Genomic DNA, 114,025 nt, shown 5'->3' on the forward strand with positions numbered 1-114,025 from the left:
ACGTGGGCGCCGGACACGCCGGAGGAGATGACCCGCGCGGAGCTGGAGCGGCGCGCCGGGCGGGCGCTCGGCGAGGAGGACCTGGACCGGCTCGCCGCGATGGACGTACTGGCCCGCACGGGGCCGGACGACACGTTCCGGGTGGACCCGGGCCTGCTGCGGCTGGGCGTGCGGCTGCTGGACGTGCCCATCGCGCACGAGACCATCCTGGCGGCGCGCACGGTCCTGGTGGAGCACACCCGGTCGGCCGCGCACGAGATGACGCGGCTGTTCCGGGACGAGGTGTGGGGACCGTACCGGGAGCGGGAGTCGGACCCGGAGCACGTGGCGGCCATGAAGTCGCTGTCCGCCCACATGCAGCCGCTGGTGGTCCAGGCACTCGTCACCGCGTTCCAGCGGTCCCTGAAGGAGGAGTTGCGCGCCGCGTTCCGCGCGGAGTGAGCCGCTTGCGCGCGTGGTTCGCCGGCAGATGGCACCATGCGGGCCATGGCCATCCTGCTGGAGCACTTGGGGCACGCGCCCACCGTCGACCCGACCGCCTATGTCGCGCCCAACGCCACGCTCTGTGGCGACGTGCGGGTCGGTCCCGGCTGCCGGATCCTGTTCGGCGCGGTCCTGACGGCCGAGGGCGGGCCGGTGGAGCTGGGCGAGGGCTGCATCGTGATGGAGAACGCGGTGCTGCGCGGCACGCGGCAGGACCCGCTGCGGCTGGGCCGGCACGTACTCGTGGGGCCCGGCGCCTACCTGGTCGGCTGCGAGGCGGCCGACGACGTCTTCTTCGCCACCGGCACGCGCGCGTTCAACGGCGCGCGGCTCGGGGCCCGCTGCGAGGTCCGGATCAACGGCGTGGTCCACCTGCGCACGGTGCTGCCCGAGGAGACGACCGTGCCGATCGGCTGGGTCGCCGTGGGCGATCCGGGGCAGTTGTTCCCGCCGGACGACCACGGTGAGATCTGGGCCGTGCAGCGGGAACTCGACTTCCCCGGCTACGTGTTCGGCCTCGCCCGCCCGGGGACGGGCGAGTCGCTCATGCCGGAGGTCTCACGCCGCTACGGGCGCGCGCTGTGGCGGCACCGGGACGACCGTCCGGTGGATGGGGGCGACCCGGGGGATGGGGGCGACCGGCCGGTGCGGGAGGACCGTCCGGCGGATGGGGGCGACCCGGTGGATGGGGGCGACCCGGTGGATGGGGGCGACCGTCCCGGCGACGTCTAGGACGGTGGCCTTCCTTCCCCCTCCTCCCGGGAGACGCCCCTTGGGTGACGCGTGAGCCAATTCTCGGCGATGGCCCGCTCGGCCGGCTCGGTCCTGGGGTTGACGGCGAGACGTTCGACGTAGGTCCGGATCATCTCCACCCGATCCGGGTGGGGAACGGTGAGTACCCCGATCCGCTGGTCCCATGTCGTTCCGCGCAGGACGACCGTCTCATCGAGCGCCATCATGACGAATTCCGGGCAGCAGGCCCCTGAGCCGAGGAGGCCCGATTCCACTCCCGCCCCCATCACATCCCAATCCTCCATCAGTTGGACTCTCACCCATCGGAGGATCGGGGACGCTTCCGGGTCGGCGAAGTCGACACCCAGCAGAAATTCTCGCTCTTCTCCCCCGAGGAGCCCGGATTCCGTCGCCAATTGAGACCAGGCGGTGTTGGCCTTGGCGAGCAACTGCGCATCGTCCCTCGGGACGACCAGGTCACGTCGCCCGTCCTCGCGTCGGCAGCTCACACTGAGCCAGGCCGCCTTCACCGGCAATGTCCCGAGTGTTCGATCCACGCCACGGAATCGAAGTCCCGCTTGTGCCAGCAATTCCGCCAACTGCTCTTCGGTCATTGCACACCCCCTTCTCGTCTCACTTGGTCACGCAATCATATAGGGCAGGAAGGAAGCGGAAGAGCTCCGATCGGACCGGCTGAAGGGGCCGGTCCGATCGGAGCTCACCGAATTCTTTCCCTCCGGTCGAACGGGTTGCTAACGGGGGAAGTACGGCAGGATTCTGTCGTAGTTGTGGTTGACAACCCAGCCGATGTCACCGTAACGATTGATCAGGACACGGTAACTGTTCCCGCCGCCAGGAATGTCGTAGATCTTGGCCCCGCCCCATTTCCTGGCGATCGCCCCGGGAGTGGTGGGGCGCACCGTGAAGAAGTCCGGGTTGCCGTTCTCGTCGAGTCGCTGCGGACGCCCGTTGTTGAGGATGTCGTCCACGCCGTCGTGGACGATGTTGGGCACATCGCCGGGCCCGCAGATGGGCTTCTTCGCGTTGTGCACGAGGACCGACGTGGCGCCGGCGCCCACGTAGTACGTGTGGAAGCCGTCGACCGTCAGGTTGTGCACCCGCATGGACGCGGTCCAGGCGCGAACGCCGAGGAGCTCCTGGAGCTCACCCCGAGGTGAGCGCAACCGGTCACCGGCCTTGAGGTCCTCGGCGTCCACCCAGGCGCGCCGGTCGGCGACCCAGAACGGGTGCCCGTCCGTGGCCGTGATGGTGCCCGTGGCATCACCGGCCGCACCATCGGTGTCGATGGTGAGCGCCCGCAGGCTCTTGCTGCCCTCGCCGACGATCAGATGGGACACGGCGCGGCCCTCGGTCCTGCCGGTTTCGGGGTCGGTCGCCATGACCTGGTCCCCGACCCGGACGGCCTCGATCGGCTTGCGCGTGCCATCGGCCATGAGGACCGGAGTGCCCGGGGCGAAGCTGTTCTTGGGGTTCTCCCCCACCTTGCACGCCTTGGCGATCTCCTCGAGGATCTCCTCGCTCTTCGCGATCAGCTTCTTCGCCTCGGCGGACTTGTCGAGGAAGTCGTCAAGGCCACCGACGATGCGGCTGAGGGCCTTGGCGATCGCCGGCGTCTCCTTGATGATCTTGAGCGCCTTGCCCCAGGGGAGGCTGCCGACGACGGCCCAGAAGCAGCTTTCGAAGTTGCCCTCGGTGAAGCACTTCTTGATGTCCTCGAAGAGGAGGTCGACGATGATCTGACCGCCGTTCTCGATGAGGAAGTCGGCGAGGTCCTTCTCCGCGAGCTTGCGCGCCTTCTCGTACTCCTCCGGCGAGATGCCTTCGAGCTCCAGCGCGTCGATCTCGTCCTGGGTCAGCTTCCGGGTCTCGCCCTTGGTCGCGGCCGCCTTGGCCGCCGCCTCGCGGGCCTTGCGCTCCTGCTCTCGCTGGTACTCCTCGGCCTTCTTCGCCGCCTCGTCCGCCTCGCGGGCGTACGTGTTGGCGTTCTTGGCCGCCGCTTCCGCCGCCTTGGCGTGGCCTTCGGCCGACTCCGCGAACTTGTTCGCATCGGCGGCGTCCTTCGCGGCCTGGGTGGCAACGCCCTGGGCGACGCTCGCCTCGTGCTCCGCCAGGTCGGCGGCGCTGTTCGCGGCGACCGCGTGGCTGTCGGCCTCGGCGGCGGCACCCCGGGCACGGGCCGCTTCCGCCTCCGCCTGGTTGGCGGCGTTGCGGGCCGCGGCAGCGTCCCCATAGGCCTGGTTGGCGGCCTGACGGGCCAGCTTGGCGTCGGCCTGAGCCTGCGCGTCGGCCTGGTTGGCGCGTGCCGCGGCCGAGCGGGCCTTGGCACCCTCCTCGGCGGCCTGCGCCGCCGACTTCATCGCCGCCGCGGCGGAGCGCGCGGCGTTCGCCGACGACCGGGCCGCGTCCGCGGCGGCCTTGAACGCCGGAGCGACCTGGGCGTTCGCCCGCTTGGCGGCGGCTTCCGCCGCCTCGGCGGCCTTCACGGCCTCCGCTGCCTTCGCCTCGGCCGAGGCGACCTGCTCCGCACCCATCTGCTCCGCGGCGGCGGCGACCGCCGCGGCGAAGTCGGCGTCGACGTCCTTGCCGGCGAACGGCGCGGTCAGCGCGATGGCCGTGTTGGCCGGCTCGGCGATGCCGGCGGCCGTGCCACGGGCCGCTGCGGCCGCCGTGACGGCGATCGTGGACTGGACCCGCGCCATGGCCGCCTCGCGGACGGCGCCCTGCGCTTCCTCCTTGGTCCGGTTCGCGGCCTGGAGGGAGTTGTTCGCCTCCATGGCGGCGAGCCCGGCGAGACGGGCGGCCTCGTGCGCGGCGATGCCGGCGCGGGCCTCCTGCGCCGTGGCCTCCGCGGCCTTCTGGTTGGCGCGCTGGGCAGCCGCGTGCGTGAGGGCCGCCTGCGCCTCCGCCCGGTTCGCCGCGGCGTTGGCGGCGGCAGCCGCCGCCTCGGCCTTGTTCGCCGCCTCGTTCGCGCGAGCGGCGTGCGCGGTGGCCTGGGCGGCCGCGGCACGCGCCCGGGCGGCCGCACCCGCGGCCTCCGTCGCGGCGGAACGCGCCCGAACGGCCGCCCCGCTGGCGGTGTCGGCGGCGCTGCGGGCCTGACCGGCCGCCGCGCCCGCCGTGTTGGCGTCGGCGCGCGCGGCGTCGGCGGCGGCGCGGGCCACACCCGCGTCGATCGTGCCGCGGCCCGAGGCGGCGATCGCCTCGGTCGCCCGGGCCCGGGCCTCCTGCGCCGCGTGCCGCTGCTCGGCCGCGAACGCGGCGTTGCGGGCGTTGCGGGCGTTGACCTCCTCGGCCTGCGCCTTGCGGTCCGCCTCGGCGGCGATGCCGTCCTGGCGGGCGGCGTCCGCACGGGCGGCCGCGGCCGTCGCGGCAGCCGCCTGCGCCTGCGCACGGGCGGCGGAGGCGGTACGGGCCTCGGCCTCGGCGCGCGCACGCGCCGCCGCGGCGATGTCCCGCTCGCGCTCGGCACGGACCCGGGCCGCCGCGGCGAGGTCGCGCTCGCGCTCCGCGATGACGCGCTGCTCGGCCGCCACCTTCGCCTGGTGCTCCGCCTCGACGCGGGCCTCGCGGGTCTTGCGGGCGTGCTCCCACGCCTCGCGCTCGGCCTGCTCCGCGGCGAGCCGCGCCGTCTTGGCACGCGCCGCGGCGGTGGCGGCGATCTTCGCCTGCGTCTCGGCGGCCGCGGCCATCCGGGCGGCGGCACGGGCGTGCTCCTCGGCGTTCGCCCGCCACTTCTTCGCCTGCTGCTCGTGCAGTTCGGCCTGGTTCTTGGCGTTCAGGCCGGCGGCGTCGGCGGCGGTGGCGTCCACCGCCTGCTGCGCCGTCCGGCTCGCCTTGGCGGCGGCATCCGCCGCCGCCGCGATGCCCGTGGCGACCTCGGACCACTGGGTGCCGTGCTCCAGACCCGTCTCCACCAGCACGTCGGCCTGCACCTTGGCCTGGGCGGCCGCGACCTGCGCCGCCTTGGCGGCGTCCTCGGCGTACCCGACCTGACGCGACACCTCGGTCTTGACCGGGTCGTAGTCCGACAGGCGCTTGCCGGCCCGGTCGGCCGCCAGCATCCGGTCCGCCTCGCGTGCGGCCGCCGCTGCCGACGACATGGCGTTGGAGGCGTTCTTCAGCGCCTTGACGGCGTCGCCGTGCGCGGCGATCAGCTTGGTGCGGGCCTCGGCGGCGACGGCGGCCTTGCGGGCCAGCTCGCGGAGCTTCTCCGCGGCCTCCAGGGCCTCCTTCTGCGCCTTCTCGTGCGCGGCCCGGTCGTCGGCGTCCTGCTGCGCCGCGACCTGGTAGCCCTTCTCCAGGAACTGCGCGATCACCGCGTCGTCCTTGGAGTCCAGCGCGGCCTGCGCGGCGCGCTTCACCGCGGGGCCGCCCACCGAGGCCAGCATCGCGACGCGCTTGCGGTTCTCCTCCGCCCGCTTGGCGGCGTTCTGCTTGTCGGCCTCGTCGCGCTGCTTGGCGATGTCCGCGCCGAAGGCCAGGAAGTCGGCGCGGTCCTGTGCCGTGCCCTTCAGAACCCGCTCGACCTCGGAGTTGAAGAACGGACCGCCGGTGCCGCGCAGTTGCTCGATCTTCCGCCGGTTCTCCACGTCGGCGCCGGCGCGCTTGTCCTTGGCGCGCTGGCGGGCCTCGGCCTCGCCGCGCTCCAGGAACTCCCGGATCGCGTTCGGATCGGTGCTCGCCAGCGCCTTCTTCGCGGCCTCGCGGACCTCTTCCTCCTCGTCGAACTCCGCGAAGTCCTCGACCAACTGCCGGTCCCGCTCGTCGCTGATGCGGTCGAGCTCGGACTTCGCGGCGGGCGCCGTGGCGCCGGTCTTCGGCTTCAGCTCCGCCGCCAGTCGGTCCAGCGACTCCAGCGTCCGCGACAGCGACGCCTTCTCCTCACGTACGGAAGTCGCGGCAGCGGCCTCGCCCGTGACGGTGCCCAGCACTGCCACGACGACCGCCGCCGACACGGCTTTCCGCAGGCTCCCGGCTGCGCCCACGCGCAGCCCTCTCCCGGCCCTGGGCCGGAATCTTCCCCACACGGGAAATCCCCCTTGACGAATGGATCGATGAACCCCCGCCCCGGTCAGCGGGCGGGGTGACCGAATGCCGTTCGGCCGGCCCCGGTCACGGGCCGGCCGAACCCTTTCGGAGTCGGCTCCGGGTGCGGCTCTCGCCGTCCTGGACGTGGTCGCGCATGACCTTCCGGAACCCCGCCGCCCGTTCGGCCCGGGCCTGCTTCGCGGCCCAGGCGTTCCGGTGGCTGTCGGCGATGCCGGAGATCGCCTTCCAGAGCTGCTCCGCCGACTCTCGGGACAGCGGGGCGACGGCCCGCCCGTTCTCCGCCTGGGCGGCCCCGGCGGCCTGCTCGGCCGGCCACGCGCGCCGCGCCGCGTCGGCGTGTTCGGAAACCGCCTTCCAGGCCAGTTCCGCCTCGGCCCGTGCCCTGGCGGCGTCCGCCGCGCCCTGCACGGCCGCCTCGGCCGCCGTGGCCCTTTTCATCAGGCCCGTCAGCACGTGGTGCCGTACCGCTTCCGCGCCGGCGATCCGCGTCCGGTACGCCTCCGGGCCCAGCACCGCGCCGGTGGCCCAGCCGTAGCCGAAGAACACCTCCACGTCCGCGTCCGTGGCACCCGGTCGCAGCGCCCACGGCGCCGCGACCCGTACCTGCTCGCCCGGGCCCGCTCACCGACGCCGCGTACGACGTCGCGGTCCTTGGCGGTGATCTCCAGCCGCTGCCGCTCCCCGGCCTGACGCGCCGTACGGTGGCGCTTCTGCGCCTCGGCGTACCCCGTCTTCACGAACGCCGCATGCTCGGCGGCGCCGCCCTTCAGCGCCCGCAGCGCGGCCGCTGGCGCTTCGGGGGAGAACCCCTCCGTGCGCGTGGCGACCACACGTTCGCGCAACGCCTTGTTCCGGGCGCGGGTGTCCCGCGCACGCTGCTTGGCGCAGTCGAAGCCACCGCCGGGCACCGGCCACTCGATGAGGGCCTCGTCGCCGCGGGAACCGCGCAGCGCGTTCCACGCCGACGTCCGAACCCCGGCCGCCGGCTGCGGTCACGAGCCCGCGCGTGACGGCCCTCCGCATGCGTGCGGAGTTCGAGTGGCTCTTCTGCATGCTGCTCTCGGTTCCCCCTGCTAGGTCCCGCACCGTGTCCCGAAGGGTGCGGGGTGGTCGGAGGCGCAGTCTTGAAGATCACCAGGAGAGGGTCAAAGTGGAATTGTCGGTTCCCGCCCATGAATTCGCTGATTGGCCGATTTTTAGGCGACTTGCCGCCAATTTCTTGACTGAATCTCGCCTTGCGGGGGCGGTCAAGGGCTCTGCTCCGACGCCCGGCCGGTCACTCGACCGTTGGGGCGCCATGGCGCCGATGGGTGGTCACCCGTGGCGGAAATGTAAGGAAAGAATGTGGGCTAGTACACATCAAGCTGATGCATCCGCCGCTCGCGTACAATGCCCGCCGCCTGCGCACCCATGTGGGCCGGACATAGGGGACTTGTGACGCCCTGGGGCGGGTGCCGGCCTGTCGGCCCGGCCTCCCCGTGCAGCGGTGACGTGCGGGTGGGCCGGCGGTCGTACGAGCCGCCGGCCCACCCGCTGGGGCGCTCAGTCGCTGAACGTCTCGCCCCGTTCCGCCTTCTGCACCAGCAGCGCCGGCGGCTCGAACCGCTCCCCGTACCGTTCGCCCAGCTCCCGCGCCCGAGCGACGAAGCCCGGGAGGCCGCCCTCGTAGCCGTTGATGTACTGGAGGACACCGCCGGTCCACGCCGGGAAGCCGATGCCCATGATGGAACCGATGTTGGCGTCGGCGACCGACGTCAGCACGCCCTCCTCCAGGCAGCGGACGGTGTCCAGCGCCTCCGAGAACAGCATCCGCTCCTTCATGTCCTCGAAGGGCACAGTGCCGGAGGACCCGGCGGCGTCCGGCTTCGAGAAGTGCTCGCGCAGCCCCGGCCACAGGCCCTGCCGCTTGCCCTCCTCGTCGTAGTCGTAGAAGCCGGCCCCGCCGCTGCGGCCGGTGCGGCCGAACTCGTCGACCATCCGGTCGATCACCGCGTCCGCCGGGTGCTCCGGCCAGGTGCCGCCCGCTTCCTCGATGGCCTTGCGCGTCTCGTTGCGGATCTTCCGGGGCAGGGTGAGGGTGAGCTCGTCCATCAGGGACAGCACCTTCGCCGGGTAGCCGGCCTGCGCCGCCGCCTGTTCGACCGACGCGGGCTCCACGCCCTCGCCGACCATCGCGACGCCCTCGTTGATGAACTGGCCGATGACGCGCGAGGTGAAGAACCCGCGCGAGTCGTTGACGACGATCGGCGTCTTGTTGATCTGCCGTACGAGGTCGAAGGCGCGCGCCAGCGCCTCGTCGCCGGTGCGCTCGCCCTTGATGATCTCGACGAGCGGCATCTTGTCGACCGGCGAGAAGAAGTGCAGGCCGATGAAGTCGGCCGGGCGTTCGACGCCCTCGGCGAGGAGCGTGATCGGCAGGGTGGAGGTGTTGGAGCACAGCAGCGCGTCCGGCGCGACGATCTCCTGGATCTCCTGGAACACCTTGTGCTTGAGCGCCGTGTCCTCGAAGACCGCCTCGATGACGGCGTCGCAGCCCGCCAGGTCGGCCGGGTCGGCGGTCGGGGTGATGCGGGCCAGCAGCGCTTCGCGCTTGGCCTCGGTCGTACGGCCCCGGGACAGCGCCTTGTCGAGGAGCTTGACGGAGTACGCCTTGCCCTTCTGGGCCGCCTCGGCCGACACGTCCTTGAGGACGACCTCGATGCCGGCCTTGGCACAGGAGTACGCGATGCCCGCGCCCATCATCCCGGCGCCGAGGACGGCGACCTTGCGGACCGGGCGGGGCTCGACGCCCTGGGGGCGGCTGCGGCCCGCGTTGACCGCCTGGAGGTCGAAGAAGAACGCCTGGATCATGTTCTTGGCGGTCCGGCCGGTGACCAGCTCGGTGAAGTAGCGCGACTCGATGGCCAGCGCGGTCTCGAAGTCGACCTGGGAGCCCTCGACCGCGGCCGCGAGGATGTTGCGGGGCGCCGGGTAGGGGGCGCCGTTGAGCTGCTTCCTGAGGTTCGCCGGGAAGGCGGGCAGGTTGGCGGCGAACTTGGGGTGCGCCGGAGTGCCGCCGGGGATCTTGTGGCCGGGGACGTCCCAGGGCTGCCGGGACTCGGGGTGGGCGTCGATGAACGCCCGGGCCTTGGCGAGCATCTCCTCCTCGGTGGCGGCCACTTCGTGGACCAGGCCGTTCTCCAGGGCCCGCTGCGGCGCGTACTGGGTGCCCTGGAGGAGCACCTTCAGCAGGGCATCGGCGATGCCCATGAGGCGTACCGTCCGGGTGACGCCGCCGCCTCCGGGCAGGAGGCCGAGGGTGACCTCGGGCAGGCCGATTTTGGAGCCGGGCGCGTCGAGGGCGATGCGGTGGTGGGAGGCGAGGGCGATCTCGTAACCGCCGCCCAGGGCCGCGCCGTTGATGGCGGCGACGACCGGCTTGCCGAGGGTCTCGATGCGGCGCAGGGCGCGCTTCATCTCCATGCCGGCGTCGAAGATCTGGCGGGCGTCGCCCGGCCCGGCCTTCATCATGTCCTTGAGGTCGCCGCCCGCGAAGAAGGTCTTCTTGGCGGAGGTGTAGATGATGCCCCGGATGGAGTCCTTCTCGGCCTCGGCGCGGTCGGCGATCGCCGCGATCGAGGTCCTGAAGGCCTGGTTCATGGTGTTGGCGGACTGGTCGGGGTCGTCGAGGACGAGGGTGACGACGCCGGTCTCGTCCTGTTCCCAGCGGATGGTGGTGGACTGGCTCATGGTGGTGGCTGCTCCGTTAGGCCGTACGGGAAGAGGACGGGGTCAGACGCGCTCGACGACGGTGGCGATGCCCATGCCGCCGCCGACGCACAGCGTGGCGAGGCCGTAGCGCTTGTCCTGGCGCTCCAGTTCGTCGACGAGGGTGCCGAGGATCATCGCGCCGGTCGCGCCGAGCGGGTGGCCCATGGCGATGGCGCCGCCGTTGACGTTGACCTTGTCCAGGGACAGGCCCATGTCCTTGACGAAGCGCAGCACGACCGCCGCGAACGCCTCGTTGATCTCGACCAGGTCGATGTCGTCGATGGTCAGCCCGGCCTTCGCGAGGGCCTTCTTGGAGGCGGGCGCGGGGCCGGTGAGCATGATGGTCGGCTCGGAGCCGGAGACGGCGACGGAGACGATCCGGGCGCGGGGCGTCAGCCCGTACCGCTCGCCGACCTCCTTGTTGCCGATGGCGACGAGGGCGGCGCCGTCGACGATGCCGGAGGAGTTGCCGGCGTGGTGGACGTGGTCGATCTTCTCGATCCAGTGGTACTTCTGGAGCGCCACGGCGTCGAAGCCGCCCATGTCGCCGATGGCCGCGAAGGAGGGCTTGAGCGAGGCGAGGGAGTCGGCGGTGGTGCCGGGCCGCATGTGCTCGTCGTGGTCGAGGACGACCAGGCCGGCGCGGTCCTTGACCGGGACGACGGACCGGTCGAAGCGGCCGTCCTTCCAGGCGGTGGCGGCCCGCTCCTGGGAGAGGGCGGCGTACTCGTCGACGTCGCGCCGTGAGTAGCCCTCGATGGTGGCGATCAGGTCCGCGCCGATGCCCTGCGGGACGAAGTTGGTGTCCCAGTTGGTCATCGGGTCGTTGAACCAGGCGCCGCCGTCGGAGGCCATCGGGACGCGCGACATCGACTCCACGCCGCCCGCGAGGACGAGGTCCTCCCAGCCGGAGCGGACCTTCATCGCGGCCATGTTGACGGCTTCGAGGCCGGAGGCACAGAAGCGGTTCTCCTGTACGCCGGCGACGGTGTCGGGCAGTCCGGCGGCGATGGCGGCGACGCGGGCGATGTCGGAGCCCTGGTCGCCCACCGGGCCGACGACACCGAGGACGATGTCGTCGATCGCCGCGGGGTCGAGGCCGGGGAACCGGCCGCGCAGCTCGTGGATGAGGCCGACCACCAGGTCGATCGGCTTGGTCCCGTGCAGGGCGCCATTGGCCTTTCCGCGGCCGCGCGGGGTGCGGATCGCGTCGTACACGTACGCTTCGGTGCTCACTGGTCAAGCCTTTCGGGGAGGGGTCAGCCGAGCAGGGAACGGCCGATGATTTCCTTCATGATTTCGGTCGTACCGCCGTAAATGGTCTGGATCCGGCCATCGGTGAAGGCCCTGGCGACCGGGTATTCGGCCATGTAGCCGTAGCCGCCGTGCAATTGGAGACAGCGGTCGGCGACCCGCTTTTGCAGTTCGGTGGCCCACCACTTCGCCATGGAGGCGTGGACGGCGTCCAGCTCCCCGTTCGAGTGGTCGACGACGCAGCGGTCGAGGAACGCGCGCGTGACGGCGCATTCGGTGGCCATCTCCGCGATCTCGAAACGGATGTGCTGGAGCCTGGCGAGCGGCCGCCCGAACGCCTCTCGCTCCTTGACGTACGCCGTGGTGATCTCCAGGAGGTGCTCGGCGGCGGCGATGCCCGCGACGGCGATGTTGAGCCGCTCCTGCGCGAGGTTGGTCATCAGGTGGACGAACGCGCCGTTCAGCTCGCCGAGCAGGTTCTCCTTGGGGACGCGTACGTCGTGGAAGAACAGCTCGGCGGTGTCCTGGGCCTTCTGGCCGATCTTGTCGAGGTTGCGGCCCCGTTCGAAGCCTTCCATCCCGCGCTCGACGACCAGGAGGGACAGGCCGTGCGCGCCGCCCTCGGGGGTGGTCTTGGCGACGACGATCACCAGGTCGGCGAGGATGCCGTTGGAGATGAACGTCTTGGAGCCGTTGAGCAGCCAGTGGTCGCCCTTGTCCTCGGCGGTGGTGCGGATCCCCTGGAGGTCGGAGCCGGCGCCGGGCTCGGTCATGGCGATGGCGGTGATGATCTCGCCGGTGCAGAAGCCGGGCAGCCAGCGCCGCTTCTGATCGTCGGTGGCGAGCGAGGTGAGGTAGGGGCCAATGATGTCGTTGTGGAGGCCGATGGCGAGCCCCGGGGCGCCGGCGCGGGTGAACTCCTCGGAGAGGACGGCGCTGTAGCGGAAGTCGGCGTTGCCGCCGCCTCCGTACTCCTCGGGGACGGCGATGCCGAGCAGGCCCTGCCGCCCGGCCGCGAGCCAGGCGTCGCGCGAGACGATGCCGTCCTTCTCCCACTGCTCGTAGTGCGGGAGGACCTCCTTGGCGAGGAAGGTGCGGACGGTTTCGCGGAAGGCGTCGTGCTCGGCGCTGAAGATCTGGCGTTTCACCCGGTCCCCCTGGTGTCGTCGGTACGGATGCTCGGTACGCCCCAGTCGTGGGCGACCTCGTCGGTGTCGGCGCCCGGCTGGGCGGGCGGCCGGGTCACGGAGCCGGGCGTCGCCGAGAAGCGGGGCGCGGGGGCGGGCTGGGTGATCCCGCCGTGGTCGGTGAAGGTGGAGCGGGCGGTGAGGTGCGGGTGGGCGGGGGCCTCGCGCAGGGACAGCACGGGGGCGACGCAGGCGTCGGAGCCCTCGAAGACGGCCGTCCATTCGGCGCGGGTCTTCTCCTTGAAGCGCTGGGCGACGGCGGCGCGCAGCTCGTCCCAGCGGGCGAAGTCCTTGCGGGCCGGGGCCATGTCCGTGATGCCGAGCAGGTCGGTGAACTCATCGTAGAACTGCTGCTCCAGCGCGCCCACCGCCATGTACTGGCCGTCGGCCGTCTCATACGTGCCGTAGAAGGGGCAGCCGCCGTCCAGCAGGTTGGCGCCGCGCCGGTCCTGCCAGCCGCCGGCGGCCATCATGCCGTGGATCATCGTGGCCAGGTGGGCGGCTCCGTCGGTGATCGCCGCGTCGACGACCTGTCCGCTGCCGCCCTCCCCGCGCGCGTGGTGCAGGGCGGCGAGGACGCCGACGACCAGGTAGAGCGAACCACCCGCGTAGTCGCCGACGAGGTTGGCCGGCACGGTCGGCGGCTCACCGGCCTTGCCGATCATGGAGAGCGTGCCCGTGATGGCGATGTACGCGATGTCGTGCCCGGCGCGCGGGGCGAGCGGGCCCTCCTGCCCCCAGCCGGTCATCCGCCCGTAGACGAGCCCGGGGTTGCGGGCCAGGCACGGCTCGGGCCCGACGCCGAGCCGTTCGGCGACACCGGGGCGGTATCCCTCGATGAGGATGTCGGCGCGCTCGACGAGGTCCAGGACGCGCTCGGGGCCGCCGTCCGCCTTGAGGTCGACGAGCACCGAGCGTTTGTTGCGGTTGGTGAGGTCGTACGCCGGATCGATCGAGAGCCCGGCACCGCCGGGCCGGTCGACCCGTACGACGTCGGCGCCCAGATCGCCCAGGAGCATGGCGGCGAACGGGCCGGGCCCGATGCCCGCCAGCTCGACCACGCGCACCCCGGCGAGCGGGCCGTTGCCTGTCGCTGCCATCAAACCCCCAGCACTGTGACACAACTGCTGTAACAGCAATGATGCTAAGAACGTGTTCCACTCCGCACAAGCCCTGTGGACAACCGCGTGGAAGGAGGGACCCGGGCGATCACGCCTCCTGCCGCACGCTAGCCTCTGCCTCCGACAACGGCGCGGACGGCGGAGGTCTGGATGGACAAGCGGCACGGCACGGATCGGGCGTATGACGTCGTGCTCTTCGGAGCGACCGGATTCGTCGGGGAACTGACCGCCCGGTACCTCGCCGCGCACGCCCCCGCGACCTGCCGCTGGGCGCTCGCCGGGCGCAGCCGGGACAAGCTGGAGCGGCTGCGCGACCGGCTGGCCGCCGATCACCCGCACTGCGCCGGGCTGCCGCTGCTGACCGCCGACGCGGCCGACCCGGACTCGGTGCGTGCGCTCGCCGAGTCGGCCCGGGTCGTGGCGACCACGGTCGGGCCGTACGTCTGGTACGGGGAACCGCTGGTGGCCGCCTGCGCCGAGGCGGGGACGGACTACGTGGATCTGACCGGTGAGCCGGAGTTCGTGGACCTGATGTACGTGCGCCATGACGCGCGGGCCAGGGAGACGGGGGCGCGGATCGTGCACGCCTGCGGCTTCGACTCGGTCCCGCACGACCTGGGCGTGTACTTCACCGTGTCGCACCTGCCCAAGGAGGTGCCGCTGACCGTGGACGGGTTCGTCCGCTCCAACGCCTTCTTCTCCGGCGGCACGTTCGCGTCGGCGATCACCGCCATGGGGCGGGGCCGGCAGATGCGGCGGGCGGCCCGGGAACGGCGGCTGCACGAGCCGCGCCTGGTGGGGCGGCGGGCGCGGGCGCCGCTCGGGGCGCCTCGCTTCAGCCGGGAGACCGGGGCGTGGGCGCTGCCGCTGCCGACCGTGGACGGCGCGATCGTGGCGCGTTCGGCGGCGGCCCTGCCCCAGTACGGGCCGGACTTCCGCTACCGCCACTACGCGGCGGTCAAGGCGCTGCCCATGGCCATCGGCGGGACGGCGGCCCTGGGGGCGCTGCTCGGGATGGCCCAGGTGCCCGCCGCCCGCCGGTGGCTGATGGACCGTTATGAGGCGGGTCAGGGCCCGGACGAGGAGCGCCGCGCGCGTAGCTGGTTCTCGGTGCGGTTCGTCGGCGAGGGCGGCGGGCGGCGGGTGTTCACCGAGGTGTCGGGCGGCGACCCGGGGTACGACGAGACGGCGAAGATGCTCGCCGAGTCGGCGCTGTGCCTGGCCTTCGACGCGCTGCCCCCGACCGCGGGCCAGGTGACCACGGCGGTCGCGATGGGGGACGCGCTGCTGGAGCGGCTGAGCAGCGCGGGCATCCGTTTCCGGGTGGCCGATTCCCGCTGACCCGGTGGCCGGGTCAGTGGCGTACGAGGCAGAAGGGGTGCCCCGCCGGGTCGGCGTAGACGTGCCAGCGGCGTGCGGGGTCCCCGTCGTCGAGCGGCTCGGCCCCCAGGGCGAGGACGTCGTGCCGTGCCCGCGCGAGGTCGGGGACGCCCACGTCGAGGTGGAACTGCTGGGGGCTGTCCGGATCCGGCCAGGCGGGCGGCCGGTAGGGGTCGGCCCGCTGGAAGGCCAGCACCTGCCCGTCGTCCAGGTGGAGGGTCGCCCAGTCCGCGTCGAGCGACCAGCGGGGGTCCGGGCGGTTGACCTCGCCGCCGAGCAGCCCCTGGTAGAAGCGGGCCAGGGCCAGGACGTCGGGACAGTCCAGGACCGTGCACTGGAGCCGGCCGATCATGCCACGGCCTCCTTCAGGGCCCGCCGGCACAGGGCGTCCGCGTGGCGGGTGGTCTCCGGGATGCGGTAGCGGGGCGTCAGGTGCAGGGTGTGGGCGCAGGCGTTGTCGAGGGTGACGCGGTGGCCGACGGAGACGAAGACCGGCTTGACGCCCGCCCGGGTGCGCAGCGCCCGGCCGACCTCCTCGCCGTCCGCGACCAGGGGGGTGGCCGCCCCGCGCTCGGAGGCGGGCTGCTCGTAGGAGAAGGTGAACGGGTTCTTGGCGACGCCGATCACCGGCAGGCCGGTGAGGACGCCGAGGTGACTGGCGAGGCCGAAGCGGCGCGGGTGTGCCTGGCCGTAGCCGTCGCACACCACGAGCCCGGGGCCGCCGCGCAGCGCGTCGAGGGCGGCCAGCACGGTCGGTATCTCGCGGAAGGCGAGCAGTCCGGGGACGTACGGGAAGGAGACCCGGCCGACGGCCGTGGCCTCCTCGACGACGGTGAGCGTACGGGCGTCCAGGACGACGGCCGCGGCGGCGACGAGGTCGCGCTCGTCGTCGTAGGCCACGTCGACGCCGGTGACCAGTCCGGTGCCGGGCGCCGGGCCCGGCTCGTCCAGGACGACCCGGCCGCGCAGTTCGTCCTGGACGGCGAGGGCCCCGGCCTCGTCGGACGGCCAGTCGGCGGGCTTTTCGATGATCGTCATAGTGACGGCCACCTTACGTCCGGCGGCACTGTCAGTGCGGCCGGATAACCTCGCATTCATGTTCGTACTGGAACTGACCTACACCGGGCCCATCGAGCGCGTGGACGAGCTTCTCGCGGACCATGTCGCTTGGCTCGACACCCACTACGCGTCAGGGCTGTTCATCGCCTCCGGCCGCAAGGAGCCGCGTGACGGCGGCGTCATCCTGGCCGCCGGGGCCGACCGCGCGCGGATCGAGCAGATCACGGCAACCGACCCCTTCGTCACCGAGGGCGTGTGCGCGTACCGCGTCACCGAGTTCATAGCCACGAAGACCGCGCCCGGACTGGCCCCGTACCGCCAGGAGCTTCCCGGCTAGGGCTCAAGGCTCCAGTCGGGCGACCCTTCCCTTCTCGCCCGAGGCCCAGCAGCCGAAGTCGGGGGCGCAGTCGACCGTGTCGTACGAGCCGGTGTCGACGGTTCGCCAGGTGCGGCCGCCGTCCGTCGTCAGGTCCGTTCCGGTGGGGCCGACGGCGAGGGCGGCAAAGCGGCTGTGCGGCAGCCAGGTCACGCCCGAGCGGTAGGCGGGCGGCGGGGTGTGCGCCTGCCGCCAGGTGCGGCCGCCGTCCCGGCTGACGGCTGCCGCCCGGGGCGACGCCTGGCCCGTGCGGTAGTCGCCGCCGACGGCGAGGCCGTGCGTACGGTCGCGGAAGGCGAGGGCGAAGACGCCGCGCGCCGGGTCGCCGGCCGGGATCGTGGACTCGGCGACGGTCCAGTTGAGGCCCCGGTCGGATGAGTGGAGCACGCGCGCGGTGGCGCCGCCCCCGGTGGCCAGCCACACGTCCCGGGGGCCGGAGGTGACCAGGCACTGGCCGCTCGCCGCGAAGGCGGCCTCCCCCGGCAGCGCGGCGGGCATGCCGGAGTCGGGCAGGACCTTCCAGGTGCGGCCGCCGTCACCGGTCGACAGGATGCGGTACTTGCCGTCGACCGGGTCGCTCATGGCGAGGCCGTGGCGGCTGTCGAAGAAGGCGACGCAGTCGTAGAAGGCCCTGGGGTCGGGGTTGCGGAACGACTCGGTCCAGCTCGCGCCGCCGTCGTCGGTGCGGAGGATCCGGGACGCCTCCCCCTCGCCGATGGCGAGCACCACCGCACGGCGCCCGTCGAACGCCTCGATGTCCCGGAACTCCAGCTCCCCGGCGCCCGGCGGCGACACGTTCCGCCAACTGCGGCCGCCGTCCGAGGTGCGCAGCACCGTGCCCTTGGAGCCGGCCACCCATGCGCCGGAGCGGCTGACGGCGGCCAGACCCCGGAAGCGCACCTCCGTACCGGTGGGCTTCTGCTCCCAGACGGAACCCGCCGGGGCCGCCTCGCCGGCCCGGGCCGGGGCCGCCCGGTTCTCGGCCACCCGGACCTCGCCCGCCCGGGCCGGAGCGGTCAACGCGGCCGCCAGCGCCGCCCCGCACAGCCCCACCGACACCGCTCGTCTCGTCTTCCCCATGGACGTCATGGCGCGGGAACGTAGCCCACCCCGCCCGACCCGTCCAGGGCGCCTGAGTGACACACGTCACACCCTCTGCCAGTGCACGCGACGACGGAATTCGTCGTCCTCCCTGGCGTAAGGAGTCGTACCACCGCAGCCGCGCGCGAGGGAGCAGGCCTTGTCCACCGTCATCGAGCAGGCCGTACAGGCCCGCCTGGTCGCGTCCGCGCCCCGCATGGAATCCGTCCCGGCGACCCTGCGTTACGACCGGGGCAACCCCTTCGCCGTGCAGATGTCCTTCCCCGCCCGGGCCACCCTGGAAGGCGTCGACGTGGCCTGGGAGTTCTCCCGGGAGCTGCTCGCGGCGGGGGTCGAGGAGCCGTCCGGGCTCGGCGACGTACGCGTACGGCCCTACGGCTACGACCGTACGGTCGTGGAGTTCCACGCCCCCGAGGGCGTCGCGATGGTGCACATCCGCACCTGCGAGGTGCGCCGCTTCCTCCGGCGCGCCCAGCACCTGGTGCCGGCGGGCTGCGAGCACGAGTTCCTCGACATCGACCAGCACCTGGCCGACCTGCTGCGCGACGCCTGCTGACCGCCGGCCCACCCACGGCCGCTGGTCCACGGTTCCCCGTCACCCGTTCCCCGTCACCCGTTCCCCGTCGCCCATAATTCCGTTGCCGCCCACGGCGGACCGGCGTAGCGTCACCGACGGTCATTGTCGCCGTCGAACGGAGTAGGACGTTGCTCGTCTGAGGTCTCGAGACACCGTGTCGCACAGCCGCGTTCGGCGCTGTGCGCGCTGATGTGTGCGACCTCGGCCCGCGAGCCGTCCGGTGTCTCACCCGTTGCCCCCTTTTCCTCACGCAACCGGGAGACCCGTATGTCTACCTTCCCCACCTCCATCACCTGCACCGACCTGTCCTTCTCGTGGCCCGACGGGACCGAAGTCCTGGACGGTTTCCAGCTCGCGGTCGGACCCGGCAGAACGGGCCTCATCGGCCTCAACGGCTCGGGCAAGTCGACCCTGCTGAAGCTCATCGCGGGTGAGCTCATCCCCGCCGACGGCACCGTCCGCGTCGCGGGAGAGGTCGGTTACCTGCCGCAGAACGCCACGCTCGACACCGCGCTCCGGGTTGACCAGGCCCTGGGGATCGCCGCCACCCGCGCCGCGCTGCACGCCATCGAGGGCGGCGACGCGAGCGAGGAGCACTTCGAGGCGATCGGCGACGACTGGGACGTGGAGGAGCGGGCGCGCGCCACGCTCGACCAGCTCGGCCTCGGCCACATCGGCCTGGACCGCACGATCGGCGAGGTGTCGGGCGGCGAGTGCGTGCTGCTGCGGCTGGCCGCGCTGCTGCTGGCCCGGCCGGACGTACTGCTGCTCGACGAGCCGACCAACAACCTGGACCTGCACGCCCGCCGCCGCCTGTACGAGGCCGTCGAGGCCTGGTCCGGCGTCCTGGTCGTGGTCAGCCACGACCGTGAACTGCTGGAGCTGGTCGACCAGATCGCCGACCTCCGGGACGGCGAGGTGTCCTGGTACGGCGGTGCCTACTCGGCGTACGAGGAGGCGCTGGCCGCCGAACAGGAGGCGGCCGAACGCATGGTGCGGGTCGCCGAGGCCGACGTACAGCGGCAGAAGCGCGAACTGGCGGATGCGCACGTGAAGTTGGCGCGGCGCAAGCGGTACGGGCAGAAGATGTTCGACAGCAAGCGCGAGCCGAAGATCGTCATGAACGCGCGCAAGCGGGCGGCCCAGGAGTCGGCCGGCAAGCACCGCATCATGCACACCCAGAAGCTCGCCGAGGCCAAGGAGCGGCTCGACGAGGCGGTGGAGGCGGTGCGGGACGACGACGAGATCCGCATCGAGCTGCCGTACACGACGGTCCCGCCGGGCCGGGGCGTACTGCTGATGCGCGGCCTGGGGCTGCGGTACGGGGCCCGGGTCGGCGGCGAGTGGGAGCTGCGCGGCCCGGAGCGGATCGCGCTCGTCGGGCGCAACGGCTCCGGTAAGACGACGCTGCTGCGCACGATCGCCGGTGAACTGGCGCCGGTGGCGGGCGAGGTGGAGGCGCACGTCCCGCTGCGGTTCCTGCCGCAGCGGCTCGACGTGCTCGACGACGCCCTGAGCGTGGTGGAGAACGTGGCGCGGCTCGCTCCGGAGGCGACCAACAACAAGATCCGCGCCCGGCTGGCCCGCTTCCTGTTCCGGGGCGCGCGGGCCGACCAGCCGGCCGGGACGCTGTCGGGCGGCGAGCGGTTCCGGGCGGCGCTGGCCGCGCTGCTGCTGGCGGAGCCGGCACCGCAGTTGCTGATGCTGGACGAGCCGACGAACAACCTGGACATGGCGAGCGTACGGCAGTTGACGGCGGCGCTCGACGCGTACGAGGGCGCGCTGATCGTGGCGAGCCATGACGTGCCGTTCCTGGAGTCGATCGGCATCACGCGCTGGTTGCTGCTGGAGGACGGCGAGCTGCGTGCGACGACGGCGGAGGAGGTGCTGTCCGGTCTGTGACCGGAGGCCGGGCCGTATACCCGACAGAAGGTGTCGGGTATACGGCCTAGCTTCGTCCGCATGGCTTCGGACATCGTGATCTCGGGCGCCCGCGAGAACAACCTGCGGGACGTCTCCCTCTCCCTCCCCAAGAACCGCGTCACCGTCTTCACCGGCGTCTCCGGCTCCGGCAAGTCGTCGGTCGTCTTCGACACGATCGCCGTCGAGTCGCAGCGGCAGCTCAACGAGACCTTCACCTGGTTCATCAGGAACCGGCTGCCGAAGTACGAGCGGCCGCACGTCGACGCGATCGACGACCTCTCGGTCGCGATCATCGTCGACCAGAAGCCGATCGGCGGAAACGTCCGCTCGACGGTGGGGACGATGACGGACATCTTCTCGGTGATCCGGGTGCTGTTCTCCCGGTACGGGACGCCCAGCGCCGGGCCCGCGACGGCGTACTCCTTCAACGACCCGTCCGGTATGTGCCCGGTGTGCGACGGGGTCGGGCGCACGGTGCGGCTCGACCTGGACAAGGCGGTCGACTGGACGAAGTCGCTGAACGGGGGCGCGCTGCTGCTGCCGGGCACTTCCGTGGGGAGCTGGCAGTGGCGGCTGTACGCCGACTCGGGTCTCTTCGACCCGGACAAGCCGCTGGCCGACTACACGGAGGCGGAGCGCCGGGCGCTGCTGTACGGGACGGGGGCGGGCCGGGACCTGAAGGTGCGGCTGGCGATGAAGTCGGGTGCGGCGGACGTGCGGTTCGAGGGGCTGGTGGACCGGTTCGACCGGCTGTACCTGAAGCGGGACACGGCGGGGCTCTCCGACTCGTACAAGGAGACCGTGCGGAGCGTCACCACGCAGGGGGTGTGCGAGGCGTGCGGTGGCGCGCGGCTGAACGAGGCGGCGCTCGCGACCCGTATCGACGGGCTGAACATCGCCGACTACGCGCGCATGGAGGTCGCCGACCTGGTCGAGGTGCTGGCGGCGATCGACGACCCGGTCGCCACGCCGATCGCGGCGGCCGCGCGGGAGCGGCTGGAGCGCCTGGTGGGGATCGGGCTCGGGTACCTGAGCCTGGACCGGGAGACCACCACCCTGTCCGGTGGGGAGGGCCAGCGGCTCAAGATGGTGCGGCACCTGGGGAGTTCGCTGACCGGACTGACGTTCATCTTCGACGAGCCCAGCGTCGGACTGCACCCGCACGATGTGGGGCGGCTGAACGATATGCTGGTGCGGCTGCGCGACAAGGGCAACACGGTGCTGGTGGTGGAGCACGACCCGGACGTGATGGCCATCGCGGACCACGTCGTCGACATGGGGCCGCACGCCGGTACGGGCGGTGGTGAGGTGGTGTACGCGGGGCCGTTCGCCGGGCTGCGCGACGCGGACACGCTCACGGGGCGGTGCCTGCGCCGGCGTACGCCGTTGAAGGACACGTTCCGCTCCCCCACCGGGGCGCTGCCGGTGACCGGGGCGGATCTGCACAACCTCAAGGGCATCGACGTCCGTTTCCCGACCGGGGTACTGACGGCCGTGACGGGGGTGGCCGGGTCGGGCAAGTCGACACTGGTGTCGGAGGTGTTCACGGCCGCGTATCCGGAGGCGGTCGTCATCGACCAGGAGGCGATCACCGCGTCGGCGCGGTCGACCCCGGCGTCGTACCTGGGGATCATGGACTCCGTGAGGAAGGTGTTCGCGCAGGCGAACGGAGTCCCGGCGTCGCTGTTCAGTTTCAACTCGGCGGGGGCGTGCGGGACGTGCGCGGGGCGTGGCGTCATCCACACCGACCTCGCCTTCATGGACCCGGTCACGACGACTTGCGGGGCGTGCGAGGGGCGCCGGTTCCAGGACGAGGTGCTGGAGCACCGGGTACGGGGCAGGTCGATCGTGGACGTCCTGGAGATGACGGCGGCGGACGCGATCGGGTTCTTCGACGACCCGGCGCTGATCCTGAAGCTGCGGGCGCTCAACGACGTGGGGCTGACCTATCTGACGCTCGGGCAGCCGCTCAGCTCCCTGTCGGGCGGTGAGCGCCAGCGCATCAAGCTGGCGACGCAGTTGCACCGTACGGGCAGCGTGTACGTGCTGGACGAGCCGACGACCGGGCTGCACATGGCGGACGTGGAGACGCTCGTCGCCCTGCTCGACCGGCTGGTCGACGCGGGCAACACGGTCGTCTGCGTCGAGCACAACCTCGACGTGGTCAAACGGGCGGACTGGGTGATCGACCTCGGCCCGGACGGCGGCAAGCACGGCGGTGAACTGGTCTTCGAGGGGACTCCGGCGCAGTTGCTGGAGCACCGGAAGTCGGTCACGGCCGAGTATCTGCGCCGGGACCTGGGCGTGGGGTAGGTCGGCCCCGTACGGGCGCCGGGGCGGTGGGAGGCCGCGTCGGCGCCGAAGCCGGCCCGGATCTTCTCGCGGATCCCGGGTACGAGCCGGTCGTCGTCGGCATCGGCGGGTCCGAATGCTCCGAAGGTGGCGTGACGTGCCTCTCTGTGCGGCCACGTGACCTCCGCCCATAACGGAACGTAAGCGTCCATCCCTGGACCCGGGCTTGGCTGAGGCTTACGGCCCCCTTAACCTACGGTTTCGTAACCTACGAGCCCGTAGGTAATTCTCCCGTCCCCAGGAGCACCCGCATGACCCTCACCTCTCCCCACCTCGGCAGTTCGGACGTGTGGACCGACGCCCGGCTGCTGTACGCCCTGGAGGAGGTGGTCGAGAAGGAGCTCAACCGCCACCTCAAGGTCGTCAAGGACTGGATGCCGCACGAGTACGTGCCGTGGTCGGACGCCCGTAATTTCCCCGGCTTGTTCGAGGACGGCGAGGCCTGGGAGCCGGAGCAGTCCAAGGTCACCGACATCGGCAAGATCGCGCTCGTGGTCAACCTGCTGACCGAGGACAACCTGCCGAGCTACCACCACGAGATCGCCACCCTCTTCGGCCGGGACGGCGCCTGGGGCACCTGGGTGCACCGCTGGACCGCCGAGGAGGGCCGGCACGGCATCGTGATGCGCGACTACCTGCTCGCCTCGCGCGCCGTGGACCCGGACAAGCTGGAGCAGTTCCGGATGGCGCACATGAGCGAGGGCTTCGAGTCGGACAACCGCCACTCGATGCTGCACTCGGTCGCGTACGTCGCCTTCCAGGAGCTCGCGACCCGCATCTCGCACCGCAACACCGGCCACCAGTCGGGCGACCCGGTCTGCGACCGGATGCTGGCGCGCATCGCGACCGACGAGAACCTGCACATGGTCTTCTACCGGAACCTGCTGGGCGCGGCCTTCGAGATCGCCCCGGACCTGACCATGCAGGCCGTCCGCGACGTGGTCGTGAACTTCCGCATGCCCGGACACGGCATGCCGGGCTTCGAGCGGGCGGCCGCGCAGATGGCCATCGGCGAGATCTACAACCTGCGCATCCACCACGACGACGTCCTCCAGCCCGTGCTGCGCTTCCTGAAGGTCCTGGACATCGACGGGCTGGGCCCGGAGGGCCTGAAGGCGCAGGAGGAGCTGGGCCTGTACATGGGCGGGCTGGACGACGAGGCGCGCAAGTTCGACGAGAAGCTCGCCGCCCGCAAGGCCCGCATGGCGGCCCGCGGCCGCTGACCCCGGCGGGCGCCCCGCCCTCCCCCGGCCCGGGCCCCCGCCCCGCCCTCTCCCGGCCGGGGCCCCACCCGCCGCGGTGGCGGCCGGCTCCGGTCGGGCGGGGAGCGCCGCCCGGCGCACGGTGCCGCCCGCCCCGTATCACCAGGCGGCCGGCCGGTAGTCCTTCAGGAAGACCCCGGCGACCGGTGCGCCCGCCTCGCCCCGCACGATCGGGTCGTAGACGCGGGCGGCGCCGTCCACGACGTCCAGCGGGGTGCGGGTCCCGGCGGCGGCGATCCGCGCCTTGCGGGGTGCGGGGTTCTCGTCGGTGATCCAGCCGGTGTCGACGCTGCACATGTGGACGCCCTGTCCGGCGAGGTGCTCGCCGCTGGTGCGGGTGAGCATGTTGAGCGCGGCCTTGGCCATGTTGGTGTGCGGGTGGCCGGCCGTCTTGTTGCGCACGGCGAACCGCCCCTCCACCGCGCTGACGTTGACGATGTAGCGGCGCGGGTGCGGGGATGCCCGCAGCAGCGGCAGCAGGCGGTCGCACAGCAGCGCGGGGGCGAGGGCGTTGACGAGCTGGGTCTCCAGCAGCTCGGCGGGGTCCAGCTCGCCGAGCCGCGCGGACCAGGAGTTGTGCGGCGCGGGGTCGGGCAGCAGCCCGGCCTCGTCCGTTTCGCCGTCGAGACCGTCCAGCCCGTGGAGGCTGTCCAGGCCTTCGAGTACGAGGGCGAGGGCGCCGCCACCGGTGGCCGGGAGCGCGGGGGCGTACCCGGGCGCGGCGATGACGCCGGCCGGCAGCTCGCCCCGCTCCCCGGCCCGGAGCGCGGCGTACGACTCCGGCGGGCGGCGGATCGTCTGGGCGGCGTTGTTGACGAGGATGTCCAGGGGCCGGCCGTCGGCGAGGAGCCGCTCGCACAGGCCGAGGACCTGGCGCGGGTCGCGGAGGTCGATGGCGACGACGGTGAGCCGCTCCAGCCACCGCTCGCTGCCCTCGGCGGCGCGGAAGCGGCGCAGCGTGTCATGCGGGAAGCGGCTGGTGACGAGGAGCTCGGCGCCGTCGCGGAGCATCATCAGGGCCAACTGGAACCCGATCTTCACGCGGCCGCCGGTGAGCAGCGCGCGACGCCCGGTGAGGTCGGTGGTCAGGGCCCGGCGGGCGGCGTTGCCGTCGGCGCAGACGGGGCAGAGCCGGTGGTAGAACGCGTCGGCCTGTCGATAGGGCGCTTTGCAGACATAGCAGTGGCGGGGCTTGAGGAACTCCCCCACGGTGCCGCGCCGGGTGGGCAGGGGTGCGTCCTCCCGCCGGTCGAGCGCACCGGTGGCGGTGGCGGCACTGAGCACGGCGTCGGCCTCGGACCGCGCCCGCTGCCGGGCCTTGCGGCGCTTGTTGCGGCTCTCGCGGGCGAAGGAGGCGGCGACTTGCTCGGCCCGCATGCGTATCGGGTCGTCCAGGGGCAGGGCGCGTAGCCGCCCCACCGTGCGGCCGAATGCGGCCAGCTCGTCGTCCGTCACTGCGCTGTGCTGCTGCTCCATGCGCATGTGATCTTAAGGGTGGGCGGCTCGCACGGGCATCCGGTTATCCCCCGCTGCGTCCCGGGATCAGCGCCCCTGCCGCCGGAGCGCGTACCGCTCCTTCTCCGAGAGGCCGCCCCAGACGCCGAAGCGCTCGTCGTGGGTGAGGGCGTATTCGAGGCAGGCCTCGCGGCCTTCGCAGGCGGCGCAGAGGCGCTTGGCCTCGCGGGTGGAGGAGCCCGGGTCCGGGAAGAAGAACTCCGGGCCGGTCTGGGCGCACAGGGCGGTTTCCTGCCAGGAGAGTTCGTGGTCGTCGCGAGTGGTGCGGTTGATCGGCATGCCGAACACGCTGCCCCGCTCCGATAAACGGGACGTCAACGAACGATCAACGGCAGGACGGCCGGGACCGCGTTGGTTCGCTCCGTAAGCATGGGCCTCCGAGGCGTGATCGGCAAGGGGTTCGATTCGGTCGGGGTGTCGGTGTCGCGACGGTGTGGGGTTCGGGTGCGCTTGTGGTGCTGGTGAGCGGGGTCTGGGGGTTCCCCAGGCGACGCCGAGGGGGAGCGTGCAGGTGCAAGGCGTAGGAGGCAGCCTCCGGAGGGTGGGCTTCATCGAGGCCGGCCACGACGCCACATGGCCGGGGCCGCCGGGGCCGCTCCGTGAGACGGCGCGGCGCCGGCGGCCCCGGCCAGGTGTGGCCCCGGCAGGGGCCATGAGGGCCAGGCGGGCGGTCTGGCCCCGCGGTCACGCCCCGTCAGGGAGCGCAGGCCTCGATGTGCGTCGGCACACCCGGGATCGGCTCCCAGTTGCCGCCCGTGCTGACGTAGACCGCGCTGATCCAGCCGCGCGGGCCGCCGGCGGTCACCTGTACCCACCAGTTGTTGGCGTAGGGGCCGTCGACCACGGTGTCGCCCTTGAGCTGGCAGTGCGCGTCCACGGTCATCTGGCTGATCTTGACGCGGCTGTAGGCCGGGCAGGAGAAGGAACCGCAGCTGCGCATGTTGACGTCGGTCGCCCACACGTAGACGCCGACGGTGTTGCTCGCGGCCTGCGCCGGTGCGGCGCTGATCAGGGACAGCGCGGCGCCGCACGCGGCGACCACCGCCGCGGCCGTACGACGCAGGCGGCTGGTTCGCTGGGACATGGGTTCCTCCGGGGACGCGATCGGTGTTCGGCGACGGGTGCTCGCCGCCGGGAAGGTGACGGGCGGTCCGGTCCTCGCGTATGAGTGCTCCGCGGGCCGATTTCACGCCCGAACGCGCTCATACGGGCGACCCCGCGGTCCCGTCTCCCCACCGGCCCCTGCGGGCCCTGATCACGCTCTCGACCGACGGAGGAGGGAACCGGCCACAGCTCAGGCGTTTCCGGTCATTGTCCGGCGTCATCGGATCGCCACATAGCGGGAAGGCGATCCGTTCTCCGGCATGCCCGGGAACGGCCCGCCGTATCGTCGGTGCCGAGAGCCGGGGACGCGAATCGGGGGACGACCGTGGACATGCGCCTTCTGGGGCCCGTCGAGGTGTGGGGCGGGGACCGAAGAGTTCCGCTGAACGGTTCAAAGCCGACGGCGATACTGGCGGCCCTGGTCGTCCATCTGGGCGAGGTGGTCTCCGTGGACCGTCTGGTGGACCTGGTCTGGGAGGAGCAACCTCCCGCGACCGCACGGGCGTTGGTCGCCTCGCACGTGTCCGGACTGCGTCGCGCGCTGGCCACGGCCGGCGCCGCGGAGACGATCCGCACCCGGGCCCCCGGCTACCTCGCCGAGCTGCCCCCGTCCCGCGTCGACGCACGCCGTTTCGAGCGGGCGCTGGCCCTGGGCAGCCGCATGACCTCGGAGGGCAGGGCCGCCGAGGCCGTCGACGTCCTGCGGGACGCGATGGCGCTGTGGCGCGGACCGGAGGCCCTGGAAGGGGTCGGGCAGTCCTTCGCCCGGATCGAGGCCGCACGTCTGGCGGAGCTCCGGCTCACGGCACAGGAGGAGCGGTTCGCCGCGGAACTGGCCCTCGGCTGCCCCGCGGAGCTGGTGGCCGAACTCCTCGCGCACGTGGCCGCCAATCCACTGCGCGAACGGCCGCGCGGGCAGCTGATGACGGCGCTGTTCCGGACCGGGCGGGTGCCGGACGGGCTGCGGGTCTACGAGGAGGGACGCGCCCTGTTCCAGACGGAACTGGGCATCGACCCGGGCCCGGAGCTGCGCGCCCTGCACCAGGCCCTGTTACGCGCGGACACCGGTGTGCTGGGCGCCCGGGTTTCCCCCGCCCATGTCCCGCCCGCCCATATCTCCTCCGCCTCCGTCTCCCCTGCCTCCGTATCTCCCACCTCCCTCTCCCCCACCTCGCTGTCCCGCGCATCCCGCTCCCCCGCCCCCGTATCTCCCACCCCCCTCTCCCCCGCCCTCGTCTCCCACGCGCCGGTCCCGCCCGCCGGGGCGGCCGGCGCCGATCCCGTCGGCCCCGTCGCGGCCCCAGGTCCCTCCGTCCGGTCGGCGGCGTTCGCGCCCGGCCGGGAGCGGCCGCGGGCGGAATCCGGCGGCACCGACCGGCCCGCACCCTCCCACCTACCGCCGGACGTCGCCGACTTCGTCGGCCGCGGCGAACAGATCGCCTGGGCCACGGCCCTGCTGGAGGGCGCCGACGACACGTCCCGGACCGCCCCGGCCATCGGTGTGATCTCCGGGCGCTCCGGGATGGGCAAGACCGCGCTGGCCGTGCACGTCGGCCACCGCACGTCCGCCCGTTTCCCGGACGGCCGGCTGTTCCTGGACCTGCGGGCCTCCGACTCCGCGCCGCTGCCGACCGCCGACGCGCTGGCTCGGCTGCTGCGGGCGCTCGGCGTCGACGCCGAGGATCTGTCCGGTGACGAGGACGACCTCGTCGGCCTCTACCGCACGTACACGGCCCGCCGACGAGTCCTCCTCATCCTCGACAACGCCGTGGGAGAGGCGCACCTGCGGCCGCTGCTGCCGTCGGGCGGCGGCTCGGCCGTACTGGTCACCAGCCGCCGGCGCCTGGTGGCCCTGGAAGGCGCGAGCCGTCTGGAACTGACCGCCCCCTCCGAGGCGGAGGCACTCGATCTCCTGGCCCGGGTGGCCGGCGGCGGGCGGGCGCGCGCGGAGCCCTCGCACTCCGCCGAGATCGTCGCCCTGTGCGGTCATCTGCCGCTCGCCGTCCGCATCGCCGGCGCCCGCCTCGCGGCCCGGCCGCACTGGACCCCGGCCCGTCTCGCCGCTCGGCTGCGCGACGAACGCAGACGGCTGGACGAACTCCAGGCCGGGGACCTGGAGGTGCGCGCGAGCCTGGGGCTGGGCTACGCCGATCTCGACGAGCAGGAGAGGCGGGCGCTGCGCCGGCTGGCCCTGATGGACCTGCCCGACTTCCCCGCCTGGATCGCAGCGCCACTGCTCGACATCACGGTGGACGAGGCGGAGGAGGCGGTGGAGCGGTTGGTGGATTGCCACTTCATCGACGTGACCGGCGCCGACGAGACCGGCCGGATCCGGTACCGGATCCACGATCTCGCGCGGGAGCACGCCCGGGAGCGCTGTCTGTCCGAGGAGAGCGCCGAGGACCGGGACGCCGCGGTGCTGAGGCTGGCGGGCCGCTGGCTGTCGATGGCCAAGGCAGCCTCCTCCCGAGGGCCGGGCGAGGCCTCGCGGCTGCTGGCCGCCGCCCGGGACGCCGGGCCGCTCGAACCGCACGTGCGCGAGGAACTGCTCGCCCGGCCCGCCGCGTGGTTCGCCGCCGAGCAGCCCTGCCTCGTCGCCGCCGTCAAGCACTGTGCCGACCACGGGCTGTCCCGCACGGCACGCGACCTGGCCGCCGCAGTGGTGGCCAGTTCCGCGGCCCGGTACAACCAGTTCGACGCGTGGTCCCGCTCGCACGCCGTCGCCCTGGACGCGGTGCGCCGCACCCGGGACGTCGAGGGAGAGGCCTGGCTGCTGCACGGCCTGGGCGAACTGCGCCTGCAGCAGGACCGCTTCGAAGAGGCCTACGCCTTCTTCGCCGACGCGCTGGTCCTCTTCGAACGGACGGCGGCGCCCCGGGGTGTGGCGGGCGCGCTGGCCGGCATGGGCTCGGCCCGCCGCGAGCAGGCCCGCTTCGACGAGGCCCTGGAGCTGATGGGCCGTGCCCTTCCGCTGTACCGGGAACTACGGGACGGCACGGGCGAGGCCCATCAGCGCTACGGCATCGGCGGCGTACACCGCGACCGGGGCGCATACGACGAGGCGAGGTGCGAGCTGTCCACGGCGCACCGGCTGTACGCGGCGGCCGGCAACCGGCACGGCGAGGCGCTCGCTCTGCGCGGGCTCGCGCTGTGCCACCGGGCCACGGGCGAACTGACGGATGCCGAGCGCTTGTTGGGCCAGGCGCTGGATCTCTTCCAGGAGACCGGGGACGTCTTCGGCGCCATGTACACGGGGCAGTCGCTGGCGAAGGTGCACATCCGGCAGGGCCGGCTGCCGGAGGCGCGCGAGCGGCTCGACCGGTGTCTGGAGACCACCCGTGAGCGGCAGGACCGCTTCGGCCAGGCCCTGGTGCTGCGGACGCTCGGGGAGTGGCATCTGGCCGCGGGGGCCTGGGAGGCCGCCGCGGAGTGCCTGCACACGGCCCTGTCGCTGTGGGAGGAACTCGAACTGCCGCTGTGGCGCGCCCGGACCCTGCGTGATCTGGGGAGCGTCGCGGCGGCACGGGGCGAGCTGGAGACGGCGCGCGTCCGGCACCAGGAGGCGTTCGAAATCTTCCGCGCGCTCGGCAGCCGGGAAGCCGACGAGGCCGGCGCGACGGGCGAGTCCGGGGATGCGGGTGCCTGCTGATCCTCTGCAGACGGAGGTGCAGGGGATGTGCAGCGGTTTTGCAGAGCCCGCGCGCACGCTGTGAGCGTGACAGAGATCATCCTCCTTTCGGATCGGCGGGTCGCCGCCACCCCGGTCGCCGAGAACGGCGAACCGCTGGTCGACGCCCGCGAGGTCCCCGTGTTGCGCGTCGACCGGCGTCAGGCCGACGAGGACGGGTCGTACGCCCACGTCCGGGCGGACGTGATGCGTCGGCTCCTGCTCGCCCAGGCCGCGCTGCCCGACGGGATCTGCCTGCTGATGGTGGAGGGTTTCCGCCCTCCCGAGCTGCAGAGCAGGTACTTCGACAGCTACGCCGACGAGATGCGCCTGGCCCACCCCGGCGCGGACGTGGCGCGGATACGTGAGCTGACCAGCGCGTACATCTCACCGCCGGAGGTCGCTCCGCACGTCAGCGGTGGCGCCGTCGACCTGACCCTGTGCACCGAGGACGGCGTCGAACTGCCGCTCGGGACCGAGGTCAACGCCACTCCGGAGGAGAGCGACGGTGGCTGCCGCACGGCCGCCGTCAACATCGACGCCAGGTCCCGGGCCCACCGCGAGGTGATGGGCCGGGCGATGACGGCCGCGGGTTTCGTCAACTACCCGACGGAGTGGTGGCACTGGTCGTTCGGCGACCGGTACTGGGCGCTGCTGACCGGGGCGCCGGCCGCCAGGTACGGGCCCGTCGCCCGGCGCATCCCGTAGCGGCCCGTCCGCGTCCGGCCGCACCACCCATCGGCACACGCCGTTCCGGCCGACCTGGCCGACCAGACCCACCCGAACCAACCGATCCGAACGGACCGACCTGTTCGACCTGTCCGGCCTCACCGACCGGACCGACCCGGGGGAAAACACTGTGACGAGCACCCGTGCCGCGACCACGTCCTCGACACCCGAGACAGCGCACGGCAGACGGACCGCCGCCGAGGCCGAGGCCGCCGCCGGCCACATGACCGCCGCCGAATTCGACGAGGCGTTCACCGCCGCGATGCCCCGGCTGCGCAATCGGCTGCTGGCGCTGACGGGCAACCCGCACGACGCCGACGACCTGTTGCAGGAGACGTATCTGCGGCTGTCCCGCCGGGCCCACGCGCGCGTGCTGGCCCGCCAGGCGCATCCGTACGCCTACACCTGCGCGGCCGCGCTGAACCTGCTGCGCGACTCCTGGCTGCGCCCGTCCCGCCGGGAGCACTGCACCGACCGGATGCCCGAGCCGAGCTGGGACGGCGGGTTCGCGGCACGGGAGGCCGCGGTGGTGACCCTGGCGCTGCTGCGCGGTCTGTCGCCCAAGGAAGCGGCGGCGGTGATCCTCGTGGACATCGAGGGACTGACCCACGACATGGCGGGCGAACGGCTCGGCGCCCACCGCGGGACCGTGCAGCGCAACCGGATGCGGGGTCTCGCCAAGATTCGCGCGGCGCTCGACGCATACGAGACGCGCCCCGGTCCCGTCTGCACCACGGAGAACGACGAGCGCGCGACGCGCGCCCGAACCCACGGGGAGACCTCATGCGCCGCATGAACCGCAGACTGGCGACGACGGCGGGAATGCTGCTCGCCGCCTCGATCTGCTGTGCCGGAACGGCGACGGCCCACGCACCGCGGCCGACCGGCGCGCCGGCCGCGACCACGACCACGACCACGACCACCGAATGCCGCCCCCTGGCGAGCGCCTCGGCCCAGGCGCAGGCCATCGTCAACGCCGCCTGCTCGCAGATCGGCGTGCCGTACTCCTGGGGCGGCGGCTCCATCAACGGGCCGACGTACGGGCAGGACTATCCCGGCGGCGGTCCAGGCGCCCACGACAGCCAGGTGAAGGGCTTCGACTGCGGGCACCTGGTGCAGTACGCGGCGTGGCAGGGAGCCCGCATCGCGCTGCCCGAGGGCACCTGGAACCAGGCCCGCTGGAGCGGAGCCACCGCCCGCTTCACCCCCGGCCAGGGTCTTGCCCCGCTCCAGCCGGGTGATCTGGTGATGTGGGGTTCGGACCCGGCGAACCTCTCCAGCGTCCACCACATCGCCGTCTACCTCGGCAACGGCAAGATGGTCGAGGCCCGTGAGTCGGGAACGACGGTGATGGTGAGCGACGTACGGCTGAACGCCCAGTACGCCGGTGCCCTGCGCATCACCGGCGGCGAACAGCCGCCGGCGGACACCAAGCGGTTTATGACCTGGGGCACGGACGTCGCGCTGCGCAAGCAGCCCAACACCGGCAGCACGGTGGTGACCCGTCTGCCGGGACCCACCCCGCTCGACGTGCTGTGCCAGGCGCGCGCACAAATGGTGCACGCCGAGGGCTACAGCAACGACGCCTGGTCCTACGTCCCCAAGTACGACGCCTGGATCTCCAACATCTTCATCGCCGACCCCGCCGCCTGGCTGCCCGGCGTCCCCGCCTGCTGACCGCGGTCACCACGCCACCTCGTCCCGCACCACCGCACAAAGGAGAATCCGCCATGCGCGCACTCAAGCGCACCCGTTCCATCGGCCTGCTCGCCGCCTCGATCGTCGCGGCGGGGCTGGTTCCGCTCACGGCCGGCTCCGCGCAGGCCGCGCCCGCCGGTTACACCGGGTTCTGTCCGGCCGCGGGCCAGGTGACCCAGTGGTGGTCGCCGACCGTCGGCGAGCACGACGGTGTCGACATCGCCAACGTCACGGGCACCCCGATCTACGCGGCCGGAGACGGCAGCGTCATCGCCGCGGGTCCGGCTACCGGTTACGGACTGTGGATCCGTATCAAGCACGACGACGGCACCGTGACCGAGTACGGCCACATGGACACGATCGGGGTGTCGACGGGCCAGCGCGTGAGCGGCGGACAGCAGATCGCCACCATGGGCAACCGGGGCGCCTCCAGCGGCCCCCACCTGCACTTCGAGGTGCAGGCCTCGACCGCCGGCGGCCGCGGCATCAATCCGGTGCCGTACATGGCGGAGCGGGGCGTGAGCCTGCCGTGCACGCCCGGCGGCGGCAACTCGGGCACGAACTTCACGACCTGGGGCACCTCCGTCAACGTCCGCGCCGACGCCCGGCTGAACGCCGCGGTCGTGCGCACGATCAGCGGGCCGACCCCGGTGTACGTGAAGTGCCAGAAGCGCGGTGACATGGTCCACGCCGAGGGCTACAGCAACGACGCCTGGTCCTACATCCCGGCGCTCGGCGGCTACATCACCAACATCTACATCGACCACCCGGCCGCCTGGCTTCCGGGCGTGCCGGCCTGCTGACCGGCCTGCGGGCCGGCGCCAGGGGCCTCGCGGCGGCGGCTCTGACCGCCGCGGCGCTCCTGTGCCCCGGCCTCACCGCGCCCGCGCAGGCGGCCGACTCCGCGCCCGGCACCCCGGACGCGGTCGTGCCACCTACGGCGGCTACTGGCACACCTGGTGGGTCAAGTTCCCGGCGACGGGCATGGTCCCCGATCTGTACATGAGCGAGATCTTCCTCCTCGCCCCCGGAACCCGCTCGGGTTCCGGGGGCGAGGCGTTTCCGGCCGGCGGACCGTCAGCAGGGGTCGACGGAGTCGGAGGGGTCGGCGCCGATGTTGACGTTGCCGCCCCACACGTAGGAGCCGGTGTACCGCGAGTGGCCTATGCCGTCGACGACGTGGCCGTAGTACCAGACGGCGGTCGTGTATCCGCTGGCGGTCACGCTCTGGCCGTACACGTAGCAGAGGCCCTCCATGTAGAACCGGTCGACGGTCGGGCCGGTGTTGACGCGGATCGTGCTCTGTGTGTTCGGGGCGGTCCGTACGTTGCTGTTGGGCTGCAGCGAGACGTAGAACCCGTTGGGGCGGGCCTCCGCCGCGCCGGCCGAGACGAGCAGGCTGAGGGCGGCGCCGGCGGCGATACCGGCGGCGGCGACGCGGGTGCTGAGCTGGGACATCGTCAAACGCTCCGTCGAATGAGGGACCCGGGGGGTCGCGGTCGGCGGGGGCGGTGATGAGCCGCCCCCGCCCGGGAGACGGGAGCGGCGGCGTCGCCGTATGAGCGCCGGAGCGAGCGGTTTTCCTCCGGCCCGGTCTCATACGGGGCGGGTCGCGATCACGTCTGGACAGCGAGGTGAGCACACCACCCCCGCCGACCGGATCCCGGGCGGCGCACCCTCGATCCGTCCGGAAGGACACCACCATGACGACGGCACTTCGGCGCATCGCCCACCCGATCGGCGCCGCGGCCCTGCTCGGCGCGCTGGCCCTCGGCGCGGGCACGGCCTCCGCCCGGCCGGCCGCCCCCGCCCAGTCGGCCGCGCGGATGACCGCCGGCGAGCAGGCCGCCTACCCGGTCTTCACCACCTGGGCCACCGACGTCAACATGCGGAAGGACCTGCAGCAAATAAACGGATGGGCCTGCCCGGAACGCCCCTCCACCACCAACTGCCCGGACGTCACCGGCCGGGCGCAGCCGGGCGACCGACTGGAGATCTCCTGCCAGATGCTCGGGGAGACGATCGGCGGCAATCCGTACTGGGTCTTCGCCTACAACCGCACGCGCGGCACCGACGGCTGGATGGCGAGCTACTTCATCGCCCACCCGGACAACAAACTGCCCGGTGTTCCCTCGCCGTGCTACGGACCGTGACCCGCCCGGCCCTGCCACAGCGCGCCGGCGCAGCCCGCCCCGGTGTCCGCCGGGGCGTCACCCTCACGAGAGAAGCCGACATGACCGCGACGCGCATTCCCCTGCCCGCCCGCACCCGCGCGGCGATGAGAGCGGGCGTCCTGTTCGGGGCGGCGACGGCCCTGCTGTGCACCCTCCTGGGCGCCGGCGCCGCCGCCGTACCCGACAGGACGCCGTCACCGTCCGCGGCGCAAGCCGAAGTTCCCGCCGGGGTGACGGCCGGCGTCGCCGTCTTCGACCGGCAGACCGGCGCCTTCACCGAGCAGGTCAACAGCGCCGGCCAGTTCCGGTCGGCCTCCGTGGTCAAACTGCTGATCGCCCTGGACCTGCTGTGGAACCGCGCCCCCGACGCCCTGGCCGCGGCGGACAGAGCCCGGGTGGACGCCATGCTGCGTGCCAGCGATGACGCCGCGGCCAGCCACTTCTGGTCCGCCAACGGCTCCGGCGCGATCGTCGACCGGATGGTCGCACGGCTCGGCCTGACGGACACGGCCCGGCCCCCGTCCACGCACCCCGGCTACTGGGGATACACGGCCCTGTCGGCACGCGACACCGTGAAGATCTACCGCTATCTGCTCGACTCCTCCCCCGCCGCCGTGCGCGACTACGTCCTCGGCAATCTGCGGCAGTCCACCCGCTGCGCCGCCGACGGCTACGACCAGCACTTCGGCATCGCGGGCTCCTTCGACCGCCCCTGGGCCGTCAAGCAGGGCTGGTCCGGCTTCGGTTCCGGCGGGTGCACGACCACGGCCGGCACCGCCGCCCGGAGCACGGACGCGGAGGACGGCGAGCACGCGGACGAGGGGGCCGACAGGGCCGGCGGTGAGCGGGCCGCGGCGGGAGCCGAGGCCGTCGACCTCGCGCGCCCGGCACTGCACACGACCGGTGTGGTGGGCGCCGGCGACCGTTCCATCGTGGCCGTCCTCACGCTCCATCCGGCCGGGACGGCGTACGGCAAGGCCTACTCGGACGTGGGCCGGCTGACCCGCTCGCTGAACGTCCCCGGCGCCACACGTCCGGCGGGCACCTGGATCGGCACCTGGGGCAGCGGCGTACGGGTCCGCGCCGAGGCGACGACCGCGGCGACCCCGCTCACGACGCTGCCCGCCGGGGTGGAGGTCCTCGTACGGTGCCAGAAGCGCGGCCAGCAGGTCAGCGTGCCGCCCTACGTCAACGACTGGTGGGCCTACCTTCCCCAGTACAGCGGCTTCATGAGCAACATCTACCTCAGCACGCCGGAGAACCAGGTGCCCGGAGTGCCGGTGTGCTGACAGCGCGACCGCCGGGGCCCGCCCGTGTCCGGCCGCCCGCCACGGCGCATCACGGAGGTCACCGGCGACCCGGACAATGGACCGCGGCGCTGCGCGAGCAGCGCCGGGGACTACGGGCGTCCCTGACCCACCCGGACGGCTCGGACCTGGAGGTGGACGCCACGGTGGTGCCGCTGCCCGCGGGCGGCCAGGCGCGTTTCATGGTCTGCGTCGCCCCCGCGGCTCAGGAGCGGCCCGGGGGGGACGAATCGCTGCTCCGCGCGCTGTTCGGCCAGGACCGGATCGGACTGGTCGTCACTACTAGGGCGGTGTCGGGGTGCTGGTGATGACCGCGAAGCGGGCGCCGTAGGGGTCGGTCAGTTTGGCGTAGCGGCCCACGCCGCCCATTTCGCTCGGGGAGAGGCGGACGGTGCCGCCCAGTTCTTCGGCCTTGGCGACCGTCGCGTCGGTGTCGGGGACCTCGAAGTAGGGCGTCCAGTAGGGGCCCTCCGCCGCCTCCAGGGGATCCGATTCGAGGGGGACCACGCCGCCGAAGGAGTCGTCGTCACCGCCTTCGGCCGGGGTGAGCAGGATGTACGAGCCCGTGCCGTCGGGCCACGGTACGGCGGACGACTCGATGCCGAGCACCGATCCGTAGAAGGCCATGGCGGCGGCCGGGTCGCGGGTGTACAGCTCCGTCCAGCACAGGCTGTGCGGGTCGGTGACCACGTCCAGTCCCTTGTTGGCGCCGGGCTGCCAGACGGCGAAGCCGACGCCGGCCGGGTCGGCGAAGACCGCCATGCGGCCGAGGTCGAAGACGTCCATGGGCTCGGACAGCACGCTTCCGCCGCCTTCGCGCACGGCCGCCGCCGTGGCGTCGGCGTCCGGTGTCCGGAAGTAGACGGTCCACCCGGGCGGCGCCTGCTCGGGCGGGACCGTCATGCCGCCGGCGACGGTCCTGCCGTCCAACTGGAACATGCCGTATCCGCCTGCCTCGGGACCGGCCGACCGGAAGCGCCAGCCGAACAGGGCGCCGTAGAAGGATTCCGCGCCCTGGAGGTCGGGTGTGCCCAGGTCGACCCAGTTCGGGGAGCCGGTGAGGTAACGGGTGGTCAGCATGGTGCCGAGTCTGCTGCCGTGGCCGGACCCCCGCATCAGGAGGGCGCCCGCACGCATGATCGGGCCCGCCTCCGGCGTCGACCGGGAGCGCCCGGCACCGCGAGCTGACCGCACGACCGTGCGTTCAGTACGCTGGGCGGATGACGGACGGACGTGACGGACGGGTCGAGCGCGGCAACCAGACCCGGCGGCTGATCCTCGGGCGCACGGTGGACATCGCCTCGGTGGAGGGGCTGGAGGGCCTCTCCCTGGGGCGTATCGCCACGGAGCTGAAGCTGAGCAAGAGCGGGGTCTTCGCCCTGTTCGGCTCCAAGGAGGAGCTGCAACTGGCGACGGTACGGGCGGCGGTCGCCGTGTACGTCGAACGGGTGATCGCCCCGGTACGGGACCTGCCGCCCGGGCCGGGGCGGGTGTGGGCGCTGTGCGACAACTGGCTCGGGTACTCCCGGGAGCGGGTGTTCGCGGGCGGGTGCTTCTTCTACGGCGTGTCGGCCGAGTTCGACGCCCGCAGCGGGCCGGTGCACGAGGCCATCGCGAAGGCGCGCCACGACTGGGTGGCGTACGTGGAGCGGACCCTGGACGAGGCCCGTTCGGCGGGCGGTTTCGGCCCCGGCATGGACGTGGGCCAGGTGGCGTTCGAGATCATCGCGCTGATGGAGGCGGCGAACGCCCAGTCGGTGCTGCACGACGACGACTCCGCGTACGACCGGGCCGCCAGGGGCATCCTGAGCCGGCTGCGCGCCGAGGTGACGGACCCCGGGGCACTGCCGCAGCGGCCGTAGGCCCCGCCACGGCATCGCCCCGTCAGGGCCGGGCGTCGGCCGTGACGACGAAGTCGACCGCCTGGGCGACCACGTCCGGGTCGGCGAGGATGCGCCGGTGACCGAGGCCCTTGGTGACGACGAGGCGGGCGCGGTCGCCGTGGGCGGCGGCGGCGAGGCGTGACTGGGCCACCGGGGTCATGTCGTCGTCCTCGTCGTGGAACAGCAGGACGGGCGCGGCCAGTCGGTCCGCCTCGTAGGTGGCGGTGAGGCGCTGCCATATGCCGGGCTCGCCGGGGAAGAGGCGGCGCTCGACGTGGCCGCGGATGTCGTCCTTCAGCCGCTCGTGCAGGCCGAGTCGCGCGCAGAACGCGTCGAGGAGGTGGTCGAACTCGGCGACGCCTCCGATGCCGACGAACCGGTGTGCCACGACGCCGTCGTGCAGCGCGACGAAGGACGCCAGCACTCCGAAGGAGTGCGCGAGGACGGCCTCGAAGTCACCGTGCTCGGCGTGCAGCCGCCCGATGATCTCGCGGTAGTCGCGGATGTTGCTCGCGCGCCCCTCCGAGTCGCCGTGCCCCGGCGCGTCGAAGGTGACGGGGCTGTAGCCCTTGTCGCGGAGGGCGGCGATGAACGCGCTGAACCGGGAGCTCCGTGACGACCAGCCGTGGACCAGGAGCACCGGGCGGGCGCCGTCGCCCCACGCGTATGTGACGACGTTCCTTCCGTTCACCCGCAGCGTGCCGAGCCGGGCGCGGTTCAGCAGTGGGCGCTCGGCCGACCGGACGCGGCTGCGCCCCAGGGGCTGGACGAAGGCGGCGAAGGCGAGCCTGCCGGAGAGGCGGGACGAGACGCGGGAGGTGGTGCTGAGGGCGGTGCGAAGGAGTGGAGCCATGGGATGCATGCCGGGTTCTCCTCGGTCGGCCGGGGCGAGACAGAAAATGCTAGCACGATCGTTCGTATAGTCTTATGGGGAAGAAAAGCCCGCCCCGGCACTCCGGGGCGGGCGGGCGGAAACGGCGGAAAGCCGGGACGCTCAGTCGGCGTGCGCGCCGCCCGTGGCCGTCGTGGGGTGGTGCGGCTCGTAGCCGGGGATCGTGCCGTCGGGCTTGGCCACCAGGAAGAGCCCGGCCATGCCCATGTCGGAGTGGCTCTGGACGTGGCAGTGGTACATCCAGGCGCCGGCGCCCACGTGCTCGCCCGCGATGATCTGGAAGCCGAAGGAGTCGGCGGGTCCGGTGATCTTGTTGTCGATGACGGGGCTGGGGTCGTCCGGGCCGGTGAGCATGCCGGTACGGTTGTCCGCCCACCGGTGACCGTGCATGTGGAAGGTGTGGTAGTACTCGCCGTGGGTGATCATGATGATCTCGACCCGGTCGCCGACCGTGGCCCGGAAGTCGGGGCTCTGATGACCCGGCCTGTTGTTGATCGTCATGTCGTTGAAGACGATCGTGAACTGCTTGTCCGGCAGGATGTCGCCCTTGCGGCGCACGACGACCGGCCCGTACAGCCCCTTGCGGATGCCGCCCGTGCCGTGGTCGGTGCCCACGACGTGGTCGTGGTAGTGCCAGTAACCCGCGCTTCCGGCGCGCCAGGTGCCGTCCTTGCGGCGGCCGGGGGCATGGGTGCGCCAGGTGTAGGTGCGGGTGCCGCCGGGCTCCACATGGCTGCGGTTCATCCTCGTACCGTCGTTCGCCACGTCGTAGTCCACGCCGTGGACGTGCAGGCTGACCGGGACGTCCATGGTGTTCTCGAACTCGATGTGGAGCGTGTCCCCTTCGTTCAGCTCGATCAGCGGCCCGGGGATGGTGGCCTTGCCCTTCTCCAGCCCGTAGCCCATCTGACCGTCCGCCAGTTTCTCTGCGTACAGCTTGAGGTGGCGCACCTGGCCGCCCGCCGGGGCGGTGCGCGGCGGCGTCTCGGCCGATACCGCGCCGGGCGCGGAGGCCAGGGACGCGGAAGCCGAGGACAACGATGTCACGCCGGTCGCGGCAACCGCTCCCCCGGCCAGCAGGCGCCGGTTGAAGCTCCGTCTGTCCATGCCGAACTCCCCAGTGCGGTGCGGAGGATGACGGGGCGAAGCGCCCCCCGGACGGGCACACCGTAGCCGGGCGGGGACGGGTTTATCCACAGCCAGGACAAAGTTCGCGGGATTGGTGTCAAGCTATTGGCGTGTCGCGGAAAGAGGTCTAGCTTCATCGTCGTTTGCTGTGACCACAGAGGGGTGGGTGAACACATGCACCGTGCACCACATCACCGGTCAAGATCCCGCCGCCGGGCGGGGGTTGCTCTCGCCGCCGGCGCCATGGCGGCCTCCCTGCTCAGCGGGACGGCGGCCACCGCCGAGCCCAATCCCGGTGAGCCGAGCCCCGTTCGGACAACGTTGTCGATACCGTCGCCGCCCGGCGGGGCCAATGTGCGCGTGCTGGTCTTCCACGCCTCGGCCACGTCCGAGCCCCCGACCGTCGACGCCGGTATCGCGGCGATCGAGGCGATCGGCCAATCCGGCCCGGCCGCCCAGCAGTTCCGTACCGAGGCCACGGACGACGCCTCGGTGTTCACCAACGCCCGCAAGCTCGGCCGGTACAACGCGGTGGTGTTCCTGACCGGTGGCGGCGATGTGCTCGACCCGGAGCAGGAGGCGGGCCTGGAGGCGTACATGGAGGCCGGCGGCGGCTTCCTCGGCATCCACGACGCGGCGCGCACCGAGCCGTATTCGGACTGGTTCACCGGACTGGTGGGCGCCCGGCCCGCCGCGAACGGCCCCACCGCCGTCCAGCGCGCGACCGTCGAGGTCGGGGACCGGCAGCACCCGGCCACCAAGCGGTTGCCGCTGAACTGGAAGCGCCCGGACAAGTGGCTCAACTGGACGGTCAACCCGTCGGGCAAGGTGCACACGGTGGCGCGGGTCAAGGAGAGCACCTACCAGCCGGGCGCGAGCGCCAACGGCTGGGACCACCCGGTCTCCTGGTGCCGTGACTACGACGGCGGCCGGTCCTTCTACACGGGCATGGGCGGTACGGCCGACTCGTTCGCCGAGACCGACTTCCGCGAGCACCTGCGCGGCGCGCTGCTGTGGACGACCCGGCTGTCCCGTGCCGACTGCAAGGCCACCATCGACGCCAACTACACCGCGGAGCGGGTCACCCGGCCCAACCAGCCGGGGCAGAACGACCAGATCGGTGAGCCGCACGGCCTGGTCGCCGCCCCCGACGGGCGCATCCTCTACATCGGGCGCGGCGGCGCGGACTCCTCGAAGCCCGTGGTGACCGACTGGAACAACCCGGACATCGGCAAGGGCAAGGGCGAGATCCACGTCTACGACCCGAAGACGAAGAAGGTGCAGCTCGCGGGCGAGCTGACGGTCTTCGGCAACAAGGGCGGCGGCGACGAGCTGATCAAGAACGAGGAGGGTCTCCTCGGCATCGAGCTCGACCCGGACTTCCTCTCCAACGGCTGGGTGTACCTGCACTACACACCCCACTCGCGGATCAACCGCGACACGCACATGGCGGAGCGGTACGTCTCCCGCTTCACCCTGGACCTCGCCACCAACCGTCTGGACCCGGCGAGTGAGAAGGTGCTTCTGAAGTGGCCGGTGCAGATCCACAGTTGCTGCCACGCGGGCGGCGGCATGGCCTGGGACTCCAAGGAGAACCTGTACATCGCCACCGGTGACAACAACTCCAGCGGCTTCAGCTCGGGGTACTCGGGCAACAACCCCGAGCCGGACTTCAAGGGCGTCTCGTTCGCCGACGCCCGCCGCACCTCGGGCAACACCAACAACCTCAACGGCAAGATCCTCCGCATCCACCCGGAGGACGACGGCACGTACACGATTCCCGAGGGCAACCTCTTCACCGGCGAGGAGCCGGACGAGGGCGGCGGCAAGACGCGCGGCGAGATCTATGTGATGGGCGTGCGCAACCCGGCCCGGATCTTCGTCGACCAGCAGACCGACATCCTCTACGCGGGGTGGGTCGGCCCCGACGCCGGTGCGCCGTCCACGACGTGGGGCCCCTCGAAGTACGACACGTTCGCCGCGATCACCAAGGCGGGCAACCACGGCTGGCCGTACTGCATGGGCAACAACCAGCCCTACCGGGACCGCAACCTGCCCGACCCGGGCAAGCCGCTCGGCTGGTACGACTGCGCCAAGCCGAAGAACGAGTCGCCGAACAACGACGGCCTGGTGAACCTGCCACCCGTCACACCGAACTCGATCTGGTACTCGCCGCAAGGCGGCGGCGTGGACTACCCCCGCGACGCCAACGGGGTGCCCAGCTACCGGACGGAGGAGCAGAAGGTGCTGCTGCCCTGGCTCAAGGGCGGCGGCCAGGCGACCATGAACGGCCCGGTGTACCGGTACGACACGGCGTCCGACAGCACGGTCAAGTGGCCGGCGTATTGGGACGGCAAGTGGTTCGTCGGTGACTTCTACGACGGCGACCAGCCGCGGCACGCCGTGCTGATGGACCCGAGGACGGTCGGCAAGGGCGGGCTGCCGGTGCACGCCGAGTCCCTGAAGAAGATCATCCCGGTGGGGTCCGGTGGCATCCGCAACCTGATGGACTGGAAGTTCGCGCCGGACGGTTCGCTGTACGTCCTGGACTACGGGCGCGGCTTCTTCACCTCCGACCCCCAGTCCGCGCTGTGGCGCGTGACGTACAAGGGCGGCGAGCCGACGCCCGCCGCCGACGGTCTCGCGAGGAAGGGGGCGGCGCAGTGAGCTCCAGTACGGTGAGACACCGCTCCCCGCGGTTGTGGACGGCTCTGCTCGGGGCCCTGCTGATGGTCCTCGGCCTGACGTCGACCGCCGCGTACGGGCGGCCCGACAACGGACCGGCGGCCGCGGCGGAGCAGGTGCTGACCTGGACCGCCGGTGACCCCATCGACCGCTACCTGACCTTCCCGGCCACCGCGGTGGCGGGCCCGACGACGATCGTGTTCGAGAACAGCACGGCCACCGGGAACACCACCGGGATGCCGCACACGCTCACGTTCGACGTCTCGGACCCGGAGTACAACAACGACGTCCCGCTGAACATCCTGGCCAATCCCAACGACGACCGGGGCGGCAAGCACACCGCACAGGTGACCCTGACGCCCGGCCGGTACCGGTTCTACTGCACGATCCCGGGCCACGGCTCGATGCAGGGCATCCTGACCGTGACGGAAGGGGGCGGCGGGGACACCACGGCGCCGGAGACCTCCGCGAAGGTGGAGGGTGAGCGGAACGCCGACGGCGCGTACATCGGCCACGCCAACGTCACGGTGTCGGCCACCGACACCGGCGGCTCGGGCGTGGACCGCATCGAGTACGCGGTCGGGGCGGACGGCGCCTGGCAGGCGTACACCGCGCCCGTGATGGTCCACGAGGTGGGCACCCACAAGATCCGCTACCGGGCCACCGACAAGGCGGGCAACACCTCCGCGGAGAAGGCGGTCGACTTCACCGTGGTCGCCCCGCCGACGGACGACAGGACCCCGCCGGAGACGTCGGCGACCGTCAGCGGCGAGAAGAACGACCAGGGCCAGTACCTGGACATGGCGACGGTCACGGTCACCGCGTCCGACACCGGCTCGGGCGTCAACACCATCGAGTACGCGATCGGGGCGGCGGGCGCCTGGCAGACCTACACGGCTCCGGTGATGGTGCACCAGGTGGGCACCCACACGGTGCGCTACCGGGCGACGGACCGGGCCGGGAACGTGGCGGCCGAGAAGTCGGTGCAGTTCACCGTCGTCGCCCCGCCCACCCAGGACACCACCCCGCCCGAGACCACGGCCACGGTGACCGGAGCCAAGAACTCCGACGGCGCGTTCATCACCAGCGCCACCGTGACGGTCACGGCGACCGACACCGGCGGCTCGGGCGTGGAGAAGGTCGAGTACTCCCTGGACGGCGGGCCGTACCTGGCGTACACGGCGCCGGTCGTCGTGGACCGGGTGGGCCACCACACGGTGCTGCACCGGGCCACCGACAAGGCCGGCAACACCTCGGGGGCCAGGCAGGTGAGCTTCAACGTCGCGGAGGGCGGCGGCGTACCGGCGCCCAACTGCCCCGAGTACGACGAGCGGCTCACCGTCATCGTCGGCACCGTCGACTCCGGCGTGCCCAACCGGATGACGCGCAGCCGGTGCACCATCAACGAACTGATCGAGGACGAGAAGGACTGGTCGTCGCACGCGCTGTTCCTGAAGCACGTGGACGCGGTCCTCGACAGGCTCCTCGCGGAAGGGGTCATCGACGCCCGGGAGCACCGGACGGTCTACCGCGCGGCCAAGGAGTCCGGCATCGGCAAGCCGGGCGGGACCAGCGGCTACCGCACGCTGTTCGACGGCTCGGCGGAGACCTTCGCGAAGTGGCAGCACGTGGGCGGCGGGAAGTTCGCCCTCAACGGCGACGGCTCGATGACCAGCAGCACCACGGTTCCGGGGATGGGCATGCTGTGGTTCCCGCAGCGGCAGTACGGGGACTTCTCGCTGAAGCTCCAGTGGCGCGACGACGCCCCGGGGCCGGGCAACGCCAACTCCGGTGTGTTCGTCCGCTTCCCGAACGTGCACAACCACCCCGAGGAGCCCCGGCCGGAGTGGGTCGCCATCAAGTTCGGGCACGAGGTCCAGGTCCTGGACCGGCCCGACGGCGACATGTACAAGACCGGCTCGATATACGGGTTCGACCGGGTGGGCCTGGGCGGTGCGGGCGTCACTCCGAAGGGCACCTGGAACGACTACGAGATCCGGGTGGAGGGCCAGCACTACTCGGTCTTCCGCAACGGTGTCCTGATCAACGAGTTCGACAACAACGGCGGCCAGGAGTTCTACCCGCCGCGCGACGGCGACCCGGGCACGGACGGCCGGCGGTACGCCACCGGCTACATAGGGCTCCAGGTCCACGGCACGACGGATGTGATCTCCTACCGCGACATCCGGATCAAGGAGCTGTGACCGGCCGGCCGGTCCGCTAGTCGGTCTTCTTGGCCCGGCTCGGCTGTACCCGCTTGGGCTCGCCCGGCATCTTCGGGTAGTCCGGCGGGTACGGCAGGTCCGCCAGGCCGTGGTCGCGCTCGTCCTTGGCGGCCAGCTCCAGCAGGCTGTCCAGCGAGAAGGCGTGGTTCTCCATGTCCGCGTGGACGTCGCCGTGGTCGGCGTACCGCACGGGCATGGTGGCCAGGTCGAAGTCCCGGGGGTCGACGTCGTCGAGCTCTTCCCAGCGGAGGGGGGCGGACACCGGGGCGTGGGGCTTGGGGCGGATCGAGTAGGCGGAGGCGATGGTCCGGTCGCGGGCCGTCTGGTTGTAGTCGACGAAGATCTTCTCGCCGCGCTCCTCCTTCCACCAGGCGGTGGTGACCCGGCCGGGCATGCGCCGTTCCAGCTCCCGGCCGACGGCGATGGCGGCGCGGCGGACGCGGGTGAAGTCCCAGCGCGGCTCGATCGGTACGTAGACGTGGATGCCGCGCCCGCCGGAGGTCTTCGGCCAGCCCCGCAGTCCGTAGTCGTCGAGCAGACCGTGGAGCTCGTGCGCGGCGGCCACCGCGTCGGCGAAGCCGGTGCCGGGTTGCGGGTCGAGGTCGATGCGCAGCTCGTCGGGGTGGTCGGTGCGGTCGCCGCGGACGGGCCAGGGGTGGAAGGTGAGGGTGCCGAGGTTGGCGGCCCAGATGACGGCGGCGATCTCGGTGGGGCGGATCTCGTCGGCGAAGCGGCCGCTGGGGAAGGTGATGTGGGCCGTGGGAATCCAGTCGGGGAGGTTCTTGGGCGCGCGCTTCTGGAAGAAGGACTCGCCCTCCACGCCGTCGACGAAGCGCTCCAGGGTGGTCGGGCGGTCGCGCAGGGCGCGGGTGATGCCCTCGCGCACGGCGAGGAAGTAGCGCGCCACGTCCAGCTTCGTGAAGCCGCGCTCCGGGAAGTAGACCTTGTCCGGATTGGACAGGCGTACGGTCCGCCCGCCGGCCTCCAGCTCCACCGCGTTTCCCATGGGTGCCACAGTAGAACGCCCGGATAAGGTGTGCATATCGGGCATATCGCTCGCCTCTCGGGCAGAATCGAGCCATGGACCTGCCGGTGATGCCGCCCGTGAAACCGATGCTGGCCAAGTCCGTGAAGAAGATCCCGCCCGGTATGCAGTACGAGGCCAAGTGGGACGGCTTCCGCGCCATCGTCCACCGGGACGGGTCCGAACTGGTGATCGGCAGCCGCACCGGAAAGCCGCTGACCCGGTACTTCCCCGAGCTGGTCACCGCACTGCCGCCACGGCTCCCCGAGCGCTGTGTCGTCGACGGCGAGATCGTGATCGCCCACGAGGGGCGCTTGGACTTCGACCGCCTCACCGAGCGCATCCACCCCGCCGCCTCCCGCGTGAAGATGCTCTCCGAACGCACGCCCGCCCGTTTCATCGCCTTCGACCTGCTGGCCCTCGGCGACGAGTCGCTGCTGGACACCCCGCTCGTCGAGCGCAGGGCGGCGCTGGAGGAGGCCCTGCACGGCGTCGACTCCCCCGTCCACCTCGCACCGTCCACCACCGACATCGACGTGGCGCGGGGCTGGTTCGAACAGTACGAGGGCGCCGGGCTCGACGGCGTGATCGCCAAGCCCCTGGACCTCCCCTACCGGCCCGACGCCCGGCTGATGTACAAGATCAAGCACGAGCGGACCGCCGACGTCGTCGTGGCCGGCTACCGCTTCCACAAGACCGGCCCGGTCGTCGGCTCCCTGCTGCTGGGCCTGTACGACGACCAGGGCACCCTCCAGCACGTCGGGGTCTGCGCCGCGTTCACCGAGAAACGTCGCGCGGAGCTGGTCGACGAGCTGGAACCGCTGCGCATGGACCCGCCCGACGACCACCCGTGGGCGGCCTGGACGGACGAGGCCGCGCACGAGACCGCCCGGCTGCCCGGGGCGCCGAGCCGCTGGTCCGGCAAGAAGGACCTGTCCTGGGTGGCGCTGCGGCCCGAGCGGGTGTGCGAGGTCGGGTACGACCACATGGAGGGCACCCGGTTCCGGCACACGGCCCAGTTCCGCCGGTGGCGGCCGGATCGTACGCCGGAGAGCTGCGGGTACGGGCAGTTGGAGGAGCCGGTCTCCTACGACCTCGACGAGGTGCTCTCGGGGGGGTGAGGCGCCTCACGACCCCGCGCCCAGGGTGTCGATGGCGGCGATGCGCCAGGCGCCGTCCTTCCGTACCGCGTCCACCGCGAACATGGCGGCGCCGTACGCCGTGCCGCCCTTCTTGGCCGCCGTCCGGGTGTTGCTCTGGTCCGCGTAGATGAGCACCCGCGCCCGATCACCGTCGATCAGTTCCACGCCGCTCTGGGTGACGGTGGTGGTGAGGACGAGCTTCTGCCGCGCCGCCTGCTCCCGTACCGGGGCCAGCATCGCGCGGTGCTGCTCGACCGCCTTGCCGGTGAGGTGGGCGCGCACGGCCCTGTCGGCGGCGCCGGTGGCCGCGTAGTCGTAGGAGAAGAGGGCGTTCACCGCCTTGGTGACCTGGCCCTTCACCTCGCTGGTGCGGGCGACGTCGGTGAGCGCGGCGTTACGGGCGGCGGGCGTGTCCCGCAGCGCGGCCGCCTCTCCGGTGGCCCAGGCGGCGAAACCGCTCAGGAGGACGGTGAGGGCGCCCAGTGCGGCGGGTAGCCGTTGGCTCCGTGGCCGACGGGCATCGCGTGCGGCGCGAGGCGTGGGCGTCTGCGTCTGCGTCTGCGTCTGCGTGGACGTGGGCGTGGACGTGGGCGTGGGCCGACGCGGGGGCGCGGCCGTGCGCGTGGCGTTGACGCTCGCCAGGCGGCGTCGCCGGTTGACGAGGTGACGGGTGGTCGACATGGAGCCGGCTCCTCTCAGTCGGCGGCGGGCGCGGGGCCGGGCGCGGGGCCGGGCGCGGGGCCGGGCGTGGTGCCGGGTGCGGTGCCGGACGTGGTGCCGGGCGCGGGGCCGGGCGTGGTGGCGACCGGTGCCTGGCCGAGGGCGCTGAGCTTCCAGCCCTCGGGGGTGCGGGTGAGCTCGCCGAGCATCCGGGCCTCCTTGGCGGCGGGCTTGCCCTTGGGCGGGGTCACGGTGATCCGGAGGGCGACCATCACGCTCGCCCGCCCGGCCCGCGTGTCGAGCTCGGTCACCGCGCCGGACAGCACCTTGGCGCCGGTCACGGTCCTCGCCTGCCGGATCTGCCGCTCGAACTGCGCGCGGCCGTCCGTGAGCTGGGCCAGCAGGTCGCCGGTGGCGGAGGCCTGCCAGGTGTCCAGTCCGCGCCGCAGGTCCCGGTGGTCGAGGGTGTTCATGTTCTGGACGGCCTGCTCCCCCGCGGCGAGCACCTCGTCGCGGGTCGTGGCATACGCGGCGGACTCGTCGTGCGCCGCCGTGTACCAGGACCAGCCGCCCCAGCCCGCGCCGCCGGCGGCGAGCAGGGCGAGTGCCGCGGCCGCCGTCAGGAGCGGGTTGCCTCTCATGGTGCGGTCCATCGGTTCGGGTCCCCCTATCGCGATCGGATGTCGACGATCCGCCAGCGGCCGCCGTGCTGTTCCGCGGTGACGGAGAGCTGCGCGGCGACCGTGGTGGCCGGTGTGCCGGCGCGCCGCGCGACCTGGTCGAGGAAGACCAGGAGGTGTGCGCCGTGGCCGTCGAGCCGGGTCACCCCGGCGCGTACGACATGGGTGGTGAGCGTCAGTCGCTGCCGCGCCGCCTGTTGCTCGACCTGGCCGAACAGGGCCTCGTACTGGCGGGCCGCCTTCCCCGCGAGGAGCCGGCGCGCCGCCTGCCGGGTCGCGGCGGTGCCGTCGGGGCCGTCGGGGCTGTACGAGAAGACCCGGGTGAGGGCCCCGCCGACCTCCTCCACGACCCGGGAGGTGGCCCCGGTGTCGGCCAGCGCCCGGTTCCGGAGGGCCGGCGCGTCGGTCAACTGCTGTGCACGGACGAGGAGTCCGGCCGCGCCCAGCAGCAGCACCAGGACGACGGCCGCCCGCGCCACCCGGCTCACGGCCCGGCCACCGGTACGTCGGTGAGCGTGGTGATCTCCCAGCCGTCGCCGGTGCGGACGAGCGTGGCCTCCAGGCGCCTGCGCTCCGCGCCGCCGGGCCGGCTCGCCACCCGTACGGTCGCGATGAGCCGTGCCGTACCGGCCCGGTCGTCCAGGGCGGTGAGCGCGGCGTCCGTGACGGTGGCCCGGGCGGGCGCGCCCGTGGCGTCCACGCCGGTGAGCCGGGCCACGTCCTCGCGCCCCGCCTCCAGGGCGTCGTCCCGTGCCTCGGCGTACGCACGGGCCGCGTCACCGGCCGCCCGGGCGTACGACCAGCCGGCGAGACCGCACAGCAGCGCCGCCAGGGCGACGGTGGCCCGCCATCCCTGGCGCCACGTCGGGCGGCTCATCGGCCGCCGCCGGGCGCGTTGGCGGAGCCGCGGACATTGATGCCGCTCGACGGGGCGGAGGCGCAGCGGGCCCTGGTGTTGAATCCCGGGCCGGGCGAGAGGTCGAGGCCGTTGCGGTAGGTCGTTCCTCCGTACCCCGCCGTGCAGGGCAGCGGCTCGAAGAAGGTGACCGACATGCCGAGGTTGACGCCCCGGGCGGTGACGGCGGTCGACCCGGCGGCGACGAGGGCGGGCATCGTCACCAGGAACTCCGCCATGCCGCGCTGCCGCGTCACGGCCACTTCCGAGGTGGTCAGCAGGTTGGCCAGGACGACGCCGAAGGCGGGGTCGAGGTCCCGCAGCAGGGCACTGACCTGGCCGGCGGCGTCCGGGGCGGCGGCGATCAGCGCCCGCAGGTCGGCGTCGGAACCCTTGAGCCGCTCGGCGAGCTCCTTGGCGCCGGAGGCGAAGGAGGCGATCGCCTCGCCCTCCTCGGCCTGGGTCCGCAGCACCGTCTCGGCGTCGGTGATCAGCCGGGTGGTGGCGGGCAGCGCCTCGTCGGCGGCGCGGACGAAGGCGTTGCCGCTGTCCATCAGCGCCTGGAGGTCGTCGCCGCGCCCGGTCAGCGCGGTGCCGAGTTCGTCGACGACGGTGCGCAGTGCCTCGGGGTCGATCGAGGAGGCCAGCGAGGCGACCCCGCTCAGTACGGTGGTGACGGGTGCGGGTGTGCGGGTGTCGGCGCGGGCGATGACGGCGCCGTCGCGCAGGTACGGTCCGCCGTCGGCGGCGGGGCGGAGGTCGATGTACTGCTCGCCGACGGCGGAGAGGTTCGCGACGACGGCTTCGAGGTCGGCCGGGATGGCGGGTGCCGACTTCTTGATGCGCAGCTCGGCCTCGACCCCGTCGTCGGTGAGGTGGATGGGCCCGACGCGGCCGACCGGGACGCCGCGGTAGGTGACGTTGGAGTGGGTGAACAGCCCGCCGGTGGTGGCGAGCTGGACGCGGACGGTGTAGTGGTCACGGAGGCCGACGAGGTGGCCGAGGTCCGCGTACCGCACGCCGACGAAGCCGAGGACGAGGGCGCCGATGATGAGGAAGGCGAGGTTCTTGAGCCGGGTGGCGGCGGTCGGCATCAGTTCCTCCCGGTCGGCGGCAGGGGCAGCGGCAGCCCTGGGCCGGGCTGCGGGGTGTCGTCCGGGGGCGTGAGCGCCGGGATGATCTGCGTCCCGGGGGCGGCGGTGACATCCAGGTAGACGTTGAGGTAGTCGCCCTTGACGCCGCGCAGCACCTCGTCCGTGAACGGGTAGGTGAGCAGCACCTGGAGCGAGTCGGGCAGGGCCTTGCCGGAGTCGGCGAGCGCCTTGAGGGTGGGGCCGAGGGCCTTGAGGCCGGCGATCACGTCGGCCTTGCTCCTGTTGACGGTGTCGACGGCGACGCCGGAGAGGGTGTCGAGGGCGCTGAGCATGGTGAGGAGTGAGGCGCGCTGCTTCTCCAGGACCTTCAGGCCGGGGCTGAGGCCGGTGAGGACCGTGCCGATGTCCCGTTCGCGGCCGGCGAGGGTGGCCGCGAGCCGGTTGACGCCGTCGAGGGCGGCGGTGATGTCGCTCTTGTTGCCGTCGAGGGTGGCGACGAGGGTGTTGAGCCGTTTCAGCAGGGAGCGCACCTCGGTCTCGTTGCCGCGCAGGGCCGTGCCGAGCTCGGTGGTGATGGTCCGGATCTGCTGGATGCCGCCGCCGTTGAGGAGCATGGAGAGGGCGCCGAAGACCTCTTCGACCTCGGGGTTGCGGTTGGTGCGGCTCAGGGGGATGCGGTCGCCGTCGGCGAGCCTTCCGCGGCCTTTGGCGGGCGCGCTGAGCTGGACGTACTTCTCGCCGAGCAGGCTGGACTGTTCGAGGCGGGCGTACGCGTCGGCGGGGAGCGTCACGTCGCCGTTGACCCGCATGGTGACGGTGGCGGACCAGTCGGCGGGGTCGAGGGCGATGCGGGTGACGCGGCCGACGGAGACATCGTTGACCTTGACCGCGGACTGCGGGACGAGGCTGAGGACATCGGCGAACTCGGCAGTGATCTCGTACGGGTGGTCGCCGAGGTCGGCGCCTCCGGGCAGCGGCAACTGCTCGATGCCGGTGAGGCGCACCTCCGGTGCCTCGCAGCTCACCACGGCCGCCGGGAGACCGGCGGTGAGGGCGAGCGCGGCGGCCGTGCCGGCGACGGCGGTACGGGAGGGTCGCTTCACCGTGCGGCTCCCTTCTCGGGCGTGCCGTAGACGGTGCCGACGGTGGGCAGCGGGAGAGCGGGCAGGGCCGCGCGCCGGGCGGGGCCGACGGGTACGAGGCCGCCCGGCAGGCCTTGAGCACCGGCGCCGAAGCTGAGTTCGTTGAGGTTGGCACGGCCGTTGAGGGTGCGGTGGACCGGGTCGTACGCCTTGAGGGCGTTGCCGGCGGCGAGCGGTGCGGTGTCGAGCGTCTCGGCGAGCGAGGCGCGCTGGGCGGCGAGGGTCCGGGTGAGCGGGACGAGGAGGTCGACGTTCTTCTTCAGGCTGCCCCGGTTGGTCTGGATGAAGGTCTTGACCTGGGCGAGGGCGGTGCCGAGCTCCTTGAGCGCGGCGCCCAGGTTCTCCTTGTCCTCGGCGAGGAAGCCGGTGACGGTGGCGAGCCGTTCCTGGGCCTCGCGGACGTCGGCGTCGTTGTTCTTCAGCATGGTGGTGAAGGCCTGGAGGTGGGTGAGCGTGTCGAAGAGGTCGCCGCTGCTCGCGTCGAGGGTCTTGGCGGCCTTGCCGAACTGCTCGATGGAGTCGCCGATGGCCTTGCCGTTGCCCTTGAGGTTGGCGGCGCCGGTGTCGACCAGGTCCGCCAGGGCGCCGTCGGCGTTGGCGCCGTTCGGGCCGAGGGCCTCGCTGAGTTCGGTGAGCGACGCGTAGAGCTGGTCGACCTCCAGGGGCGTCGCGTTGCGCGCGGCGGGCAGGACGGCGCCGTCCCGGATCTCGGGGCCGCCCGTGTAGGCGGGGGCGAGCTGGACGTAGCGGTCGGCGACGACGCTGGGCGCGACGATGACGGCGTGGGCGCCGGCGGGGACGCGGACGCCTTCGTCGATCAGCAGGGTGACCTCGACTTCGTCGCCCCGGGGGCGTACGGAGCCGACGGTGCCGGCCTTCACGCCGAGGATGCGGAGGTCGGAGCCCTCGTACACGCCGGTGGCCCGGTCGAAGCGGGCGGTGACGCGGGTGGTGCGGGACTCGTCGAGGGCCATGACGCCGGACGCCCCGGCGACGGCCACGAGGGCGAACCCGGCGGTGATGCCGAGGGCGCGTCGGAGGTTCACCGGGCACCGCCTCCTGTCGGCCTGGGCGGCATGCAGCCGGTGGCCGGGGGCGTGCCGGGGGTCAGGTAGTTCCGGGGGACGAGACCGCAGACGTAGGTGTCGAACCAGCGGCCGTTGCCGAGGGTGTTGCCGACGAGCCGGTAGTACGGGCCGGCCAGGGCGAGGGTCCGGTCGAGGTTCTCGCGGTTCTTCACCAGGACGCCGGTGACCCGGCCGAGCGCGGTGAGGGTGGGCCCGAGCTGCCGGTTGTTGTCCTGGACGAGGCCGGTGAGCCGGCTGCCGAGGTCCCTGGCGCCGGTGAGCAGCAGGTGGATGGCGTCCCGGCGGGCCTGGAGTTCACCGAGGAGCAGGCCGCCGTCCTCCAGGAGGAGTTCGAAGCTGCTCTTCCTGCCCGCCAGGGTTCCGGTCACCTGCTTGCCGGCCTTGAGGAGTTCGGCGAGCTGCGCGTCGCGCGAGGAGACGGACCTGGACAGCGCGGACAGGCCGGTGGCGGCGCTGCGCACGTCGGGCGGGGAGTGGGCGAAGGTGGCGGAGATGGCCTCGAAGCTCTTGGCGAGCGCCCGCGTGTCGATGGCGTTGATGGTGTCGCCGAGGCCGGTCAGGGCCTGGGTGACGTCATAGGGCGAGGTGGTGCGGGAGGCGGGGATGCGTTCACCGGGGTCCTGGGCGCGGGTGCCGAGGGGGTCGACGGCCAGGTACTTCTCGCCGAGCAGGGTCTTGATGGCGATGGCGGCGGTGCTGGAGTCGCCGATCCAGGTGGTGTCGTCGACCTCGAAGCCGACCTTGACCTTGGCGCCGTCGAGTGCGACGCCGGTGACCTCGCCGACCTTCACGCCGGCGATGCGTACCTCGTCGCCCTCGTCGAGGCCGGCGGCCTCGGTGAAGTCGGCGGTGTAGGTGGTGGTGCCGCCCGTGAGGGCGTCGGACTTGTACGCGCCGAGGGCGATGAGGGCGAGGAGGAGCAGGCCGGCGATGCCGACGGTGACGGGGTTGCGTTCCCGTACAGGTATGAGGCGTTTCATGCGCGGCACCTCGGTTCCGTGATGGCGATGCCGCTGGGCGGCCGGGAGCCGTCGTCGGTGGTGACACCGGTGACCGTGGCCTCGCACAGGTAGAGGTTGAGCCACGATCCGTAGGAGGCGAGGCGTCCGACGGCCCGCATCTTGGCGGGGGTGGTGCGCAGGAAGTTCTCGATCCGGTCGGTGCTCTCGGCCAACTGCTGGGACAAGCGGCCGAGCTGGCGGATGTCCTCCTTGAGCGGGGCGCGCCCGTCCGCCAGGAGTCCGGCGGTGACGGTGGTGAGCGACCCCATGGCGGAGATGGCCTCGCCGAGTGGCTCACGGTTCCCGGCGAAGCCGCTGACGAGCCGCTGGAGCGTGACGACGAGGTCGTTGAAGCCCGCCTCGCGGTCGTTGACCGTCTTCAGCACGGTGTTGAGGTTCTTGATCACTTCACCGATGACCTTGTCCTTGCCGGCGACGGTGGTGGTGAGCGACCCGATGTGTTCGAGGAGGGAGTCGACGGTGCCGCCGTCGCCCTGGAGGACCCGCACGATCGAGCCGGCCAGGCTGTTGACCTCGTCGGGCGACAGCCCCTGGAAGAGCGGGCGGAAGCCGTTGAAGAGCTGGGTGAGGTCGAGCGCGGGCGTCGTGCGTTCGAGCGGGATGACCGCGCCGGCGGGCAGGGCCCGGCCGACGGGGCCGGTGCCCCGGTCGAGGTCGACGTAGCGCTGGCCGACCATGTTGAGGTACTTGACCGAGGCGGTCGCCGACGCGGGCAGCGTCCGGCCCTTGGCGACGGTGAAGGCCACTTCGGCCACCCGCCGGTCGACGATCCCGACCGACTCGACCTGGCCCACCTTCACCCCGGCGATACGGACGCTGTCGCCCTCGACGAGGCCGGTGACGTCGGTGAAGCGGGCCTTGTACGTGACGGTCTCGCCGACGCTCTCGTTGGCGACGGAGAACGCCAGGACGGTGGTGGCGAGGACGGTCACCACGACGAAGGCGAGCGATTTCGTGAGCGGTCCGGCGAGGGAGCTGCGCTTCACCGGAGGGTCACCTCCGTTCCGCGGAAGAGGGGGCCGGTCAGGACGGTGCTCCAGTCGGGCAGGGACCCGGGAGCGGCCTTGAGGCCCGGGGCGATCAGTTCGGTGACGAGCTGGTTCTCCTGCGGTGAGTTCGGCAGGCCGAGGCCGCCGCGTTCCCGGTCGGTGGGGGCGGGCTTCCCGGTGTAGGGGACGGCGTAGCAGTGGGGGCCGCCGGTCGCGTCGTACACGGGCCGGTCCTTGCCGGGGAGGTACGCGCCGAGGGAGGGGACGGTCCGGACGTCGACGTGCAGGCCCGGCTCGCCGGTGCCCTTGCCGAGCGCCTTGTCCATGACGGGGACGAAGCCGGCGAGGGTGCGCAACGTGCAGGGGAAGGAGGAGGAGTGGCGGGCGAGCAGCTCCAGGGTGGGGCGGGAGGTGGCGGAGAGCCGGATGAGGTTGGCGCGGTTGGTGCGGAGGAAGTCGGTGAGGTCCTGGGCGGACGCGGTGGTGGTGCCGTACAGGCGGGCGAGCCGGGCCTGTTCGTCGGCGAGGGTGCCGCTGGTGGTGGTGAAGTCGGTGAGGGCGTCGAGTACGTCGGGGGCGGCGGCGCCGTACACGCGGCTGACCTCGACGAGGTGGGTGATGTCGCGGTTGAGGGCGGGCAGGTGGGGGTTGAGCCGCTTCAGGTGCGCTTCGAGGGTGACGAGGGTGCGGCCGAGCTGCTCGCCGCGCCCTTCGAGGGCCTGGGCGACGGCGGTGAGGGTGGCGGACAGTTGCTCCGGCTTGACGGCGGTGAGCAGGGGGAGCACCTGGTCGAGGACCTGTTCCAGCTCGATGGCGTTGGCGGAGCGGTCCTGCGGGATGGTGGCGCCGGCCGCGAGGGGGCGGGGGGACGGGTCGCGGAGGGACGGGTTCCGGGCGGGCGGTACGAGCGCGACGAACCGTTCGCCGAAGAGGGTGGTGGGCAGCATCTGCGCGGTGACGTCGGCCGGGACGCGTCCGAGGTGGCGGGGGTCGATGGCGAGGGTGAGGCGGGCGCCGGTGCCGTCGGCACGGATGTCGCGCACCTCGCCGATGACGACACCGCGCAGTTTCACCTCCGCGCCGCGGTGCATCTCGTTGCCGGCGCTGGAGGTCAGCACGGTGACGGTGGCGTCGCGGCTGAACTCCTTGTCGTACACCGCCACCGACAGCCCGGCGAGGAGGACGGGTACGAGCAGGAACACGACTCCGGCGAGGCGTCTGCGGAGCTTGTGCGCGGTCATCCGGCCACCTTCACGGTCGTGGTCGCGCCCCAGATGGCGAGGGACAGGAAGAAATCGGTCACGCTGATCAGCACGATGGCGTTGCGCACCGAGCGGCCGACGGCGACGCCGACACCGGCCGGGCCGCCGGTGGCGCGGAAGCCGTGGTGGCAGTGGGCGAGGATCCCCAGCACGCTGAAGATCAGGACCTTGAGGATGGAGAGCAGCACGTCGTCCGGGGAGAGGAAGAGCGTGAAGTAGTGGTCGTACGTGCCCGCCGACTGGCCGTTGAACAGGACGGTGACCGTGCGGGAGGCGACGTAGGAGGAGAGCAGCCCGATCGCGTAGAGCGGGATGATGGCGACGACGCCCGCGATGATGCGGGTGGTGACGAGGTACGGCATCGACCGCACCCCCATCGCTTCGAGGGCGTCGACCTCCTCGTTGATGCGCATGGCGCCGAGCTGGGCGGTGAACCCGGCGCCGACGGTGGCGGAGAGGGCGAGGCCGGCGACCAGCGGGGCGATCTCGCGGGTGTTGAAGTAGGCGGAGACGAAGCCGGTGAAGGCGGAGGTGCCGATCTGGTTGAGCGCGGCGTAACCCTGGAGTCCGACGACGGTGCCGGTGAACAGGGTCATCGCGACCATCACTCCGATGGTGCCGCCGATGACTCCGAGGCCGCCGCTGCCGAAGGCGACCTCGGCGAGCAGGCGCTGCACCTCCCGGGAGTAGCGGCGCAGTGTGCGGGGGATCCAGGCCAGTGCCTTGACGTGGAAGGTGAGTTGATCGCCGGCGCGGTCGAGCCAGGCGAGCGGTGAAGGCGGGGAGGCCATCGTCACGCCCCCTTCGCGGGGACGACCTGGAGGTAGATCGCGGTGAGGACCATGTTGACGAAGAAGAGCAGGAGGAACGTGATGACGACGGACTGGTTGACGGCGTCGCCGACGCCCTTGGGGCCGCCGCGCGGGTTGAGGCCCCGGTGGGCGGCGACGACGCCGGCGAGGAAGCCGAAGACCAGCGCCTTGATCTCGCTGATCCAGAGGTCCGGGAGCTGGGCGAGGGCGGAGAAGCTGGCGAGGTAGGCGCCGGGGGTGCCGTCCTGCATGATCACGTTGAAGAAGTAGCCGCCGAGGGTGCCGACGACGGAGACCATGCCATTGAGGAGGACGGCGACCAGCATGGTGGCGAGGACGCGCGGCACGACGAGGCGCTGGACCGGCGAGACGCCCATGACCTCCATCGCGTCCAGTTCCTCGCGGATCTTCCGCGACCCGAGGTCGGCGCAGATGGCGGAGCCGCCCGCGCCGGCGATCAGCAGGGCCACGATCAGCGGGCTGGCCTGCTGGACGACGGCCAGCACGCTGGCCCCGCCGGTGAACGACTGGGCGCCGAGCTGCTGGGTGAGCGAGCCGACCTGGAGCGCGATGACCGCGCCGAACGGGATGGACACCAGCGCGGCGGGCAGGATGGTCACGCCGGCCACGAACCAGAACTGCTCGACGAACTCGCGGAAGGGGAAGGGCCGCCGGAACATGTCGCGGGCGACGGTGACGGCGAGCGCGAAGAGCCTGCCGGTTTCGCGCAGCGGCGCGAGGAGCCGCGCGGGCGGCCGGGGGGAGGAAGACCCGGTGCGGGGGTGCCCGGGGGCGGGCGGGGTGGATGCTTCGAGTCCGGTGCGGGGGTGCCCGGGGGCGGGCGGGTCGAGGCTCATGAGGCGGTACCGCCCGTCGGGGCGGGGTGGGCGTAGCCGCGGAGGATCGCGGTCCGGGCGGCCTCGGGCAGGTGGGGCAGCATGCCGAGGACACGTTCGCGGCGGCGGAGAACGGCCGCGCGGGGCGGCAGGCCGGGGGACGGTTCCAGTTGGGGCACCGGCACCCGGGGCGCGTACACCGGGGCCGTGCGCTGTTCGCGGGCCAGCGTCGCGGCGTCCTTCTCCTCCGACATGCCGATGGGGCCCTCGCGCCGCCCGCTGAGGAATTGAGCCACGACCGGCTCGTCGCTGGTGAGGAGGACCTCGCGCGGTCCGAACGTCACGAGACGGCGCCGGAACAGCATTCCCATGTTGTCCGGAACCGTCGCCGCGATGTCGAGGTTGTGCGTGACGATCAGCATCGTGGCGTCGATCTGTGCATTCAGGTCGATCAGGAGTTGCGAAAGATAGGCCGTGCGGACGGGATCGAGGCCGGAATCGGGCTCGTCGCAGAGGATGATCTGCGGATCGAGTACGAGCGCCCGCGCGAGTCCGGCCCGTTTGCGCATTCCGCCGGATATCTCGCCGGGCAGTTTTTCCTCGGCGCCTACGAGTCCCACCATGTCCATCCGCTCCATGACGATGCGGCGGATCTCCGACTCCTTCTTGCGGGTGTGTTCGCGCAGCGGAAAGGCGATGTTGTCGAACAGCGACATCGATCCGAAGAGCGCGCCGTCCTGGAACATCAGCCCGAGAAGCTTGCGCGTTTCGTAGATCTCTCGCTCGCGGCCGTTCACCATGTCGACGCCGTTGATGAGGACGCGCCCGCGCTCCGGTTTGAGGAGCCCGATGACGGACTTCAGGAACACGGTCTTGCCGGTGCCCGACGGGCCGAGCATCACGCTGACCTCGCCGGCGGGCAGGGTGAGGCTGACGTCCTGCCAGATGTTCTGCGCGCCGAACGATTTGGTGAGGCCCTCGACGACCACTTCTGTTCCCACCGACGACTCCTCGGTCACTTCTGGGGCTTGGGCCTGGGCGGGTCGGGGCAGAACGTCGCGTCCTGCTCGGTGCACAGCGGGCCCTGCGTCATCCTGGTGAAGTTGTGCCGGCCGGAGACCGACGCGGTGAACAGCCGGTCCAGGTCCTCCTTCGCCCCGCAGCCGCTGAACTCCGGGATGTCCGCGGTGCCGGTCAGCGGACCGCCCCGGTCGACGGTGTAGCCGAACGCCTGGTTGGCGAAGTCGTGGTAGCCGCGCCCGGTCAGGACGAGTCGCATGGGCCGGACCGTGCGGCAGGCGGGGCCGACGTCGAGCGGGGTGCCGTTGACCCGGACGTCGTGGAGCCGCACCCACAGCTCGGCCGTCGCGGTCGACACCTCCGGCAGCCTGCCCTGCTCCAGGTCGATCGGGTACGCGTCCGTGGCGATCTCGATCGGGCCGTCCAGGGTCAGTTCGGCGGTGGCGGTCGTCGGCATGAATCCGAAGGTGAGGAACGTCGACCGGACGGGTGGGAAGCGCGGCTTGCCGCGATGGTCGAGCGTGGCGTCGCTGTACAGGGTGGCGAAGGGCCCGTTCGGCGAGGGGCAGCGGATCTGCACCATCTTGTTCATGTTCACCCGCAGAAGGCCGGGGTCCTTCAGGAACATCGCGCCACCGAGCTTGGCGACGTTCGCGTATCCGGCGAGGTACCCATGGCCTTTGACCGGTACGGAGGGGACGGGCGGCGGCTCGACGCAGTCGTCCGCCGCCGTGCCCCCGCGTCCGGGGCTCGGGACCGGGACCGGGACCGGAACAGGCGCCGGGGCGGGAGCGGGAGTCGGCGCCGGGGTCGGGGTCGGGGTCGGAACCGGGGGCAGGGTCGGCACCGGGTCCGCACCGGCCGCCGGACGCACGGTGACGCGGGCGAGCAGCGGGTCGGCATCCGGCTCGGGCGTGCAGGCGAAGGACAGGTTCGGCGGCGTGGTGGGAGTGTCGTCCGCCCGGCGCGGCAGCAGGTCCATCCCGAGGGCCCCCGCCGAGAGGGTGAGGTCCCCTCCGGAGCCGGCGTTCACCGTCGGTACGGCTCCCCGCGCCTCGATCGTGTACGGCTCCCCGTCCGGCCCCGGCGGTACGGCCGTGTCCGGGGCCGTCAACCGCGACCAGTTCACCTCGGCCGTCTCGCCGCCCTTCCGGGCCACCGTCGTGGTGAGGCCCACCGCGCCGCCCGCCTTCGCCGCGCCGAGCGCCGTCAGGTCGGCGACCGCCTCGGGCGGCAGTTGGACCCGTACGGTGACCTCCTCCGCCCGGACGGGCCGCCCGGCCATGACCTGGCGCGGCAGCACCGCCGACACGCGAACCGTGGCCTGCCCGGCCGAGCCCTTCCCCGCCCGGTCGTCGCCCACCCGCGCGGCACCGTCGCCCACCCGCGCGGCACCGTCGCCCACCCGCGCGGCACCCTCGCCGTCCCCCACGGAACCCTCGCCCGCCCGGGCGCACCGGTAGGCCAGCTCCGCGTCCACCGTCTGCTCGCCCTCGTCCACGGCGACGCCCGTTCCGGGGATCATCCCGGCCACCAGGACGGCGGCACCGACCGCCGCCGCACGTGCCCTTCTCATGTCACCCCCCTCTCACCGCCTCCACATCGACCGCGCCCGGCCACACACGACCGGGCGCGGCCGGCGTCCCTTCCCTTACGGGCTGGTCACCGTGATGACCGGCGTGACCTTGTACGTGGCGGTGTACTTGGCCTTGTCGCCGTTGTTGAGCAGACCGGCGCAGTTGCCCGTGACGCCGGAGATGGTGAGGGCCGGCGTCGCGTCGGCCTGGACGTCCAGGACGCCGGTGGAGTTGGTGTACGTACCGGTGTTGGCGGAACCGGTCACCTTGGCCGTGCAGGAGCCCAGCAGGCTGCTGCCGGTGAGGGTGATGTCGATGCCGGTGATGGTGCCCTTGGAGACGCCGGCGCTGTACGAGGTCCCGTTCAGCGACATGGGGGCGTTGTTCTTCGCCGTCCACCTCGATCCGAGCGGGCCGGTGCACGGGGAGGCGGAGGTGCCGAAGGTGGTGCTCTGGATGACGGCGAGGCCGGTGCCGCTCGCGCGCACGCCGTCCGCCGCCGTGCCCGAGGCGGCGTAGGTGGTGCAGACGAGCTGCGCGCCGGTGTTGGCGTTGCTGAGCACGGCCGTCACGCCGGGCACGGGCGCGGCGGTGAACTTGTCGTCGGCGGCCGGATTGGTGACGGTCCACTGGGCCTGGGGGGCGGCCGAGGCGTTCGTCGCGGTCACTCCGGCGGCGACGGCGAGTAATGCGGCGGCGGAAATGGCGGAGGTTCTGGTAATGCGTCGCACGGGCTGTTCCCTCCTGGGGGATGGGCGTACCTGCTGTCCGCTCGTCCGCCGGCACGTATGCGGCTCGTACGCGTCGGGGAAAAGCGGTGGCGGCTCACTTCACGGAACGCGGGGCCTAATTCGGACGGCCACCAGGTCGAGCACCTTGCGCGATTGACGCTACGAGCGAGTAACCGGCCGCGCAATACTCGCCCGTGAGTTTTCCGGGACGCTCTTACCGCCGGGTATTTTCTTGTCTCCCGGGCAACAGATCGCGGGGATTTCTTATCCGGAAGTGAGCAGTCCCGCCCCTCCGGTCGCGCATCGGCCGCCGCCGGGCCGCGACAACGGTCGGGCTTCGGCCAGATCGGTGCGCGACGCCTGTGGCCACTGTCCCAACCGGTGCGCGCGCAAGGGCTTGTGGTCTATGTTCAGCACCCACCAAGTCCTCAGCACCCCCACGAAGTGCTCAGCACCCACGAAGTGCTCAACCCCGTCCGCACGTGGGAGCGCTTCCCCCCACGCGCCCCCGCACCGCCGCCTCCCGAGGGGCCACCCGTCATGCCGAGATCCGCCACCCAGCCGTCGGACGCGGGCGAGCCACTGGGGCCGCTCCCCCAGGAGTTCGCCGCCATCATCCGGCCCGAACTGCCGAGCCTCATCCAGGAGATAGGCATCGAGGTCACCCGTGCCTATCCCGAGTACGCCCGCCTCCTCAACGGCCCCTACGGGCAGGCGATCCGGCTGGGCGTCGAGCAGAACATCTCCGCCTTCGTCGACCAGGTCGCCTCGCCCTCCGCGCCGACGACCCTGCGCGACGAGATGTGCCGGAGGTTCGGCCGGTTCGAGGCCTACGAGGGGCGCAGCCTGGAGACCCTGCAAGGGGCCTACCGCCTGGGCGCCCGGGTCGCGCTGCGGCGCGCCAAGAAGGTCGGCCGGCGCTACAACCTGTCCCCCACCTTGATGCTCAGCTTCGCCGACGCGCTGTTCGCGTACATCGACGAGCTGGAGGCCCTCACCCGCGAGGGCTACCTCCAGGTACGGGCGGAGGCCGCCGAGCAGACCGACGGGTTACGCAGGCGGCTGCTGCACCTGATCCTCGCAGCGCCGCCCGCACCGCGCACCGCCGTCGCCGGGCTGGCCGAGCAGGCGGGCTGGCCGCTGCCCGCACGGGTCACGCTCGTCGCCCTCCGCTCCCCGGCCCGGGCACCCCGCTCCGGGATCGACAACGATGTCCTGCTGGACCTGGGCGATCCCCAGCCGCACCTGCTCCTCCCCGGTGAGGTGGACGACACCCGAAGACGGATGCTGGAAGCCGCGTTCCCCACCGCCCGCGCCGCCGTCGGCCTGACCGTCCCCACCGCGTCCGCCGCCGACTCGCTGCGCTGGGCCCGGCGCGTCCTGGAGCTGATCGACGGCGACGTGATCGAGGACGCGCCGCTCACCTTCTGCGCCGACCACCTGCTCACCCTCTGGCTGCTGGCCGACCCCGGCCTCGTCGACCACCTGGCCGAGCGTCAGCTCGCCCCGCTCGCCGGGCTGACCCCGACCCGCCGGACCCGGCTCATCGAGACACTGCGCACCTGGCTGGACACCCGTGGCACCGCCGCGCAGATGGGCGAGCTGCTCGATGTGCACCCCCAGACGGTGCGCTACCGGATGCGCACCCTGGAGGCCCGCTTCGGCGGGCGGCTCACCGCCCCGCAGACCCGGTTCGCCACGGAGGCGGTGCTGCGGGCGCTGCACCTGCGGGCGGCGGCCGGGCGGCGGTCCGGCGGGTGAACCGCACCCGGCGGCCCCCGGCCTCACGCGTAGAGGGCCTCGATCTCGTCCGCGTAGGCCGCCACGACCGCATGGCGCTTGATCTTCAGGGACGGCGTGAGCAGTCCGTTGTCCTCGGTGAACTCCCCCGGTACGACGCGGAAGCGCCGTATCGACTCCGCCCGCGAGACGGCCTCGTTGGCGTGGTCGACCGCCCGCTGGACGTCGGCGAGGAGCTCGGGGTCCTCGCACAGTTCGGTGAGCGGGGTGGCGGCGGTGCGTTTGCGGACCGCCAGCCAGTGGGCGACGGCGTCGGGGTCGAGGGTCACGAGGGCGGCGACGTAGGGACGGTTGTCGCCGACCACGACGCACTGGGCGACCGGCGGGCGGCTGCGCAGCCGGTCCTCCAGCACGGCGGGGGAGACGTTCTTGCCGCCGGAGGTGACCAGGATGTCCTTCTTCCGTCCGGTGATCGTGAGGTAACCGTCGTCGTCGAGCGCGCCCAGGTCGCCGGTGGCGAACCACTCCCCGCGCAGCGCCTGCTCCGTGGCGGCGGGGTTGTTCCAGTAGGCGCCGAAGACGATGCCGCCCTTGATCAGCACCTCGCCGTCCTCGGCGATGCGTACGGCGGTGCCGGGCACGGGCAGTCCGACCGTCCCGGGGCGCGGGGCGAGCGGCGGGATGAGGGTGGCCGCCGCGGTGGTCTCGGTCAGCCCGTACCCCTCGTAGACGATGATCCCGGCCGCGTAGAAGAAGAGGTTGAGCCGCCGGTCAAGCGGGGAGCCGCCGCTGATCGCGTAGCGCAGCCGGCCGCCGAGCTCCTTGCGCACGCGCCGGTAGACCAGCAGGTCGTACAGCGCCCACGCCAGGTACAGCCCGGGGCCAGGGCCCTTTCCGGTGCCGAGGTACTTGGCGAGGTACGCCTCGCCGAACCGTACGGCGACGCGGTCGGCGCGCTCGAAGGACGCCCCGCGCCCGATCTTCTCGGCCGTGGCGCGCGCCGTGTCGTGGATCTTCTCGAAGAGGTAGGGCACGCCGACCACGAACGTCGGCCGGAACCGCCGCAGTTCGGGGCGGAGTTCGTCCGGCTTGATGCCGGGGCAGTGGCCGGTCTCTATCCGGGCGAGGAGGCAGGCTATGTGGAGCGTACGGCCGAGGATGTGCGCGAGGGGCAGGAAGAGGAGGGTGGACGCGGTCTGTCCGGTGACCTCCGTGAAGACCGGGTGGAGCAGCTCGACGGTGTTGGCGGCTTCGGCGTGCAGGTTGGCGTGGGTGAGGACGCAGCCCTTGGGCGGCCCGGTGGTGCCGGAGGTGTAGCAGAGGGTGGCGATGGTGCCGGGGGTGAGGGCGGCGCGCCGCCGCTCGACCTCCTCGTCGGGTATGTCCCGGCCCAGCGCGGCGAGTTCGTCGAGGGCGCCCGCGTCGATGCGCCAGATGCGCGGGGAGGCGGGGAGTTCGAGGGCGGCTCGCTCTGCGGTCTCGGCGTGCTCGTCCGCCTCGGCGACGAGGAAGCGGGCGCCGGAGTCACGCAGTATCCAGGTGATCTGCGCGGCGGAGGCGGTGGCGTAGACGGGTACGGACTGTCCCCCGGCCGCCCAGACGGCGAAGTCGAGGACGGCCCATTCGTAGCGGGTGCGGGACATCAGCGCGACCCGGCCGCCCGGTTCCAGCCCGGCGGCGATCAAGCCCTTGGCCACGGCGGTGACTTCGCGGGCGAAGGCGGCGGCGGTGACCGGCTGCCAGGAGTCCCCGGCCTTGCGGCGCAGGACGACGGCGCCGGGGGCCTCCCGGGCGTTGGTGTACGGGATGTCCGCGATGGTGCCCGGGCCGGCGGCGGGGCCGGCGAGCGGTGCGGCGCGCACCTCGCGTACGGCGCCGTGCTCGTCCCGGATCAGTTCGATCTCCACGCGACGGGCGAGATCGTCGCGCTTCCGGGCTCTCCTCAGGTCCTTGCGCACGCCCATGGCCGGCTCCCGTCCGAGACCTCAGACTTACGGAGCGCTCAACTTACTCCCGCGTAACAGAAAATCAACGGCCTCGGGGGCAAACGGTTGCAGCACAGATACAAACCCTTGGGGAAAACGCGAACCTGATGCTGTACCCATGGAGGGAGCACAGCAAACAGACGGCTGCCACAAGCAGCGCACAGCAGTGAAGGACTCCACGTGACCGCGTCGCCCCTCATCCCCGTCCCGATCCCCGATCGGGTCGCCGCCCTGATCGGCTCGTGCATGCCGATCGGCATCCTTCAGGCGGAGGTCGACGCCGAGTGCGCGGCGCGCGAGGTGTACCGGTTCCGCGCCCCGATGTGCGCGGACGACCAGGCGGACCGCGAGCACGCGCTGGCGGCGCTGGCCCGGGCGAACAAGGTGCTCGGCGCCTACAACCCGGGGCTGATCCTGCGGCCGCGCGCGGCCTGGCACTGACCCGGGCGGCCTGGGCCCGAAGGCCCGTGCGATCGTAACGGCATGATCAGTATCGACAGGCTGAAGCCGTCCGACCGGGACGCCTGGGAGTCGCTCTTCCGCGCGTACATCGACTTCTACGAGAGGGTCGAGCCGCCCGAGATGTACGAGCGGTCCTGGCGCGAGTTCCAGGCGGACACCCGGACGCACGCGCTGGGGGCGCGGCTGGACGGCCGGCTCGTCGGGATCACGCACTTCTTCAGGCACGCCAACACCTCCGGGCCCGATGTGTGCTACCTCCAGGACCTGTTCACCGCTCCGGACGTGCGCGGCCGGGGCGTCGCCCGCGAGCTGATCGCCGCCGTGACCCGGTGGGCGCGCGAGCAGGGCTGCGTGCGGGTGTACTGGAACACCCACGAGTCCAACGCGACGGCACGGCGGCTCTACGACAGGGTGGCCGAGAACCGGGGCTTCATCCGGTACCAGATCGAGCTCTGACGCCGCCGGTCACCGGTCCGGACCGTGCCCGCATGCGGGGGTGGTCCGCCGGTGTGAGGGTGCAAGCGTGACGACGACCGCCGCCCCGCCCGCCGCGCCGCCGGTGCTCGATGCCCGGCAGCGGAACGTCGTCTTCGTGACGATCATGCTGGGGGTGCTGCTCGCGGCGCTGGACCAGACGATCGTCGGGACGGCGCTGCCGACGATCGTGGCGGACCTGGGCGGTGCCTCGCACATGTCGTGGGTGGTCACCGCGTACCTGCTCGCGGAGACGGTCGCCACCGTGCTGGTCGGCAGGTTCGGCGACCTCTTCGGCCGCAAGGTGGTCTTCCAGGTCTCGGCGGTCGTCTTCATCACCGGGTCGTTCCTGTGCGGGCTCGCGGCCAACATGCCCCTGCTGATCGTGTGGCGCGGGGTGCAGGGCATCGGCGCGGGCGGGCTGATGGTGACGGCCATGGCGCTGATCGCGGACGTCATCCCGCTGCGCGAACGCGGGAAGTACCAGGGGGCGATCGGCGCCGTCTTCGGTGTCTCCACGGTGATCGGACCGCTGCTGGGCGGGCTGTTCACCGACCACGCGTCCTGGCGATGGGCGTTCTACGTCAACGTCCCCATCGCCGTCCTCGTGGTGATCGCCGCCGCCCGCACCATCCCCTCCGTCCGGTCGGCGGGCCGCCCGGCCATCGACTACCCGGGCATCGCGCTGGTCACGGTGGGCGCGAGCGCGCTGATCCTGGCGACGAGCTGGGGCGGCAACGAGTACGCGTGGGGCTCACCGGTGATCCTCGGGCTGTTCGCCGGCGGGCTGGTGGCGCTCGCGCTGTTCTGCGCGGCCGAGACGCGGGCCGTCGAGCCGATGCTGCCGATGCGGCTCTTCCGGAACCCCGTCTTCGGCATCTGCTCGGCCCTGAGCTTCATCGTGGGCTTCGCCATGCTCGGCGCGATGATCTTCCTGCCGTCGTACCTCCAGTACGTCGACGGGGACTCGGCGACCGTCTCCGGCGTACGGACGCTGCCCATGGTGCTGGGCCTGCTGATCGCGTCGGTGTACAGCGGCAACGTCGTCAGCAGAACGGGCCGGTACCGGCTCTTCCCCATCGTCGGCTCGCTGGTGATGGGCGCCGGGCTGTTCCTGCTGTCCCTGATGGGCCCGGGGACGGGGACGTGGCCGGAGTCGCTGTACATGTTCGTGCTGGGCACCGGGATCGGCCTGTGCATGCAGGTGCTGACCATCGCCGTGCAGAACACGGTGGAGTACGCCGACCTCGGCACGGCCACCTCGGGCGTGACCTTCTTCCGCACGCTCGGCATGTCCTTCGGCACGGCCGTCTTCGGCACCATCTACGCCAACGCGCTGGGGCCCAACCTGGCGGAGGGCGTCCGCGAGGCCACCGCGGTGGCCGGGGCGCCGGACGCGGCGGTGCTGGCGCGGGCGGCGCAGAGCCCGGCGGGGGTGCACGCGCTGCCGCCGGACCAGGCCGCGCCGGTGATCGAGGCGTACGGGGACACGCTGCACACCGTGTTCCTGTGGACGGTCCCGGTGGCGGCCGTCGGGTTCGTGGTGGCGCTGTTCCTCAAGCAGGTGCGGCTGCGCGACACGGCCCGGGCGACGGCGCCGGACATGGGCGAGGGGTTCTCGTCGCCGGTCGCGACCGCCGACTCGGCGAGGCTGCTGGAGCTGGCGGTGGGCAGGCTGCTGCGCCGGATGGACCCGAACACGGTACGGAAGGTGATCGAGGCGTCCGACACACGGCTCGACGTGGCGGGCGCGTGGGCGGTGATGCAGGTGGAACTGCTGACCCGGCTGGTGGGGCACGCGAGCCTGGGCCTGATCGCGGCGCGCCGGAGGCTGCCGCCGGAGGTGCTGGTGCCGGTGTTCGACCGGATGGTCGAGGAGGGGTACCTGACCCGGGACGGGCACCTGTTCTCGCACACCGGGGCGGGGGCGCGCGAGGCGCGGGTGATCAGCGACGCGTGGGGGCGGTGGCTGGCCGGGCAGGTCGAGCGGGAGAGCGGCCGCCCGAGCGGGCCCGAGCTGCGGGCGGCGGTGGACGCCATCGCGAAACGGCTCCTGGCGGAGGACCTGGCGGCGTCCATGCCCGGTCGGTGAACCCGCCCTGTCCCTGACGGCGCCTAGTCGGTGAAGGTGCCGTCGACGTACACCCAGGCGCCGTCGGCCTTCTCGAAGCGGCTGCGTTCGCGCAGCGCGCCCGGCTCGCCGTGGTGGGTGTAGCGGGCGACGAAGGTGACGGTGCCGGTGGTGTGGAAGAGGGTGCCGTCGGTGGTGTCGGTGATCTCCAGGCCCGTCCAGCGCATGGCGGGGTCGAAGTCGACGCTCCGGGGGCGGGTGGCCGGTGCCCAGGTGCGCAGCAGGTACGACTCGTCGCGGACCACGAAGGCGCAGTAGCGGGAGCGCATAAGCAACCGGGCGGTCGGGGCGAGCGTCTCACCGGTGTGAAACCTGCCACAACATGCCCCGTAGGTGGACGGCAGACCACAGGGGCAGGGGGTGTCGGCACGTACCTCGGGCGCGGGCCGCTCACCCCCGGCGGGCCGGGCGTTACGGGAGGTCGGGCGGGGTGTGGCGCGGCGGCCGCCGGTGCGTCGGGACATGCCTCCATTCTGCCGGTCGGGGCCGACCACCCCGGCCCGTGTCCGTAATGCAGCGGAGAGTAATGAGATCACTACACATGTACCGCGTACCGTCACATGTACCGAAGTTGACGAAGTGATGGAGGGGATCATGCAGCCGTTCGCGTGCAGCTACGCGCGTCCGCAGAAGGCTTCGGAGGACGTCACCGCTCTCTACGCCTACGACCCGGCGCTTCAGCTCAACGTCCTGCCGGACGGGCGCCCGGCCATCAGTGACCGCGCGCTGCTCCTGGCCGCCGGCACGACGACGTCCACCGCTGGCTCCCAGACCCACTTCGACGACTGAGCGACCCGGCCCACGCACCGATGACCGTACTGATCCTGACGAGCCCTCAGGACGTCACGGCCGACATGGTGGTGACCGAGCTTCACGAGCGGGGAGTTCCGCTGGTGCGCCTGGACCCCGCCGACCTGCCCGGGGGTGCCGACCTGTCGGCCGAGTACGTCCGCGGGGACTTCCACTGCTACCTGTCGGCACAGGGCCGCATGGTCAGCTCCCGGGCCCTGCGTTCCGTGTGGGTGCGCAGGCCCGGCGAGCCGGCGGCGCACGCGCCGGAGGCCTCGGCGTGGCTGACCGCCGAGACCGCCCAGGCGCTGTACGGGATGCTGTACTCCACCACGGCACGCTGGATGAACCATCCCCGGCAGGCGGCCCAGGCCCGGTACAAACCCTGGCAGTTGAGGGTCGCGCACCACAGCGGCTTCGCCGTGCCGCCCACGCTGGTGACGACCTTCCCCCGGGTGGCCGAGGAGTTCGCGGCGCGGCACGGGCGGGTGGTGGTCAAGTCCCTGTCGGGTCCGCCGCGCACCGAGCCGCCGGTCGCGCTGCCGACCACGCTGGTGGAGCCGGGCACGGACTTCGCCGGGGTCGCGGCCGGGCCGACGCTGCTCCAGGGGTACGTGGCCAAGCGGGCCGACATCCGGCTCACCTGTGTCGGCGGGCGGTTGTTCGCGGCCCGCAAGGTCTCCGCCGAGGGGCAGGTCGACGGGCGCTACGGCGACACCGGGCACGGCTGGGAGCCGGTCGGGGTGCCCGACCGGATCGCCCGGCCGGTCCGCGACTTCATGGACCTGGCGGGCCTCGCGTACGCCGCGTTCGACTTCGCCGAGGACGCCGAGGGCCTGTGGTGGTTCCTGGAGTGCAACCAGGGTGGGCAGTTCGGCTTCGTGGAGCTGGAGACGGGCCAGCCGATCGCCGCGGCGGTCGCGGCCTGGCTGGCGGGCTCGCCTCACTCGTCAGGGCGAACCTGATCGCAGGCTCGCCGGTGGGCGGTGCCGTGACTGGCAGGCTCTCGGACATGACCGACATCACTGACAAGGCCAGGCTGAACGCCGTCCAGGAGTTCCAGCGCATGGACGCGGACGGCGACGGGTCCGTCGGCCGGGACGACTTCCTGCGGGCGCCGCGCAGGCTGCTGACCGAGCTCGGCGTCGGGGAGGACGCGCCCAAGGGCCGCGCGCTGCTGGAGGCCAACGACGAGCAGTTCGACTTCCTGCTGTCGATCGGCGACACCGACGGCGACGGGAGCCTGACCGCCGAGGAGTACGTGGCCGTTCGCACCTCCCCCGCCTTCCGCTCCCCGGACCGCCCGGGCAAGGGGGAGGTGTCCAGGACGCTGTTCGAGGTGCTCGACACCGACGGTGACGGCTCGATCGACCGGGGCGAGTTCCTGCGGGCGGGCGACTTCCTGGGGATGTCCGCGGACGAGGCCGGGGAGTACTTCGCGCGACTGGACGCCGACAGCAGCGGACGGATCGATTCCAAGGAGTTCCTCAAGGCCGTCAGGCGCTTCTACGCGGGCTGAGCCGGCGGCCCCGGTGGCGGGATCCGGCCATTGTGACGGCCCCTGTGCGAAGGGGGGCGCACGGTGGTTCCGGGTCCGCCGGGGCGGCCCTATGCTCCTGCGACCGACGTGACCGTTACCGCGGGTAAGGGGTGGGTGGGAATGCACCGTACGGGTACGACGCGACGCACCTTCATGGCGGGCGCCACCGCCGTCACCGGCGCGGTCGGGGTGGGCGCCCTGCCGGTCCCGGCCACCGCGGCCGCGGCGGCGGCGCCCGCCGTCGCGGTGTTCGGCGGCGGGGTCGCCGGGCTCACCGCCGCGCACGAGCTGGCCGAGCGGGGCTTCAGGGTCACCGTCTACGAGCGGCGCGCGCTCGGCGGCAAGGCCCGCAGCATGGACGTACCCGGCAGTGCCAGGGGCGGGCGCAGACCGCTGCCCGCCGAGCACGGCTTCCGCTTCATCCCGGGCATCTACCACAACCTCCCCGACACGATGCGCCGCATCCCCTTCCCCGGCAACGCCCGCGGGGTCTTCGACAACCTGGTCGCACCCCGCGAGATGATGTTCGCCCGCACGGGCCGCGAGGACCTGCGGATGCCCATCCCCTGGCCCGGCCACACCCCGGAGCGGCTCACCCTCGACGAGATCCGCCGCGCCCTGACCGCGCTCGTCGAGACGGCCACCGGACTGCCCCTCCACGAGGCCGCGTACTTCGTCAACCGGGCGCTCGTCTTCCTCACGAGCTGCGACGAGCGGCGTGACGAGGTGTGGGAGCGCACGCCCTGGTGGGAGTTCACCCGGGCCGCGCAGATGTCGGAGACGTACCAGCGGATACTGGCCATCGGCGTCACCCGCAACATCGTGGCCACCAAGGCGGAGGAGGCCAGCACCCGCACGGTCGGCACCCTCGGCGAGGCGTTCGTGTTCAACGCTCTCGGCCGGGGCGCGGACGGGCCGCCGGACCGGATCCTCAACGCGCCCACCAACGAGGCGTGGATCGACCCGTGGGAGGCCCACCTGCGGTCCCTGGGCGTCGAGTTCCGGATCGGCTGGACCCTGCGCGAGGTGCTGTACGGCGCCGGCCGGGTGACCGGCGCGCTGGTCGAGGACCCCGGCGGCGTACGCACCACGGTGACGGCCGACCACTACGTCTGCGCGCTGCCGGTCGAGCACGCCCGGCGCACCTGGGGCGCGGCGCTGCGCGCGGCGGACCCGCGCCTCGCGCGGTGCGACCGCCTCCGGACGGACTGGATGACGGGCATCCAGTTCTACCTGACCGAGCGCCCGCCCATGGTCCACGGCCATGTCAACTGCATCGACTCGCCCTGGTCGTTGACGGCGATCGCCCAGGCCGAGCACTGGCCGCACCGTGACTTCCCCGCCGACTACGGCGACGGCGTGGCCGTGGACTGCCTGTCGGTGGACATCTCGGAGTGGGACAAGCCGGGGATCCTGTACGGGAAGACCGCCAAGCAGTGCACCCGCGAGCAGGTGGCCCGCGAGGTGTGGGCCCAGCTCAAGGCGGCCCTCAACGACACCGGCCGCGCCGTGCTCAAGGACGGCGCCCTGCACTCGTGGTTCCTGGACCCGGGCGTGGACGGCCTCGGCACCCCGAACCCCACCAACGAGGACGAGCTGCTGATCCACCCGGTCGGCACCTTCCACCTCCGCCCGCCGGCGGACACGGCGGTGCCGAACTTCTTCCTGGCGGGCGACTACGTGTCGGTCGACATCGACCTGGCGACCATGGAGGGCGCCAACGCCGCCGCCCGCCAGGCGGTCAACGCCCTGCTGGACCGCATCGGTTCGGACGCGGCCCGGTGCACCGTGAAGCCCCTGTTCCGGGCCCCGGAGATCGAGGCCCTGAAACGGCACGACCGCACCCGCTACCGGCTGGGCCTGCGCAACGCGCTCGACCTGGGGTGATCCCGGTAGCGTGGCCGCCATGAGGCTGACGATTCTGGGCGGCGGCGGGTTCCGGGTGCCGCTGGTGTACCGGGCGCTGCTGGGTGACCACGCGGAGGGCCGGATCACCCGGGTCACGCTGTACGACGTGGACGCGGACCGGCTCGGGGCGATCCGGGGGGTGCTGGCCGAGCAGGCGGCGGGCGTGCCGGACGCGCCGGTGGTGACGGCGACCACCGATCTCGACGAGGCGCTGCGGGGCGCGGACTTCGTGTTCTCCGCGATCCGCGTCGGGGGCCTGGCCGGGCGGGCGGCGGACGAGCGGGTGGCGCTCGCCGAGGGTGTGCTGGGCCAGGAGACGGTCGGCGCGGGCGGCATCGCGTACGGGCTGCGGACGGTTCCGGTGGCGGTGGCGATCGCGCGCCGGATCGCCGAGGTCGCCCCGGACGCCTGGGTCATCAACTTCACCAATCCGGCCGGGCTGGTGACGGAGGCCATGTCGCGGGTCCTGGGCGACCGGGTGATCGGCATCTGCGACTCACCGGTGGGCCTCGGGCGGCGCGTGGCGAGGCTGCTGGGCGCCGACCCGGACGAGGCGTGGTTCGACTACGTCGGGCTGAACCACCTCGGCTGGCTGCGCGGGGTGCGGGTGGCGGGGCGGGACGAGCTGCCACGGCTGCTGGCGGACCCCCGGGCGCTGGGCTCCTTCGAGGAGGGCAAGCTCTTCGGGCCCGAGTGGCTGCGCTCACTGGGCGCGATCCCCAACGAGTACCTGCACTACTACTACTTCAACCGCGAGGCGGTACGGGCCTACCGGGAGGCGGAGCGGACGCGCGGGGCGTATCTGCACGAGCAGCAGGCCGCGTTCTACGACTCCCCCTCCCTGGACGCCTGGCGCCGTGTCCTCGCCGAGCGGGAGGCCACCTACATGGCGGCCAACCGGGAGGCGGCCGGCGTCGGGGAGCGGGCGGAGGAGGACCTGGAGTCCGGCGGCTACGAGAAGGTGGCCCTGGCGCTGATGCGGGCCATCGCCCGTGACGAGCGCACCGCGCTCATCCTGAACGTCCGCAACCGCACGACCCTGTCGGTGCTCGACGCGGACGCGGTGATCGAGGTGCCGTGCTTCGTGGACGCCAACGGCGCCCACCCAGTGTCGGTGGCGCCGCTGCCGTACCACGCGGCGGGCCTGGTGACGGCGGTCAAGGCGGTGGAGCGCGAGGTGATGGCGGCGGCGGAGGGCGGATCGCGGGAGGCGGCCGTGCGGGCGTTCGCGCTGCACCCGCTGGTCGACTCGGTGTCCGTGGCGCGGCGGCTGCTGGACGCGTACGTGGCCGAGCACCCGGGGCTGGGCTATCTCGCGTGACGACGGCAGCCGTGGCCAACACGGCTGTCTTTACGGCACGTTGGGCACACCGTACGCTCCGGCCCCATGGTTGCCACACGCCCTGGACGAGTCGCCGCGCTGATCGGCGCGGTCTCGCTTCTCACCACCGCACTGGTGGGCGCCGGACCGGCCACCGCCGGGGAGCGCGTCCCTGTCACCGAGAACGCCACCGTCGTCCCCGTACAGACCACAGGCCCCGCCGACAAGCGGTTCAACCTGGTCCTGCTGGGGGACGGCTACACCGCCGAACAGCTCCCCGAGTTCCGGGCGGACGTCGACAAGCACCTCGGCGTCCTGTGGAGCATCGAGCCGTTCGCCTCCTACCGCTCGTACATCAACGTCTGGGCCGTCGAGGTTCCCTCCGCCGAGGCGGGTGTCGACTGCGATCCGGGCCTGGACGCGCCGCGCCGGGACACTCCGCTCGGCATGGGCTTCTGGAACGGCTGCGACGCGAACAGCGTGCAGCGGCTGCTGACCGTGGACGGCGGCGCGGCGAACGCGCTCGCCGACCTGGTGCCCGGCTCGACGAGCGCCAACCGGCAGATCGTCGCCCTCGCCAACAGCGACACCTACGGCGGCGCGGGCGGCACCTACGCCACCGCCTCCGGCGGCAACGCGCTCTCCTCCCTCATCACCCCGCACGAGATCGGCCACTCGCTGGGCGGGCTCCAGGACGAGTACGACTACTACGGGCGCGGCGTGCCGGGCGGGACGTACCAGGGCGGCGAACCGTCGTCCGCGCACCACACCGTGCTCACCGAGCAGCAGATGCGGGACCGGCGGGCCAAGTGGTGGCGCTGGCTGGGCGAGGAGAGCGAGTCGGGCGGCGTCATCGGACGGTACGAGGGTGGCCTGTACAGCACCAAGGGCGTGTGGCGGCCGAGCAAGCACTCGATCATGAAGACGCTCGGGTACGCCTTCGACCAGGTGGGCCGGGAGGTGATGGTCCAGGCGATCTCGGCGAAGGTGAACCTGGTGCAGGGGCACACGCCCAACGCGGCGCCGATCGGCGCCGACCGGACGGTGTGGGTCGACACCCTGCACCCGCTCGGCGGCGAACTGGACGTGGTGTGGCGGCTGGACGGGCAGCCGGTGCTGCCGGTGACCGGGGCCGGGGCCCGCACGCTGGACCTGCGGCAGTTGGACGTGGCGCGCGGCAGGCACACGCTGACGGCGACGGTGACGGACCCGACGCCGTTCGTCCGGGACCCGGCGGTGCGCGGCTCGGCGGCGCTGACCCGTACCGTCAGGTGGACGGTCGACACGTCGGTGGCGACCGATCCGGCCGCCGTGGCACCGGAGTTCACCGGGCACACGGCCACCGGCGCGCCCGTGGGGGCCCAGTCGGTGGTGTACGCCGACACCACGCACCCGGTGGACCGGACGCTCGCCGTCCAGTGGCGGCTGGACGGCCGGCTCGTGGCGAACCCGGGCAACGACCGTGACCTGGACCTGTCCGCGCTGCGGCTGCGCCCCGGCACCACGCACACGCTGACGGCCCGGATCGCGGGCACGGACCGCGAGCTGCGCTGGACGGTGGACGGGACGGCGGCCTCGGCCTCGTACGAGCTGTCGAAGCCGCTGCGCACGGTGCACCGGCCGGGGCGGCCGGTGGAGTACGTGTACGACGGCCCGTTCACCATGCGGCTGACCGCCCGCGACGACCAGGAGGGTTACGTCGTCAGCCAGTTCCGGGTGGACGGTGACGGCTGGTACACGTACTACGGCTGGCCGACGGACGCGGACGCGCCGTTCCGGTTCACCCCGGGCGGCACGGAGATCGACGGCCTGGTGTACGGGAAGCTCGGCACCCCGCGCGTGGTGCCGTGGGACGACGCGACGCCCGAGTACGGCACGCACACCGTGGAGTACCGGACGGTCGACCCGGCCGGGAACACCGGCCCGGCGAAGAGGTTCCTCGTCACGCTGGTGCCCCCCAGCCCCTGAGTCAGGTGAGCAGGAAGTCGGCCTTGCCCGACTTGGCCCCCTGGATGAACGCGGCGATCTCCTTGTGGCTGTAGATGAGCGCGGGCCCGTCGGGGTCGGCGGACTGGCGGACGGCGACACGGCCGTCCGCCAGTTTCATGGCCTCGATGCAGTTGCCGCCGTTGCCGCCGCTCCACGGCTTGTGCCAGCCGTCGGCCCCGAGTTCGGCGGCGGGCATGCCGTTGTATATGCGCTTCGCGCTATCCATTCACAGCTCCTTGCGGAAATCCTTGAGGATTTCCTTCGTACGTTGCGCGGTGGCGGCCTGCGCCGCCATGCGGTCCATGACCTCGAGGTGCGAGGCCACCTCGGGGCGCGCGTCGAGGTAGACCGCGCCGGTCAGGTACTCGCTGTAGACCATGTCCGGGAGTTCGGGCATGGCGAAGCGGAAGAGGACGAAGGGGCCGTAGGTGCCGGGGTGGTGGCCCGTGGCGAACTCGGCGACCTGGAGGGTGACGTTGGGCAGCTCGGCGGCCTCCAGCAGTCGGTCGATCTGCGCCCGCATGATGGCGGGGCCGCCGCCCACGGGACGGCGCAGCACCGTCTCGTCCATGATCACCCAGAACTTCGGCGCGTCGGGGCGGGTGAGCAGGGACTGCCGTTCCATCCGGAGCGCCACGTGCCGTTCGATGTCGTCGTGCCTGACCTGTCCGACGGCGCCACCGCGCAGGATCGCCCGGGCGTACTCCTCGGTCTGGAGGAGGCCGGGCACGAACTGCGGTTCATAGGCCCGGATGACGCTCGCGGCGCCCTCCAGGCTGACGTACATGCTGAACCAGCCCGGCAGGACGTCGTGGAACCGCTGCCACCAGCCGGGCTTGTTGGCGTCCTCGGCGAGTTGGACGAAGCCGTCCGCCTCGTCGGCGGGCACCCCGTACGCCTGGAGCAGGAGCTGTACGTAAGGGATCTTCAGCGCGACTTCCGCGGTCTCCATGCGGCGGATCGTGGCCGGTGCCACCCGGAGCACCTTGGCGGCCTCCTCCCGCCTCAGGCCGGCCCGCTCCCGCAGATCCTGCAAACGCTTGCCGAGTACGACCTGTCCCACGGTGGGGGCGGACCGCGGCTCGCTCACTTAAGACCTCCCCACGCGCTGTTTCGATGAGTGTGCCATGCGGCGGGCACCGAGAACACCACACTCTGCAATTTTCAGAGTGCCACTTGCCAAGTGTCCGTGGCGGGAGGAAAGTATTCCGGTGAACCAGTTGGTGAACCAGTTCACGCGGCTGCCGCGCTCCGCCACGGGAGAGGCGACGTACGGGGCCGCTCCCCCACGTTAGGAATCGGTCGTGGCTCCTGGTAATGCGCTCACCCCCCGGCTCATCGCCCCACGACCCCCGATCTCCGCCGACGTCCGCCGCTTCTCCTTCGAACTTCCCGCACGCGCGGAATCGGTCGCCAGAGCCAGACACCTCGTCGAGGAACGGCTGGTGCTGTGGGAGGTGGACGGCACCGTGTGCGAGGCGGTGACGCTGGTGGTCTCCGAACTGGTCACCAATGCCGTGGTGCACACGGCGAGCTGCCGGGTGATCTGCGAACTCCGGGACTGCGGCGGGCAGTTGCGGGTGTCCGTCCAGGACGAGGGCTCGCCCGCCACCGGGCCCCGGCTGCGGCGGGTCGCGCCGGAGGAGGGCGGCCGGGGGCTGCTGCTCGTGGACGCGGTCAGCAGCGCGTGGGGCGCGCACGACGCGCGGCACGGGGCGGGGCGCGTCGTCTGGGCGGAGCTGGCGTGCTGAGGACGATGGCCACGCTGCTGTCGGCGCGTGGCCAGCGGGGGGCGGGGGCGGCCCGGCACGTCGAACCCGACGGGGAGGTGCGGCTGACGCTGCCGCCGTCGCTGCCCGCGGCGCTGGGCTGCGACGCGGTGGGGGTACCGGCGCGGTACGGGTTCCGGCTGCTGTCCCGGCTGCCCGGCGACGGGTGCGTGTTCGCCGACACGGACTGGTGGTGGTGGATCGTCCCGGCCGGCTCGGACGCCGACCTGCGCTGGCCGCTGCCGTCCTGTTACGCGGTGGACGCCTGCGTTCCGGACCGGCGCCCCCGGCTGATCCAGCGGCCCGGCACGACGTCCCCGTACACCCCGCCCATCCCGCTCTACCTCATGATCTGCCAGCTCACCGGCGTGGCTCCCGCCTGGACGCTCCCGGGCGTCGGGACCCGCCTCTGACCCACCTGACCGCCTGTGGCCTCCCGGCCACGGCGGCCGGCTCGCGCGGCCCCGGCTGGGGGGCAGGGCCGCGCGAGCCGCGGGTGATCTCTCGCGTTCGTCCCCCTGACCGGAACGACGGCCCCCTTCCGTGCACGCCCGCCCCGCGTCGCCGTGCGCCCCGTGGCGGCCCGTCCCGGGACCGACGCCCCGGCGGCGCCCGCACCGCCGGCGCCGCCGGGGACGCCCGGCCAGGCGCCGCCGGGGACGCCCCGCCGCCGCTCCGGGACCGGTCCGCCGGCCACCGGGGACGCCCGGCCACGCGTCGCGCCGGGGACGCCGGGCCCGCGCCGCGCCCCGTGCCGGCCCGCCGGGCGGGTGCACCCGGGGGCGGTGCCGACGGCATGGCAGGGCGGACCCATTCCCCCCGGCCGGATCGCCGGCCAGGGCCTGGCCGGCGAGCGGCCGAAGCAGCGCGCCCAGTCGCACGGGGGCCCGGCGACGCCGGGAGCCCAGCAGGGCCGGGTGCCGACGCGCGCAGTGGTGAGCGCACCCCTCCCCCCGCCCCGCCCTCGACCCTCGCGGGGGTGACAAGGGTTTTCCCCGTATCGGGTTCATCGCGGGTTTCCCTACTGTCTGCCGCACCGGAGGTTCTCATCCACCTGACTGTCAGGTGCATGTAATTCGCGAGTTCCGCCGGTGACGGCCCCGCCCCCAGGGGCCGTCGCGTCGGCGGCGGCGCAACGGGCGTACCCGGCCCGGGGATCACGGGGTGCCACCCCCACGGCACCTCCGCGTTCCCCACGCGCCCGCCGCCCGTCGCGCCCTGCACCGTCAGCCGCTCCGGGAGTCGCCGGAGCTGCCCTGAAAGGGAACACCTTGAACGGTTCCAGGCGGAGACTCATATCCGTCGTGGCGGCGAGCGCCACGATCCTCGGCGTGACCGCCACCTCCACGGTGGCCCTCGCCGCAGAGGCCACCCCCACCCCGAAGCCGGCTGCCCCGGCTTCGCAGGCCATGTCCCCGGCCGCGCTGCCCAGCGCGCCGGTGGACAAGGTCATCGTCACCTACAAGTCCCGTACCGCCGAGGCCACGTCGAACGCCGCCGCCAAGAGCGACGCCGCGGCGAAGGCCACCGAGACGGGCGAGAAGCTCAGCTTCGAACGCCGCCTCGCGAGCGGCGCCGCACTCGTCGACCTGGGCGCGGACGCCACCAAGCAGGACGTCACCGAGGTCATGGACGCCTTCCGGGCCGACCCCCAGGTCGCCTCCGTCGAGGCCGACATCCGCGCCTACGCGATGGCCGTCACGCCCAACGACACCGAGTACGCCAAGCAGTGGGACCTCTTCGAGGCCACCGGCGGCATGAACGTGCCCGGCGCCTGGGACAAGACCACCGGCAGCGGCGTCACCGTCGCCGTCATCGACACCGGGTACGCCGCGCACAGTGACCTGAGCGGCAACACCGTCTCGGGCTACGACTTCATCTCCAGCTCCGCCGACGCCCGTGACGGCAACGGCCGCGACGCCGACCCGAAGGACGAGGGCGACTGGAACGCCACCGACGGCGAGTGCGGCACCGGCTCCCGGGCGAGCAACTCCTCCTGGCACGGCACCCACGTCGCGGGCACCATCGCGGCGACCACGCACAACGCCAAGGGCGTCGCGGGCATCGCGTACGGCGCCAAGGTCCAGCACGTGCGCGTGCTCGGCAAGTGCGGCGGCTCGTCCTCGGACATCGCCGACGCGATCACCTGGGCCTCCGGCGGCTCCGTCCCGGGCATCCCGGCGAACCCGAACCCGGCCAAGGTCATCAACATGAGCCTCGGCGGTGCCAGCTCGACCTGCCCGACCGTGTACAAGAACGCCATCGACGGCGCGGTCGCACGGGGGGCGACCGTCGTCGTCGCGGCCGGCAACAGCAACGCCAACGCGTCCGGCTTCACGCCCGCCAACTGCGCGAACGTCATCAACGTGGCGTCCACCAGCCGTGAGGGCAACCGTTCGTACTACTCGAACTACGGCTCCATCATCGACGTCTCGGCCCCGGGCGGTGAGACCCGCCGCGCCACCGACACGCCCGGCACCGTCACCACCCCCGAGAACGGCATCCTCTCCACGCTGAACTCCGGCACCACGACCCAGTCGCTGGAGAACTACAAGCCCTACCAGGGCACTTCGATGGCGGCCCCGCACATCGCCGGGCTCGCCGCGCTGCTCAAGTCGGCCAAGTCGACCCTGACCCCGGCCGAGATCGAGTCGGCGATCAAGGCCAACGCCCGTCCGCTGCCCGGCACCTGCACCGGCGGCTGCGGCGCCGGCATCGCGGACGCGACCAAGACCGTGAACGCCGTGACCGGTACCACCACCCCCGGTACCGGAGCGGTGTTCACCAACGCCACGAACGTGACGATTTCGGACAACACCACTGTGACGTCCGCGATCTCCGTCACCGGCCGCACCGGCAACGCCCCCGCCGCCCTCAAGGTCGACGTGGACATCAAGCACACCTGGCGCGGCGACCTCGTCATCGACCTGGTGGCGCCGGACGGCACCCTGTACCGGCTGAAGAACTCCAGCAGCAGCGACTCGGCCGACAACGTCCTCGCCTCGTACACCGTCGACGCCTCCACCGAGGTCGCGAACGGCACCTGGAAGCTCCAGGTCAGGGACGTGGCGTCGGGTGACACCGGCTACATCGACTCCTGGGGTCTGACCTTCTGATCCACCTGAAGGACCCACATCTCCACAGGTCAGGGCGTGTTCGCGGCACTTCGCCGCGGGCACGCCCGCTTGTGTGTTCGTCCACATACCGGACAGGACACCTGGACTCCCGGGGCCGAGTTCGTATGCTGCGCTCGCGAGACAGATCACGGGCAGGGGGTCCGTGGGCAGGGGGTCCGCGCGCCGGAGGGTGGTGGTCGCAGGTGAGGTCGACGCCGTACCCCGCCACGCCGTGCGTCCCCGCGCCGTACGGAGCCGGTTCCGCGCCGTACGCCCCCGGGCAGACCGACCGGCCCGCGCCCGTCGGGCGGGACGAGCTGCTCGCCCGCCTCGAACGCGTCCTGCACGCCCGTGGCCGCGCCCTGCTCACCGGGCCGCCCGGGGTCGGCAAGACGGAGGTCGCCCAGGCCGCCGCCGAGCAGGCCTCCGCGCGCGGCGAGACCGTCGTGTGGCTGACCCCGCAGCCCGCCGACCGGGAGATGGCCGGGGCCGCGGCGGCCGCGCTGGTCGCCTCCGTGCCCGGCTTCGCGCTCGACGGCCTGCCGGGCCCGCAGCGGGACGCCGTCGCCGTGCTGTGCCGCGAGTCCGTCGCCCTGGACAGCGGCTGGGACCCCATCGCGCTGCGGCTGGCCATCGCCGGCATCCTGCGGACCCTGACCGAGCGGGCGCCCGTCCTCCTCGTCGTCGACGACGCCCAGCGCATCGACGCCGACAGCGCGGACCTGCTCCGCTTCGCCCTGCACCTCGCGCCGCCCGCGCTGCGGGTCGTCGCCGTCGAGACACCGGCACCCTACGCCGGAGGCGGGACGGACAGCGGGGGCGCGCCCATGCCGCTGTGGGTGGCCTCCGAGGCGGACGTCCTGCTGGTACCGCCGCTCCAGGCGGACGAGATGGCCGAGCTGCTGGTCCACCACCGGCTGCCGTCCCGGCTCGCCGGGCGCATCCACCGCGCCAGCGGCGGCAACCCGCGCCTCGCGCTCGCCGTCGGCCGCTCCCTGGCCGACTCCAGGACCCCCGTGCACCACGCCGAGGCGCTGCCGCTGTCCGGGCGGGCCCGGGACGTGGCGCGCCGGATGCTGGCGCCCGCCTCCGCCTCCGTACGGGCGACGCTGCTGCTCGCCGCGCTGGCGCTGCGCCCGACGACCGCGCTGCTGCGCCGCGCCGGGCGGCCGACGGCGGAGGCGGAGCTGGCCGCCGCCGAGCGGGCCGGGCTGATATCCCTGACCGAGGACGGGACGGTCGCGTTCACGGCCGGGCTGCTGCCGTCCACGCTGGTCCACGACACCTGCTGGACCGAGCGCAGCCGGGGGCACGCCGCGCTCGCCGAGGTGGCGGACGACCCGGTGGAGGTGGTCCGGCACCGGGCGCTGGCCAACGACGTGCCGGACGAGGACCTGGCCGCCCAGATCGCCGAGGCGGCCGACACGGCGCGTCGGCGCGGCAACAGCGCGCTCGCCGCCGAACTGGCCCTGCTCGCCGCCGAGACCACGCCCGCGAGCCTGGGCCGCCGCCGGCTGGAGCGGTTGGTGGACGCCGCGGAGGAGGCCGCGCGGGCCGCCCGCGCCGATCTCGCGATGCGTGCCGCCGCCGACCTGCTGGCGCGGGACGCCACGCCCGCCGACCGGGTCCGGGCCCGGCTGGCCGTGCTGGACACGGCGGGGCAGGGGCTGACCGACCTGGACGAGCTGTATGTGCACGCCATGGAGGACTCCAACGACGACCCGGGCCTGCGCGCAGCGGTGCTGCTGCGCCTCGGGGTCAAGCACGTGCTCGCCGACGGTGATCCGGTGCGGTCCCGGGCGGCGGCGGTCGAGTCCGCCGCGCTCGCCACATCGGTGGGCGACCGGCACACGGCCGCGAAGGCGCTGACGCAGCAGGCCCGGATGGACCGGGTGCTGGGCTCGCCGGACGCCGAGCGGACGCTGGCCGAGGCGCGCGCCCTGGAGATGACCGACCGGCCGCTGGGCGTCCACAACACCGCCCAGATCCTGACGATCCGTCATGCCCTGTTCGACGACCGGCTGACCGAGGCCCGTGACCAACTGTACGCGCTGCTGCCGCTGGTCGAGCGGCGTGGCCCGGTCGAGGACTCCATCGAGCTGCTGCACACGCTCGCCGAGGTCGAGGCCCGGCGCGGCCAGTGCGCGGCGGCCCTCGCGCACGCCGAGCGGTCGCTGGCCCTGACGCTGGAGGCGGGCCTGTCGCCGGGGCCCGCCTGGTACGCGCTGGCGCTGGCCGAGACGGCGGGCGGCAGCTTCGCGCGGGCGGCCGGGTACGCGCGGCGCAGCGTCCGGGCGTCGGAGGAGGAGGGCGACCACGTCTTCCTCTCGCGCAGCCTGTACGCGCTCGGCCGGGTGCAGCTCGTCACCGGGGACGTGGCGGGCGCGCTGGAGACGCTGCGCCGGGTACGGGACGGCGAGAACGCCCAGTGCACGGTCGACCCGTCCATGCTGCGCTGGCACGAGGAGCTGGCCGAGGCGCTGCTCGCGAACGACGCCCTGGACGAGGCCCAGGGCCTGCTGGCCGACGTGGGTCCGGTCGCCGAACGGCTGGGCCGCACCACGGTGCTGCTGGGCTGCGACCGGGTGTACGCGCTGTGCCTGGCGGCGGGCGGGAAGACCGACGAGGCGGTCGACCTGCTCGTTGGCACGGCCGACCGGTTCGCCGGGCACGGGCTGGTGCTGGAGCAGGGGCGGTGCCTGATCGCCCTGGCCCGGGTGGAGCGGCGGCGGCGCAGACGGTCGGCCGCGCAGGCGGCGATGCAGGCGGCGGCCGCCGTCTTCGAGCGGGCGGGCGCGGCGCCCTGGCTGGGGCTGACGGCCGAGAGCCCGTCGCCCGCCGATTCCGCCCAGGCGCCGGCCGCCGGAAGCGCGCTGTCCCGGCTGACCGAGGCCGAGCTACGGCTCGCCCGGCTGGTCGGGGAGGGCGCGAGCAACCAGGAGGCGGCGGCGAAGCTGTACCTGAGCGTGAAGACGGTCGAGGCCCGGCTGACCCGTATCTACCAGAAGCTCGACGTCCGCTCCCGCGCGCAGCTCGCGACGGCCCTCAGCGGACCGGCCGCGGCCTCGCGCTGATCCCTCGCGCCGGGAACCGCCGTCCGTCATACGCTGAAAACGGCGCAGTCGTTCCCCTATGGCGGGAGGAATCATGACATTCGTCCAGATCATCGACTGCAAGACCGACCGAGTCGACGAGGTGAACCGGCTGCTGGACAACTGGGTCGAGGCGACCCAGGGCAAGCGGACGGCCACCCACGCGCTGATGGGCCGGGACCGTTCGGACTCCAGCCATGTGCTGGAGATCGTGGAATTCCCCTCGTACGAGGAGGCGATGGAGAACTCGAGGCTGCCCGAGACCGACCGGATCTTCCGGGAGATGGTGGCCCTCTGTGACGGTGAACCCACCTTCACGGACCTGGACGTCGTCCGGGACGAGCAGCTCAACAAGCTCGTCGTCCAGAAGTTCGTGGACGAGGTGATCAACAAGGGGAACGTCGACGCGGCCGACGACCTGTGCACCAGCGACTACCGGGAGCACGACCCGAACTTCCCGACGTACGACGCGGACCTGGCGACCGCCAAGGCGGAGAACCGGGAGCTCATGGCGGCGTTCCGGCCGACGTGCACGATCGAGGAGCTCGTCGCCGAGGGTGACCGGGTCTGCCTGCGGATGTCGTTCAAGGGCCGCCAGGTCGGCGCGTACAAGGACATCGAAGCCACGAACCGGGATGTGTCCGGTACGGGCCACGCGACCTTCCGCTGCGAGGGCGGCAAGATCGCGGAGAGCTGGTGGAACGTGGACGACCTGGGCATGATGCGGCAGTTGGGCGTGGTGGAGGCATAGTCGGTGCCCTCACCTTCGACCCGATAGCCTTCGCGGGTGATCGATGAAGTTACTCTCTGGTACCGCTTTGCCGCCCTGCTGCCCGAGCCCGGCGCCACCCGGGTCCGGGACTGCTGGAACACGGGCGAACAGGAGGCCGGGCTCGACGCGCTCGTGTCCGGTCTCCAGGCCCACGGGGTGGTGATCAGCGAGACCACGCTGGCCGAGATCGCGGTGCTGGTGCAGGCGTGGGGCATGGGCGACGAGCTCACGGCCAAGCTGTTGTGCTGCGCGGCGGTCGCCTCCGACGACGAGGACGCCCCGCTGCGGCTGATCGAGCACCCGCACGCCCGGCCGCTTCCCTCGCCGGGTTCGGATCACGTCCTCGTGCCGTGGATCGGATGCGTCCGGTGCGGCGGGGTGCTCGCCCGGGCGCACACGGTGGAGCCCTGGGGCGACCTGTCCTTCCTGCCGGTCCACTACGCCGTGATCGGCCCGCGCCCCGCGCCGCCCCGCGTGTTCGCCCCGCACAGCCCCTGGCCCGCGCTCGCGGCGCTGCGTGCCGAGTGCGCGCCGGCGCGGACGTACGCCCCCGGCGTGGTGCCGTAGACACGGGCGGACCACCGGGTGAGGCGGGCCCGTCCCGTACCGGCCGGGGCGACGGCGCGTCTCGCCGGGGTCACGCGTCTGCGCCGGGTCACGCGAGCGCTCCCGGGCCGTCGGCGACCGGGACGCCGAAGTCGGGGGTGCCGTCGGGCTTCCAGCCGAGTCGCTGGACGCGGGTGTGGCGGTTGGGGTCGTGCAGCGGGTCGCCGTTGATCTCCTTGTACTGGCGGGCGTGGTAGACGAGGACGTCGGTGCGGCCGTCCTCGGCGACGGTGAACGAGTTGTGCCCGGGTCCGTACTGCCGCGTGGTGTCGTCGCTGGTGAACACCGGCTCCGGTGACTTGGTCCAGGACGCGGGGTCCATCAGGTCGCTGTCGGCGTCGGCGGTGAGCAGGCCCATGCAGTAGTTGCTGTCGGTGGCGCTGGCGGAGTACGTCATGAAGACGCGGCCGTTGCGCCGGATCACGGAGGCGCCCTCGTTCACCTTGAAGCCGGCGCACTCCCAGTCGTACTCGGGCGTGGTGAGCCGGCTCTGCGGACCGGTCAGGGTCCAGGGGTTGGCCATCCGGGACAGGAAGATGCCGGTGTTGTGGTCGATGCCCGGCTCGTGCTGTGCCCAGGCGAGGTAACGGGAGCCCCGGTCGGTGAAGGTGGTGGCGTCGAGCGAGAAGGTGTCCCATGCGGTGACGATCCGCCCCTTCTCGGTCCACGTGCCCTTGAAGGGGTCGCGGCTGGTGTTCTCCAGGACCCACATGCGGATCTTCCACACGTCGTCCGCCGGCGCGGCGGCGAAGTAGATGTACCACGCGCCGTCGATGTGGTGGATCTCCGGCGCCCAGATGTGCGCGCCCATGTCGCCGGTGGCGTGCTTGCGCCAGACGACCGCCTCCTCGGCCGTGGCCAGGCCACCCAGCGTGCGGGAGCGGCGCAGGATGATCCGGTCGTACTCGGGAGCGGTGGCGGTGAAGTAGTAGTGCCGGTCGGTGTGGCGGTGGATGTGCGGATCGGCACGGTTGCGTACGAGGGGGTTGGCGTACGGGCGGTTCGGCGCGGCGGCGCTCGCCACCCCTGGTACGGCGCCGATGGCGCCCACGGCCAGGGCGCCCTGGAGGAGCAGTCTGCGGGTCGGGGCTGTCGGGTCGTGGCTCATGCTGCGCACCCTTTCGTTCGGGATTCCGAACACCATCTGCCATGTCGAACGGCGAAACGGTAAGGGTGCGGCGCGGGAAGGTCAACGGGTCGGGAGGGATTGGCAGTTCAGGAGAGCGGGCGCCAATCCGGCCATGGGCACGAAGGGGCACGGACACGACAGGACCCCGCGCATGAAGGGGCCCGCGCACGAAGCGGCACGGGCACGACTCGGGCCGCCCGCTGTCGTAGCGGGCGGCCCGGGTCCGGCGTGCGTCAGGCGGTGAGCAGGGAGTCGTCCTCCGGGCGGGCGCCCGGGAGGTGGTGGTGGGCGGCGACCAGGGCCACGTCCACGTCCCGGGTGCCCGTGGCGACGCACAGGGTGCGGGCGAGCTCGTCCATGCGTTTCCGGACCTCGGGCGCGCCCTCCTCGGCGTGCAGGAGCACGAGGGTCTCGTACTGCTCGACGAGGTTGTTCAGGACGGCGGGGTGAGCCATCAGCACGGCGGTTCTCCTTCCTGACGACAGACACCGGTTGTCCGCGTGGGGACCCTGCTACCCGGCGACGCGTTCCCCATGCCCGGGCGATGTCGACTAGCTTCGCCCCCATGACCAGCGCCGCAGCCCCCGCCTTCACCGAAGCGCTCACCACCTCGCCCTCCCCCGTCATCCTCGATGGCGGGCTGTCCAACCAACTGGAGACCGCCGGGCACGACCTGAGCGACGAGCTGTGGTCGGCGCGGCTCCTGGCCGACCGGCCCGAGGCCCTCGTCGCCGCGCACCTCGCCTACTACGAGGCCGGCGCGAGCGTCGCGACGACGTCGAGCTACCAGGCCACCTTCGAGGGGTTCGCCCACCGTGGCATCGGCCACGACCGGGCCGCCGAACTCCTCGCGCTCAGCGTCGAACTGGGGCGCGAGGCAGCCCGGCGCGCCGAGGCGAAGGCCCCCGGGCGGTCGCTGTGGGTGGCCGCGTCCGCCGGGCCGTACGGCGCGATGCTGGCCGACGGGTCGGAGTACCGGGGCCGGTACGGGCTGAGCGTCGCCGAGCTGGAACGGTTCCACCGTCCCCGGCTGGAGGTGCTGGCCGCCGCCCGCCCGGACGTCCTGGCACTGGAGACCGTGCCGGACGCGGACGAGGCGCGGGCGCTGGTACGGGCGGTGCGCGGACTGGGCGTACCGGCCTGGCTGTCGTACAGCGTCGCCGGGGACCGGACGCGCGCGGGCCAGCCTCTGGAGGAGGCGTTCGCGGTCGCGGCCGCCTCGGACGAGATCGTCGCCGTCGGGGTGAACTGCTGCGCCCCCGAGGACGCGGACCGCGCGGTCCCCGTCGCGGCGCGTGTCACGGGCAAGCCGGTGGTGGTGTACCCGAACAGTGGCGAGGAGTGGGACGCCGGGGCCCGCGCCTGGCGCGGCCGTTCGACGTTCACGGCCGAGCGGGCGAGGGCCTGGCAGCGCGCCGGCGCGAGGCTGATCGGCGGCTGCTGCCGGGTCGGCCCGGACGCGATCGCCGCGCTGGCGGCCCGCACCCGGTGAGCGTTTGATCGTTTGACCAAGTAGGTGTCGCTCGATCACCATGCCGGTGTCGATGCCGTTGCCGTTGCCGATGCCGTTGCCGATGCCGTTTCGACGTCGTGTCGGCGGCTTGGAGTGATGCGATGCCGACCACGCACGTCCACCGGCCGCCGCGCGCCGCCCTCGCCATGAGCCGGGAGGCGGCCTCGGCCGTCTTCGGGCCCGCCGAACACGCGGCGCTGGCGGCCGTGTGCGATCTGGCGCCCCCGCCCGTGCTCGACGACCTGTCGACCGACCGCGCCCGCGCGGTGCTGGCGGGCACCGAACTGCTGGTCACCGGCTGGGGCTGCCCGCCTGTTGACGGGGCGGTGCTGGCCGCCGCGCCCCGGCTGCGGGCCATCGCCCACTCGGCCGGCAGCGTCCGCGCGCACGTCACCGAGGCGTGCTGGGAGCGGGGCGTGGAGGTGTCGTCGGCGGCGGCCGCCAACGCCCTGCCGGTGGCCGAGTACACGGTCGCGATGATCCTGCTGTCCGGCAAGCGGGTCCTGGAGCGCGCCCGCGACTACCGCGCCTCGCGCGAGCGCGACGACCCGTTCCGCGTCGGGCCCGCCCTCGGCAACCACGGCCGCACGGTGGGCATCTGTTCCGCCTCGCTCACCGGGCGCCGTGTCATCGAGTTGTTGCGCCCCCACGACCTGCGCGTCCTGCTCCACGACCCGTACGTCACGAACGAGGAGGCGGACGCCCTCGGCGTACGGAAGGCGGGCCTGGAGGAGCTGTTCGCGGCGAGTGACGTGGTGAGCGTGCACACGCCGCTGCTGCCCGCCACTCGCGGGCTCGTCAGCCGTGGGCTGATCGCCGCGCTGCGCCCGGGCGCGACGCTGATCAACACCGCGCGGGGGGCGGTCGTCGACCAGGACGCGCTCACCGAGGCGGCACTGGCGGGCCGCGTCCACGCGGTGCTGGACGTCACCGATCCGGAAGTCCTGCCGCCGGACCACCCGCTGTGGGAGTGCGACAGCGTCCTGCTGACCCCGCACCTGGCGGGCTCGCAGGGCAACGAGTGGCGGCGGCTGGCCGAACTGACCGTCGGCGAGGTCGCCCGCTGGGCCCGGGGCGAGGGCTTCGCCCATCCCGTACGACGCGAGAGGCTGGCGTACCTGGCATGAGCGAGCACCCTCATCTGCCGCCCGAGGACCGGGAGTCGAGCCCGTACACCGGCTTCACGCGCGCCCACTGGGAGGCGGCGGCCGACGGTCTGGTCCGGGCCGCCTGGCGCTGGGCCACGCCGGGCGGGGCGCTGCTGGACCTGCCGGGGCGGCCGTCGCGCTCCGGCGTGCGCTCCGACGGGCTGGAGGGGTACGCGCGGACGTTCCTGGCGGCGGCGTTCCGCGTGGCGGGCGCGGGCGGGGAGGACCCGTACGGGCTGCTCGGCCGGTACGCGGACGGGCTGGCGGCCGGGACCCGCACGCCCGGGCGGGACGACACCGAGTCGTGGCCGCTGGTCCTCGACCACCATGTACAGGGCCAGCCGATGGTGGAGTCCGCGTCCGTGGCGCTCGGGCTGCGGCTGACCCGCCCGTGGCTGTGGGACCGCCTCGACGGCGGCGTACGGGACCGGGCGGAGGAGTGGCTGCGCGGCGCGCTGCGGCACACGCCCGCCCCCAACAACTGGTACCTCTTCCCGCTGACCGTCGCCGGGTTCCTCCAGTCCGTGGGGCGCGGCGACGCGGAGACGGCGCGGGCGATCGAGCGGGGCCTGGAACTGCTGGAGGGCTGGTACCGGGGCGATGGCTGGTACGCGGACGGCGACGGCCGGGCCTTCGACCACTACAACGGCTGGGCGCTGCACCTGTACCCGCTGCTGCACGCCCATCTGGCGGGCGACGAGGGCCTGTCGGACGTGTACGGGCCACGGCTGCGCGAGCACCTGGAAGGGCTGTCGCTGCTGTTCGGCGGGGACGGGGCGCCGGTGCACTTCGGGCGGTCGCTGACGTACCGGTTCGCGGCGGGCGCGGCGGTGGGGCTGGGCGCGCTGACCGGGCACACGCCGCTCGCGCCCGGCGTCTCGCGGCGGCTGCTGAGCGGCTGCCTGCGGTACTTCCTGGACCGGGGCGCGGTGGACGCGCGCGACGGGCTGCTGACGCCCGGCTGGCACGGCCCGCACGAGGCGACGCTCCAGTCGTACTCGGGCCCCGCGTCGCCCTACTGGGCGTCCAAGGCGTTCGTGGCGCTGCTCGTGCCGCCGGACGATCCGCTGTGGACGGTACGGGAGGAGGCGGCGCCCGCCGAGCGCGGCGACCGGGTGCTGGCCCTGCCCGCGCCGGGCCTGCTGGTCCAGACGACCGCCGGGGACGGCATCGCGCGACTGCACAACCACGGCAGCGACGCCGTTCCGCCGTTCGCGGGCGACACCGCCGACGCGCACGACGTGCTGTACGGGCGGCTCGCCTACTCCACCCGCACCGGGCCGACCTCCGCCGCCAACGTGCCCGACAACCACCTGTCCGTCGAGGTCGGCGGGGTGTCGTCGGTCCGCTGCCGCATCCACCCCCTGGGCGCGGGCCACGGCGACGGCTGGGGCTGGGCCGCCTCCTGGCACCGGCCGGTGTTCCCGACGGGTTCCCCGATGGTGCCGGGGCTTCGGGCCCAGAGCGTGACGGTGGCGCGCGGCCGCTGCGAACTGCGGCTGCACCGGCTGCTGGGCCTGCCGCACGGCTCCCGCATACGCCTCTCGGGCTGGGCGACGGGCCCCGACGAGCCGCTCGCCTCCCAGTTGCACGCCCTGCACGGGTGGCAGCCCGGCCCCGAGCGACTGCGCGCCCCCCAGGGCACGGCGTTCACGCGCTGGGCGCTCCTCCCCCGCCTGACCGCCGCCCCCTCCCCCGCCGGCCCCACGGTCCTGGTGGCCCTCGCCTCCCTGACCGGCACGGCAGCCCCCGCCCCGCTGGCGGACGTGGCCACCGTGGAGCACGCCGACGCGGACACGGTCGCCGTGCGGTGGACGGCCGACGGAGCGCTCACCCGGGTGACGTTCGCCCCGGGGGTGTCGGTCACGCACACGTCGTAGGGCATGAGATCGCTCACCCCGCCCGGAAAATCCTTCGAACCCGGCGGGGCAGCGCCTTACGATGATCGCTCGTGACCGACGACAGACGCCCCCTGCTCGAACGCCGGCCCGAGACGGCCGTACGGGCCATGGGCCGGAACGAAATCCTCCGCCAGCCGCGTGTGATGGCCGCGCAGGCCGACCTCGACCACGGCCCCCTGCGGCGCCTGCACCTGCCCGACTTGGACGAGCTGCGGGACCGGGGCGTGCTGGACGCGCACGCCCTGACAGACTGAGGCGTGTGACGACGACGCGCCGCCCGCTGGGCACCGGTCCCCGACCCGAATCCGCGACGACGGACAGCCGTGCTCAGCGCGGACGCACCGTCGCGGAGCTCGCGGCCGAGCTTGCCGCCGCTCCCGCCGAGCAGCAGCCCAGGCAGCAGCCGGCCGCACGCCGGCACCTGGGGTCCGGCCCGCTGTCAGAGGCTCGCTGACGGGACACCGACTGACCCGGTGTTTCCCGTCCGGCCCGGTCGCCCGGGCCGGACGCCTCGCTCAGCGCGGGATGCTGTCCCCGATCAGCGCGAGGTTCTGGATGGCCGCGAGACCGAACAGGGCCGTGGTGTTGGTGCTGATCCACGGGTGCTCGTAGCCGGGTTCGAGGACGGCCGGGCCTTCGAGGGGGGTCTTCTCCCACTTCATGGCCGTGGTGTAGCCGTCGCTGCCGTAGAACTTCCGCCAGGCGCGGGCCGCGAGCCCGTCGTCCTTCAACTGCGCGGCGGCGTAGGCGTCCTGGCGCGAGTGGCCCTGGAAGAGCAGCAGGTTGCCGAAGTGCGAGCCGTAGCGGGCGGCCTGCTCGGTTCTGCTCGCGTTGAAGTAGCGGCAGTAGTCCAGCCAGGCGTTCTTGAACCGCGGCATGTCGATGAGGTCGATCAGCTCGGCGCACATCTCGACGAGCCCGAACATGGCCGACAGGTGCGAGACGGCGACGACGGGCTCGTCCGCGACTGCGAAGCGGCCGGTGTCGAGGTCGTACAGGCCCGTCCCCTGGACGAACCCGTTGGGCTGGGCGGCGATGGTCTCCATGGTGGAACGCAGCCGCGCCTCCGCCTTGGCGGCCTTGGGGCCCTGGCGTTCCCACTCGGTGAGCCAGGCCGCCGCCAGGCCGCTCCAGTCGGTGCCGAAGCCGATGGAGAGGGCGTTGCGGTCGGGGGTGTAGGGCTCGGTGCGGATCTTGCGGATGGGGTCGAGGACGAGGAACGTCTCGTCGGAGTCGACCAGGTCGCGCATGAGGTCGCCGACCCGTTCGTCGGCGGTGAGGAAGTAGTAGGGGCGGCGGTAGACGGCGGTGGAGATGCGCTGCTGCTTCGCGCTGCACGCGAAGTGCTGGACGCCGTGCCGGGTGCCCAGCCCGGCCCACTTCCCCAGGTGGTAGACGTCGACCTCGCCGGTGTGCCGGGTCATGGCCTCGGCGAAGCGGAAGATGTCGCCGCGGCCGGAGCGGAGGTAGGCGTACCAGAGCCACAGGTCGGGTGAGAGTTCGGAGTTGTCCCAGGCGTAGCCGCCGACGTCGTACCGCCACTGGTGACGGTCCTCGTCGTAGGTGTGCATGATGTCACCGTAGTCCCAGAAGCCGTACCAGCGGCGCTGTTCGACCTGGTCCTTGTAGTACGTGAAGAGGAAGTCGAGCTGGTCCTCGATCCGCGCCTTGGCGGGCACCGAGCGGTCTACGGGAGCGAACAGGCCGCCGAACACCCCGGCGCGGGCCAGGTCGGCCGGGCTCGCCGCGAGCTGGGGCGGGGTGCGGACGGCGGCGGCCTGGGCGACGAGCACGTCGGCGCCCGGGGTGGTGGCGTTCGCCCAGAACATCAGCTCGCTGGTGCGGGCGATGCCGTACGGGGTGCCGAAGCCGGGCTCGTAGTCCTCGTAGGTGATGTTGAGGCCTTCGAGCTGCTCGGGGTAGGTGTCCTGGCCCATGCCGTCGTGGTAGAAGCGCAGGTCCATGGGCTGGGCCTCGGGCGACCAGAGCCACAGGGTCACCTCGGCCTCGTCACCGGCCGCGCCCCGGATGTCGAGCTGGGCGGGGTGTTTCTCCCAGAAGTCCCGCAGCCCGAAGGAGAGTCCGCCGCTGACGCCGCCGACGTATCCGAAGCCGCTCGCCCGGCCGCCGCCTCCGGCGGTGATCCAGCCGTGGCCGGGCCTGGTGCGCTTGCGGAGGGTGAAGCCGTCGGCGGAGAGCTGGGCGAGGGTGTAGTCGCCCCAGTGGGGGACGTGGGTCAGGCGGCTGGTGACGCGCTGGTCCCAGGTGGCCGGGTCGGGCAGTTTCTCGCCCCTGACCTGTGCGGCGCGGACGGCGGCGCCGGGGTCGCGGCGCAGTCCGGTAATGCCCTGGACGGCCTCGGTGAGGAACCCCTTGCCCTCGCCCGCGATCCGGATGTGGCGGTCGTAGGCGGCGTCGCGCATGGGCACGGCGAAGCGGACGCCGAGGCCGCGGATGAAGTCCTCCTCCGCATCGCCGTCGTACGTGATGGTGTGGACCATACGGAACGATTCGGCACCCGCGTAGAAGTACAGCCGCACGCTGAACGGCAGCCGGCTCCGGCTGCCCTTGCGGTGCTTGCCGTCGATGCGGACCACCGCCCGGACGGGGCCGCGCTGTTCGACGGTGGCGCCGCTGATCTCACCGTCGAACCGCTCCCACTTGGCGTTGCCCTGGTCGCCGTCGTCGAGGTCGCTCTGGCGCAGCAGGACGAGCCGCCCATCGGTGGCGATCCTCGTCGCGCCCCGGGTGACGGACTCGACGAGCCGGTGGCCGTCCTTGGAGACGACGGCCTTGACCGTGCCGGTGTCGACGGTGATCCTCCGGCCGGTCTCCGTGACGGTCACCCGGCCGGAGGCGGCGGCCGGGGCCCCGGCGGTGAGCGTGAACCTCTCGATGCCGGCCGCCTCGGGGCCGACGGCGTGGGCGGTCCACTTGAGGGAGCCGTCGGGCCAGTAGGCCGTGGCCCACGTCTGGACGGGGACGCTCCGCTCGCCCTCGGCGGCGGCCAGGGCGAACGTCTGCCCCGCCGGGTGGGCGCCCTTGGGCCAGGGGACGCCGAAGGTGGAGCCCGGCGCGGCACCGAGCCCGTCCGGTTCCAGCCAGCCGACGCTCACGGGCGCGTCACCCGCCGGGTCGGCGGGCGCGGCCTGGGCGGTGCCGTGGCCCAGCGCCCAACTGAACTGGGCGGCGGCCCCGGCGGCCGCGGCCGCCTTGAGGAGACCTCTGCGTGGGAGGGGAGACATGGCCGGTTCCTTTCCATGAGTGTGACGCCCCGGGGCGTGTGCGGCGCCGTGGGGTCCTGTCTCGGGTGGGTTCCGCCGGTGGCGTGGGCCGGGGGCCTTTGGGCTCGCCTCGCCCCCTTCCGCCGTCAGTCGCCGGACGCCCGCCGCTCCACCGCGAGGGCCGCCGCCGTGACGATGCCGAGCGCGGGCGCCGCGAGCGGCAGGGCGAACCACGCCGACGCGGCGATCACGGCGAACCCGCAGACGAGCAGGGAGGAGCCGGCCGGGTCCCGTACCGTGCGGCGGGTGGCCGATGCCAGCAGCGCCCGCCAGGAGGCGCCGGGGTGCCAGGCGGTGGCCGCGCGCAGGCCGGCGACGGTCAGGGCGAGCACGGCCAGTACGCTCACGACGCCGACCAGCGGGGCGCCCGGCAGCCCTCCGGCCCGTACGACCGCCAGGTCCGCCGCCACCAGTGCGAGCGCCGCCCAGCCGGCGAGCCCGGCGAGCCAGCCGCGCCGGGCGGCGGCCCGCACGTCGACGGCGAACTCGCGCAGCCCGCCCCGCTCGTGGGCGAGGTGGCGGCGAAGGTGGGCGGCCCCGGCGGCGAGCGCGGCGGGCAGGGTGACCAGCGGCAGCGACGCGAGGGCGATCCAGACGCCGGTGAGCAGGCACTCGGCGAAGACGCCGAAGCGGACCATGCGCATGGTTCAGCCCTTCAGGCCCGAGGTGGCCATGCCGTCGATGAGGTACCGCTGGAAGGCGAGGAAGAAGGCGAGCACCGGCAGCAGTGCGACCAGCGACATGGCGATCATGCTGCCGTAGTTGGCGACGCCGTCCTGGTCGACGAACATCTTCAGGGCGAGCGAGACGGTGTACTTCGCGGGCTCGTTGAGGTAGATCAGCGGGCCCATGAAGTCGTTCCAGGCGTTGATGAACGTGAAGATCGCGCTGGTGATGAGCGCGGGCCGGCACAGCGGCAGCACGATCGACCAGTAGATCCGCAGGTGTCCGCAGCCGTCCAGCCGGGCCGCCTCGTCCAGCTCCCCGGGCAGGCCGCGCATGAACTGCACCATCAGGAAGACGAAGAAGGCGTCCGTGGCGAGGTACTTGCCGAGCAGCAGCGGCGTATAGGTGTTGATGAGCTCCAGCTTCTGGAACATCACGTACTGCGGGATGAGCAGGACGTGGTACGGCAGCAGCAGCGTGCCGATCATCAGCGCGAACAGCACGCTCCGGCCGGCGAAGCCGATCCGGGCGAAGGCGTAGGCGGCCAGCGAGCAGGAGACCAGCACGCCGACGACCGAACCGGCCGCCAGGAAGAGGGAGTTGCCGAAGAAGGTGGAGATGGGGATGTCGGCGATGCCGTCGGCGAGCCGGCGGTAGTTGTCGGTGATGGGGTCGGCGGGGAACAGCTCCAGGCTGCCGACGATCTCGTCGTTCGGCTTGAACGAGCCGCCGATCACCCACACCACCGGGTAGAGCACCACCGCGAGGACGGCGAGCGAGCCGAGGTGCCAGGCGAGCGACCCGGCACCGCGCCGGGATGCGGCGCCGCGCCGGCGCGGAGTGGAGAGGTCGGCGGTCATCGGGCGGCCTCCTCGTAGTGCACCCAGCGCCGCTGGGACCAGAACAGCACCGCCGTCACCAGGCCGACCGCGAGCAGCAGCATCCACGCCATGGCGGAGGCGAAGCCCATGTGGCTGTTCTCGAAGCCCTGGACGTAGAGGTAGCAGGTGTAGACGAGCGTGGCGTCGGCGGGGCCGCAGGTGCCGCCCGCGCCGCCGAGGATGTACGCGGAGCCGAAGATCTGGAACGAGTGGATCGTCTCCAGCAGGACGTTGAAGAAGAGGACCGGCGAGATCATCGGCAGGGTGATGTTCCAGAACCGGCGCCAGGTGCCCGCCCCGTCGACCTCCGCCGCCTCGTACAGCTCGCGCGGCACCTGCTTCAGTCCGGCCAGGAAGATCACCATGGGCGCTCCGAACTGCCAGACCGTCAGGGCCACCAGGCTGTAGATGATCCAGTCGGGGTCGCCGGTCCAGCCGCCCACGTCGACGCCGAACAGGGCCCGCTGGGCCCGGTCGACGATGGCGTCGTCCGAGAAGATCGCCTTCCAGACGATGGCGACGGAGACACTGGCGCCGATCAGCGAGGGTGCGTAGAACGCGGCCCGGTAGAAGGCCTGGCCGCGCCGCTTCTGGTTGAGCAGCAGCGCCACGCCGAGGGCGGCGGCGAGCTTGAGCGGGGTGCCGATGACGACGTACCAGAGGGTGACCTCGACCGATGTACGCCACCTGGGGTCGGCGAGCATGTCGGTGAAGTTCTGCCATCCGATCCACCGCGGGGTGTCGAAGAGGTTGTAGTCGGTGAAGGCGAAGTAGAGCGAGGCGACCATCGGGCCCGCGGTGAGCAGCAGGAAACCGGCGATCCACGGGGACATGAACAGGTAGCCCGCCAGGTTCTCGCGGCGTCCGCGCCGCCGGGCGGCGGTGCGCCCGGGGCGGTCGGCGCCGGCCGGGCCGGGCCGCGGGCCGGGGCTGCTGTCCGCGAGCTCCGGGGCGGCCGTCGCGTGGTGTGTCACGGTCGTTCCCATGCCGTTCCCATCAGGAGCCCAGGGCCGTCTTCGCCTCGGTGAAGAACTGCTCGACCGCCTCGGGCACGGACCGCCTGCCCAGGGCCATTTCCTCGGCGATGCGCAGGAAGGCGGCCTCGGCGACGTCGGCGCCGGCCGGGTGCGGGGTGATGGTCTCCAGTACGCGGCTCTCGACGAGCTGCTGCTCGTACGCGGCGATCCGCTTGGTGACCTCGTCGGCCGGTGTGAACGCCGCGTACTGCGCGGTCGTGGCCGGTACGCCACGGTCGTAGCCCATGATCTTCGCGACCTCGGGTTCGTGAACCATGAAGTCGATGAACCGGGCGACTTCCTTGGGGTGCTTGGTGCGCCGGGAGCCGCTGAGCATCAGTGAGCCGAGGTACTGGCCGGTGCGCCTGCCGTCGGTGGTGGGGATCGGGGCGAGGCCGTAGCTGCTCTTGCCCTCGGAGGTGTAGCGGATGGTGAAGTTGTCCCAGGTGAACTCGGCGGCGGCGAGGTTGCCCGTCACCGCCGACTTGGGCTTGATCTGGGCGACCCTCTTGGGGTCGGAGTGGATGCCGGACTTCACGCCCGCGTGTCCCTTGTTCCACCAGTCGGTGAGGTCGGCCTCGGTGAAGCCGAGGCCCTTCTCGGTGAAGAAGGCCTTGCCGTGCTGGCGCAGGTAGAGGTCGTACAGGTACATGACGCCGTAGAGGCCGCTGTCGCCGGCCCGGCCCTGGGTGTCGCGGATCTTCTCCAGCGCGGCGGTGAACTCGTCCCACGTCCAGCCCGGCTTCGGGGCGATGCCGGCCTTCTTGAAGACGGCCTCGTCGATGACCAGGGCCATGGAGTTGGAGCCGACGGGAACGCCCAGCAGTCTGCCGTCGACCTCGCCGAACTTCTCCAGCCCGGCGCGGAAGCCCTCCATGCGGAGGTTGCCGGCCCTGACCTGCTCGCCGAGGTCGAGGAGCACGTTCTTGGCGTCGTACTTGCGCAGGAAGCCGACGGCGTTCTGGAAGACGTCCGGCGGGTTGCCGCCGGAGGCCTGGGTGTTGAACTTCTTCCAGAAGTCCAGGTAGGGCTGGAAGTCGGTCTGGACCTTGATCTTCGGGTACTTCTTCTCGAAGAGCGCGATCGTCTCGTTGATGCGCTTGGCGCGGTCGTCGGACCCCCACCACGCGTACCGGATCGTGACGGTCCCGTCGCCGCCCGAGCCGCTTCCGGTGCCGCAGCCCGCCGCCGTCAGGCCCAGAGCGGCCATGGAGCCACCCGCCACCTTCAGCAGGCCGCGCCGGTCAACAGTCCCCTTGGTACGCACAGTTCGTCCTCCAGCGCGCTTTGAATCGTTTTAGGAAAGCGCTTGCCGAGTTAACGTAGGGACCGCTGTCGGGTACGTCAACGGTTCGGACGAGATCCGTCGGTGCCGGACGCGCACGAGGGCCGCGCGGGGCCGGGCCCCGGGAGCCGTCAGGGGCGGCGCGACGCCAAAGTGGAGGCGCGGACGACCAGTTCGGGCCGGAGCACGATGCGCCGGTGCGCGTGGTGCGCGGCCCGGTCGCCGGTCTCCTCGATGAGCAGCTCGGCGGCCATCCGCCCCATCCGGTGGGCGGGCTGGCGCACCGAGGTCAGCGGCACGGCCGCGGCGGCGGCGAACTCGATGTCGTCGTACCCGACCAGCGCGATGTCCCCCGGCACCGAGACCCCGGCGGCGAACAGGGTCTGGAGCACGCCCAGGGCCAGCAGGTCGTTGGCGCAGAAGACCGCGGTGGGCCGCGGCGACATGCCGAGCAGCCGGGCGCCCGCGTCGCGCCCGGAGGCCACGTCGAGGCGCTCGGTCCCGACCCGGGTCAGGGCCTCGGCCGGCAGCCCCGCCTCGGCGAGCGCGTTCAGCGCCCCGGCGCACCGGTCCTGGACCTGCGGCAGGTGCGCCGGCCCGCCGACGTAGACGAGGCTCCGGTGCCCGCCCTCCAGCAGGTGCCGGACCGCGAGCGCCCCGCCCTCGACGTCGTCCACCGAGACCGAGCAGGTCTCCTCCCCGGCGGCGGTGCGGTCCACCAGCGCGTACGGGATGCCGTGCCGGCCGAACGCCCGGAGCGTGTCCCCGCCGGGGTCGGCGGGGGTCACCAGCACGCCGCGCACCCGCTGCTCGGCGAAGAGCGCGAGGTACTCGGCCTCCTCGGCCGGGTCCTGGGCGCTGTTGCACAGCATCACCCCGAGCCCCGCCTCGCGGGCGGCGCGCTCGGCGCCGGTGGCGAGGTCGACGAAGAAGGGGTTGGCCATGTCGAGGACGAGGAGGGCGATGATCCGGCTGCGCCCGGCCCGCAGGTGGCGGGCCGACTCGCTGCGGACGTAGCCGAGCAGTTCGATGGCCGCCCGGACGCGCTCGCGCGTGGCCTCGGCGACGGTCTCGGGCCGGTTGATGACGTTGGAGACGGTGCCCACGGAGACGCCCGCGTGCTGCGCCACGTCCTTGATGCCCACCATGCGCGCCACGCCGCGCACCCCCTTCGGTCCTCAGCCGCCCGCTCCGCCGCCGGACCGGGGGCTTCATCGTAGGAGGTCGCGCGCACCCTGTCATGAATCGATTCATGACATGCGGGTGCACGGCGGAGCGTGACACCTGCCCCGCTGGGGCGTTGTCCGGGGCATGAATCGGACGAACGGTGAGACAGAACAGGTCCCGACCGTGGGCGTGGTGATCGCGCGCACCGGCCGGCTGGCACGGCTCGGGGACCCACTGGCGTACGCCATGGACCTGCTGGCACCCAAACTGCGGGGGCGGCTGCGCCTGGTGGGCCGCGACAGCCGCTCCGACGCCGCCGGCGCCCGGCGGGCGGTGCGGGAGCTGGTGGAGGTGGAGCGGGCCCGGCTGGTGCTCACGCTGGCGGGCACGGAGGTGCTGCCGGCCGTGGCGGACGCCTGTGAGGAGGCGGGGGTGCCGTGCCTGTCGAGCACCTTCCCGTGGCAGGTGTACCACCACGGGGGCGGGCGGCGGCGCTGGACGTACCACTTCTGCTGGGGCCTCGACGACATCGCGGAGACGTTCGCCGACCTGTGGGAGACGGTGGGCGGTACGGAGCGCCGGGTCGGGTGCCTGTGGAACGACGGCCCGCAGGGCACCTGGTCCCGGCACGCCACGCACGGCTTCCTGCCCGGGGCACGCGCGCGTGGGCACCGTCTCGTGGACCCGGGCGGGTACCGGGAGCCGGCCTCCGCCCTGGCCGGGCACGTGTCGGCGTTCCGGGAGGCGGGCGTGGACGTGGTCACGAGCGCCGCGACGGGGGCGGACCTGGGGCTGTTCCGCCGGGAGGCCGCCCGGCAGGGGCTGCGGCCCCGGCTCATCACCTGCTCCCGGTGGCTGGCCTATCCGCCCGCCGCCGCGACCCCGGCCGGCGAGGCGCCGCCCCAGGCGGACGTGGCGACGCTCGTCTACTGGACCCCGTCCCACCCCTACCGCTCGTCCATCGACGGCATGACCGCCGCCGAGCTGGCCGAGGGCTACGAGCGGGCCACGGGCAACCAGTGGCTCCAGCCGCTGGGACTGGCGTACGCCCTCTTCGAGGTGGCCGCGCACGCCCTCGCCACGGCCGACGACCCGGCGGCCCCCGCGTCGGTCGCGGCCGCGCTCGGCGCGACCCGGCTGCGGACGATGGCGGGCCCGCTCGACTGGACGTCCGGCCCCGTGCCCCACGTCGCCACGGTGCGGCTGGCGGGCGGGCAGTGGCAGCGGGGCCGGCGGCATCCGTACGAGCTGGTGGTCGTCGACAGCCGGCGGGTGGAGGGCCTGCCGGCCGGCGGCGAGCTGCTGCCCCTGAGCGGGGGTCAGTAGGCGACGGGCCACCCACTGCTCCAGTTCAGGAGGTTGACGCCGAGCTTCGGCGTGCCGTTGTCCTGGCCGTCGTAGTAGTGGTGGACGAGCAGGTCGCCGGCGGCGTCCGGCATGACCGACTGGCCGCCGGGGCCGATGTAACGGCCGTGGCTCTCCAGCACGGGCGTACCGCCGTTGTTCATCATGCTGACGCCGTTCCTGTCGTAGTACGGCCCGGTGACACCGGTCGCACGGCCGACCTTGATCCTGTACGTGGAGCCGGTGCCCGCGCAGCAGGTGTCGTACGAGGCGAAGAGGTAGTAGTGGCCGCCCCGTTTGACGATGAAGGGCGCTTCGACGGCCTTGGTGCCGGTGGGCCGGGAGGCGAGGGAGCGGCGCGCGGTGTCGCCCGCGTGCCGCTTCCCGGTGGCGGGGTCGACGCGGATGAGTTTGATGCCGGTCCACCAGGAGCCGAAGGACAGCCACCACTTCCCGTCGCCGTCGACGAAGAGGTGGGGGTCGATGGCGTTGTAGTCGCTGGAGGATGCCGAGGTGTACACGGGTCCGCGGTCGGTCCAACTGCCGGGCAGGCCGGTGGCGGAGGTCGCCAGGCCGATCGCGGAGGTGTTGGAGCCGAAGGACGAGACGGAGTAGTACATCAGGTACCTGCCGCCGTGGTACGAGATGTCCGGCGCCCAGACGTCCGAGGTGGTGTTGTAGTTCCGCCACCAGGGGGGCCGGGTGGGGAACGCCGAGCTGTTGCGGCTGAAGTGCACGCGGTCGGTGGAGGTGCGCAGTTGGAGCCCGTCGCCGGTGGAGTAGAGCAGGTACTGGCCGGACGGGGTGCGCAGCATGGTGGGGTCGTGGACGACGATGTCGCCGGTGACGCGGCCGGGGGCGGGGTAGGCGTGGGCGGGGGACGGGGCGAGGGCGAGGGCGGTGGCGAGGGTGGTGGCGAGGACGGTGACCGCGGTCCGGGTGGTGGGGGTGAGCCGGTGCGTACGCATGCGGGTGCGTCCCTTCGAGTCAGGGTGAGTGGGGGCTGTCCGCTCCCGTCGCCGCCGACAGCCTGATCACGTTCCAGGACATCGGCTCCAGGACGGCACGCAGTGCGCCGTCCGCGAGGGTGGTCGTGGGAACGGTGTGCGGGGTGACGCGCTCGGGGTCGTCGAGGGTGTTGCGGGCGTCGGGGTCGGCGTCGGCGAGTGCGGAGTGCTCGACGACGTGCGTCAGGTCGAGCCCCCGCAGGTCGACGTGGAGCGGGAGGGGCGCGTTCCGGCCCCGGTTGACGGCGAAGACGGTGACGGTGCCGTCGTCGCCGCGTACCGCCGTGGCGTGCAGCAGCGGCACCTCGCCGTACTTCGCCGTGGGGTACGTGGGTGAGTCGGCCCGTACGTCGAGGACGCGGCCCCGCCCGTGGCGGGAGGCCTGGGCGAAGGGGAAGAACGTGGTCTGCCGCCAGGCGGGGCCGCCGGGTTCGGTCATGATCGGGGCGATGACGTTGACGAGTTGGGCGAGGCAGGCGACGGTGACGCGGTCGGCGTGGCGCAGCAGGGCGATCAGCAGGGAGCCGAGGACGACGGCGTCGGTGACGGAGTAGCAGTCCTCCAGCAGGCGCGGCGCCTCGGGCCAGTCGAGGGGCTCGGTGGCGGCCCGGGCCTGGTAGCGGCTGAGGTACCAGACGTTCCATTCGTCGAAGGAGAGGTTGATCCTCTTCGGCGACTTCAGGCGGGCGCCCATGTGGTCGCAGGTGGCGACGACCTCCTCGATGAAGGCCTCCATGTCGACGGCGGAGGCGAGGAAGGAGTCGCGGTCGCCGTCGAGTTCCTCGTAGTAGGCGTGCAGCGAGACGTAGTCGACGTCGTCGTACGCCTCGGCCAGGACGGTCGCCTCCCACTCGGCGAAGGTCTCCATGGAGCGGCCCGAGCTGCCGCACGCGACCAGCTCGACGTCCCGGTCCATCTGTCGCATGGCGCGCGCGGTCTCGGCGGCGAGCCGCCCGTACTCCCGGGCCGTCTTGTGGCCGAGCTGCCAGGGGCCGTCCATCTCGTTGCCGAGGCACCACAGCCGGATGCCGTAGGGGTCCTTGTCGCCGTGGGCGATGCGGCGCTCGGACAGCTCGGTGCCGCCGGGGTGGTTGGCGTACTCCTGGAGCTGGAGCGCTTCCGCGACGCCGCGCGTGCCGAGGTTGACGGCCATCATGGGCTCGGCCTGTGGGCCGGTCTTCTTGAGGAAGGCCATGTACTCGGCCAGCCCGAACCGGTTGGTCTCGGTGGAACGCCAGGCGAGGTCCAGGCGGCGCGGCCGCTGCTCGACGGGGCCGGTGCCGTCCTCCCAGCGGTAGCCGGAGACGAAGTTGCCGCCGGGGTAGCGGATGGTGGTGACACCGAGCTCGCGGATGAGGGCGAGGACGTCGGTGCGCAGCCCGGCCTCGTCGGCGGTGGGGTGGCCCGGCTCGTAAATGCCGGTGTAGACGCACCGGCCGAGGTGCTCGACGAACGAGCCGAAGAGGCGGGGGCTGACCTCGCCGACGGTGAAGGCGGGGTCGAGGGTGAAGCGGGCGGTCATCGGAGTCCTTTCGCTGAGCGGGGCGCTACGGGCCGGCCGGTCCGGTGCGGCCGACGCCCGGCCGACGCCCGGCCGACGCCCGGCCGACGCCCGGCCGGCGCTCGCCGTGAGGACGCCGCCCGTGGCGCCGGCAGTGGTGGGCGGCTCGGGGAAGGCACCCCCTCCCCACCCCCTGCGATGCTGTTCGACATACCGAATGGCGCTCGTAACCTCGAACGGGACCGTAGGTTCGAACAGCATGCGCGTCAATGGGTCGCGCGCATATCGCTCAATCAGCCGTCCGCCGCCGGGCGTTGGGGAGCGCCCAGGGGGTGGCCGGGTGATGTCGCGCGTCGCGAGGCGCCCTTCACCCCACAAGCGCGTGTGTGCCGCCGCGGGTAGCGGGCTCGGGGAGATCGCCGACCGTCTGGCCGCAGGCGGACTGGGGGGCCTTCGCCATGGTGCGCTGCCGGCTCGCGCTGCGCGGCCGGCTGCCCTGGCGGCTGAGGGGTTCCTCTCCGACACCCATGAGAAGCGCGGTGTTCTGCGCCAGGTGGGGGCGGTCTGCCAGTTCCGTCACGCCGAGCTCCAGCGCCGGCTGGCCTTTGGACCGTCCCGGGCGGGCGCCACGGCCGGGGGTGGAGGTCCCGGCGCGGCGTGACGGACGTACGGGAGGGCCTGAACACCCAACTGTCAACGCGGGGTTGACGGCCGAGGGTCGTCAACCTACGGTTGACACATGACGAAACCAGTCGGCATGACGCATCCCGTTCGCCTCGACGACCTCATCGAGGCCATCAAGCAGGCACACAGCGACGCGCTCGAGCAGCTCTCCGGCGCCGTGATCGCCGCCGACCACCTCGGGGAACTGGCGGACCATCTGATCGGCCACTTCGTCGACCAGGCCAGGCGCTCGGGCGCCTCCTGGACGGACATCGGCAAGAGCATGGGCGTCACCCGGCAGGCCGCCCAGAAGCGCTTCGTACCGAAGGCGGGCGAGGCGTCGGACCTGGACCCCGCCCAGGGCTTCAGCCGCTTCACCGACCGTGCCCGCAACGTCGTGATGGCCTCGCAGAACGAGGCCCACGCCGCGGAGAACGACGAGATCCGCCCCGCGCACCTGATCCTCGGGCTGCTGCACGAGCCCGAGGGGCTCGCCGCCAAGGCGATCGTCGCCCAGGGAGTGCTCCTGGACGCGGTCCGGCAGGAGGCGGCCGCGGCACTGCCGCCGAAGGCGGACAGCGTGCCCGATCTCGTCCCCTTCGACGCCGCGGCGAAGAAGGTCCTGGAACTGACCTTCCGAGAGGCCCTGCTGCTGGGCCACAACTACGTCGGGACGGAGCACATCCTGCTCGCCCTGCTGGAGTTCGAGGACGGTCAGGGCATCCTCACCCGCCTCGGCATCGACAAGGCGGCCACCGCGGCGCATGTGACCGCCGCGACGGCGTCGGCGTCGGCGTCGGCGTCGGCCGCCGCCGCCGAGAACGACTAGCTCCGGTCCGGGCTGCCGGTGGCCGCGCCGAAGTGGGCGCGCAGGGCGGCCAGCACGGCGGCCGGCTGCTCGGCGGGGGCCAGGTGCGAGGCGCCGGGGAGTTCGGTGAGGGCCGCGCCCGGGATGCCGTCGGCGAGCTCGCGGGCGTGCGCGGGCGGGGTCGCCGGGTCCTGGCGGCCCGCCAGCACCAGGGTGGGCACGGTGACCGACGCCAGGTCGGGGCGCAGGTCGTAGGCGGCGAGCGCGTCGCAGCACGCGGCGTACGCGGCCGGGTCGGCGCCGCGCAGGTCGTCGACCAGGCGCGGGTCGGTGAAGCCGGGGGTGAACCAGCGGCCGGCTGCCGTCCCGGCCAGGGGCGCGGTGCCGTCGCGGCGCACCAGGGCGGCCCGTTCGTGCCAGGGGCCGGGGTCGCCGAAGTGGGCGGAGGAGCAGACGAGGGCGAGCCGGTGCAGCCGGTCGGGGTGGTGGACGGCGAGCCAGAGGCCGACGGCGCCGCCCAGTGACACGCCCGCGTAGTGGAACCGGTCCAGCCCCAGCGCGTCGGCGAGGCGCAGCACATGGGCGGCGAGGTCCGCGACGGTGGCCCCGGGGGCGATGAGGCCGGCGGGGCTGGAGCCGTGGCCGGGCAGGTCCCACCGTACGCACCGCAGCGGCAGTCCGGGTGCGACGGCGTCCCACAGGGCGGTGGAGGCGCCGAGGGACGGGCCGAGCAGGACGGCGGGCGCGGCGGCGGGGCCCTCGACGACGTGGTGGAGCAGGTTCATCGGCGTTCCAGGGCGCGGTCGGTGAGCCGATCCGCCGCGCCGGTGTAGTGGGTGGGGTCGGTCAGTTCGGGCGGGACGCCCAGCACGTCGGCGAGGGGCCTGCCGGTCGTACGGACCTCCTCGGCCGCCCGCGTCAGGCGGTCCTTCGGGAAGCGGGCGCGGAGCCGTTCGGAGACGATCAGCCCGTCGGTGAGGTCCAGGTTGGCCCGCATCCGGCCGGGGTGGACGCGCAGCCCCTCGGCGAGGCGTGCGGCGTGGTGCGCGGCGCCGCCGACGAGCCGCAGCAGTTCCCGCAGCGGCTCCCACTCGGCGTGCCAGGCGCCCGGGGGCCGCTCGTCCCCGGCGGCGACCGAGCCGTACAGGACCGCCGCGTGGCCGGGCGCGCGGCGGGCGGCGGCGGCGATGAGGGTGGCGCGCACGGGGTTGGCCTTGTGCGGCATGGCGGACGAGCCACCGCCGTTGCCCTCGCTCACCTCGCCGAGCTCGGTGCGGGAGAGGGTCAGCACGTCGGCGGCGAGCTTCCCGAGCGCCCCGGCGGTGAACGCGAGGGCCCCCGCCAGGTCGGCCACCGGGGTGCGGAGGGTGTGCCAGGGCAGGCCGGGTTCGGCGAGGCCGACTTCGCGGGCGTACGCGGCGACGAGGGCGGGCGCGTCGTCGCACCCGTACGCCTCGAAGGCCGCCAGCGTGCCCGCCGCGCCGCCCAGTTGGGCGGGCAGCCGGTCGCGGACGGCGGCGGCACGGTCGCGGGCGTCCAGTACCAGGGCGCGCCAGCCCGCCGCCTTCAGCCCGAAGGTGGTCGGCACCGCGTGCTGGGTGAGGGTGCGGCCGGGCATCACCGTGTCGCGGTGCCCGGCGGCGAGCGCCCGCAGCGCCACGGCCGTGCGCTCCAGGTCGGCGAGGACCGGGGCCAGGGCTCGGGCGGCGACGAGCATGGCGGCCGTGTCGAGGATGTCCTGGCTGGTGGCGCCCCGGTGGACGTAGGGCCGGGCGTACTCCGGTACGGCGGCGGTGAGGTCGGCGACCAGCGGGATCACCGGGTTCCCGCCGGAGCGGGCGCGCAGCGCCAGGTCCCGTACGTCGAACTCGCCCGCGCAGGCCGCCGTGATCGTCCCGGCCGCGTCCGGAGGCGCCTGGACGCGCGCGAGGGCGGCCTCCGCGTCGAGCATCGCGCGCAGGAAGGCGGCGTCGGAGGTGGCGGCCTCGGCGGGTGTGCCCGCGCTCCCGGGGGCCAGGAGGCCGTCGTCGTACGTCATGTGAACTCCAGGAAGACGGTCTCCCCCTCGCCCTGCAACCGGATGTCGAACCGGTAGGTGCCGCGTGGCTCGGCGTGCGCGACGAGCGTGGCCCCGCGCGCGGGCGTGAGGGAGGCGAGCAGCGGGTCGGCGGCGAGGGCGTCGGCGTGCTCCGGCAGGTAGACGCGGGTGAACAGGTGGTGGGTCAGGCCGCGGGCGAAGAGGCAGACGCTCAGGTACGGGGCGTTCTCGCCGCGGGCGCCGGGCCGGAGGGTGCGTACCGTCCAGTGCCCGTCCGCGTCGGTGGGTATGCGGCCGAAGCCGGTGAAGTCGATGCCGTTGCGGCCGAGGAACCCGCCGGTGACCGGGTCGCGGCGCATCGAGCCGCCGGTGCGCGGGAGTTCGCCGCCGGGGCCGGGCCCCCAGACCTCGACCAGGGCGTCGGGGACGGGGGCGCCCTCGCCGTCGAGGACCCGGCCGTGGACGGTGATCGTGTCGGGGTGGCCGACGGGGGCGATGTCGCCGCCGCCGGGGAAGGGCAGGGCGTACCCGTAGAAGGGGCCGACGGTGTGCGAGGGCGTGGGCTCGGGGCCGCTCATCGGCCTTCCTCGATCCAGGTGGCGGCGGGCCCGTCGAGCACGATGTCCCAGCGGTAGCCGAGGGACCGTTCGGGCTGGGACAGGCTGTGGTCGTAGGTCGCGACGAGCCGCTGCCGCGCGGCGTCGTCGGTGACGGACTGGAGGATCGGGTCGTGGGGGAAGAGCGGGTCGCCGGGGAAGTACATCTGGGTGACGAGGCGTTGGGTGAACGCCGAGCCGAAGAGCGAGAAGTGGATGTGGGCGGGGCGCCAGGCGTTGGTGTGGTTGCGCCAGGGGTAGGCGCCGGGCTTGATGGTGGTGAAGGTGTAGCCGCCGTCGTCGCCGGTGAGGGTGCGGCCGACGCCGGTGAAGTTGGGGTCGAGGGGGGCCGGGTGCCGGTCGCGCCGGTGGGCGTACCGCCCGGAGGCGTTGGCCTGCCACAACTCGATGAGCTGGCCGCGTACGGGCCGGCCGCCGCGGTCGACGACGCGGCCGGTGACGGTGATGCGCTCGCCGAGCGGCTCGCCGGCGTGCTGTCGCGTCAGGTCGTTGTCCTGTTCGGTGACGTCGGTCTCGCCGAAGGCGGGCGAGGCCAGTTCGACCGCCTCCGGGTCGCGGGCGGTGGCGACGGCGACGAGCGGCTGGTGCGGGTGGCGCAGCAGGCTGGAGCGGTACGGGGGGTAATCGCGCGCCGGGTGGTCGGCGCGCCGGGCGCCGTCGGCGACGGACTTCTCGTACGCGGCGCGCTGCCGGACGATCTGGAGGTCTATGTCGGCTTGGGTGAGCGCCATGTCGGTGAACCTTCCGTGGTCAGCCGGCCGTTCGGACGGGGGCGGCGGTCGCCTTCCGGATCTCGTCGACCCTCACGCCCGGGGCGGTCTCGACCAGGGTCAGGCCGTCGTCGGTGACGTCCAGGACGCCGAGGTCGGTGATGATCCGGTGGACGCAGGCGCGGCCGGTGAGGGGCAGGGCGCACTCCTCGACGATCTTGGGGCTGCCATCCTTGGCCGTGTGGGTCATGGTGACGATGACGCGGCGGGCGCCGTGCACCAGGTCCATGGCGCCGCCGATGCCGGTGACGAGCTTGCCGGGGACGGCCCAGTTGGCGAGGTCGCCGCCGGCCGAGACCTGCATGGCGCCGAGCACGGCGACGTCGATGTGGCCGCCGCGGATCATGCCGAAGGAGAGCGCCGAGTCGAAGTAGGAGGCGCCGGGCAGGACGGTGACGGTCTCCTTGCCCGCGTTGATGAGGTCGGGGTCGACCTCGTCCTCGTACGGGTAGGGGCCGGTGCCGAGGATGCCGTTCTCGGATTCGAGGACGACGTGGACGCCGTCGGGGAGGTGCCCGGGGATGAGGGTGGGCAGGCCGATGCCGAGGTTGACGTACTCGCCGTCGTGCAGCTCGGCGGCCGCGCGGGCGGCCATCTCGTCGCGTGTCCAGGCCATCAGCCCCGTCCCTTCCGGGTCGTACGGTTCTCGATCTTCTTGTCGGCGGCCTGCTCGGGGGTGAGGGCCACGACGCGCTGGACGAAGATGCCGGGCAGGTGGACGTGGTCCGGGTCGATCTCGCCGGGCTCGACCAGCTCCTCGACCTCGGCGACGGTGATCCGTCCGGCCATGGCCGCGAGGGGGTTGAAGTTGCGGGCGGACTTGGCGAAGACCAGGTTGCCGTGGCGGTCGCCCTTTGCGGCGCGTACGAGGGCGAAGTCGGTGCGGATGCCGTGTTCGAGGACGTACGGCACGCCGTCGAACTCGCGGACCTCCTTGGGCGGGGAGGCGAGCGCCACGCCGCCGTTCCCGTCGTACCGCCAGGGCAGGCCGCCCTCGGCGACCTGCGTGCCGACGCCGGCCGGGGTGTAGAAGGCGGGGATGCCGGCGCCGCCCGCGCGCAGCCGTTCGGCGAGGGTGCCCTGCGGGATCAGCTCGACCTCCAGTTCACCGGCGAGGTACTGGCGGGCGAACTCCTTGTTGGCACCGATGTACGAGCCCGTGACGCGCGCGATGCGCCCGGCGGCGAGCAGGACCGCGAGGCCGGTGTCCATGGCGCCGCAGTTGTTGGAGACCACGCCGATGCCGGTGATCCTGGTCGCGTGCACGGCCTGGATGAGCGTGTTCGGAACGCCGCTGAGGCCGAAGCCGCCGACCGCGAACGTCGCTCCGTCGTGCACATCGGCCACGGCCTCCCCGGCGGTGGGCACCACCTTGTCCATCGGTCCGCTTCCTTCCGAGAATGCTCAGTACACTGACTACCTTCTCTCGAAGGTGCAGCCTGGCACCGTAATTCGCGCCGGTCAAGATGGTCAGTGCCATGAGACACTGACCGGTACAGGCAGGCATCACAGGACCACCCGGGGAGAGGGGACGCACCGTGCCCGCGCTCGACCTCAGCAGCCATCCCGGCCATCTGGCCCGGCGCTTCCAGCAGGCCCACACCCTGCTGTGGAACACGATCGTCTCCGAGGAGGTCACCTCCCCCCAGTTCGCCGTCCTCAACACCCTGGTCGGCGAGGCCGGCCTGGACCAGCGCACCGTCGGCGACCGCGTCGGCCTCGACCGCTCCACCATCGCCGAGGTCGTCCGCCGACTGGCCGACCGCGGCCTGGTCGACAAGGTCCGCGACCCGCGCGACGGCCGACGCTCGGTCCTGCACGCCACCGACGAGGGCGTCCGCGTCCACAAGAGACTGGCGCTGCGCACGGCACGGATGAACCAGGTCTTCCTCGCCCCGCTGGAACCGGCGGAGCAGGCCCTCTTCCTCGACCTGCTGCGCCGGGTCTCGGACGCCGCCGAAGGGCTGCGCCACCCCACCGCTCCCCCACCGGCGGCCGTGGGCAGGTGAGCCGCGGGCGGCGGCGCGTGAGACGCGCGTGCATCACCGCGGGCGGCGGCGCGTAAGTCGCGCGTGCATCACCGCGGGCGGCGGCGCGTAAGTCGCGCGTGCATCGCCGCAGCCGGTGGCGCGTGAACCGTGCGTGCATCGCCACGGGTGGAGCCGCGTGAACCGTGCGTGCATCGCCACGGGTGGCGCCGGCCCGCGCCGGGCGAGGTCGCGTCCGGGCAAGATCGCGTCCGTGGGCAAATCCCTGGGCATTGTCAGTGGCCCTCCCTACGATGGTCCTCAATTCCGAGTCCTCCTCGGTGACCTGCGCGTATCCCGCGTACGGCGCCGAGGTCAGGGCCGGGCCCATCGCGATTCGTGAGGGGGGGACCCCGCGATCGCCCGACCCGCGCCCACGGCCGTCCGTCCGGAGCCGTGAGGTGGCCCCCTTGTGCCCATGAACCTTCACTCGCCCGAATTGCCCGAGCCCACGGGAGCCGTCCGGTCACCGGCCGAAGCATCGGTGAACACGTTCCAGGTCGACCTGCGTGGCCTGGTGGACCTGCTGTCCCACCACCTCTACTCCAGCCCGCGCGTCTACATCCGCGAGCTGCTGCAGAACGCGGTGGACGCCGTCACCGCCCGGCTCGCCCACGACCCCGCCGCCCCCGTGGCCATCCGCCTGGCGGCCACGGGCGATGCGGTCGTCATGGAGGACAGCGGCATCGGCCTCACCTCCGAGGAGGTGCACACCCTCCTCGCCACCATCGGGCGCAGCTCCAAGCGCGACGGCCTGGAGAGTGCCCGGCGGGAATTCCTCGGCCAGTTCGGCATCGGGTTGCTCGCCTGCTTCGTGGTCGCCCGGCAGATCCGCGTGGTGTCCCGTTCCGCCCGCAAGCCCGACGAGCCGCCCGTCGAGTGGGTGGCGAGCGACGACGGCTCGTACACGGTACGGACCCTGCCGCACGACGCGCGGCCCGAGCCCGGCACCACGGTCCGGCTGGAGCCGCGGCCCGGCGCCGAGGAATGGGCCGACCCGCGCCGTGTCGCCGAACTCGCCCAGGACTTCGGGTCGCTGCTGCACCACGAGATCACCTTCACCGGGCCGGACGGCACCGACCGCCCGCTGACCGAGCGGCCGGCCGTGTGGGACCGGCCGTATCCGACGCCCACCGCACGCCGGGTCGCACTGGCCGGGCACTGCGCGCGGGTCTTCGGGTTCACCCCGCTCGACTCCATCGACCTGGACCTCCCGGTCGCCGGTGTACGCGGTGTCGCGTACGTCCTGCCCTCCGCCACGAGTCCCGCCAACCGGGCGGCCCACCGGGTCTACCTGAAAGGCATGCTGCTCACCGACCGGGCCGACAACCTGCTGCCCGACTGGGCGTTCTTCGTGCGCGTCGTGCTGGACACCGACACCCTGCGCCCGACCGCCTCGCGGGAGAACCTGTACGACGACGAGACCCTCGCCGCCGTGCGGGACGCGCTGGGCGTCCGCGTCCGTGAGTGGCTCGCCGAGCTCGCGGCCGGCGACCCCGACCGGCTGGCGGCCTTCCTCGCGGTGCACCACCTGGGCGTGAAATCCATGGCGCGGCACGACGCCGAGCTGTTCTCGCTGATGCTGCCCTGGTTGCCGTTCGAGACCAGCGACGGCCGGGTCACGCTCGACGAGTTCGTACGCACGCATCCGCGGGTCCACTTCACCCGGACGGTCGAGGAGTTCCGGCAGGTCTCCCCCATCGCGGCCGCGCACGGCCTGGGCATCGTCAACGGCGGGTACACCTACGACTCCGACCTTGTCGCCCTGCTTCCGCAGGTCCGGGACGGCGTCACCGTCAGCGAGCTGGACGCGGGCGCCGTCACGGCACACCTCGACCCGGTCGGGCCGCAGGAGGAGCTGGCCCTCGCCTCCTTCCTCGCCACCGCCCGCACGCGCCTGGACCCGCTCGGCTGCGACGTGGCGCTGCGCGCCTTCCAGCCCGTGACCGTGCCGGCGTTGTACCTCGACGACCGGGAGGCCCGCCACGAGCGGGACCGCGTGTCGGCCGAGGAGGGTGCCGACAGCCTGTGGAGCGACATCCTCGGCGCCCTGCGCGGCTCGGCGCCACGTGCCCGCCTCGTCCTCAACCACAACAACCCCCTGGTGCGCCGCGTCGCGGCGATCGGCGACACCGAACTGGCCGGCACCGCGGTCGAGTCCCTCTACGGACAGGCCCTGCTCATGGCGCAGCGCCCGCTGCGCCCAGCCGACACCTCCCTGCTCAACAGGGCGTTCCTCGGGCTCCTCGAGTGGGCCACGCACCCGACCACGGCTTCTCAGGAGGACGACAAGTGACCACCCCCGAGCACTCCCCCGAGGAGATCCGCCGGGCCCTGTGGGAGAACGATTCCGCGCCCAACGGGCTGCTGCGCAACGCCCGCGCGGAGGAACTGGTCGCCGCCGCCGAGTCGGCGGGCGATCGCGATGTGCTCCGGCAGGCGCTGTTCGGTCTCATCCGGGCGTACGAGTTCAGCACCGAGCGCGGCAAGATGCTGGTGCCGTTCGCCCGGCTCATGCAGGAGTGGGACCAGGACCCGTCCGTCTTCGACAGCCACGACAGCCACCGGTTCCACTGGATGTTCAAATGGGTCACGTCCGGGATGCTCACACTGCCGGAGATCCCGCTCGCCACCATGGAGCAGTGGCTCACCGAGATGGAGCGCCGCTACCGGCTGGCCGGGTACACCGAACGGGCCGTGCGCCAGGGTGAGTTCCACATCGCCGACCAAACCGGTGACTCCGCGCGGGCGGCACGCGCGTTCAGCGCGTGGACGACGGCGGACCGCGACCGGATGGCCAACTGCCACGCGTGCGAGCTCAACGCCCAGGGCTCGTACTGGGTGAGGCAGGGCCGGGACGACAAGGCGTTGCGCACCTGGCAGCCGGTCCTCGACGGTAGCTCCACGTGCATGGAGGAGCCGCACCGTGTACTCGCCAAGTCGCTGCTGCCGCTGGTGCGGTCGGGCAGCCCGGACCAGGCACGCGCGAACCACTTGCGCGGATACCGCATGGTGCGCGGCAGTGAGAGCATGCTGCCGTCGGTCGGCCGGCACATCGAGTTCTGCGCCCTGACCGGAAACGAGAGCAGGGGACTGGAGCTGCTCTCCGAACACGCCACGCACCTCGCGTCCGACGGCGACCCGGGATCGCGGCTGGACTTCCTGGGCGGCACCCTGGTCCTGCTCCGCCGACTGCTGGACCTGGGCGTCGGGGACCGGCCCGCGGCCACCCACGGAGGACGGCGGCGTACGGTGCGGGAGCTGCACGACACCCTCGACGCGGAGGCATGGGTGATCGCGGCCCGCTTCGACGAGCGCAACGGCAACGACGTCGTGTCCAGCCGGCTGAGGCACCGACTGGAGCAGGAACCGCTGGTGGACGGCCTCCCGCTGGGCGTACGGGCGGTACGGCTCGGCGCCGGTGCCGTCCCCTCGGCCGGCGCGCCCCCGGTCACCGCCGTCGAGACGCGCAAGGCCCCGGACGCCGCCGCCCTGCCCGAGCTGGTCGCCGAAGCGCGGGAGCTGCGCGCCCAGGGGCACCCGCGCGCGTCCACCGTCTGGGACCGGGTCGCGGCCCTCGTCACGGAGACCGGCCAGGCCCCGGACGCACTGCTGGCCGCCGACCTGCTGGACCACCGGGCCCTCCGTGCCGGACGCGCCGGAGAGGACGCCGCCCGGGGCCTGTTCGAGCAGGTCGTCGTCGCGTACCGGAACGCCGGCGAACCGGGCCGGGCTGCCCTGGCCGAGCTGCGCGTGGCGTCCGCGGCGGCACAGGCGGGCGCGGAGGCGGACGAGATCCGGGACCTGCTCGGGACGGCCGCCGCCTCGGCGGAGGCCCTCGATGCGGCCGACCCGGCCCGAACACGCCGGATCGCGACGGTCGCCCTGATGCGGGCCAAGTTCGAGGCGATCCTCCGGGACGGTGAAGGCGGCGAGGGCTCCGGAGCCGGGCAAGGCTCCGGGACCGGGACGGGTGATGGCGGCGCCCGCTTCGACGCCGATCTGACCGCATTCGTCTCGGAGTTCTCAAAGCTCTCGGAGTCCTCGGAGCTTTCGGAGTTCTCGAAGCTCTCGGCGGGACCCGGCGGCATCGACGTCGAGGACCTGCTCGCCGAGGCGGAAGGGCTCCGGGCCGACCTCGCCTGGCGCACCGGCGCGGCCGAGCGGGCGGAGGCGCTGCTTGCCTCCGCCGCGCGGCGGTGGGTCGGCGCCGGCCGCCCGTGGGGTGCGGCCGAACCCCTCGCGCGGCGGGCACGGCTGCTGATGGCGATGGGCCGCCCGGAGGACGCCGAGGACACGGCACGCTCGGCGCTCGCCCACAGCACCGAGATCGTGGCGGCGGACGAGCTCGGCCGGATACGGCTGACGTTGGCGGAGGTCCTCTACCAGCAGGACGGCAAGGAGGCGGAGGCGGCCGACCACGCCCTGGAGGCGGCGCACTGGTTCGACGCCGCCGGGGACTCGGCGGGCGCGGGGGCGTACGCCCGGCTGGTCCTGGCCCAGGCCCTCGGCGAGGCGGGACGTGCCGCCGAGGCGGCCGAAGTGCTGGAGTCGGCGCTACCGGACCTGCTGGAGCACGGTGAGGAGCAGGCGGTACGGGCCCGCGACGCCCTCGCCCGGAGCCTGCGGGCGCTCGGCGACCACCGGGCGGCCGCCGAGCAGTATCTGCTCGCCGCGGAGGTGGCCAAGGGCTGGGACCACGCGGGGTCACAGGCCCATTTCGCGTCGCTCGGCGCCGAGTGCCTGTCGGCGTCGGGCATGCGGGACGAGGCCGTCGCCGCCTACCACCGGGCCGTCGAGCTCTGGCAGGGCGTCGACGAGCCGGTCTCGCTCGCGCGGGCGCTGCGTGCGCTGGCGTGGCTGGAGGCAGAGGGCGGGGACTCGGACGCGGCGAAGGAGCTGATGTCACGGGCCCTGACGGTCGTCGACGGGGACGGTCCCGAGCTGCTGGTGGAACG

Annotated in this window: 96 protein-coding genes and 2 pseudogenes (2 of these 98 only partly in view); 45 read left to right on the top strand and 53 right to left on the bottom strand. The window is 72.8% G+C overall.

The features are described from left to right. Both ACZ46W_RS02155 and ACZ46W_RS02160 read left to right on the top strand, forming a co-directional pair. Positions 1–441, top strand: the 3' portion of a protein-coding gene (locus ACZ46W_RS02155; protein WP_468329885.1) for a MerR family transcriptional regulator. It extends 303 nt beyond the left edge of the window; only the last 441 of its 744 coding nucleotides appear in the window; its start codon lies beyond the left edge, outside the window; the stop codon is at positions 439–441. A 45-nt stretch (positions 442–486) separates the two neighbouring features. Next, positions 487–1,215, top strand: coding sequence for a gamma carbonic anhydrase family protein (locus ACZ46W_RS02160; RefSeq protein WP_468329888.1), 729 nt, complete (start codon positions 487–489; stop codon positions 1,213–1,215). Here the strand turns inward: ACZ46W_RS02160 and ACZ46W_RS02165 are convergent. The 7 genes from ACZ46W_RS02165 to ACZ46W_RS02195 all read right to left on the bottom strand — a co-directional run bounded on the left by ACZ46W_RS02165 (position 1,212) and on the right by ACZ46W_RS02195 (position 13,576). Further along, positions 1,212–1,829, bottom strand: coding sequence for a hypothetical protein (locus ACZ46W_RS02165; RefSeq protein WP_468329891.1), 618 nt, complete (start codon positions 1,827–1,829; stop codon positions 1,212–1,214). The genes ACZ46W_RS02160 and ACZ46W_RS02165 overlap by 4 nt on opposite strands. A 138-nt stretch (positions 1,830–1,967) precedes the next feature. Next, a complete protein-coding gene (locus ACZ46W_RS02170) occupies positions 1,968–6,221 on the bottom strand; it encodes a polymorphic toxin-type HINT domain-containing protein (protein WP_468329894.1) in 4,254 nt (1,417 codons plus the stop codon). Positions 6,222–6,348: 127 nt separating this feature from the next. Then, the gene (locus tag ACZ46W_RS02175; protein ID WP_468329897.1) at positions 6,349–6,837 is read right to left on the bottom strand and encodes a hypothetical protein; all 489 of its coding nucleotides are present in this window, start codon (positions 6,835–6,837) and stop codon (positions 6,349–6,351) included. 990 nt (positions 6,838–7,827) lie between these two features. After that, positions 7,828–10,014, bottom strand: coding sequence for a 3-hydroxyacyl-CoA dehydrogenase NAD-binding domain-containing protein (locus ACZ46W_RS02180; protein WP_468329900.1), 2,187 nt, complete (start codon positions 10,012–10,014; stop codon positions 7,828–7,830). 42 nt (positions 10,015–10,056) lie between these two features. Next, complete coding sequence (locus tag ACZ46W_RS02185) at positions 10,057–11,271, bottom strand: acetyl-CoA C-acetyltransferase (RefSeq protein ID WP_468329903.1); 1,215 nt, start codon at positions 11,269–11,271, stop codon at positions 10,057–10,059. Between the two features lie 23 nt (positions 11,272–11,294). Continuing rightward, positions 11,295–12,437, bottom strand: a complete 1,143-nt coding sequence (locus tag ACZ46W_RS02190) for an acyl-CoA dehydrogenase family protein (protein WP_468329906.1) — start codon at positions 12,435–12,437, stop codon at positions 11,295–11,297. Further along, complete coding sequence (locus ACZ46W_RS02195) at positions 12,434–13,576, bottom strand: CaiB/BaiF CoA transferase family protein (protein ID WP_468329909.1); 1,143 nt, start codon at positions 13,574–13,576, stop codon at positions 12,434–12,436. The genes ACZ46W_RS02190 and ACZ46W_RS02195 overlap by 4 nt, the downstream gene beginning before the upstream one ends. 171 nt (positions 13,577–13,747) lie before the next feature. Between ACZ46W_RS02195 and ACZ46W_RS02200 the strand changes: the two genes are divergently transcribed. Continuing rightward, on the top strand, positions 13,748–14,938 hold the full coding sequence (locus ACZ46W_RS02200; RefSeq protein WP_468329912.1) for a saccharopine dehydrogenase family protein: 1,191 nt from the start codon (positions 13,748–13,750) through the stop codon (positions 14,936–14,938). Positions 14,939–14,951: 13 nt separating this feature from the next. Here ACZ46W_RS02200 and ACZ46W_RS02205 read toward each other — a convergent pair whose 3' ends face one another. Together ACZ46W_RS02205 and ACZ46W_RS02210 are read right to left on the bottom strand one after the other, a co-directional pair. Beyond that, positions 14,952–15,329, bottom strand: a complete 378-nt coding sequence (locus ACZ46W_RS02205; protein ID WP_468329915.1) for a VOC family protein — start codon at positions 15,327–15,329, stop codon at positions 14,952–14,954. Next, entirely contained in the window at positions 15,326–16,015 is a 690-nt protein-coding gene (locus tag ACZ46W_RS02210) for an endonuclease V (RefSeq protein ID WP_468329918.1), read from the bottom strand. Before ACZ46W_RS02210 ends, ACZ46W_RS02205 begins: the two co-directional genes overlap by 4 nt. A 58-nt stretch (positions 16,016–16,073) precedes the next feature. Between ACZ46W_RS02210 and ACZ46W_RS02215 the strand changes: the two genes are divergently transcribed. Continuing rightward, a complete protein-coding gene (locus tag ACZ46W_RS02215; protein ID WP_468329921.1) occupies positions 16,074–16,373 on the top strand; it encodes a YciI family protein in 300 nt (99 codons plus the stop codon). A 3-nt stretch (positions 16,374–16,376) separates the two neighbouring features. Here the strand turns inward: ACZ46W_RS02215 and ACZ46W_RS02220 are convergent, their stop codons facing one another. Further along, positions 16,377–17,501 (bottom strand): WD40/YVTN/BNR-like repeat-containing protein, encoded by a 1,125-nt coding sequence (locus ACZ46W_RS02220; RefSeq protein WP_468329924.1) that lies wholly within the window; start codon positions 17,499–17,501, stop codon positions 16,377–16,379. 151 nt (positions 17,502–17,652) lie between these two features. Between ACZ46W_RS02220 and ssgD the strand changes: the two genes are divergently transcribed. The 4 genes from ssgD (at position 17,653) to ACZ46W_RS02240 (ending at position 23,588) form a co-directional block, all read left to right on the top strand. Next, on the top strand, positions 17,653–18,069 hold the full coding sequence (ssgD, locus tag ACZ46W_RS02225) for a spore wall synthesis regulator SsgD (protein WP_468329927.1): 417 nt from the start codon (positions 17,653–17,655) through the stop codon (positions 18,067–18,069). 288 nt (positions 18,070–18,357) lie between these two features. Further along, positions 18,358–19,992: an ABC-F family ATP-binding cassette domain-containing protein gene (locus ACZ46W_RS02230; protein WP_468329930.1), complete on the top strand. Its 1,635-nt coding sequence runs from the start codon at positions 18,358–18,360 to the stop codon at positions 19,990–19,992. A 60-nt stretch (positions 19,993–20,052) separates the two neighbouring features. Then, entirely contained in the window at positions 20,053–22,326 is a 2,274-nt protein-coding gene (locus tag ACZ46W_RS02235; RefSeq protein ID WP_468329933.1) for an ATP-binding cassette domain-containing protein, read from the top strand. Between the two features lie 290 nt (positions 22,327–22,616). Next, a complete protein-coding gene (locus ACZ46W_RS02240) occupies positions 22,617–23,588 on the top strand; it encodes an acyl-ACP desaturase (protein ID WP_468329936.1) in 972 nt (323 codons plus the stop codon). 138 nt (positions 23,589–23,726) lie between these two features. On the opposite strand, the gene ACZ46W_RS02245 is transcribed toward ACZ46W_RS02240, so the two are convergent. The 3 genes from ACZ46W_RS02245 to ACZ46W_RS02255 form a co-directional block, all read right to left on the bottom strand. Then, complete coding sequence (locus ACZ46W_RS02245) at positions 23,727–25,103, bottom strand: SDR family oxidoreductase (protein ID WP_468329939.1); 1,377 nt, start codon at positions 25,101–25,103, stop codon at positions 23,727–23,729. A gap of 66 nt (positions 25,104–25,169) precedes the next feature. Next, on the bottom strand, positions 25,170–25,421 hold the full coding sequence (locus tag ACZ46W_RS02250; RefSeq protein WP_126884597.1) for a WhiB family transcriptional regulator: 252 nt from the start codon (positions 25,419–25,421) through the stop codon (positions 25,170–25,172). Positions 25,422–25,836: 415 nt separating this feature from the next. After that, a complete protein-coding gene (locus ACZ46W_RS02255; protein WP_468329944.1) occupies positions 25,837–26,226 on the bottom strand; it encodes an SH3 domain-containing protein in 390 nt (129 codons plus the stop codon). Between the two features lie 351 nt (positions 26,227–26,577). On the opposite strand from ACZ46W_RS02255, the gene ACZ46W_RS02260 reads away from it, so the two are divergent. The 5 genes from ACZ46W_RS02260 to ACZ46W_RS02280 all read left to right on the top strand — a co-directional run bounded on the left by ACZ46W_RS02260 (position 26,578) and on the right by ACZ46W_RS02280 (position 33,143). Then, a complete protein-coding gene (locus ACZ46W_RS02260) occupies positions 26,578–29,895 on the top strand; it encodes an AfsR/SARP family transcriptional regulator (protein WP_468329947.1) in 3,318 nt (1,105 codons plus the stop codon). 66 nt (positions 29,896–29,961) lie between these two features. Beyond that, entirely contained in the window at positions 29,962–30,621 is a 660-nt protein-coding gene (locus tag ACZ46W_RS02265) for a M15 family metallopeptidase (RefSeq protein WP_468329950.1), read from the top strand. A 151-nt stretch (positions 30,622–30,772) separates the two neighbouring features. Then, positions 30,773–31,438 (top strand): RNA polymerase sigma factor, encoded by a 666-nt coding sequence (locus ACZ46W_RS02270; protein WP_468329953.1) that lies wholly within the window; start codon positions 30,773–30,775, stop codon positions 31,436–31,438. Continuing rightward, the gene (locus tag ACZ46W_RS02275; protein WP_468329956.1) at positions 31,435–32,319 is read left to right on the top strand and encodes an NlpC/P60 family protein; all 885 of its coding nucleotides are present in this window, start codon (positions 31,435–31,437) and stop codon (positions 32,317–32,319) included. Before ACZ46W_RS02270 ends, ACZ46W_RS02275 begins: the two co-directional genes overlap by 4 nt. Before the next feature lie 53 nt (positions 32,320–32,372). Then, positions 32,373–33,143 (top strand): M23 family metallopeptidase, encoded by a 771-nt coding sequence (locus ACZ46W_RS02280; protein WP_468329958.1) that lies wholly within the window; start codon positions 32,373–32,375, stop codon positions 33,141–33,143. A gap of 274 nt (positions 33,144–33,417) precedes the next feature. Here the strand turns inward: ACZ46W_RS02280 and ACZ46W_RS02285 are convergent, their stop codons facing one another. Then, positions 33,418–33,798, bottom strand: a complete 381-nt coding sequence (locus ACZ46W_RS02285; protein WP_468329961.1) for a hypothetical protein — start codon at positions 33,796–33,798, stop codon at positions 33,418–33,420. 245 nt (positions 33,799–34,043) lie between these two features. Between ACZ46W_RS02285 and ACZ46W_RS02290 the strand changes: the two genes are divergently transcribed. From ACZ46W_RS02290 to ACZ46W_RS02300, 3 genes are all read left to right on the top strand, one after another. Beyond that, a complete protein-coding gene (locus tag ACZ46W_RS02290; RefSeq protein ID WP_468329964.1) occupies positions 34,044–34,493 on the top strand; it encodes a hypothetical protein in 450 nt (149 codons plus the stop codon). Between the two features lie 125 nt (positions 34,494–34,618). Next, positions 34,619–35,803, top strand: coding sequence for a hypothetical protein (locus tag ACZ46W_RS02295; protein WP_468332380.1), 1,185 nt, complete (start codon positions 34,619–34,621; stop codon positions 35,801–35,803). Then, positions 35,797–36,129: a hypothetical protein gene (locus tag ACZ46W_RS02300; RefSeq protein WP_468329967.1), complete on the top strand. Its 333-nt coding sequence runs from the start codon at positions 35,797–35,799 to the stop codon at positions 36,127–36,129. The genes ACZ46W_RS02295 and ACZ46W_RS02300 overlap by 7 nt, the downstream gene beginning before the upstream one ends. Here the strand turns inward: ACZ46W_RS02300 and ACZ46W_RS02305 are convergent. Continuing rightward, positions 36,104–36,901, bottom strand: coding sequence for a VOC family protein (locus ACZ46W_RS02305; protein ID WP_468329970.1), 798 nt, complete (start codon positions 36,899–36,901; stop codon positions 36,104–36,106). The two genes, ACZ46W_RS02300 and ACZ46W_RS02305, sit on opposite strands and share 26 nt — an antisense overlap. Positions 36,902–37,041: 140 nt before the next feature. Here ACZ46W_RS02305 and ACZ46W_RS02310 point away from each other — a divergent pair, with 140 nt between their 5' ends. Then, positions 37,042–37,683: a TetR/AcrR family transcriptional regulator gene (locus tag ACZ46W_RS02310; protein WP_468329973.1), complete on the top strand. Its 642-nt coding sequence runs from the start codon at positions 37,042–37,044 to the stop codon at positions 37,681–37,683. A gap of 22 nt (positions 37,684–37,705) precedes the next feature. Here ACZ46W_RS02310 and ACZ46W_RS02315 read toward each other — a convergent pair whose 3' ends face one another. Both ACZ46W_RS02315 and ACZ46W_RS02320 read right to left on the bottom strand, forming a co-directional pair. Further along, the gene (locus ACZ46W_RS02315) at positions 37,706–38,557 is read right to left on the bottom strand and encodes an alpha/beta fold hydrolase (protein ID WP_468329976.1); all 852 of its coding nucleotides are present in this window, start codon (positions 38,555–38,557) and stop codon (positions 37,706–37,708) included. 141 nt (positions 38,558–38,698) lie between these two features. Next, positions 38,699–39,703: a multicopper oxidase domain-containing protein gene (locus ACZ46W_RS02320; RefSeq protein ID WP_468329979.1), complete on the bottom strand. Its 1,005-nt coding sequence runs from the start codon at positions 39,701–39,703 to the stop codon at positions 38,699–38,701. Positions 39,704–39,898: 195 nt separating this feature from the next. On the opposite strand from ACZ46W_RS02320, the gene ACZ46W_RS02325 reads away from it, so the two are divergent. Together ACZ46W_RS02325 and ACZ46W_RS02330 are read left to right on the top strand one after the other, a co-directional pair. Then, positions 39,899–42,391, top strand: coding sequence for a ThuA domain-containing protein (locus ACZ46W_RS02325; RefSeq protein WP_468329982.1), 2,493 nt, complete (start codon positions 39,899–39,901; stop codon positions 42,389–42,391). A gap of 62 nt (positions 42,392–42,453) precedes the next feature. Beyond that, complete coding sequence (locus ACZ46W_RS02330; protein ID WP_468332383.1) at positions 42,454–44,613, top strand: OmpL47-type beta-barrel domain-containing protein; 2,160 nt, start codon at positions 42,454–42,456, stop codon at positions 44,611–44,613. Between the two features lie 16 nt (positions 44,614–44,629). Here ACZ46W_RS02330 and ligD read toward each other — a convergent pair whose 3' ends face one another. After that, positions 44,630–45,640 (bottom strand): non-homologous end-joining DNA ligase, encoded by a 1,011-nt coding sequence (ligD, locus tag ACZ46W_RS02335; protein WP_468329985.1) that lies wholly within the window; start codon positions 45,638–45,640, stop codon positions 44,630–44,632. A 74-nt stretch (positions 45,641–45,714) separates the two neighbouring features. On the opposite strand from ligD, the gene ACZ46W_RS02340 reads away from it, so the two are divergent. Continuing rightward, positions 45,715–46,779: an ATP-dependent DNA ligase gene (locus ACZ46W_RS02340; protein ID WP_468329988.1), complete on the top strand. Its 1,065-nt coding sequence runs from the start codon at positions 45,715–45,717 to the stop codon at positions 46,777–46,779. Between the two features lie 6 nt (positions 46,780–46,785). Here ACZ46W_RS02340 and ACZ46W_RS02345 read toward each other — a convergent pair whose 3' ends face one another. The 15 genes and pseudogenes from ACZ46W_RS02345 to ACZ46W_RS02415 all read right to left on the bottom strand — a co-directional run bounded on the left by ACZ46W_RS02345 (position 46,786) and on the right by ACZ46W_RS02415 (position 60,608). After that, on the bottom strand, positions 46,786–47,481 hold the full coding sequence (locus ACZ46W_RS02345; protein WP_468329991.1) for a hypothetical protein: 696 nt from the start codon (positions 47,479–47,481) through the stop codon (positions 46,786–46,788). A gap of 107 nt (positions 47,482–47,588) precedes the next feature. Then, a pseudogene (locus ACZ46W_RS02350) lies at positions 47,589–48,083 on the bottom strand (hypothetical protein); the annotation flags it as partial. Positions 48,084–48,127: 44 nt separating this feature from the next. Further along, positions 48,128–48,628: a hypothetical protein gene (locus ACZ46W_RS02355; protein ID WP_468329994.1), complete on the bottom strand. Its 501-nt coding sequence runs from the start codon at positions 48,626–48,628 to the stop codon at positions 48,128–48,130. Then, the gene (locus tag ACZ46W_RS02360) at positions 48,625–49,017 is read right to left on the bottom strand and encodes a hypothetical protein (protein ID WP_468329997.1); all 393 of its coding nucleotides are present in this window, start codon (positions 49,015–49,017) and stop codon (positions 48,625–48,627) included. The genes ACZ46W_RS02355 and ACZ46W_RS02360 overlap by 4 nt, the downstream gene beginning before the upstream one ends. Continuing rightward, complete coding sequence (locus ACZ46W_RS02365) at positions 49,014–50,129, bottom strand: MCE family protein (protein ID WP_468330000.1); 1,116 nt, start codon at positions 50,127–50,129, stop codon at positions 49,014–49,016. The genes ACZ46W_RS02360 and ACZ46W_RS02365 overlap by 4 nt, the downstream gene beginning before the upstream one ends. Next, a complete protein-coding gene (locus ACZ46W_RS02370; protein ID WP_468330003.1) occupies positions 50,129–51,232 on the bottom strand; it encodes an MCE family protein in 1,104 nt (367 codons plus the stop codon). The genes ACZ46W_RS02365 and ACZ46W_RS02370 overlap by 1 nt, the downstream gene beginning before the upstream one ends. Continuing rightward, a complete protein-coding gene (locus tag ACZ46W_RS02375; protein WP_468330006.1) occupies positions 51,229–52,317 on the bottom strand; it encodes an MCE family protein in 1,089 nt (362 codons plus the stop codon). Before ACZ46W_RS02375 ends, ACZ46W_RS02370 begins: the two co-directional genes overlap by 4 nt. Then, a complete protein-coding gene (locus tag ACZ46W_RS02380; protein ID WP_468330009.1) occupies positions 52,314–53,339 on the bottom strand; it encodes an MCE family protein in 1,026 nt (341 codons plus the stop codon). The genes ACZ46W_RS02375 and ACZ46W_RS02380 overlap by 4 nt, the downstream gene beginning before the upstream one ends. Beyond that, a complete protein-coding gene (locus tag ACZ46W_RS02385) occupies positions 53,336–54,367 on the bottom strand; it encodes an MCE family protein (RefSeq protein ID WP_468330012.1) in 1,032 nt (343 codons plus the stop codon). Before ACZ46W_RS02385 ends, ACZ46W_RS02380 begins: the two co-directional genes overlap by 4 nt. Continuing rightward, the gene (locus tag ACZ46W_RS02390; protein WP_468330015.1) at positions 54,364–55,611 is read right to left on the bottom strand and encodes an MCE family protein; all 1,248 of its coding nucleotides are present in this window, start codon (positions 55,609–55,611) and stop codon (positions 54,364–54,366) included. Before ACZ46W_RS02390 ends, ACZ46W_RS02385 begins: the two co-directional genes overlap by 4 nt. Beyond that, the gene (locus tag ACZ46W_RS02395; protein ID WP_468330018.1) at positions 55,608–56,423 is read right to left on the bottom strand and encodes an MlaE family ABC transporter permease; all 816 of its coding nucleotides are present in this window, start codon (positions 56,421–56,423) and stop codon (positions 55,608–55,610) included. The genes ACZ46W_RS02390 and ACZ46W_RS02395 overlap by 4 nt, the downstream gene beginning before the upstream one ends. 2 nt (positions 56,424–56,425) lie before the next feature. Next, positions 56,426–57,301: an MlaE family ABC transporter permease gene (locus ACZ46W_RS02400; RefSeq protein WP_468330021.1), complete on the bottom strand. Its 876-nt coding sequence runs from the start codon at positions 57,299–57,301 to the stop codon at positions 56,426–56,428. Beyond that, positions 57,298–58,281, bottom strand: a complete 984-nt coding sequence (locus tag ACZ46W_RS02405; protein WP_468330024.1) for an ABC transporter ATP-binding protein — start codon at positions 58,279–58,281, stop codon at positions 57,298–57,300. Before ACZ46W_RS02405 ends, ACZ46W_RS02400 begins: the two co-directional genes overlap by 4 nt. 14 nt (positions 58,282–58,295) lie before the next feature. Further along, entirely contained in the window at positions 58,296–59,876 is a 1,581-nt protein-coding gene (locus tag ACZ46W_RS02410) for a DUF6801 domain-containing protein (RefSeq protein WP_468330027.1), read from the bottom strand. Positions 59,877–59,951: 75 nt separating this feature from the next. Further along, positions 59,952–60,608 carry a hypothetical protein gene (locus ACZ46W_RS02415; RefSeq protein WP_468330030.1) on the bottom strand — a complete coding sequence of 219 codons (657 nt, stop codon included), beginning with the start codon at positions 60,606–60,608 and terminating at the stop codon, positions 59,952–59,954. 540 nt (positions 60,609–61,148) lie between these two features. Between ACZ46W_RS02415 and ACZ46W_RS02420 the strand changes: the two genes are divergently transcribed. Then, the gene (locus ACZ46W_RS02420) at positions 61,149–62,369 is read left to right on the top strand and encodes a PucR-like N-terminal domain-containing protein (protein ID WP_468330033.1); all 1,221 of its coding nucleotides are present in this window, start codon (positions 61,149–61,151) and stop codon (positions 62,367–62,369) included. Positions 62,370–62,392: 23 nt separating this feature from the next. On the opposite strand, the gene ACZ46W_RS02425 is transcribed toward ACZ46W_RS02420, so the two are convergent. Then, complete coding sequence (locus ACZ46W_RS02425; protein WP_468330036.1) at positions 62,393–64,312, bottom strand: AMP-dependent synthetase/ligase; 1,920 nt, start codon at positions 64,310–64,312, stop codon at positions 62,393–62,395. 201 nt (positions 64,313–64,513) lie between these two features. Here ACZ46W_RS02425 and ACZ46W_RS02430 point away from each other — a divergent pair, with 201 nt between their 5' ends. The 3 genes from ACZ46W_RS02430 (at position 64,514) to ACZ46W_RS02440 (ending at position 67,361) form a co-directional block, all read left to right on the top strand. Continuing rightward, positions 64,514–64,774 (top strand): hypothetical protein, encoded by a 261-nt coding sequence (locus tag ACZ46W_RS02430; RefSeq protein ID WP_366126250.1) that lies wholly within the window; start codon positions 64,514–64,516, stop codon positions 64,772–64,774. A 42-nt stretch (positions 64,775–64,816) separates the two neighbouring features. Then, positions 64,817–65,251, top strand: a complete 435-nt coding sequence (locus ACZ46W_RS02435; RefSeq protein WP_468330039.1) for a GNAT family N-acetyltransferase — start codon at positions 64,817–64,819, stop codon at positions 65,249–65,251. Between the two features lie 67 nt (positions 65,252–65,318). Beyond that, the gene (locus ACZ46W_RS02440) at positions 65,319–67,361 is read left to right on the top strand and encodes an MDR family MFS transporter (RefSeq protein WP_468330042.1); all 2,043 of its coding nucleotides are present in this window, start codon (positions 65,319–65,321) and stop codon (positions 67,359–67,361) included. Between the two features lie 23 nt (positions 67,362–67,384). Here ACZ46W_RS02440 and ACZ46W_RS02445 read toward each other — a convergent pair whose 3' ends face one another. Then, positions 67,385–67,864: a YchJ family protein gene (locus ACZ46W_RS02445; protein WP_468330045.1), complete on the bottom strand. Its 480-nt coding sequence runs from the start codon at positions 67,862–67,864 to the stop codon at positions 67,385–67,387. Positions 67,865–67,994: 130 nt separating this feature from the next. On the opposite strand from ACZ46W_RS02445, the gene tgmA reads away from it, so the two are divergent. From tgmA to ACZ46W_RS02475, 6 genes are all read left to right on the top strand, one after another. After that, positions 67,995–68,189: a putative ATP-grasp-modified RiPP gene (gene tgmA / locus ACZ46W_RS02450; RefSeq protein WP_366126254.1), complete on the top strand. Its 195-nt coding sequence runs from the start codon at positions 67,995–67,997 to the stop codon at positions 68,187–68,189. A gap of 20 nt (positions 68,190–68,209) precedes the next feature. Further along, the gene (gene tgmB, locus ACZ46W_RS02455; protein ID WP_468330049.1) at positions 68,210–69,154 is read left to right on the top strand and encodes an ATP-grasp ribosomal peptide maturase; all 945 of its coding nucleotides are present in this window, start codon (positions 68,210–68,212) and stop codon (positions 69,152–69,154) included. Positions 69,155–69,201: 47 nt separating this feature from the next. After that, positions 69,202–69,708: an EF-hand domain-containing protein gene (locus ACZ46W_RS02460; RefSeq protein ID WP_468330052.1), complete on the top strand. Its 507-nt coding sequence runs from the start codon at positions 69,202–69,204 to the stop codon at positions 69,706–69,708. 141 nt (positions 69,709–69,849) lie between these two features. Further along, the gene (locus tag ACZ46W_RS02465) at positions 69,850–71,616 is read left to right on the top strand and encodes a hydroxysqualene dehydroxylase (RefSeq protein WP_468330055.1); all 1,767 of its coding nucleotides are present in this window, start codon (positions 69,850–69,852) and stop codon (positions 71,614–71,616) included. Between the two features lie 19 nt (positions 71,617–71,635). Continuing rightward, positions 71,636–72,958, top strand: coding sequence for a 6-phospho-beta-glucosidase (locus tag ACZ46W_RS02470; RefSeq protein WP_468330059.1), 1,323 nt, complete (start codon positions 71,636–71,638; stop codon positions 72,956–72,958). A gap of 66 nt (positions 72,959–73,024) precedes the next feature. Beyond that, entirely contained in the window at positions 73,025–74,926 is a 1,902-nt protein-coding gene (locus ACZ46W_RS02475; RefSeq protein ID WP_468330062.1) for a M64 family metallopeptidase, read from the top strand. A 1-nt stretch (position 74,927) separates the two neighbouring features. Here the strand turns inward: ACZ46W_RS02475 and ACZ46W_RS02480 are convergent, their stop codons facing one another. Further along, positions 74,928–75,173 (bottom strand): DUF397 domain-containing protein, encoded by a 246-nt coding sequence (locus ACZ46W_RS02480; protein ID WP_468330065.1) that lies wholly within the window; start codon positions 75,171–75,173, stop codon positions 74,928–74,930. Then, entirely contained in the window at positions 75,174–76,037 is an 864-nt protein-coding gene (locus ACZ46W_RS02485; protein ID WP_468330068.1) for a helix-turn-helix domain-containing protein, read from the bottom strand. 214 nt (positions 76,038–76,251) lie between these two features. Between ACZ46W_RS02485 and ACZ46W_RS02490 the strand changes: the two genes are divergently transcribed. The 6 genes from ACZ46W_RS02490 (at position 76,252) to ACZ46W_RS02515 (ending at position 84,263) form a co-directional block, all read left to right on the top strand. Continuing rightward, positions 76,252–76,698 (top strand): ATP-binding protein, encoded by a 447-nt coding sequence (locus ACZ46W_RS02490; protein ID WP_468330071.1) that lies wholly within the window; start codon positions 76,252–76,254, stop codon positions 76,696–76,698. A 5-nt stretch (positions 76,699–76,703) separates the two neighbouring features. Continuing rightward, on the top strand, positions 76,704–77,129 hold the full coding sequence (locus ACZ46W_RS02495; protein WP_468332386.1) for a hypothetical protein: 426 nt from the start codon (positions 76,704–76,706) through the stop codon (positions 77,127–77,129). A gap of 891 nt (positions 77,130–78,020) precedes the next feature. Further along, complete coding sequence (locus ACZ46W_RS02500) at positions 78,021–79,832, top strand: S8 family serine peptidase (RefSeq protein WP_468332389.1); 1,812 nt, start codon at positions 78,021–78,023, stop codon at positions 79,830–79,832. Between the two features lie 203 nt (positions 79,833–80,035). Beyond that, complete coding sequence (locus ACZ46W_RS02505) at positions 80,036–82,906, top strand: helix-turn-helix transcriptional regulator (RefSeq protein ID WP_468330074.1); 2,871 nt, start codon at positions 80,036–80,038, stop codon at positions 82,904–82,906. A gap of 73 nt (positions 82,907–82,979) precedes the next feature. Continuing rightward, positions 82,980–83,675 (top strand): ester cyclase, encoded by a 696-nt coding sequence (locus ACZ46W_RS02510; protein WP_468330077.1) that lies wholly within the window; start codon positions 82,980–82,982, stop codon positions 83,673–83,675. Positions 83,676–83,711: 36 nt separating this feature from the next. Beyond that, a complete protein-coding gene (locus tag ACZ46W_RS02515; RefSeq protein WP_468330080.1) occupies positions 83,712–84,263 on the top strand; it encodes a hypothetical protein in 552 nt (183 codons plus the stop codon). Between the two features lie 88 nt (positions 84,264–84,351). On the opposite strand, the gene ACZ46W_RS02520 is transcribed toward ACZ46W_RS02515, so the two are convergent. Then, positions 84,352–85,410: a glycoside hydrolase family 43 protein gene (locus ACZ46W_RS02520; protein ID WP_468330083.1), complete on the bottom strand. Its 1,059-nt coding sequence runs from the start codon at positions 85,408–85,410 to the stop codon at positions 84,352–84,354. Between the two features lie 254 nt (positions 85,411–85,664). Next, on the bottom strand, positions 85,665–85,892 hold the full coding sequence (locus tag ACZ46W_RS02525; RefSeq protein ID WP_468330087.1) for a DUF5133 domain-containing protein: 228 nt from the start codon (positions 85,890–85,892) through the stop codon (positions 85,665–85,667). Positions 85,893–85,996: 104 nt separating this feature from the next. Here ACZ46W_RS02525 and mmuM point away from each other — a divergent pair, with 104 nt between their 5' ends. The 4 genes from mmuM (at position 85,997) to ACZ46W_RS02545 (ending at position 90,247) form a co-directional block, all read left to right on the top strand. Next, complete coding sequence (gene mmuM, locus ACZ46W_RS02530) at positions 85,997–86,923, top strand: homocysteine S-methyltransferase (protein WP_468330091.1); 927 nt, start codon at positions 85,997–85,999, stop codon at positions 86,921–86,923. A 122-nt stretch (positions 86,924–87,045) separates the two neighbouring features. Continuing rightward, on the top strand, positions 87,046–88,071 hold the full coding sequence (locus tag ACZ46W_RS02535) for a hydroxyacid dehydrogenase (RefSeq protein WP_468330094.1): 1,026 nt from the start codon (positions 87,046–87,048) through the stop codon (positions 88,069–88,071). Beyond that, positions 88,068–89,972: a DUF2264 domain-containing protein gene (locus ACZ46W_RS02540; RefSeq protein WP_468330097.1), complete on the top strand. Its 1,905-nt coding sequence runs from the start codon at positions 88,068–88,070 to the stop codon at positions 89,970–89,972. Before ACZ46W_RS02535 ends, ACZ46W_RS02540 begins: the two co-directional genes overlap by 4 nt. A 71-nt stretch (positions 89,973–90,043) precedes the next feature. Next, positions 90,044–90,247: a hypothetical protein gene (locus ACZ46W_RS02545; RefSeq protein ID WP_468330100.1), complete on the top strand. Its 204-nt coding sequence runs from the start codon at positions 90,044–90,046 to the stop codon at positions 90,245–90,247. 261 nt (positions 90,248–90,508) lie between these two features. Here ACZ46W_RS02545 and ACZ46W_RS02550 read toward each other — a convergent pair whose 3' ends face one another. The 6 genes from ACZ46W_RS02550 to ACZ46W_RS02575 form a co-directional block, all read right to left on the bottom strand. Beyond that, positions 90,509–93,238 (bottom strand): exo-rhamnogalacturonan lyase family protein, encoded by a 2,730-nt coding sequence (locus ACZ46W_RS02550; protein WP_468330103.1) that lies wholly within the window; start codon positions 93,236–93,238, stop codon positions 90,509–90,511. A gap of 125 nt (positions 93,239–93,363) precedes the next feature. Continuing rightward, positions 93,364–93,915 carry a hypothetical protein gene (locus tag ACZ46W_RS02555; protein ID WP_468332392.1) on the bottom strand — a complete coding sequence of 184 codons (552 nt, stop codon included), beginning with the start codon at positions 93,913–93,915 and terminating at the stop codon, positions 93,364–93,366. Between the two features lie 9 nt (positions 93,916–93,924). Next, the gene (locus ACZ46W_RS02560; RefSeq protein WP_468330106.1) at positions 93,925–94,803 is read right to left on the bottom strand and encodes a carbohydrate ABC transporter permease; all 879 of its coding nucleotides are present in this window, start codon (positions 94,801–94,803) and stop codon (positions 93,925–93,927) included. Further along, positions 94,800–95,810, bottom strand: coding sequence for a carbohydrate ABC transporter permease (locus tag ACZ46W_RS02565; protein WP_468330109.1), 1,011 nt, complete (start codon positions 95,808–95,810; stop codon positions 94,800–94,802). The genes ACZ46W_RS02560 and ACZ46W_RS02565 overlap by 4 nt, the downstream gene beginning before the upstream one ends. 10 nt (positions 95,811–95,820) lie before the next feature. Beyond that, positions 95,821–97,050: an ABC transporter substrate-binding protein gene (locus ACZ46W_RS02570; protein ID WP_468332395.1), complete on the bottom strand. Its 1,230-nt coding sequence runs from the start codon at positions 97,048–97,050 to the stop codon at positions 95,821–95,823. Positions 97,051–97,256: 206 nt separating this feature from the next. Continuing rightward, the gene (locus ACZ46W_RS02575; protein ID WP_468330112.1) at positions 97,257–98,282 is read right to left on the bottom strand and encodes a LacI family DNA-binding transcriptional regulator; all 1,026 of its coding nucleotides are present in this window, start codon (positions 98,280–98,282) and stop codon (positions 97,257–97,259) included. Between the two features lie 154 nt (positions 98,283–98,436). Between ACZ46W_RS02575 and ACZ46W_RS02580 the strand changes: the two genes are divergently transcribed. Next, positions 98,437–99,618, top strand: coding sequence for an ABC transporter substrate-binding protein (locus tag ACZ46W_RS02580; protein ID WP_468330115.1), 1,182 nt, complete (start codon positions 98,437–98,439; stop codon positions 99,616–99,618). On the opposite strand, the gene ACZ46W_RS02585 is transcribed toward ACZ46W_RS02580, so the two are convergent. Further along, positions 99,612–100,604, bottom strand: coding sequence for an arabinan endo-1,5-alpha-L-arabinosidase (locus ACZ46W_RS02585; RefSeq protein WP_468330118.1), 993 nt, complete (start codon positions 100,602–100,604; stop codon positions 99,612–99,614). The genes ACZ46W_RS02580 and ACZ46W_RS02585 overlap by 7 nt on opposite strands. 19 nt (positions 100,605–100,623) lie before the next feature. Next, positions 100,624–102,165, bottom strand: coding sequence for an arabinosylfuranosidase ArfA (arfA, locus tag ACZ46W_RS02590; protein ID WP_468330121.1), 1,542 nt, complete (start codon positions 102,163–102,165; stop codon positions 100,624–100,626). A gap of 718 nt (positions 102,166–102,883) precedes the next feature. On the opposite strand from arfA, the gene ACZ46W_RS02595 reads away from it, so the two are divergent. Then, on the top strand, positions 102,884–103,636 hold the full coding sequence (locus ACZ46W_RS02595) for a Clp protease N-terminal domain-containing protein (RefSeq protein WP_468330124.1): 753 nt from the start codon (positions 102,884–102,886) through the stop codon (positions 103,634–103,636). A 14-nt stretch (positions 103,637–103,650) separates the two neighbouring features. Here ACZ46W_RS02595 and ACZ46W_RS02600 read toward each other — a convergent pair. The 6 genes and pseudogenes from ACZ46W_RS02600 to ACZ46W_RS02625 all read right to left on the bottom strand — a co-directional run. Beyond that, a pseudogene (locus tag ACZ46W_RS02600) lies at positions 103,651–104,400 on the bottom strand (alpha/beta fold hydrolase); the annotation flags it as partial. Beyond that, positions 104,397–105,653 carry a 3-carboxy-cis,cis-muconate cycloisomerase gene (gene pcaB, locus ACZ46W_RS02605; RefSeq protein ID WP_468330127.1) on the bottom strand — a complete coding sequence of 419 codons (1,257 nt, stop codon included), beginning with the start codon at positions 105,651–105,653 and terminating at the stop codon, positions 104,397–104,399. The gene pcaB and the pseudogene ACZ46W_RS02600, both read right to left, overlap by 4 nt. Next, positions 105,650–106,231: a protocatechuate 3,4-dioxygenase subunit alpha gene (gene pcaG, locus ACZ46W_RS02610; protein WP_468330130.1), complete on the bottom strand. Its 582-nt coding sequence runs from the start codon at positions 106,229–106,231 to the stop codon at positions 105,650–105,652. The genes pcaB and pcaG overlap by 4 nt, the downstream gene beginning before the upstream one ends. Further along, complete coding sequence (gene pcaH / locus ACZ46W_RS02615) at positions 106,228–107,001, bottom strand: protocatechuate 3,4-dioxygenase subunit beta (RefSeq protein WP_468330133.1); 774 nt, start codon at positions 106,999–107,001, stop codon at positions 106,228–106,230. The genes pcaG and pcaH overlap by 4 nt, the downstream gene beginning before the upstream one ends. Before the next feature lie 19 nt (positions 107,002–107,020). Beyond that, the gene (locus ACZ46W_RS02620) at positions 107,021–107,656 is read right to left on the bottom strand and encodes a CoA transferase subunit B (RefSeq protein WP_468330136.1); all 636 of its coding nucleotides are present in this window, start codon (positions 107,654–107,656) and stop codon (positions 107,021–107,023) included. Continuing rightward, positions 107,656–108,420 (bottom strand): CoA transferase subunit A, encoded by a 765-nt coding sequence (locus tag ACZ46W_RS02625; protein WP_468330139.1) that lies wholly within the window; start codon positions 108,418–108,420, stop codon positions 107,656–107,658. Before ACZ46W_RS02625 ends, ACZ46W_RS02620 begins: the two co-directional genes overlap by 1 nt. 158 nt (positions 108,421–108,578) lie before the next feature. On the opposite strand from ACZ46W_RS02625, the gene ACZ46W_RS02630 reads away from it, so the two are divergent. From ACZ46W_RS02630 to ACZ46W_RS02640, 3 genes are all read left to right on the top strand, one after another. Then, entirely contained in the window at positions 108,579–109,049 is a 471-nt protein-coding gene (locus ACZ46W_RS02630; RefSeq protein ID WP_468330142.1) for a MarR family winged helix-turn-helix transcriptional regulator, read from the top strand. 436 nt (positions 109,050–109,485) lie between these two features. After that, on the top strand, positions 109,486–111,363 hold the full coding sequence (locus ACZ46W_RS02635; RefSeq protein ID WP_468330145.1) for an HSP90 family protein: 1,878 nt from the start codon (positions 109,486–109,488) through the stop codon (positions 111,361–111,363). After that, positions 111,360–114,025, top strand: partial view of a tetratricopeptide repeat protein gene (locus ACZ46W_RS02640; RefSeq protein WP_468330148.1) — the 5' portion only. 397 nt of this gene lie beyond the right edge of the window; the window shows 2,666 of its 3,063 coding nt (coding positions 1–2,666); it begins with the start codon at positions 111,360–111,362; the stop codon falls past the right edge of the window. The genes ACZ46W_RS02635 and ACZ46W_RS02640 overlap by 4 nt, the downstream gene beginning before the upstream one ends.

The organism is Streptomyces sp. NPDC031064, from assembly GCF_055570965.1.

Coding starts and splice junctions, on each gene's coding strand:
- ACZ46W_RS02160 (WP_468329888.1), top strand. CDS start 487: ATGGCCATCCTGCTGGAGCACTTGGGGCACGCGCCCACCGTCGACCCG.
- ACZ46W_RS02165 (WP_468329891.1), bottom strand. CDS start 1,829: ATGACCGAAGAGCAGTTGGCGGAATTGCTGGCACAAGCGGGACTTCGA.
- ACZ46W_RS02180 (WP_468329900.1), bottom strand. CDS start 10,014: ATGAGCCAGTCCACCACCATCCGCTGGGAACAGGACGAGACCGGCGTC.
- ACZ46W_RS02195 (WP_468329909.1), bottom strand. CDS start 13,576: ATGGCAGCGACAGGCAACGGCCCGCTCGCCGGGGTGCGCGTGGTCGAG.
- ACZ46W_RS02200 (WP_468329912.1), top strand. CDS start 13,748: ATGGACAAGCGGCACGGCACGGATCGGGCGTATGACGTCGTGCTCTTC.
- ACZ46W_RS02205 (WP_468329915.1), bottom strand. CDS start 15,329: ATGATCGGCCGGCTCCAGTGCACGGTCCTGGACTGTCCCGACGTCCTG.
- ACZ46W_RS02210 (WP_468329918.1), bottom strand. CDS start 16,015: ATGACGATCATCGAAAAGCCCGCCGACTGGCCGTCCGACGAGGCCGGG.
- ACZ46W_RS02215 (WP_468329921.1), top strand. CDS start 16,074: ATGTTCGTACTGGAACTGACCTACACCGGGCCCATCGAGCGCGTGGAC.
- ACZ46W_RS02220 (WP_468329924.1), bottom strand. CDS start 17,501: ATGACGTCCATGGGGAAGACGAGACGAGCGGTGTCGGTGGGGCTGTGC.
- ACZ46W_RS02230 (WP_468329930.1), top strand. CDS start 18,358: ATGTCTACCTTCCCCACCTCCATCACCTGCACCGACCTGTCCTTCTCG.
- ACZ46W_RS02235 (WP_468329933.1), top strand. CDS start 20,053: ATGGCTTCGGACATCGTGATCTCGGGCGCCCGCGAGAACAACCTGCGG.
- ACZ46W_RS02240 (WP_468329936.1), top strand. CDS start 22,617: ATGACCCTCACCTCTCCCCACCTCGGCAGTTCGGACGTGTGGACCGAC.
- ACZ46W_RS02245 (WP_468329939.1), bottom strand. CDS start 25,103: ATGGAGCAGCAGCACAGCGCAGTGACGGACGACGAGCTGGCCGCATTC.
- ACZ46W_RS02250 (WP_126884597.1), bottom strand. CDS start 25,421: ATGCCGATCAACCGCACCACTCGCGACGACCACGAACTCTCCTGGCAG.
- ACZ46W_RS02255 (WP_468329944.1), bottom strand. CDS start 26,226: ATGTCCCAGCGAACCAGCCGCCTGCGTCGTACGGCCGCGGCGGTGGTC.
- ACZ46W_RS02260 (WP_468329947.1), top strand. CDS start 26,578: ATGCGCCTTCTGGGGCCCGTCGAGGTGTGGGGCGGGGACCGAAGAGTT.
- ACZ46W_RS02275 (WP_468329956.1), top strand. CDS start 31,435: ATGAACCGCAGACTGGCGACGACGGCGGGAATGCTGCTCGCCGCCTCG.
- ACZ46W_RS02280 (WP_468329958.1), top strand. CDS start 32,373: ATGCGCGCACTCAAGCGCACCCGTTCCATCGGCCTGCTCGCCGCCTCG.
- ACZ46W_RS02285 (WP_468329961.1), bottom strand. CDS start 33,798: ATGTCCCAGCTCAGCACCCGCGTCGCCGCCGCCGGTATCGCCGCCGGC.
- ACZ46W_RS02290 (WP_468329964.1), top strand. CDS start 34,044: ATGACGACGGCACTTCGGCGCATCGCCCACCCGATCGGCGCCGCGGCC.
- ACZ46W_RS02295 (WP_468332380.1), top strand. CDS start 34,619: ATGAGAGCGGGCGTCCTGTTCGGGGCGGCGACGGCCCTGCTGTGCACC.
- ACZ46W_RS02305 (WP_468329970.1), bottom strand. CDS start 36,901: ATGCTGACCACCCGTTACCTCACCGGCTCCCCGAACTGGGTCGACCTG.
- ACZ46W_RS02310 (WP_468329973.1), top strand. CDS start 37,042: ATGACGGACGGACGTGACGGACGGGTCGAGCGCGGCAACCAGACCCGG.
- ACZ46W_RS02315 (WP_468329976.1), bottom strand. CDS start 38,557: ATGGCTCCACTCCTTCGCACCGCCCTCAGCACCACCTCCCGCGTCTCG.
- ACZ46W_RS02320 (WP_468329979.1), bottom strand. CDS start 39,703: ATGGACAGACGGAGCTTCAACCGGCGCCTGCTGGCCGGGGGAGCGGTT.
- ACZ46W_RS02325 (WP_468329982.1), top strand. CDS start 39,899: ATGCACCGTGCACCACATCACCGGTCAAGATCCCGCCGCCGGGCGGGG.
- ACZ46W_RS02330 (WP_468332383.1), top strand. CDS start 42,454: ATGGTCCTCGGCCTGACGTCGACCGCCGCGTACGGGCGGCCCGACAAC.
- ligD (WP_468329985.1), bottom strand. CDS start 45,640: ATGGGAAACGCGGTGGAGCTGGAGGCCGGCGGGCGGACCGTACGCCTG.
- ACZ46W_RS02340 (WP_468329988.1), top strand. CDS start 45,715: ATGGACCTGCCGGTGATGCCGCCCGTGAAACCGATGCTGGCCAAGTCC.
- ACZ46W_RS02345 (WP_468329991.1), bottom strand. CDS start 47,481: ATGTCGACCACCCGTCACCTCGTCAACCGGCGACGCCGCCTGGCGAGC.
- ACZ46W_RS02360 (WP_468329997.1), bottom strand. CDS start 49,017: ATGAGCCGCCCGACGTGGCGCCAGGGATGGCGGGCCACCGTCGCCCTG.
- ACZ46W_RS02365 (WP_468330000.1), bottom strand. CDS start 50,129: ATGCCGACCGCCGCCACCCGGCTCAAGAACCTCGCCTTCCTCATCATC.
- ACZ46W_RS02380 (WP_468330009.1), bottom strand. CDS start 53,339: ATGAAACGCCTCATACCTGTACGGGAACGCAACCCCGTCACCGTCGGC.
- ACZ46W_RS02390 (WP_468330015.1), bottom strand. CDS start 55,611: ATGACCGCGCACAAGCTCCGCAGACGCCTCGCCGGAGTCGTGTTCCTG.
- ACZ46W_RS02395 (WP_468330018.1), bottom strand. CDS start 56,423: ATGGCCTCCCCGCCTTCACCGCTCGCCTGGCTCGACCGCGCCGGCGAT.
- ACZ46W_RS02400 (WP_468330021.1), bottom strand. CDS start 57,301: ATGAGCCTCGACCCGCCCGCCCCCGGGCACCCCCGCACCGGACTCGAA.
- ACZ46W_RS02410 (WP_468330027.1), bottom strand. CDS start 59,876: ATGAGAAGGGCACGTGCGGCGGCGGTCGGTGCCGCCGTCCTGGTGGCC.
- ACZ46W_RS02420 (WP_468330033.1), top strand. CDS start 61,149: ATGCCGAGATCCGCCACCCAGCCGTCGGACGCGGGCGAGCCACTGGGG.
- ACZ46W_RS02425 (WP_468330036.1), bottom strand. CDS start 64,312: ATGGGCGTGCGCAAGGACCTGAGGAGAGCCCGGAAGCGCGACGATCTC.
- ACZ46W_RS02435 (WP_468330039.1), top strand. CDS start 64,817: ATGATCAGTATCGACAGGCTGAAGCCGTCCGACCGGGACGCCTGGGAG.
- ACZ46W_RS02445 (WP_468330045.1), bottom strand. CDS start 67,864: ATGTCCCGACGCACCGGCGGCCGCCGCGCCACACCCCGCCCGACCTCC.
- tgmA (WP_366126254.1), top strand. CDS start 67,995: ATGCAGCCGTTCGCGTGCAGCTACGCGCGTCCGCAGAAGGCTTCGGAG.
- tgmB (WP_468330049.1), top strand. CDS start 68,210: ATGACCGTACTGATCCTGACGAGCCCTCAGGACGTCACGGCCGACATG.
- ACZ46W_RS02460 (WP_468330052.1), top strand. CDS start 69,202: ATGACCGACATCACTGACAAGGCCAGGCTGAACGCCGTCCAGGAGTTC.
- ACZ46W_RS02465 (WP_468330055.1), top strand. CDS start 69,850: ATGCACCGTACGGGTACGACGCGACGCACCTTCATGGCGGGCGCCACC.
- ACZ46W_RS02470 (WP_468330059.1), top strand. CDS start 71,636: ATGAGGCTGACGATTCTGGGCGGCGGCGGGTTCCGGGTGCCGCTGGTG.
- ACZ46W_RS02475 (WP_468330062.1), top strand. CDS start 73,025: ATGGTTGCCACACGCCCTGGACGAGTCGCCGCGCTGATCGGCGCGGTC.
- ACZ46W_RS02480 (WP_468330065.1), bottom strand. CDS start 75,173: ATGGATAGCGCGAAGCGCATATACAACGGCATGCCCGCCGCCGAACTC.
- ACZ46W_RS02495 (WP_468332386.1), top strand. CDS start 76,704: ATGGCCACGCTGCTGTCGGCGCGTGGCCAGCGGGGGGCGGGGGCGGCC.
- ACZ46W_RS02510 (WP_468330077.1), top strand. CDS start 82,980: ATGACATTCGTCCAGATCATCGACTGCAAGACCGACCGAGTCGACGAG.
- ACZ46W_RS02520 (WP_468330083.1), bottom strand. CDS start 85,410: ATGAGCCACGACCCGACAGCCCCGACCCGCAGACTGCTCCTCCAGGGC.
- mmuM (WP_468330091.1), top strand. CDS start 85,997: ATGACCAGCGCCGCAGCCCCCGCCTTCACCGAAGCGCTCACCACCTCG.
- ACZ46W_RS02535 (WP_468330094.1), top strand. CDS start 87,046: ATGCCGACCACGCACGTCCACCGGCCGCCGCGCGCCGCCCTCGCCATG.
- ACZ46W_RS02540 (WP_468330097.1), top strand. CDS start 88,068: ATGAGCGAGCACCCTCATCTGCCGCCCGAGGACCGGGAGTCGAGCCCG.
- ACZ46W_RS02550 (WP_468330103.1), bottom strand. CDS start 93,238: ATGTCTCCCCTCCCACGCAGAGGTCTCCTCAAGGCGGCCGCGGCCGCC.
- ACZ46W_RS02555 (WP_468332392.1), bottom strand. CDS start 93,915: ATGGTCCGCTTCGGCGTCTTCGCCGAGTGCCTGCTCACCGGCGTCTGG.
- ACZ46W_RS02560 (WP_468330106.1), bottom strand. CDS start 94,803: ATGACCGCCGACCTCTCCACTCCGCGCCGGCGCGGCGCCGCATCCCGG.
- ACZ46W_RS02565 (WP_468330109.1), bottom strand. CDS start 95,810: ATGGGAACGACCGTGACACACCACGCGACGGCCGCCCCGGAGCTCGCG.
- ACZ46W_RS02570 (WP_468332395.1), bottom strand. CDS start 97,050: ATGGCCGCTCTGGGCCTGACGGCGGCGGGCTGCGGCACCGGAAGCGGC.
- ACZ46W_RS02580 (WP_468330115.1), top strand. CDS start 98,437: ATGAATCGGACGAACGGTGAGACAGAACAGGTCCCGACCGTGGGCGTG.
- ACZ46W_RS02585 (WP_468330118.1), bottom strand. CDS start 100,604: ATGCGTACGCACCGGCTCACCCCCACCACCCGGACCGCGGTCACCGTC.
- arfA (WP_468330121.1), bottom strand. CDS start 102,165: ATGACCGCCCGCTTCACCCTCGACCCCGCCTTCACCGTCGGCGAGGTC.
- ACZ46W_RS02595 (WP_468330124.1), top strand. CDS start 102,884: ATGACGAAACCAGTCGGCATGACGCATCCCGTTCGCCTCGACGACCTC.
- pcaB (WP_468330127.1), bottom strand. CDS start 105,653: ATGACGTACGACGACGGCCTCCTGGCCCCCGGGAGCGCGGGCACACCC.
- pcaG (WP_468330130.1), bottom strand. CDS start 106,231: ATGAGCGGCCCCGAGCCCACGCCCTCGCACACCGTCGGCCCCTTCTAC.
- pcaH (WP_468330133.1), bottom strand. CDS start 107,001: ATGGCGCTCACCCAAGCCGACATAGACCTCCAGATCGTCCGGCAGCGC.
- ACZ46W_RS02620 (WP_468330136.1), bottom strand. CDS start 107,656: ATGGCCTGGACACGCGACGAGATGGCCGCCCGCGCGGCCGCCGAGCTG.
- ACZ46W_RS02625 (WP_468330139.1), bottom strand. CDS start 108,420: ATGGACAAGGTGGTGCCCACCGCCGGGGAGGCCGTGGCCGATGTGCAC.
- ACZ46W_RS02635 (WP_468330145.1), top strand. CDS start 109,486: ATGAACCTTCACTCGCCCGAATTGCCCGAGCCCACGGGAGCCGTCCGG.